Source organism: Staphylococcus succinus, assembly GCF_029024945.1.
In the GTDB taxonomy this organism is placed as follows: Bacteria; Bacillota; Bacilli; order Staphylococcales; family Staphylococcaceae; genus Staphylococcus; species Staphylococcus succinus.
On the sequence record NZ_CP118976.1, the window covers coordinates 1,267,331 to 1,382,673 of the forward strand.

Annotated in this window: 121 protein-coding genes, 1 other RNA gene and 1 riboswitch (2 of these 123 running past the window's edge); of the genes, 114 read left to right on the forward strand and 8 right to left on the reverse strand. The window is 32.8% G+C overall.

The window, feature by feature from the left end:
- The 7 genes from PYW31_RS06190 to PYW31_RS06220 form a co-directional block, all read left to right on the forward strand.
- Positions 1-393: the 3' portion of a RelA/SpoT family protein gene (locus PYW31_RS06190; RefSeq protein WP_046836624.1), read on the forward strand. Its footprint begins 1,797 nt before the window's first position; 393 of the gene's 2,190 nt are visible here — the last part of the coding sequence; its start codon lies off the left edge, out of view; its stop codon occupies positions 391-393.
- A 13-nt stretch (positions 394-406) separates the two neighbouring features.
- Positions 407-859, forward strand: a complete 453-nt coding sequence (gene dtd / locus PYW31_RS06195; RefSeq protein WP_046836623.1) for a D-aminoacyl-tRNA deacylase — start codon at positions 407-409, stop codon at positions 857-859.
- Positions 856-1,731: an N-acetylmuramoyl-L-alanine amidase family protein gene (locus PYW31_RS06200; protein ID WP_046836622.1), complete on the forward strand. Its 876-nt coding sequence runs from the start codon at positions 856-858 to the stop codon at positions 1,729-1,731. The genes dtd and PYW31_RS06200 overlap by 4 nt, the downstream gene beginning before the upstream one ends.
- Positions 1,732-2,064: 333 nt before the next feature.
- Entirely contained in the window at positions 2,065-3,333 is a 1,269-nt protein-coding gene (gene hisS, locus PYW31_RS06205; protein WP_046836621.1) for a histidine--tRNA ligase, read from the forward strand.
- Between the two features lie 5 nt (positions 3,334-3,338).
- Positions 3,339-5,105 carry an aspartate--tRNA ligase gene (gene aspS / locus PYW31_RS06210; RefSeq protein WP_046836620.1) on the forward strand — a complete coding sequence of 589 codons (1,767 nt, stop codon included), beginning with the start codon at positions 3,339-3,341 and terminating at the stop codon, positions 5,103-5,105.
- Positions 5,106-5,167: 62 nt separating this feature from the next.
- Positions 5,168-5,358, forward strand: a non-coding RNA gene (gene ssrS / locus PYW31_RS06215) — 6S RNA.
- Positions 5,359-5,516: 158 nt separating this feature from the next.
- Positions 5,517-6,287 carry a tRNA threonylcarbamoyladenosine dehydratase gene (locus PYW31_RS06220; RefSeq protein WP_046836619.1) on the forward strand — a complete coding sequence of 257 codons (771 nt, stop codon included), beginning with the start codon at positions 5,517-5,519 and terminating at the stop codon, positions 6,285-6,287.
- Positions 6,288-6,582: 295 nt separating this feature from the next.
- Here PYW31_RS06220 and PYW31_RS06225 read toward each other — a convergent pair whose 3' ends face one another.
- Positions 6,583-7,860, reverse strand: coding sequence for a replication-associated recombination protein A (locus PYW31_RS06225; protein ID WP_046836618.1), 1,278 nt, complete (start codon positions 7,858-7,860; stop codon positions 6,583-6,585).
- Positions 7,861-7,946: 86 nt separating this feature from the next.
- Between PYW31_RS06225 and cymR the strand changes: the two genes are divergently transcribed.
- The 3 genes from cymR (at position 7,947) to PYW31_RS06240 (ending at position 8,859) form a co-directional block, all read left to right on the forward strand.
- Positions 7,947-8,366: a cysteine metabolism transcriptional regulator CymR gene (cymR, locus tag PYW31_RS06230; protein ID WP_046836617.1), complete on the forward strand. Its 420-nt coding sequence runs from the start codon at positions 7,947-7,949 to the stop codon at positions 8,364-8,366.
- A 116-nt stretch (positions 8,367-8,482) separates the two neighbouring features.
- Positions 8,483-8,665 (forward strand): CsbD family protein, encoded by a 183-nt coding sequence (locus PYW31_RS06235; protein WP_046836616.1) that lies wholly within the window; start codon positions 8,483-8,485, stop codon positions 8,663-8,665.
- Positions 8,666-8,697: 32 nt separating this feature from the next.
- Entirely contained in the window at positions 8,698-8,859 is a 162-nt protein-coding gene (locus PYW31_RS06240) for a hypothetical protein (RefSeq protein WP_169746234.1), read from the forward strand.
- A gap of 123 nt (positions 8,860-8,982) precedes the next feature.
- On the opposite strand, the gene PYW31_RS06245 is transcribed toward PYW31_RS06240, so the two are convergent.
- Entirely contained in the window at positions 8,983-9,987 is a 1,005-nt protein-coding gene (locus PYW31_RS06245) for an LLM class flavin-dependent oxidoreductase (protein ID WP_046836615.1), read from the reverse strand.
- Positions 9,988-10,276: 289 nt separating this feature from the next.
- Here PYW31_RS06245 and sal point away from each other — a divergent pair, with 289 nt between their 5' ends.
- The 33 genes from sal (at position 10,277) to holA (ending at position 42,166) form a co-directional block, all read left to right on the forward strand.
- Positions 10,277-11,908 (forward strand): Sal family ABC-F type ribosomal protection protein, encoded by a 1,632-nt coding sequence (gene sal / locus PYW31_RS06250; RefSeq protein ID WP_082104707.1) that lies wholly within the window; start codon positions 10,277-10,279, stop codon positions 11,906-11,908.
- 61 nt (positions 11,909-11,969) lie between these two features.
- Positions 11,970-13,112 (forward strand): cysteine desulfurase family protein, encoded by a 1,143-nt coding sequence (locus tag PYW31_RS06255; protein WP_046836614.1) that lies wholly within the window; start codon positions 11,970-11,972, stop codon positions 13,110-13,112.
- Positions 13,113-14,225 carry a tRNA 2-thiouridine(34) synthase MnmA gene (gene mnmA / locus PYW31_RS06260; protein ID WP_046836613.1) on the forward strand — a complete coding sequence of 371 codons (1,113 nt, stop codon included), beginning with the start codon at positions 13,113-13,115 and terminating at the stop codon, positions 14,223-14,225. It begins immediately after the preceding gene.
- Positions 14,226-14,362: 137 nt separating this feature from the next.
- A complete protein-coding gene (locus PYW31_RS06265) occupies positions 14,363-15,028 on the forward strand; it encodes a tetratricopeptide repeat protein (RefSeq protein ID WP_046836612.1) in 666 nt (221 codons plus the stop codon).
- A 3-nt stretch (positions 15,029-15,031) separates the two neighbouring features.
- Positions 15,032-17,419: an SF1B family DNA helicase RecD2 gene (gene recD2 / locus PYW31_RS06270; protein ID WP_046836611.1), complete on the forward strand. Its 2,388-nt coding sequence runs from the start codon at positions 15,032-15,034 to the stop codon at positions 17,417-17,419.
- Positions 17,420-17,773: 354 nt separating this feature from the next.
- Complete coding sequence (gene alaS / locus PYW31_RS06275; RefSeq protein WP_046836610.1) at positions 17,774-20,404, forward strand: alanine--tRNA ligase; 2,631 nt, start codon at positions 17,774-17,776, stop codon at positions 20,402-20,404.
- Between the two features lie 68 nt (positions 20,405-20,472).
- Positions 20,473-20,733, forward strand: a complete 261-nt coding sequence (locus PYW31_RS06280; protein ID WP_046836609.1) for an IreB family regulatory phosphoprotein — start codon at positions 20,473-20,475, stop codon at positions 20,731-20,733.
- A gap of 3 nt (positions 20,734-20,736) precedes the next feature.
- Complete coding sequence (gene ruvX, locus PYW31_RS06285; protein WP_046836608.1) at positions 20,737-21,165, forward strand: Holliday junction resolvase RuvX; 429 nt, start codon at positions 20,737-20,739, stop codon at positions 21,163-21,165.
- A 16-nt stretch (positions 21,166-21,181) separates the two neighbouring features.
- On the forward strand, positions 21,182-21,508 hold the full coding sequence (locus tag PYW31_RS06290) for a DUF1292 domain-containing protein (protein WP_046836607.1): 327 nt from the start codon (positions 21,182-21,184) through the stop codon (positions 21,506-21,508).
- A gap of 354 nt (positions 21,509-21,862) precedes the next feature.
- Entirely contained in the window at positions 21,863-22,504 is a 642-nt protein-coding gene (locus tag PYW31_RS06295) for an O-methyltransferase (protein ID WP_046836606.1), read from the forward strand.
- Positions 22,501-23,424 carry a peptidase U32 family protein gene (locus PYW31_RS06300; RefSeq protein WP_046836605.1) on the forward strand — a complete coding sequence of 308 codons (924 nt, stop codon included), beginning with the start codon at positions 22,501-22,503 and terminating at the stop codon, positions 23,422-23,424. Before PYW31_RS06295 ends, PYW31_RS06300 begins: the two co-directional genes overlap by 4 nt.
- A gap of 55 nt (positions 23,425-23,479) precedes the next feature.
- Positions 23,480-24,706, forward strand: coding sequence for a peptidase U32 family protein (locus PYW31_RS06305; protein WP_103356899.1), 1,227 nt, complete (start codon positions 23,480-23,482; stop codon positions 24,704-24,706).
- Entirely contained in the window at positions 24,706-25,329 is a 624-nt protein-coding gene (gene udk, locus PYW31_RS06310) for a uridine kinase (protein WP_046836603.1), read from the forward strand. The genes PYW31_RS06305 and udk overlap by 1 nt, the downstream gene beginning before the upstream one ends.
- A 27-nt stretch (positions 25,330-25,356) precedes the next feature.
- A complete protein-coding gene (greA, locus tag PYW31_RS06315) occupies positions 25,357-25,833 on the forward strand; it encodes a transcription elongation factor GreA (RefSeq protein ID WP_046836602.1) in 477 nt (158 codons plus the stop codon).
- Positions 25,834-26,129: 296 nt separating this feature from the next.
- Complete coding sequence (gene pxpB / locus PYW31_RS06320) at positions 26,130-26,852, forward strand: 5-oxoprolinase subunit PxpB (RefSeq protein ID WP_046836601.1); 723 nt, start codon at positions 26,130-26,132, stop codon at positions 26,850-26,852.
- Position 26,853: 1 nt separating this feature from the next.
- Complete coding sequence (locus PYW31_RS06325) at positions 26,854-27,864, forward strand: 5-oxoprolinase subunit C family protein (RefSeq protein ID WP_046836600.1); 1,011 nt, start codon at positions 26,854-26,856, stop codon at positions 27,862-27,864.
- Positions 27,861-28,292, forward strand: a complete 432-nt coding sequence (locus PYW31_RS06330; RefSeq protein ID WP_046836599.1) for an acetyl-CoA carboxylase biotin carboxyl carrier protein — start codon at positions 27,861-27,863, stop codon at positions 28,290-28,292. The genes PYW31_RS06325 and PYW31_RS06330 overlap by 4 nt, the downstream gene beginning before the upstream one ends.
- A gap of 22 nt (positions 28,293-28,314) precedes the next feature.
- Positions 28,315-29,673 (forward strand): acetyl-CoA carboxylase biotin carboxylase subunit, encoded by a 1,359-nt coding sequence (locus PYW31_RS06335; RefSeq protein ID WP_046836598.1) that lies wholly within the window; start codon positions 28,315-28,317, stop codon positions 29,671-29,673.
- The gene (pxpA, locus tag PYW31_RS06340) at positions 29,673-30,431 is read left to right on the forward strand and encodes a 5-oxoprolinase subunit PxpA (protein WP_046836597.1); all 759 of its coding nucleotides are present in this window, start codon (positions 29,673-29,675) and stop codon (positions 30,429-30,431) included. Before PYW31_RS06335 ends, pxpA begins: the two co-directional genes overlap by 1 nt.
- A 7-nt stretch (positions 30,432-30,438) precedes the next feature.
- Positions 30,439-31,671, forward strand: a complete 1,233-nt coding sequence (locus PYW31_RS06345; RefSeq protein WP_046836596.1) for an NRAMP family divalent metal transporter — start codon at positions 30,439-30,441, stop codon at positions 31,669-31,671.
- A 271-nt stretch (positions 31,672-31,942) separates the two neighbouring features.
- Positions 31,943-32,629 carry a 5'-methylthioadenosine/S-adenosylhomocysteine nucleosidase gene (gene mtnN, locus PYW31_RS06350; RefSeq protein ID WP_046836595.1) on the forward strand — a complete coding sequence of 229 codons (687 nt, stop codon included), beginning with the start codon at positions 31,943-31,945 and terminating at the stop codon, positions 32,627-32,629.
- A 17-nt stretch (positions 32,630-32,646) separates the two neighbouring features.
- Positions 32,647-33,174, forward strand: a complete 528-nt coding sequence (locus tag PYW31_RS06355) for a YqeG family HAD IIIA-type phosphatase (protein ID WP_046836594.1) — start codon at positions 32,647-32,649, stop codon at positions 33,172-33,174.
- Positions 33,175-34,281: a ribosome biogenesis GTPase YqeH gene (yqeH, locus tag PYW31_RS06360; protein WP_046836593.1), complete on the forward strand. Its 1,107-nt coding sequence runs from the start codon at positions 33,175-33,177 to the stop codon at positions 34,279-34,281.
- A 12-nt stretch (positions 34,282-34,293) separates the two neighbouring features.
- Complete coding sequence (aroE, locus tag PYW31_RS06365; protein WP_046836592.1) at positions 34,294-35,091, forward strand: shikimate dehydrogenase; 798 nt, start codon at positions 34,294-34,296, stop codon at positions 35,089-35,091.
- Between the two features lie 13 nt (positions 35,092-35,104).
- The gene (gene yhbY / locus PYW31_RS06370) at positions 35,105-35,395 is read left to right on the forward strand and encodes a ribosome assembly RNA-binding protein YhbY (RefSeq protein WP_046836591.1); all 291 of its coding nucleotides are present in this window, start codon (positions 35,105-35,107) and stop codon (positions 35,393-35,395) included.
- Entirely contained in the window at positions 35,395-35,967 is a 573-nt protein-coding gene (gene nadD / locus PYW31_RS06375; RefSeq protein ID WP_046836590.1) for a nicotinate (nicotinamide) nucleotide adenylyltransferase, read from the forward strand. The genes yhbY and nadD overlap by 1 nt, the downstream gene beginning before the upstream one ends.
- Entirely contained in the window at positions 35,957-36,541 is a 585-nt protein-coding gene (gene yqeK / locus PYW31_RS06380; RefSeq protein WP_046836589.1) for a bis(5'-nucleosyl)-tetraphosphatase (symmetrical) YqeK, read from the forward strand. The genes nadD and yqeK overlap by 11 nt, the downstream gene beginning before the upstream one ends.
- Positions 36,542-36,895, forward strand: coding sequence for a ribosome silencing factor (gene rsfS / locus PYW31_RS06385; RefSeq protein ID WP_046836588.1), 354 nt, complete (start codon positions 36,542-36,544; stop codon positions 36,893-36,895).
- Positions 36,896-36,897: 2 nt separating this feature from the next.
- Positions 36,898-37,614 (forward strand): class I SAM-dependent DNA methyltransferase, encoded by a 717-nt coding sequence (locus PYW31_RS06390; RefSeq protein WP_046836587.1) that lies wholly within the window; start codon positions 36,898-36,900, stop codon positions 37,612-37,614.
- A 47-nt stretch (positions 37,615-37,661) separates the two neighbouring features.
- Complete coding sequence (locus PYW31_RS06395) at positions 37,662-38,369, forward strand: helix-hairpin-helix domain-containing protein (protein WP_046836586.1); 708 nt, start codon at positions 37,662-37,664, stop codon at positions 38,367-38,369.
- Positions 38,370-38,440: 71 nt separating this feature from the next.
- The gene (locus PYW31_RS06400) at positions 38,441-38,902 is read left to right on the forward strand and encodes a ComE operon protein 2 (RefSeq protein WP_046836585.1); all 462 of its coding nucleotides are present in this window, start codon (positions 38,441-38,443) and stop codon (positions 38,900-38,902) included.
- Positions 38,903-38,905: 3 nt separating this feature from the next.
- Positions 38,906-41,116 (forward strand): DNA internalization-related competence protein ComEC/Rec2, encoded by a 2,211-nt coding sequence (locus tag PYW31_RS06405; RefSeq protein WP_235602279.1) that lies wholly within the window; start codon positions 38,906-38,908, stop codon positions 41,114-41,116.
- A 75-nt stretch (positions 41,117-41,191) separates the two neighbouring features.
- Positions 41,192-42,166, forward strand: a complete 975-nt coding sequence (gene holA / locus PYW31_RS06410) for a DNA polymerase III subunit delta (RefSeq protein WP_046836584.1) — start codon at positions 41,192-41,194, stop codon at positions 42,164-42,166.
- A 95-nt stretch (positions 42,167-42,261) separates the two neighbouring features.
- Here holA and rpsT read toward each other — a convergent pair whose 3' ends face one another.
- On the reverse strand, positions 42,262-42,513 hold the full coding sequence (gene rpsT, locus PYW31_RS06415) for a 30S ribosomal protein S20 (RefSeq protein ID WP_046836583.1): 252 nt from the start codon (positions 42,511-42,513) through the stop codon (positions 42,262-42,264).
- 319 nt (positions 42,514-42,832) lie between these two features.
- Between rpsT and lepA the strand changes: the two genes are divergently transcribed.
- From lepA to recO, 18 genes are all read left to right on the forward strand, one after another.
- On the forward strand, positions 42,833-44,656 hold the full coding sequence (lepA, locus tag PYW31_RS06420; protein ID WP_046836582.1) for a translation elongation factor 4: 1,824 nt from the start codon (positions 42,833-42,835) through the stop codon (positions 44,654-44,656).
- Positions 44,657-44,754: 98 nt separating this feature from the next.
- Positions 44,755-45,879: a radical SAM family heme chaperone HemW gene (gene hemW, locus PYW31_RS06425; protein ID WP_046836581.1), complete on the forward strand. Its 1,125-nt coding sequence runs from the start codon at positions 44,755-44,757 to the stop codon at positions 45,877-45,879.
- Positions 45,880-45,978: 99 nt separating this feature from the next.
- Positions 45,979-46,959 carry a heat-inducible transcriptional repressor HrcA gene (gene hrcA / locus PYW31_RS06430; protein ID WP_046836580.1) on the forward strand — a complete coding sequence of 327 codons (981 nt, stop codon included), beginning with the start codon at positions 45,979-45,981 and terminating at the stop codon, positions 46,957-46,959.
- A gap of 26 nt (positions 46,960-46,985) precedes the next feature.
- A complete protein-coding gene (gene grpE, locus PYW31_RS06435; RefSeq protein WP_046836579.1) occupies positions 46,986-47,615 on the forward strand; it encodes a nucleotide exchange factor GrpE in 630 nt (209 codons plus the stop codon).
- Positions 47,616-47,674: 59 nt separating this feature from the next.
- Positions 47,675-49,519, forward strand: a complete 1,845-nt coding sequence (gene dnaK, locus PYW31_RS06440) for a molecular chaperone DnaK (RefSeq protein WP_046836578.1) — start codon at positions 47,675-47,677, stop codon at positions 49,517-49,519.
- 148 nt (positions 49,520-49,667) lie between these two features.
- Positions 49,668-50,801: a molecular chaperone DnaJ gene (dnaJ, locus tag PYW31_RS06445; protein WP_046836577.1), complete on the forward strand. Its 1,134-nt coding sequence runs from the start codon at positions 49,668-49,670 to the stop codon at positions 50,799-50,801.
- Positions 50,802-50,804: 3 nt separating this feature from the next.
- Positions 50,805-51,743 (forward strand): 50S ribosomal protein L11 methyltransferase, encoded by a 939-nt coding sequence (prmA, locus tag PYW31_RS06450; RefSeq protein ID WP_046836576.1) that lies wholly within the window; start codon positions 50,805-50,807, stop codon positions 51,741-51,743.
- 2 nt (positions 51,744-51,745) lie between these two features.
- Positions 51,746-52,498 (forward strand): 16S rRNA (uracil(1498)-N(3))-methyltransferase, encoded by a 753-nt coding sequence (locus tag PYW31_RS06455; protein WP_046836575.1) that lies wholly within the window; start codon positions 51,746-51,748, stop codon positions 52,496-52,498.
- A gap of 242 nt (positions 52,499-52,740) precedes the next feature.
- Positions 52,741-52,917: a 30S ribosomal protein S21 gene (gene rpsU / locus PYW31_RS06460; RefSeq protein ID WP_046836574.1), complete on the forward strand. Its 177-nt coding sequence runs from the start codon at positions 52,741-52,743 to the stop codon at positions 52,915-52,917.
- A gap of 403 nt (positions 52,918-53,320) precedes the next feature.
- Entirely contained in the window at positions 53,321-54,013 is a 693-nt protein-coding gene (locus tag PYW31_RS06465) for an NfeD family protein (RefSeq protein ID WP_371261103.1), read from the forward strand.
- Between the two features lie 12 nt (positions 54,014-54,025).
- Complete coding sequence (gene floA, locus PYW31_RS06470; protein ID WP_046836572.1) at positions 54,026-55,009, forward strand: flotillin-like protein FloA; 984 nt, start codon at positions 54,026-54,028, stop codon at positions 55,007-55,009.
- A 14-nt stretch (positions 55,010-55,023) separates the two neighbouring features.
- A complete protein-coding gene (locus PYW31_RS06475; protein ID WP_046836571.1) occupies positions 55,024-55,680 on the forward strand; it encodes a hypothetical protein in 657 nt (218 codons plus the stop codon).
- Between the two features lie 382 nt (positions 55,681-56,062).
- Entirely contained in the window at positions 56,063-57,010 is a 948-nt protein-coding gene (locus PYW31_RS06480) for a PhoH family protein (RefSeq protein WP_046836570.1), read from the forward strand.
- Entirely contained in the window at positions 57,011-57,472 is a 462-nt protein-coding gene (ybeY, locus tag PYW31_RS06485) for an rRNA maturation RNase YbeY (RefSeq protein WP_046836569.1), read from the forward strand. It abuts the gene before it with no gap.
- 8 nt (positions 57,473-57,480) lie between these two features.
- Positions 57,481-57,816, forward strand: coding sequence for a diacylglycerol kinase family protein (locus PYW31_RS06490; protein WP_046836568.1), 336 nt, complete (start codon positions 57,481-57,483; stop codon positions 57,814-57,816).
- A gap of 80 nt (positions 57,817-57,896) precedes the next feature.
- Positions 57,897-58,301: a cytidine deaminase gene (gene cdd, locus PYW31_RS06495; RefSeq protein ID WP_046836567.1), complete on the forward strand. Its 405-nt coding sequence runs from the start codon at positions 57,897-57,899 to the stop codon at positions 58,299-58,301.
- Positions 58,301-59,200 carry a GTPase Era gene (gene era, locus PYW31_RS06500; RefSeq protein WP_046836566.1) on the forward strand — a complete coding sequence of 300 codons (900 nt, stop codon included), beginning with the start codon at positions 58,301-58,303 and terminating at the stop codon, positions 59,198-59,200. Before cdd ends, era begins: the two co-directional genes overlap by 1 nt.
- A 21-nt stretch (positions 59,201-59,221) precedes the next feature.
- Positions 59,222-59,980, forward strand: coding sequence for a DNA repair protein RecO (gene recO, locus PYW31_RS06505; RefSeq protein ID WP_046836565.1), 759 nt, complete (start codon positions 59,222-59,224; stop codon positions 59,978-59,980).
- Between the two features lie 182 nt (positions 59,981-60,162).
- Here the strand turns inward: recO and PYW31_RS06510 are convergent, their stop codons facing one another.
- A complete protein-coding gene (locus PYW31_RS06510; RefSeq protein WP_046836564.1) occupies positions 60,163-61,554 on the reverse strand; it encodes a glycine--tRNA ligase in 1,392 nt (463 codons plus the stop codon).
- A 346-nt stretch (positions 61,555-61,900) separates the two neighbouring features.
- Here PYW31_RS06510 and ccpN point away from each other — a divergent pair, with 346 nt between their 5' ends.
- The 30 genes from ccpN (at position 61,901) to gcvPB (ending at position 89,466) form a co-directional block, all read left to right on the forward strand.
- Complete coding sequence (gene ccpN, locus PYW31_RS06515) at positions 61,901-62,524, forward strand: transcriptional regulator CcpN (protein ID WP_082104706.1); 624 nt, start codon at positions 61,901-61,903, stop codon at positions 62,522-62,524.
- A 13-nt stretch (positions 62,525-62,537) separates the two neighbouring features.
- On the forward strand, positions 62,538-63,359 hold the full coding sequence (locus PYW31_RS06520) for a pyruvate, water dikinase regulatory protein (RefSeq protein ID WP_046836562.1): 822 nt from the start codon (positions 62,538-62,540) through the stop codon (positions 63,357-63,359).
- A gap of 46 nt (positions 63,360-63,405) precedes the next feature.
- Entirely contained in the window at positions 63,406-65,190 is a 1,785-nt protein-coding gene (dnaG, locus tag PYW31_RS06525) for a DNA primase (RefSeq protein WP_046836561.1), read from the forward strand.
- 135 nt (positions 65,191-65,325) lie between these two features.
- Positions 65,326-66,432, forward strand: coding sequence for an RNA polymerase sigma factor RpoD (gene rpoD, locus PYW31_RS06530; RefSeq protein WP_046836560.1), 1,107 nt, complete (start codon positions 65,326-65,328; stop codon positions 66,430-66,432).
- Between the two features lie 66 nt (positions 66,433-66,498).
- Entirely contained in the window at positions 66,499-67,176 is a 678-nt protein-coding gene (locus PYW31_RS06535; protein ID WP_046836559.1) for a tRNA (adenine(22)-N(1))-methyltransferase, read from the forward strand.
- On the forward strand, positions 67,177-68,280 hold the full coding sequence (locus PYW31_RS06540; protein ID WP_046836558.1) for a Nif3-like dinuclear metal center hexameric protein: 1,104 nt from the start codon (positions 67,177-67,179) through the stop codon (positions 68,278-68,280).
- Between the two features lie 155 nt (positions 68,281-68,435).
- Complete coding sequence (locus PYW31_RS06545) at positions 68,436-69,776, forward strand: DEAD/DEAH box helicase (RefSeq protein WP_046836557.1); 1,341 nt, start codon at positions 68,436-68,438, stop codon at positions 69,774-69,776.
- Between the two features lie 9 nt (positions 69,777-69,785).
- Positions 69,786-70,676: a deoxyribonuclease IV gene (locus tag PYW31_RS06550; RefSeq protein WP_046836556.1), complete on the forward strand. Its 891-nt coding sequence runs from the start codon at positions 69,786-69,788 to the stop codon at positions 70,674-70,676.
- Between the two features lie 121 nt (positions 70,677-70,797).
- Positions 70,798-71,571 (forward strand): metal ABC transporter ATP-binding protein, encoded by a 774-nt coding sequence (locus tag PYW31_RS06555; protein WP_046836555.1) that lies wholly within the window; start codon positions 70,798-70,800, stop codon positions 71,569-71,571.
- On the forward strand, positions 71,568-72,440 hold the full coding sequence (locus PYW31_RS06560) for a metal ABC transporter permease (RefSeq protein ID WP_046836554.1): 873 nt from the start codon (positions 71,568-71,570) through the stop codon (positions 72,438-72,440). The genes PYW31_RS06555 and PYW31_RS06560 overlap by 4 nt, the downstream gene beginning before the upstream one ends.
- Positions 72,418-72,831: a Fur family transcriptional regulator gene (locus PYW31_RS06565; protein ID WP_046836553.1), complete on the forward strand. Its 414-nt coding sequence runs from the start codon at positions 72,418-72,420 to the stop codon at positions 72,829-72,831. The genes PYW31_RS06560 and PYW31_RS06565 overlap by 23 nt, the downstream gene beginning before the upstream one ends.
- Before the next feature lie 279 nt (positions 72,832-73,110).
- Positions 73,111-73,710 (forward strand): superoxide dismutase, encoded by a 600-nt coding sequence (locus tag PYW31_RS06570; RefSeq protein WP_046836552.1) that lies wholly within the window; start codon positions 73,111-73,113, stop codon positions 73,708-73,710.
- Between the two features lie 121 nt (positions 73,711-73,831).
- Complete coding sequence (locus PYW31_RS06575; RefSeq protein WP_046836551.1) at positions 73,832-75,883, forward strand: peptidoglycan D,D-transpeptidase FtsI family protein; 2,052 nt, start codon at positions 73,832-73,834, stop codon at positions 75,881-75,883.
- A 132-nt stretch (positions 75,884-76,015) separates the two neighbouring features.
- The gene (rpmG, locus tag PYW31_RS06580) at positions 76,016-76,165 is read left to right on the forward strand and encodes a 50S ribosomal protein L33 (protein ID WP_046836550.1); all 150 of its coding nucleotides are present in this window, start codon (positions 76,016-76,018) and stop codon (positions 76,163-76,165) included.
- Between the two features lie 150 nt (positions 76,166-76,315).
- Entirely contained in the window at positions 76,316-76,858 is a 543-nt protein-coding gene (locus tag PYW31_RS06585; protein ID WP_046836549.1) for a 5-formyltetrahydrofolate cyclo-ligase, read from the forward strand.
- A gap of 11 nt (positions 76,859-76,869) precedes the next feature.
- Complete coding sequence (locus tag PYW31_RS06590; RefSeq protein ID WP_046836548.1) at positions 76,870-78,327, forward strand: rhomboid family intramembrane serine protease; 1,458 nt, start codon at positions 76,870-76,872, stop codon at positions 78,325-78,327.
- Positions 78,311-78,511: a YqgQ family protein gene (locus PYW31_RS06595; RefSeq protein WP_046836828.1), complete on the forward strand. Its 201-nt coding sequence runs from the start codon at positions 78,311-78,313 to the stop codon at positions 78,509-78,511. The genes PYW31_RS06590 and PYW31_RS06595 overlap by 17 nt, the downstream gene beginning before the upstream one ends.
- A 619-nt stretch (positions 78,512-79,130) precedes the next feature.
- The gene (locus tag PYW31_RS06600; protein ID WP_046836547.1) at positions 79,131-80,117 is read left to right on the forward strand and encodes a glucokinase; all 987 of its coding nucleotides are present in this window, start codon (positions 79,131-79,133) and stop codon (positions 80,115-80,117) included.
- Complete coding sequence (locus tag PYW31_RS06605) at positions 80,117-80,440, forward strand: MTH1187 family thiamine-binding protein (RefSeq protein WP_046836546.1); 324 nt, start codon at positions 80,117-80,119, stop codon at positions 80,438-80,440. The genes PYW31_RS06600 and PYW31_RS06605 overlap by 1 nt, the downstream gene beginning before the upstream one ends.
- Before the next feature lies 1 nt (position 80,441).
- Positions 80,442-81,065: an MBL fold metallo-hydrolase gene (locus PYW31_RS06610; RefSeq protein WP_046836545.1), complete on the forward strand. Its 624-nt coding sequence runs from the start codon at positions 80,442-80,444 to the stop codon at positions 81,063-81,065.
- Between the two features lie 133 nt (positions 81,066-81,198).
- Positions 81,199-82,173, forward strand: a complete 975-nt coding sequence (gene comGA / locus PYW31_RS06615; protein WP_046836544.1) for a competence type IV pilus ATPase ComGA — start codon at positions 81,199-81,201, stop codon at positions 82,171-82,173.
- Complete coding sequence (gene comGB / locus PYW31_RS06620; protein ID WP_046836543.1) at positions 82,145-83,212, forward strand: competence type IV pilus assembly protein ComGB; 1,068 nt, start codon at positions 82,145-82,147, stop codon at positions 83,210-83,212. The genes comGA and comGB overlap by 29 nt, the downstream gene beginning before the upstream one ends.
- A gap of 23 nt (positions 83,213-83,235) precedes the next feature.
- Positions 83,236-83,553 carry a competence type IV pilus major pilin ComGC gene (gene comGC, locus PYW31_RS06625; RefSeq protein WP_046836542.1) on the forward strand — a complete coding sequence of 106 codons (318 nt, stop codon included), beginning with the start codon at positions 83,236-83,238 and terminating at the stop codon, positions 83,551-83,553.
- On the forward strand, positions 83,534-83,977 hold the full coding sequence (comGD, locus tag PYW31_RS06630) for a competence type IV pilus minor pilin ComGD (RefSeq protein WP_235602285.1): 444 nt from the start codon (positions 83,534-83,536) through the stop codon (positions 83,975-83,977). Before comGC ends, comGD begins: the two co-directional genes overlap by 20 nt.
- A complete protein-coding gene (locus tag PYW31_RS06635) occupies positions 83,964-84,263 on the forward strand; it encodes a hypothetical protein (protein ID WP_046836540.1) in 300 nt (99 codons plus the stop codon). Before comGD ends, PYW31_RS06635 begins: the two co-directional genes overlap by 14 nt.
- 34 nt (positions 84,264-84,297) lie before the next feature.
- Positions 84,298-84,678 (forward strand): ComGF family competence protein, encoded by a 381-nt coding sequence (locus PYW31_RS06640; RefSeq protein WP_082104711.1) that lies wholly within the window; start codon positions 84,298-84,300, stop codon positions 84,676-84,678.
- A 164-nt stretch (positions 84,679-84,842) separates the two neighbouring features.
- Positions 84,843-85,358, forward strand: a complete 516-nt coding sequence (locus PYW31_RS06645; RefSeq protein WP_046836537.1) for a shikimate kinase — start codon at positions 84,843-84,845, stop codon at positions 85,356-85,358.
- A riboswitch (glycine riboswitch) is annotated at positions 85,355-85,462 on the forward strand. Its footprint overlaps the gene before it by 4 nt.
- Positions 85,463-85,539: 77 nt before the next feature.
- Positions 85,540-86,631, forward strand: coding sequence for a glycine cleavage system aminomethyltransferase GcvT (gene gcvT / locus PYW31_RS06650; RefSeq protein WP_046836536.1), 1,092 nt, complete (start codon positions 85,540-85,542; stop codon positions 86,629-86,631).
- 17 nt (positions 86,632-86,648) lie between these two features.
- Complete coding sequence (gene gcvPA, locus PYW31_RS06655; RefSeq protein WP_046836535.1) at positions 86,649-88,001, forward strand: aminomethyl-transferring glycine dehydrogenase subunit GcvPA; 1,353 nt, start codon at positions 86,649-86,651, stop codon at positions 87,999-88,001.
- Positions 87,988-89,466 (forward strand): aminomethyl-transferring glycine dehydrogenase subunit GcvPB, encoded by a 1,479-nt coding sequence (gcvPB, locus tag PYW31_RS06660; protein ID WP_046836534.1) that lies wholly within the window; start codon positions 87,988-87,990, stop codon positions 89,464-89,466. The genes gcvPA and gcvPB overlap by 14 nt, the downstream gene beginning before the upstream one ends.
- A 236-nt stretch (positions 89,467-89,702) precedes the next feature.
- Here the strand turns inward: gcvPB and PYW31_RS06665 are convergent, their stop codons facing one another.
- On the reverse strand, positions 89,703-90,089 hold the full coding sequence (locus PYW31_RS06665) for a rhodanese-like domain-containing protein (RefSeq protein ID WP_046836533.1): 387 nt from the start codon (positions 90,087-90,089) through the stop codon (positions 89,703-89,705).
- Positions 90,090-90,260: 171 nt separating this feature from the next.
- Between PYW31_RS06665 and PYW31_RS06670 the strand changes: the two genes are divergently transcribed.
- Entirely contained in the window at positions 90,261-91,091 is an 831-nt protein-coding gene (locus PYW31_RS06670; RefSeq protein WP_046836532.1) for a lipoate--protein ligase family protein, read from the forward strand.
- Between the two features lie 78 nt (positions 91,092-91,169).
- Here PYW31_RS06670 and PYW31_RS06675 read toward each other — a convergent pair whose 3' ends face one another.
- Together PYW31_RS06675 and PYW31_RS06680 are read right to left on the reverse strand one after the other, a co-directional pair.
- The gene (locus tag PYW31_RS06675) at positions 91,170-91,388 is read right to left on the reverse strand and encodes an SA1362 family protein (RefSeq protein WP_046836531.1); all 219 of its coding nucleotides are present in this window, start codon (positions 91,386-91,388) and stop codon (positions 91,170-91,172) included.
- Positions 91,389-91,416: 28 nt separating this feature from the next.
- Positions 91,417-91,998 (reverse strand): hypothetical protein, encoded by a 582-nt coding sequence (locus PYW31_RS06680; RefSeq protein ID WP_046836530.1) that lies wholly within the window; start codon positions 91,996-91,998, stop codon positions 91,417-91,419.
- A gap of 105 nt (positions 91,999-92,103) precedes the next feature.
- Between PYW31_RS06680 and PYW31_RS06685 the strand changes: the two genes are divergently transcribed.
- The 18 genes from PYW31_RS06685 to PYW31_RS06770 all read left to right on the forward strand — a co-directional run bounded on the left by PYW31_RS06685 (position 92,104) and on the right by PYW31_RS06770 (position 109,770).
- Entirely contained in the window at positions 92,104-93,162 is a 1,059-nt protein-coding gene (locus PYW31_RS06685; RefSeq protein WP_046836529.1) for a M24 family metallopeptidase, read from the forward strand.
- A gap of 28 nt (positions 93,163-93,190) precedes the next feature.
- Positions 93,191-93,748, forward strand: a complete 558-nt coding sequence (gene efp / locus PYW31_RS06690) for an elongation factor P (protein WP_046836528.1) — start codon at positions 93,191-93,193, stop codon at positions 93,746-93,748.
- A gap of 454 nt (positions 93,749-94,202) precedes the next feature.
- On the forward strand, positions 94,203-94,676 hold the full coding sequence (accB, locus tag PYW31_RS06695; RefSeq protein ID WP_046836527.1) for an acetyl-CoA carboxylase biotin carboxyl carrier protein: 474 nt from the start codon (positions 94,203-94,205) through the stop codon (positions 94,674-94,676).
- Positions 94,676-96,034, forward strand: coding sequence for an acetyl-CoA carboxylase biotin carboxylase subunit (accC, locus tag PYW31_RS06700; RefSeq protein WP_046836526.1), 1,359 nt, complete (start codon positions 94,676-94,678; stop codon positions 96,032-96,034). Before accB ends, accC begins: the two co-directional genes overlap by 1 nt.
- A 12-nt stretch (positions 96,035-96,046) precedes the next feature.
- The gene (locus tag PYW31_RS06705; protein WP_046836525.1) at positions 96,047-96,409 is read left to right on the forward strand and encodes an Asp23/Gls24 family envelope stress response protein; all 363 of its coding nucleotides are present in this window, start codon (positions 96,047-96,049) and stop codon (positions 96,407-96,409) included.
- 117 nt (positions 96,410-96,526) lie between these two features.
- Positions 96,527-96,913, forward strand: a complete 387-nt coding sequence (gene nusB, locus PYW31_RS06710) for a transcription antitermination factor NusB (RefSeq protein ID WP_046836524.1) — start codon at positions 96,527-96,529, stop codon at positions 96,911-96,913.
- A gap of 14 nt (positions 96,914-96,927) precedes the next feature.
- Entirely contained in the window at positions 96,928-98,265 is a 1,338-nt protein-coding gene (gene xseA, locus PYW31_RS06715; protein ID WP_046836523.1) for an exodeoxyribonuclease VII large subunit, read from the forward strand.
- Positions 98,258-98,494, forward strand: coding sequence for an exodeoxyribonuclease VII small subunit (locus PYW31_RS06720; RefSeq protein ID WP_046836522.1), 237 nt, complete (start codon positions 98,258-98,260; stop codon positions 98,492-98,494). The genes xseA and PYW31_RS06720 overlap by 8 nt, the downstream gene beginning before the upstream one ends.
- Positions 98,478-99,356 carry a polyprenyl synthetase family protein gene (locus PYW31_RS06725; protein WP_046836521.1) on the forward strand — a complete coding sequence of 293 codons (879 nt, stop codon included), beginning with the start codon at positions 98,478-98,480 and terminating at the stop codon, positions 99,354-99,356. Before PYW31_RS06720 ends, PYW31_RS06725 begins: the two co-directional genes overlap by 17 nt.
- A gap of 328 nt (positions 99,357-99,684) precedes the next feature.
- Positions 99,685-100,137 carry a transcriptional regulator AhrC/ArgR gene (gene ahrC, locus PYW31_RS06730; RefSeq protein ID WP_046836520.1) on the forward strand — a complete coding sequence of 151 codons (453 nt, stop codon included), beginning with the start codon at positions 99,685-99,687 and terminating at the stop codon, positions 100,135-100,137.
- Between the two features lie 21 nt (positions 100,138-100,158).
- Complete coding sequence (gene recN / locus PYW31_RS06735; RefSeq protein WP_046836519.1) at positions 100,159-101,841, forward strand: DNA repair protein RecN; 1,683 nt, start codon at positions 100,159-100,161, stop codon at positions 101,839-101,841.
- Between the two features lie 69 nt (positions 101,842-101,910).
- Positions 101,911-102,807 (forward strand): phosphate acyltransferase, encoded by an 897-nt coding sequence (locus PYW31_RS06740; protein ID WP_046836518.1) that lies wholly within the window; start codon positions 101,911-101,913, stop codon positions 102,805-102,807.
- A gap of 453 nt (positions 102,808-103,260) precedes the next feature.
- Complete coding sequence (lpdA, locus tag PYW31_RS06745; RefSeq protein WP_046836517.1) at positions 103,261-104,682, forward strand: dihydrolipoyl dehydrogenase; 1,422 nt, start codon at positions 103,261-103,263, stop codon at positions 104,680-104,682.
- 16 nt (positions 104,683-104,698) lie between these two features.
- Entirely contained in the window at positions 104,699-105,697 is a 999-nt protein-coding gene (locus PYW31_RS06750; protein ID WP_046836516.1) for a thiamine pyrophosphate-dependent dehydrogenase E1 component subunit alpha, read from the forward strand.
- Positions 105,690-106,673, forward strand: coding sequence for an alpha-ketoacid dehydrogenase subunit beta (locus PYW31_RS06755; RefSeq protein WP_046836515.1), 984 nt, complete (start codon positions 105,690-105,692; stop codon positions 106,671-106,673). Before PYW31_RS06750 ends, PYW31_RS06755 begins: the two co-directional genes overlap by 8 nt.
- A gap of 12 nt (positions 106,674-106,685) precedes the next feature.
- Positions 106,686-107,942 carry a dihydrolipoamide acetyltransferase family protein gene (locus PYW31_RS06760; RefSeq protein ID WP_046836514.1) on the forward strand — a complete coding sequence of 419 codons (1,257 nt, stop codon included), beginning with the start codon at positions 106,686-106,688 and terminating at the stop codon, positions 107,940-107,942.
- 388 nt (positions 107,943-108,330) lie between these two features.
- Positions 108,331-108,768: a bacilliredoxin BrxB gene (gene brxB / locus PYW31_RS06765; RefSeq protein ID WP_046836513.1), complete on the forward strand. Its 438-nt coding sequence runs from the start codon at positions 108,331-108,333 to the stop codon at positions 108,766-108,768.
- A 9-nt stretch (positions 108,769-108,777) separates the two neighbouring features.
- On the forward strand, positions 108,778-109,770 hold the full coding sequence (locus PYW31_RS06770) for an aromatic acid exporter family protein (protein WP_046836512.1): 993 nt from the start codon (positions 108,778-108,780) through the stop codon (positions 109,768-109,770).
- 243 nt (positions 109,771-110,013) lie between these two features.
- Here PYW31_RS06770 and prli42 read toward each other — a convergent pair whose 3' ends face one another.
- On the reverse strand, positions 110,014-110,112 hold the full coding sequence (gene prli42, locus PYW31_RS06775) for a stressosome-associated protein Prli42 (protein WP_153019309.1): 99 nt from the start codon (positions 110,110-110,112) through the stop codon (positions 110,014-110,016).
- Positions 110,113-110,332: 220 nt separating this feature from the next.
- Here prli42 and PYW31_RS06780 point away from each other — a divergent pair, with 220 nt between their 5' ends.
- From PYW31_RS06780 to PYW31_RS06795, 4 genes are all read left to right on the forward strand, one after another.
- Positions 110,333-111,469, forward strand: a complete 1,137-nt coding sequence (locus tag PYW31_RS06780) for a M20/M25/M40 family metallo-hydrolase (protein ID WP_046836511.1) — start codon at positions 110,333-110,335, stop codon at positions 111,467-111,469.
- Between the two features lie 68 nt (positions 111,470-111,537).
- Positions 111,538-112,947, forward strand: coding sequence for an NADP-dependent phosphogluconate dehydrogenase (gene gndA / locus PYW31_RS06785; protein WP_046836510.1), 1,410 nt, complete (start codon positions 111,538-111,540; stop codon positions 112,945-112,947).
- 176 nt (positions 112,948-113,123) lie between these two features.
- Positions 113,124-114,149, forward strand: a complete 1,026-nt coding sequence (locus tag PYW31_RS06790) for a LacI family DNA-binding transcriptional regulator (RefSeq protein ID WP_046836509.1) — start codon at positions 113,124-113,126, stop codon at positions 114,147-114,149.
- Positions 114,142-115,343: the 5' portion of a glycoside hydrolase family 13 protein gene (locus PYW31_RS06795; RefSeq protein ID WP_046836508.1), read on the forward strand. The gene runs 454 nt beyond the window's last position; only the first 1,202 of its 1,656 coding nucleotides appear in the window; its start codon is at positions 114,142-114,144; its stop codon lies beyond the right edge, outside the window. Before PYW31_RS06790 ends, PYW31_RS06795 begins: the two co-directional genes overlap by 8 nt.

Here is a 115,343-nt window from a genome sequence, read left to right on the forward strand (position 1 = left end):
AAATGTTGTAATCCAATCCCTGGTGATGATATTGTAGGTTATATCACCAAAGGTCATGGTATCAAAGTACATAGAACGGATTGCCCTAACATTCAAAATGAAAAAGAACGACTTATACATGTTGAGTGGGTGCGTTCTAAAGACTCTACCCAACGTTATCAAGTAGATTTGGAAGTTTCTGCTTACGATAGAAATGGACTTTTGAACGAAGTTTTACAAGCAGTCAATTCAACACAGAGTAACTTGGTTAAAGTGTCCGGTCGATCAGATATTGATAAAAATGCGGTGATAAATATTAGCGTTATGGTAAAAAATGTAAATGAAGTTTACCAAGTTGTAGAAAAAATCAAACAACTCGGCGATGTTTATACTGTTACAAGAGTATGGAATTAGAGGTGCAGCATAGATGAAAATTGTAGTTCAAAAAGTTAAAGAAGCTTCAGTTTCTAATGAGAATATTGAAAATAAAATTAAAAAAGGCTATTGTCTGTTCGTTGGTATAGGGCGTGAGACTACGGAAGCTGATATTGAAACATTAGCTAAAAAAATAGTGAATGCCAGATTGTTTGAAGATGAAGATGGTAAATTAAATCTTAATATTCAACAAGTTGAAGGTGAGATTTTATCAATCTCACAGTTCACTTTATATGCTGATGTGAGAAAAGGAAATAGACCGGGTTTCACTCGTTCTATGCCTCCAGAGCAAGCTAATGCGTTTTATGAACAATTTAATAACGCGCTGCGTTCTTATGGATTAAATGTGTTAACAGGTCAATTTGGCACAGATATGTTAGTTAATATCGCTAATGATGGACCTGTAACTATTATTTATGAAAGTCAGGATGGCAAAATCGTATGAATAGAATCAATACTTGGTTAGAAAAACATAATCTTAGGAATTTCCCCACACTCATTGTCGTTGTAACATTTGTCGTTTTCGTTTTTATGATCATTTCTTTCTTAAATCATAATGATGAAGATAGTAGTACAATTTATGTTACAGAAGATACGGAATTAAGAACTGGACCTAGTCCAATTTATCCAGAAGTTAATTCAATCTACAAAGGACAAAACTTCCACAAAATAAGCAAAACAGGTAAATGGATTCAAGTTGAATCTAGTAATGGCAAAGAAAAAGGTTGGGTTGCAGGTTGGCATACGAATTTAAATATAGAGGCGGATGCTAACCCCAACGCTAAGCCTTTAAAGGATAAAACAATTGTACTTGACCCTGGTCACGGCGGAAGTGATCAAGGTGCTTCAAGTAATACAAAAAAGCATAGTAGGGAAAAGGTATACACTTTAAAAACTGCGAAAGAACTTAAATCACTTCTAGAAAAAGAAGGTGCAGTTGTTAATATGACACGTGAAGCGGATGAATATGTAACTCTCGAGCAACGTAATATTAAAGGTGATGCATATATTAGCATACATAATGACTCTCTCAAATCCGCTAAAGCTAATGGCAGCACGGTTTATTGGTATAAAGATAACCAAGAGGCTTTAGCAGAAACAATCAGTGCTACACTACAGAAGAAAGCGTTGTTGACGAGTAAAGGCGCTAGACAAGAAAACTACCAAGTATTGAGACAAACGGACGTTCCAGCAGTATTATTAGAATTAGGCTATATTAGCAATCCTACAGATGAAGATATGATTACGGATAAATTGCACCGCCACATACTTGAAAAAGCAGTTGTTGATGGATTACGTTCTTATTTCTCTGAATAAAAAGGTTGCATAATATTTGTAAAGTCGTTATTATTAAATATGAATTCTATATTAAAACCGTTAGTATTCTTGAAGTTTCTAAACGAAATAGGTAACATTTATCAAAATGTGAAGAGACATAATTCTAGGCTGAAAAATTATGCAGAGTAATTTAGAAATATAACACAAGAAGAGGTGCTTTATAATATAAAGCCGTGTAACGAACGTTATTCGTATGAAGTGGGTTATGAATAATATATTTGTAACCAATTAGGGTGGCAACACGGAAAATCGTCCCTTGTATGACTTATTAGTCATGCAAGGGTTTTTTTATTGCTTAAAAGGAGAGGTTCTATGATAAATATACCTAGAGGGACTCAAGATATATTACCAGAGGAAACAAAAAAATGGCGTTATATCGAATCAAAATTAAATGAATTGATGGAATTATATAACTATCAAGAAATTCGTACGCCAATATTCGAAAGCACTGAATTATTTGCACGCGGTGTCGGAGGTTCAACTGATGTTGTGCAAAAAGAAATGTATACATTCAAAGATAAGGGAGACCGTAGTATAACGTTGCGTCCTGAAGGTACGGCGGCAGTAGTACGTTCTTATATAGAAAATAAAATGCAAGGCCTTCCAAATCAACCTATCAAATTATATTATACGGGTCCTATGTTTCGTTATGAACGTAAACAAAAAGGGCGTTATCGTCAATTTACACAATTTGGTGTAGAGGCGATTGGTGCGGAAAATCCAGGGATTGATGCTGAAGTATTAGCAATGGCGATGCATATTTATCAGTCATTTGGTTTGAAACATTTAAAACTTGTTATTAATAGCATTGGAGATATGCATTCTCGTAAAGAATATAACGATGCGCTTGTGAAACACTTCGAACCTGTTATTGGTGATTTTTGTAGTGATTGTCAAAATAGACTTCACTCAAACCCAATGCGTATTTTGGATTGTAAAGTAGATAAAGATAAAGAAGCTATTAAAACTGCACCTCAGATTAGCGATTATTTAAATGAAGCATCTAAAGCATATTTTGATGAAGTGAAACAACATTTAGATGATTTAGGTATACCGTATGTGGTGGATCCTAATTTGGTAAGAGGTTTAGATTATTATACACATACTGCATTTGAACTTATGATGGATAACCCAAATTATGATGGTGCAATTACAACTTTATGTGGCGGCGGTCGTTATAATGGATTATTAGAATTATTAGATGGCCCAAACCAAACTGGTATTGGCTTTGCACTAAGTATTGAAAGACTATTACTTGCATTGAATGAAGAAGAAATTGAACTTGATATTGATAATGAATTTGATTTATTTGTAGTAACGATGGGCGATGCGGCAGATCGTTATGCAATTAAGCTATTGAACGATTTGCGTAAAAATGGCATTAAAGCGGATAAAGATTATATGTCTCGTAAAGTAAAAGGACAAATGAAGCAAGCGGATCGATTAAATGCGAATTATACGGTCGTCATCGGTGATCAAGAGCTAGAAAATAAAAATATTAATATTAAAAACATGCAATCAGGTGAAACTGAAATGATTCAATTAGATGGCATTGTCGATTATTTAAAAAATAAGGAGTAGATAACATGAGTAAGCGTACAACATATTGTGGTTTAGTGACTGAATCACTTTTAGAGCAAGAAGTTATATTAAAAGGCTGGGTGCATAACCGTAGAGATTTAGGTGGACTCATCTTCGTTGACTTACGTGACCGTGAAGGTTATGTTCAAATTGTATTCAATCCAGCGTTTTCAGAAGAGGCTTTAAAAGTTGCAGAAACAGTGAGATCTGAATACATTGTTGAAGTTAGAGGAATAGTTAAGAAGCGTGATCCTGAAACAGTTAATCCTAAAATTGAAACTGGACAAATTGAAGTACAAGTTTCAAATATAGAAATTATCAATAAATCTGAAACACCACCATTCGCTCTAAATGAAGAAAATCAAAACGTTGACGAAAATATTAGATTGAAATATAGATACCTTGATTTAAGAAGACAAGAATTAGCACAAACCTTTAAAATGAGACATCAAACGACACGTTCCATTAGACAATATTTGGACCAAGAAGGTTTTTATGACATAGAAACACCAGTTTTAACTAAGTCTACACCTGAAGGCGCACGTGATTATCTTGTACCTTCTCGTGTACATGAGGGTCAATTCTATGCATTGCCACAATCTCCACAGATATTCAAACAATTATTAATGATTAGTGGATTTGATAAATATTATCAAATCGTAAAATGTTTCCGTGATGAAGACTTACGTGCAGACCGTCAACCAGAGTTTACACAAGTGGATATTGAAATGAGCTTCGTTGACCAAGAAGACGTTATGGATATGGGCGAAGAAATGTTACAAAATGTTGTTAAAGATGTGAAAGATGTTGAAATTCCACGCCCATTCCCAAGAATGACTTATAGTGAAGCAATGGAACGTTACGGTTCAGATAAACCAGATACACGCTTTGATATGGAACTTATTAATGTTTCAGAATTAGGCGAAGTTATGGATTTCAAAGTATTTAAAGATGCAGTTAATAACAATGGACAAGTCAAAGCAATCGTTGCGAAAGGTGCTTCTGACAAATATACGAGAAAAGACATTGATGCTTTAACTGAATTCGTTAATATTTATGGTGCTAAAGGTTTAGCGTGGGTTAAAGTTGTAGAAGATGGATTAAACGGTCCAATTGCCAAATTCTTTGAAAATGACCATGTTGAAAAATTACAATCACTTACAGGCGCTAAAGCCGGCGACTTAGTATTATTTGTAGCTGACAAACCAAGTGTAGTGGCTCAAAGTTTAGGCGCTTTACGCTTGAAATTAGCTAAAGAATTAGATTTAATTGATCAATCTAAATTGAATTTCTTATGGGTGACTGATTGGCCATTATTAGAATATGATGAAGATGCTAAACGTTATACAGCAGCTCATCATCCATTCACAGCACCTAAACAAGAAGATATTGATAAGTTAGATAATGAACCAGAAAATGTACAAGCAAACGCTTATGATGTTGTATTAAATGGTTATGAATTAGGTGGTGGGTCAATCAGAATCCACAATGCCGACTTACAATCAAAAATGTTCGAAGTATTAGGTTTTACTGATGAACAAGCGAAAGAACAATTTGGTTTCTTATTAGATGCATTTAAATATGGTGCGCCACCACATGGCGGTATAGCATTAGGTTTAGACCGTCTAGTTATGTTATTAACTGGCCGAACTAATTTACGTGATACAATTGCATTCCCTAAAACTGCATCAGCATCATGTTTATTAACAAATGCACCAAGTGAAGTTTCAGAAAATCAATTAGAGGAACTTTCATTGCGTATTCGTCATTAATTTAGATAAGAGGTTTTATTCTTGCTAAATCTATATATTGTGGTATGATTATTCCATAAGATAGTCATCTGTAGTGTTCGTATGTTTGCTTTATATTTGGGCCTAACACTCTTTGATCCGGGAGCCCAATGGGTTTTCTTGCAGCGCACACGCCTCAATAGGAGGACTTGCAAAACAAGAAACAGGGCACCCACCTGTTTTAAGCAGGCCGAATGATCAAGCATCTTATAACTACGGCATTAACGGACTCTATCAGTACGCAAGACTTCGGTCTTGCGTATTTTTTTTGAAATCTTTACTAATAAATAAGATTATTTAAATAAAAACTATAATGCTTTATTAAAATATATAAGTAAGATAATGTTATACTGATTTTAATATAGAAATATTTTATGAATAAGGAGTATTTAAATGAAACATCAATTTTCTAGAAATGAATTAGCTTATGGACAAGAAGGGTTAGATTTATTAAAAAATAAAACTGTTGTTGTACTTGGCGTGGGTGGCGTGGGTTCATTTGCTGCAGAGGCATTAGCGCGCACGAATATTGGTCACATCATACTTATTGATAAAGATGACGTCGATATTACTAATGTTAATCGTCAGCTACATGCACTTACCTCGACTATAGGGCAAAGTAAAGTGACATTAATGGAAGAACGTATCAAATTAATTAATCCAGACTGTAAAGTGACATCATTACACATGTTTTATACAGAAGAGACTTATGAAGATTTATTTAATCATTATGATATTGATTATTTTGTAGATGCCAGTGATACGATTATGTATAAAGTACATTTGATGAATGAATGTTTAAATAGGGACATTAAGGTGATTTCAAGTATGGGTGCTGCTAATAAGACAGATCCAACGCGTTTTCAAATAGCAGATATATCCAAAACACATATGGATCCCATGGCAAAAATAATAAGACGAAAATTAAAGAAAATCGGTATTACTAAAGGTATACCAGTCGTCTTTTCAGATGAAAGTCCGATTGTGATTAGAGAAGATGTAAAAGATACTGTAGGTGATGCAAACGCACCAACTAGAAAAGGGCAAATACCACCATCCTCTAATGCTTTTGTACCAAGCGTTGTTGGACTTATTTGTGCGAGTTATGTGATTAACGATATTTTGAAAGAGATACCGGTGACACGTATCAAAGACAAAAAATAGTTAGGTTAGCAATAAAGAATAAAATAAATATAGGCATAAAAATAATTCTGGGTGTAAACGCCCGGGAATAAGATAAAAAGTACACCTCTATGTTCCTATAGAGGTGTACTTTTTATCTTATTATTTTATGTCTTAGATGATGTATGTTTGCTTAAAGCGGATTTTTAGCTTGTAACTTTTTGTTATATAGTTATATTATGCTACAGAATATTATACAAACATTAAACGGTAAAATATACAACAGATGATTTCTACTAGTAATAAAGTAGAAATCATTTTTTCTTAAATCGCAGTCTTAATTTTTAAATTGAGATTGTTTGATATTTTCGTATACTGCCTTAAACTGTTGTTCACTTTTGGAAGTTGTTTTAGGTTCATAGTAAATTTTGTTCTTTAATTTATCGGGTAGGTATTGTTGCGCTACAAAGCCATTGTCATAACTATGTGGGTATTTATATCCAATCGCCCGACCCAATTCTTTAGCACCAGCATAGTGGCCATCTTTTAGGTGGTCTGGTATTTGACCAACTAACCCTTTACGTATATCTGATAAAGCTGAATCAATCGCTGTAATCCCAGAATTTGATTTTGGAGATAAACAAAGCTCAATTACTGCCTGACTAAGTGGGATTCTTGCTTCAGGAAAGCCTAGGCGTTCAGCTGATTCTATAGCTGCGAGTGTACGTTGCCCTGCTGCCGGTGAAGCTAAGCCTATATCTTCATAAGAAATCACTAGTAATCTGCGTACGATAGTAGGTAAGTCGCCTGCTTCAATAAGTCGCGCTAGATAATGTAGCGCAGCGTTGACATCACTACCTCTAATCGATTTTTGAAAAGCGCTCATAACATCATAATGCATATCCCCATCTTTATCACTAACCAAAGCTCCTTTTTGCAAACAATCTTTGGCATCTTGTAAGGTAATATGTCTTGTGCCATCAGTTACCTCAGAACTTAACACTGCTAACTCTAAAGCGTTTAAAGCACTTCTTACATCACCTTGACTTTGCGTCGAAAAATATAATAAGGCATCTTCGTCAACATGTGCATGGTAAGTTGCTAAACCACGTGTTTCATCAGTTAACGCTCTATCTAATGAAACTCTGATGTCATGTTCATCTAAAGAATATAACTCGAATATTTGCGCTCTAGAACGAATTGCTGGGTTGATTGCATGATAAGGATTTGATGTTGTAGCACCAATCAATACAATTTTTCCATTTTCTAAATGGGGTAATAAAAAATCTTGTTTCGCTTTATCTAAACGGTGAATTTCGTCTAAAAGCAAAATAACTTGGCCAGACATTTTCGCTTCTTCTACAATTAATTGCATATCTTTTTTGGTATTTGTAACGGCATTGAGCTGTCTGAATTTATATTGTGTACTGCCAGATATTGCTTTTGCAATACTTGTTTTCCCAATGCCAGGAGGGCCATAAAAGATCATTGAAGATAAGCGTTTGGTATCTACCATTCGTCTAATAATACCCTTTGGACCCACTAAATGTTCTTGAGAAATGACTTCATCTATGTTATTTGGTCGCATTCTTGATGCAAGTGGCTCATTTGTCACGATTTGTCACACCTTTCTGATTCTATATTAACGTAAAAAATGATAGAATGTTATTATATAGTATTCGAATTAAGTGAGGTTATATAATGAAAATTTCAACAAAAGGAAGATATGGATTAACACTAATGATATCCCTAGCTAAAAAAGAAGGTCAAGGGTGTGTGTCATTAAAATCAATTGCAGAAGAAAATAATTTAAGTGATCTATATCTAGAACAGTTAGTGGGTCCTTTAAGGAATGCAGGTTTAATTCGAAGTGTTCGTGGTGCAAAAGGTGGTTATCAATTAAGAGTACCGGCAGAAGAAATAACAGCTGGTGACATTATTCGTTTGTTGGAAGGTCCAATTACATTTGTAGAAAGTATTGAATCAGAACCACCAGCGCAGAAGCAACTTTGGATTAGAATGAGAGATGCAGTTAGAGATGTACTTGATAATACTTCATTGAAATATTTAGCAGATTATAAAGATACTGATAATTTAGATGGTTATATGTTTTATATTTAAAAAGAAAATAGTGACGTAGCTTATATAAATAAAAGTAAATTAATTTCGTTTTGTATGTTTAATGCTTCTTAGACAGTGGTATTGATTATATATACATCGCTAAGGAGGTTATCAAAATGGCTGATGAAAGTAAGTTTGAACAAGCAAAAGGTAACGTGAAAGAAACGGTCGGTAATGCTACTGACAATAAAGACTTAGAAAAAGAAGGTAAAGAAGATAAAAACTCTGGTAAAGCCAAAGAGTTTGTTGAAAATGCCAAAAACAAAGCGAATGAAGCTATTGATAAATTTAAAAAATAAGCAACATCTCATTTTGAAAGGGGAAAATACACATGGCTGAAAATTTCTTAAACAAAGCAAAAGATACTGCGAAAACAGTATCTGAAAAACTTAAAGGTTCAGATAACGAAAAAGCGAAACAGGCTTCAGAACAAATTGATAAATTCACTGGTGGCAGTGACGAAGATAAAAACGATAAAAAAGACGAAAAGTAGAATGCTTTTGTCTTAAATGCATAAGACTTTAATCGTTTATTATATTTTTAAAGCCCGCTCCATATTATGGAGTGGGCTTTTTTCTTCGTTTAACATAAATTACATTCTATTTACAGTTATAGACTAATCATTAAGATTTGTAATAACATTTTTTAATTTACGATAGGATTCTAATTGAGCATCTTGATCATAAACATAACTAATTGCCATAAGTTCATCGAATTCACCATATTCAGCAATAAAAGCTTTGAGTTTTTGCTTAACCGTTGCTTCTGAGCCTATGAGTGATTGATTCATACGTTGTTTGGCAAGTTCTAATTCTCTAGGAGTTAATAAGCCTCCTAAATTATCAGTTGGAGGTTGAACAGGTTGCATCTTACCTCGAGTGATACTGACCATCACTTGGGCTTGAGTTGTTGCTAAATAATGTGCTTGTTCGTCTGTATCTGCAACGATTGCATTAAGACATACAATCATATAAGGCTCGTTAAGTACATCAGAAGGTTCAAACAACTCTTTATAAATGTGCATAGCTTCTTTCATTTGTTGTGGTGCAAAATGTCCTGCAAAGACATATGGTAGACCTTTTCGCGCTGCCAAATGCGCAGAATCGGTAGAAGATCCTAGGATATATAAAGGGACATTTTTATCAACGGCAGGATAGGCGCGTACATAAGCTTGTTTGTTTGCAGGGCCAAAATATGTCGCAAGTTGTTCAACTTCTTCTGGGAAATCATAAACGCCATTATGTTGATCTCTACGTAATGCGCTGGCTGTCATCATATCCGTACCTGGCGCGCGACCTAACCCAAGGTCTAAACGATTTGGGAATAATGTTGCCATCGTCCCAAATTGCTCTGCGACGACTAATGGAGCATGGTTTGGTAGCATGATGCCGCCAGATCCAACACGAATTTTAGAAGTGTGTTCTAAAGTATGCTGTATGAGTAGTGATGTTGCCGAGCTTACTAAATTTGGGGCATTGTGATGTTCAGCAATCCAATAGCGATTATAATCTAATGATTCTAGGTTTTGCGCTAAAGTCACCATATCATCAATAGCATCTTTATCATCATGTCCCTCTCTAATGGGAACGAGATTAAGTGCGGAAAGTTTTAAGTGGTTCATAAATGTATTATCCTCCTTGAGCTTGTTAATATATTGAAGTATAACAGCCGGAGGAAAACTTGCGAATAAAATTGCTCACTGTTATACTAAATGAAATTAAAACGTTAGGTGGCTTAAATTAAGACAATGGATAACTCTCAAAAGATTAACTCAAATGAATTACATTTATATAAAAAAATTACTGGGATATGTCTATGTCGTAAATAAGCTTCCTTAAAATCTAGCAACTTTACATTATTATTTTATGCTATTTTATGATGTGTCATATCCGTGAAAGTGGGAAATTGATATGTCTTTTTATTTTGTGCAAAAACCATTCGAAAAATATGGTAAAACGTTAATAGAACACGTAAATATATCTGTTGAACCAGGAGAACACATAGCAATTGTAGGGGATAATGGTGTTGGCAAAACGTCGTTGTTAAATGAAATTTTTAAAAAATATGAGGGTAATGCTTATTTAATGAAGCAAGATATGACGATTTATCATGACATTATAGCGATGGATTATATCATGTCTTTATATCCTGAATGTTTAACTATAAAAAAAGCAATGCAGCATAATTATGAGCGTATTGCAGATTATATTGCTTTAAATGGATATGAAATAGAACAGCGTATCCTTACAAAAGCAAAGCAATTTAATTTAACAGAACATGATTTAAATCAATCAATAGGTTTGCTAAGTGGAGGACAACAGACAAAAGTTGCATTATTACGAGCAGTTATATCTGATAAGGAATTAATTTTGCTAGATGAACCAACGAATCACCTTGATCAAGCAATGTTAGCTGACTTAGTTCAATATATGAATAAATCAAATCATACTTTGATTTATGTCACACATCATCGTGGATTTATGAACGAAACAGCTAGTCACATTATTGAAATTACTAACCAATATACTAGAAAATTCATAGGCAATTATAACCAATATAAAGAAATCATAGACTTAGAATTTCAAACCCAAGTTAGAGCTTATGAAAAACATCAAAAAGAAATAAAAGAACTAGAGCAGACAATTAGCCGAGTAAAAGAATGGCATTACACAGCTAAACAATCAACGAGTGTGAGAGACCCAATTGAACAGAAAAGGTTAAGCAAATTAGCTCAAAAATCTAAAATAAAAGAAACGCAATTGACCCAAAAACGTAATGATACAAATTTTGAAGAACCGGAAATGGATGATAGACATTTTCATTTTAATGACCAAGATGTTTTGCGCAAACGTAACTTACTACGTATAGAACACTTTAGCATGACCATGAATAACAATCCTATTTATGAAAATGCTCATTTTGAAATTAAAAATGGCGAAAATATATTACTCACTGGGCCTAATGGAAGTGGGAAGTCATTGTTGATTGATATCATTAGACAACGATTGATACCGGATATTGGAAAAGTGCATATAACACCATCGCTTAAAATAGGATATTTTGATCAGCAAAATAATAATTTAGATTATGATGAAACGCCACTTAATATGGTATTAGACCTAGAGGGGATGAATCGCAGTCATGCACAAACGATTTTAGCTTCATTTGGGTTTAATCAAGATAAAATAGTGCATGCTATAGCAGATTTATCAATGGGAGAAAAGAGTAGGCTTCAATTTGTATTGTTATTTTTCTCAAATCCTCATTTACTCATATTAGATGAACCAACCAACTATTTTGATATCGCTACACAAAACTTAATTATGAAAATGATACAAAGTTTTAATGGTCAAGTATTTATTGTGACACATGATATATACATGCAGTCACAATTTAAAGCCACACACTGGGAAGTTAGAAATAAGCAGCTACACAATTTGTCATTAAAGCAAGATAAAAAGTTAAATGTCAATGATACCTTGAGATTATTAGATGATTATAAAGCTATTGATGAAAATGGTCATTTTGAAACAGACAACTAGAAAAATTAATTAGATGGTGCTATCATTGGAACATTGATAAAAATTGTAAGGAGTGTCAAACATGGAAGTATATGCAGATTATGCTGCAACAACCCCTGTAAAACAGGAAGTAGTTGATAAAATGATGGATATATATGCTGTTCATTATGGTAACCCATCTTCTATTCATAGTGTTGGGAGAAATGCACGAAAGCATCTAGATGATTCGCGTAGAAGTGTCAAACAAGCTCTCGGCGCAAAGCAGAATGAAATTATATTTACAAGCGGCGCAACAGAATCTAATAATACAGCTATTAAAGGTATTGCATATGCACAGCGTTATAAGGGTAACCATATCATTACTACTAAAATTGAGCATCACTCTGTACTTCACGTGTTTGGACAACTTGAAAAAGAAGGCTTTGATGTAACTTATTTAGATGTAGATCATCAAGGTTTAGTCCAACTTGATCAATTGAAAGAAGTTATTACAGAACAGACGATTTTAGTATCAATAATGTTTGTCAATAATGAGATAGGTACAGTACAGCCAATGTATGAGATTGATAGTATTGTTGCTGATTCTAATGCTTTATTACATGTCGATGCTGTACAAGCAATCGGTCATCTAGATATAAATTTTCATGATTTTAATATTGATGCAATGAGTATAACAGCGCATAAATTTGGAGGTCCTAAAGGTGTTGGCGCCTTAGTAGTAAAAGAGGGTACACCACTACAATTTTTGCAATTAGGTGGAGAACAAGAAGCAAAACGCAGAGCCGGTACTGAAAACCTGCCTCAGATTGTTGGTTTTGCAGAAGCGCTTAAGCTTGCAACAGAACATTTAAATGAAAATAACATACACCTTATGAATTTGAAAAATCAATTTCTAGTTTCCCTTCAAGAGCGTTCTATACCCTTTGAACTAAATGGCTCTATGACTGAGTCAACGGGACATATTGTGAATTTATATTTTCCATTTATTGATGTTGAAACCATATTAACCTTATTGGATTTAGCCAATATTTATGTATCATCGGGGTCTGCATGTACTGCAGGGACTACCACACCGTCACATGTATTAGTAGCAATGTATGAGCATGACGACAGAGCAAAACATTCTGTGCGTTTTAGTTTTAACGAACAAACAACAGAACAAGAAGTTAAGTATATAGCGACAGAAATTCATAAAATTTATCACAAATTTAAGGAGGACATATAAGTGTCAAATAAAGATACACGTGTTGTTGTAGGCATGTCTGGTGGCGTAGATAGTTCTGTAACTGCACATTTATTAAAAGAACAAGGTTACGATGTCATAGGCATTTTCATGAAAAATTGGGACGATACAGATGAGAATGGTTTTTGTACAGCGACAGAAGATTATAATGATGTTATTGCAGTATGTAATCAAATAGGGATTCCATACTATGCGGTTAATTTCGAAAAAGAATATTGGGATAAAGTATTCACTTATTTCTTAGATGAATATAAAAAAGGACGTACACCAAATCCGGATGTAATGTGTAATAAAGAAATTAAATTCAAAGCGTTCTTAGAACACGCGTTGAAATTAGGTGCAGATTATGTGGCAACAGGTCATTATGCACGCATTCAGCGTCACGAAGATGGACATGTTGAAATGTTACGAGGGATTGATAATAACAAAGATCAAACTTATTTCTTAAATCAATTATCACAAGATCAATTAGCTCATGTGATGTTCCCAATCGGCGATATAGAGAAAAAAGAAGTACGTCGTATTGCTGAAGAGCAAGATTTAGCTACGGCTAAGAAAAAAGATTCAACTGGTATTTGTTTTATTGGTGAACGTAATTTTAAAGAATTTTTATCGCAATATTTACCAGCGCAATCAGGAGAAATGCGTACATTAGATGGTGAAAAAATCGGTGTTCATGCAGGTCTGATGTATTATACAATCGGTCAACGTCACGGTCTTGGCATTGGTGGAGATGGTGAACCATGGTTTGTTGTTGGAAAAAATTTAAATGATAATATTTTATATGTTGAACAAGGATTCCATCATGACGCACTTTACAGTGATTATTTAATTGCATCAGATATTTCTTTTGTAAATGACGTTGATTTAGAAAATGGTTTTGAATGTACTGCTAAATTTAGATATCGTCAAAAAGATACAAAAGTATTTGTAACCAAAGAAAACGATAACGCAATACGTGTTACTTTTGATGTGCCAGTACGTGCTATTACGCCTGGGCAAGCTGTCGTACTATATGATGGCGATATATGTTTAGGTGGCGCTACAATTGATGATGTCTATAAGCAATCGGGTCAATTAAGCTACGTTGTATAATATTATATGATAAAGATGTATTCGGAGATCGTTAGTTGAGCTATATATTATAGTGACTGACGATTTCTTTTTAGTAAAATAGCATTTAAAAACCATCAGCAAATGTTATAATAGATAGTCAGAAAAGAGGGTTTAAATTGAATCAAGAACAAATTTATAAATTAATCAAGCAAGGAAATATAGAAGCGGCAATTAAAGCATTATTTGAGAATATTGAGCAAAATCCACAAGAAGTTGAAAATTACATAAATGCAGGTATTTTAATTGCTGAAGCCGGAGAAGTAGCAAATGCAGAAAAATTCTTCCAAAAAGCAATTACATTAGATCCTCATAATGGTGCAATATATTATAATTTAGGCAATGTATATTATAATGAGAATCGATTTACTGAAGCGATTAAACTATATCAACAAGCCTTAAAATATAATGTTGACCAAGTAGATACTAACTACATGATAGGCATGTCCTTTAATCAATTAGAAGCATTTAAAGAAGCACTGCCATTTTTAATGACAGCAGCTGAGTTAGATGACCGTAAGGATAGTGAAGTACAATTTCAATATGGGTTAGTGCTTTGTCATTTAGAAATGTTTGAAGCAGCAGTAACACAACTGAATCATGTGTTAACTCTAGATGAGGCTCATACAGACGCTTTATATAACTTAGGTTTAGCAACGTATATGCAGACTGAAGATCCCCAACAAGCACTACAATATTTTGAATGTGCAGTTGCGATTAATCCAGAACACATTATGAGTCAACATGCTATTAAAACATTTAAAGCTATCGCAGAGGAGGATTAACTTATGGAAGACCCTACATTATTCACGAGTTCTATGATTAAAGGCACTGTTGATGCAATTTTATTTCAAAATAAAGAGAACTTTTATACAGTTTTAAAAGTAGATATGATTGAATCAAATGAATCATTCGATTCAATGCCTACAATTGTAGGGTTTTTTCCAGAAATAACTGAAGGCGATGTCTATACTTTTAAAGGTCAAGTTGTTACCCATTCAAAATATGGCAAACAATTAAAAGCTGAAACATTTGAAAAAGAGTTACCACAAACGAAAGAAGCGATTATAAGTTATTTATCTAGTGATTTATTTAAAGGTATAGGAAAAAAAACAGCACAAAGCATCGTAAATAAATTAGGCGAAAATGCAATAAATGATATCTTAAATAATCCAGAAATATTAGAAAAAGTACCAGGGTTACCTAAGAAAAAGCAAAAGCAAATTGCTGAGCAGATTGCGAGCAATCAAGAAACTGAACAAATCATTATACGTTTACATGATTTAGGATTTGGACCTAAACTTGCAATGGCTATTTATCAAGCTTACATGGGAGATACTCTTGACATAGTTAAAAGCAAACCGTATCAACTTGTTTATGATGTAAAAGGTATTGGCTTTAACAAGGCAGATACTTTAGCTAGGAATGTTGGTATACAGTTTAATGATGCTGAACGTCTCAAGGCAGGCTTACTATATGTATTAGAAGAAGCGTGTATTAAACAAGGTCATACCTATTTACCAACGAACAATGTATTAGAAATGACTCAAGATATGTTATCGCAGCCACCAGCTGAGGTGATTGACACGCAACAATTAGAAACAGTATTACAAGATTTAGTTAGTGATACTAAGCTAATTCAACAAGAGAATGAAGTTGCTATACCCAGCCTTTATTATTCAGAACTTAAAAGTGTACAAAATTTATATCGTAATTTCAGCTATACCAACAAATTAAAAGAGATTGAACAATCGGACTTGTTACTTGAAATTGGCGATATTGAAGAAAGAAATAAAGTGTCATATGCAGACTCACAAAGAGAAGCGTTACAAACTGCAATTAATTCTAAAGTAATGTTACTTACTGGCGGTCCAGGTACAGGAAAAACGACAGTGATAAAAGGTATTGTTGAGTTATACGCTGAAATTCATGGTTTATCTTTGGATTATGATGATTATCAAAACGATGTTTATCCAGTGGTATTAGCAGCGCCAACCGGAAGAGCTTCAAAACGATTGGCTGATGCCACGGGCTTAGAGGCAATGACAATCCATAGATTAATTGGATGGAATCAGGATACATCACCAGAAGATATTTTAGATAATGAAATTTCAGCCAAATTGATTATTATAGACGAAATGTCTATGGTTGATACATGGTTGTTTCATCAATTTATGAGTGCTGTGCCGATAGATGCGCAAGTCATTCTAGTAGGTGATGAGGATCAATTACCTTCTGTTGGACCAGGACAAGTATTTAAAGATTTAATTGATTCTAAGGTCATACCTCGTGTGAATCTGACCGAAGTCTATCGTCAACAAGATGGCTCAAGTATTATTGAATTGGCTCACAGAATGAAGTTAGGTGAGTCCATAGATATTACGCAGCGATTTCATGATCGTAATTTTATTAATTGTAGTACAGATCAAATCCCGTCTGTAGTAGAAAAAGTAGTGTCAAGCGCAGTGAATAAAGGCTATGATATGAGTGATATACAAGTATTGGCTCCTATGTACAAGGGATCGGCCGGTATTAAAAAGTTGAATACTGTATTACAACACATCTTAAATCCTAAAGAAAAAGATACACGAGAAATAGAATTTGGTGATGTGTTCTTTAGAAAAGGTGATAAAGTATTGCAATTGGTAAATAGACCGAGTGATAATATTTTTAATGGTGATATCGGCGAAATTGTTGGTATATTCTGGGCAAAAGAAAATGCTTTAAATAAAGATGTACTCGTGGTTGATTTCGAGGGGAACGAAATTACATTTACACGTCAAGATTTAATGGAATTGACACATGCTTATTGTACCTCAATTCATAAATCGCAAGGTTCTGAATTTCCAATTGTAATCATGCCGATGGTAAAACAATACTTTAGAATGTTACAAAAGCCTATTTTATATACGGGTCTTACACGAGCTAAGCAATCTTTAGTGTTTTTGGGGGACCCACAAGCGTTTGATATAGGATTGAAAACACATGGACAAGTGAGAATGACGCAACTATGTTCACTCTTGAAAGCTTATTTCAATAATGAAACAATTTCAGAAGACGAAGATATCAATCAAAGTATTGATTCAGAAACAGTATTAACAGAATCTACAATGTTTAAAATTGATCCAATGATAAATATGGGAACGATTTCTCCATATGATTTCGTAGAAGATTGACATTGGTAAAGAAAATAAATACAATATAATTAACTTCGCATGAAGAAAAGTAAACTATATTAGACAAAAAGAGATGTACTGGTTGGTGAAAAGTACAGGTGATATTAGTTGAACGCTACTTTGTGTCAGTAAACATAAGACTAATTAAGTGATAAGTATAAATTAGTAAATTTTTAAATAACTATCGAATGATATGCACGACATAAAGCATGGATAGAATGAGATTTTGCTAAGGCTTATAACTAGGGTGGTACCGCGAAACGTTCGTCCCTTTTATGAGGATGGGCGTTTTTTTATTTGCAGTTTTTATTTTATGACTGATATAACATGATTTAATATGGAGGAAATTTAAGGATGAAAAACTTAAAAGCAAGTGAGATTAGACAGAACTTTATTGATTACTTTGTAGAAAAAGGACATATGGTGGAGCCTTCTGCACCATTAGTACCTATAGATGATGATTCATTATTATGGATAAATTCAGGTGTAGCTACATTGAAAAAATATTTCGATGGACGCGAAACACCTAAAAAGCCACGTATTGTTAACTCTCAAAAAGCGATACGTACAAACGATATTGAGAATGTTGGGTTTACAGCGAGACACCATACATTCTTTGAAATGCTAGGGAACTTCTCAATTGGAGACTATTTTAAACAAGAGGCAATTGAATTTGCTTGGGAATTTTTAACAAGTGATCAATGGATGGCAATGGATCCACAACGTTTATATGTTACGATTCATCCAGAAGATGTTGAGGCTTATCGTATTTGGAATGAAGATATTGGTTTAGAAGAAAGTAGAATTATACGTATAGAAGGCAATTTTTGGGATATAGGTGAAGGTCCGTCAGGTCCAAATACAGAAATTTTCTATGATCGTGGTGATCAATTTGGTCAAAATGATCCAAAAGAAGAAATGTACCCAGGTGGGGAAAATGAACGTTACTTAGAAGTGTGGAATTTAGTATTTAGTGAATTCAACCATAATAAAGACCATACGTACACACCACTTCCAAATAAAAATATTGATACTGGTATGGGGCTTGAGAGAATGGCTTCTATTGCACAAAATGTGCGCACCAATTATGAAACGGACTTATTTATGCCTATTATCAATGAGGTGGAAAAAGTTTCAAATAAAAAGTATTTAGAAAATGATGCCTTTGATGTTGCATTCAAAGTAATTTCTGACCACATTCGTACAATTGCATTTGCTATTGCAGATGGCGCATTACCAGCTAATGAAGGTAGAGGCTATGTTTTACGTCGCTTATTAAGACGTGCGGTTAGATTTAGCCAATCGTTAGATATAAATGAACCATTTATGTACAGACTTGTAGATATTGTTGCTGACATTATGGAACCTTATTATCCTAATGTTAAAGAAAAATCAGACTTTATTAAACGTGTAATTAAATCCGAAGAGGAACGTTTCCATGAAACGTTAGAAGAAGGATTAGCTATACTAAACAATTTAGTAGCTAAAGCAAAAGTAGAAACTAAAGAAATTAGTGGTAAAGATGCATTTAAATTGTATGACACTTACGGTTTCCCAGTTGAATTAACAGAGGAAATCGCAACCCAAGAAAATCTTTCTGTGGACATGGCTACTTTTGATGCAGAAATGCAACAACAAAGAAATCGAGCAAGACAAGCACGTCAAAATTCACAATCTATGCAAGTTCAAAGTGAAGTGCTAAAAAACATTACTACGCAAAGTGATTTTGTTGGTTACGATGTTATGGATAAAGCTACTACAATTACAGATATTATTTACAATGGCGAATTAGTTGAAGAAGTTGAAGCTGGAGACAGTATTCATTTTGTATTAAAAGAAACGCCGTTTTATGCTGTAAGTGGTGGACAAGTAGCTGATAAAGGTACAATTAGTAATGAAAACTTCGAAATAACTGTTTCAGAAGTGACTAAAGCACCAAATGGACAAAACTTGCATAAAGGGGAAGTACAATTTGGTAATGTGAACACAGGGGCTGAAGTCTCTGCTAGTGTAAACCATACTGAACGCCGTGCAATAGAGAAAAACCATAGCGCAACACACTTATTACATGCAGCATTGAAAGAGGTATTAGGTGAGCATGTTAATCAAGCAGGTTCATTAGTTGAACCAGATCGTTTGAGATTTGATTTCTCTCATTTTGGTCCGATGACTGAAGACGAAATAGATAAGGTAGAACGTCGAGTAAACGAAGAAATTTGGAATAGTATTGAAGTGAGCATTCAAGAAATGTCTATTTCTGACGCTAAGGCATTAGGTGCAATGGCATTATTTGGTGAGAAATATGGTGATATTGTTAGAGTTGTAAACATGGCGCCGTTTTCTATTGAATTATGTGGTGGTATACATGTAAATAACACATCAGAAATTGGATTATTTAAAATTGTTAGTGAATCAGGTACAGGTGCAGGTGTGCGTCGTATAGAAGCATTTACTGGTAAATCGGCTTTCCTTTATTTAGAATCAGTACAAGAGAAGTTTAACGCTGTTAAATCACAAGTGAAAGTTAAATCAGATGACCAAGTCCTTGAAAAAGTTGTTCAAATGCAATTGGATGAAAAAGAATTAACTAAGCAATTAGAACAACGAAACAAAGAAATTACTTCACTAAAAATGGGAGATATAACAGATCAAGTTGAAGATATCAATGGCTTAAAAGTATTAGCTACTGAAGTTGAAGTTGCGAATGCGAAAGCAATTCGTGAAACTATGGATGATTTTAAATCAAAATTACAAGATACTGTTATTGTGCTAGTGAGTAATATAGATGGGAAAGTGTCATTAGTTGCCACAGTACCTCAATCACTAACAGATAAAGTAAAAGCTGGTGATATTATCAAAAATATGGCTCCAATCGTTGGTGGAAAAGGCGGCGGCCGTCCGGACATGGCTCAAGGTGGCGGTACAGAACCAGAGAACATAACAGAATCATTACTTTTCATTAAAAATTACATTAAATCCCTATAACTTCTAGGTGATGTCATGTAGAATGTAACTAACTAGATTGTTACTCGATATTAAAGGAGTGTTTAATAATGGAAAACTTTGATAAAACTATGAAATTTAATTATGATGAAATTCCAAAAGAAGATGTCAAAACAGTACTACAAAATGTCTATAATGCGCTTGAAGAAAAAGGATACAATCCTGTAAACCAAATTGTGGGTTATTTATTATCTGGTGATCCAGCTTACATTCCTCGTCACAATGAAGCAAGAAACCAAATTCGTCGTATTGATCGTGACGATATTATGGAAGAATTAGTATCGAATTATTTACAAGAGAAACCCGATTAAAATATGTTAAAACATAAGATTTTAGGTTTAGACGTTGGTAGTAAAACTGTTGGCATTGCAGTTAGTGATCTTATGGGTTGGACAGCTCAAGGATTAGATACACTCCGTATAGATGAAGAAAATAATGAATTAGGTATAGATAAGTTAGTAGAAATCATAAAAAAAGAGAACGTAGGTTCGGTTGTTATCGGTTTGCCTAAAAATATGAATAATTCTATTGGATTTCGAGGCGAAGCTTCGTTACAATACAAGGAGCAACTTAAAGAAGCATTGCCATCTTTAGAGATAATCATGTGGGATGAGCGATTAAGCACTATGGCTGCGGAACGTTCGTTACTCGAGGCAGATGTTTCAAGACAGAAAAGAAAAAAAGTAATAGATAAAATGGCAGCAGTGTTTATATTGCAAGGTTATTTGGATTCTATTCAATAAAAAGGAGCGTTTTATAATGACAGAACACAATCATGATGCTGAATTAGAAATAAACAACGAAGAGGAATTATTAACTTTATACGATGAAGAAGGCAATGAAGTATTATATCGTAAAGTTTTAGAATTCTATCACCATGAATTCAAAAAAGAATATGTGATTCTTGCTGAAGAAGGCGCAGAATCTGATGACGATGATTTAGTAGAATTAGTACCAATGATTAACGAACCAGATGAAAATGGTGAAGGTGGCAAATTCTTACCTGTTGAAACAGATGAAGAATGGGATATGATTGAAGAAATCGTTAATACAGAAATGGATGATCACGAACACGATCACGAATAATTTTTTGTATAGGGGAACCAAGCTGATTAATTCAGCTTGGTTTCTTTTTATGTATTAGAATTAAACAGTGTTCCTATTCTTTCATGTTGTAATATCACATATTTTAATGGAAAAGGCCATGCCACACAATTTACACTTATATTCTAACTAACTTTATGGTAAAATATATAAAGTTAATTTCAAGCGTATAATTAAGATCTATAGCATAAAATGAATTATTAAATAACAAAGTAATGTCTCATATGAAAATGACCTATATTTAAATTACTTGCGTTACCATAATCAGTCAGAATGACTGATTTATTTTATTGTTTAAAATAAAAGTAGTATTTTACAACGAAGGAAGTTTTGAAAATGGATAACAATCAGTTATATTTATTAAAGTTGCATGAACAGACTGATGCGAATATAGAATCTCTAAGAGCATATGCTGAAGAAAATCATGTTCCAATAGTTGATAGAATCACATTAGAAATGATAAAACAGGTCATAAGATTACATAAGCCCACACATATATTAGAAATTGGGTCAGCTATTGGTTATAGTGCTATGCAATTTGCATCGGTTTCTAAGGATATTAAAGTGACTACAATTGAACGTGATACTGAGATGATAAACAGAGCTAAAGCTCACTTTGAGGCATATCAATTTAAGGATCAAGTTAGACTAATTGAAGGCGACGCATTAGAACAATTTGAAAATGTTAATGATTACACTTATGATATGATATTTATCGATGCTGCCAAAGCACAATCTAAAAAGTTTTTTGAGCTTTATACACCACTATTAAGAGAAGGTGGCGTTGTTATTACTGATAATGTTCTTTACCATGGTTTTGTGTCAGATATTTCTGTAGTGCGTAGAAGAAATTTACGTCAAATGGTTAAAAAAGTTCAAGAATACAATGATTGGTTAATAAATAATGAAAATTACACTACAAACTTTTTAAATATAGATGATGGTTTAGCAATTTCAATTAAAGGAGTGTCAATATGACGGAATTATTAGTAACCCCCAAGACCGTTGAGCATATTGAAACATTAATAGAAAAAGGCGCAGATGCATTTATTATCGGTGAACAAAAATTTGGTTTAAGGCTTGCTGGTGAATTTAATCAGGCTGCTATGAAAAAAGCTGTCGAATTAATTCATAAAAATGGTAAAAAGGCATATGCTGCTGTGAATGGAATATTCCATAATTATCATTTGAATGCGTTGGAATCGTACATCAATTTTCTACACGAGATTAATGTAGATCGAATTATTTTCGGGGATCCTGCAGTTGTGATGTATGTTAAACAGCAAAAGCATCCAATTCCATTACATTGGGATGCTGAAACGCTAGTGACTAACTATTTTCAATGTAATTATTGGGGAGAAAAAGGCGCTGCACGTGCACAATTAGCGAGAGAATTAAGTTTAGAAGAAATAATAAACATTAAAGCGCATGCGAACGTTGAAATAGAAGTACAAATCCATGGAATGACATGTATGTTCCAATCTAAACGTATGTTGTTAGGTAATTATTTCACTTTCCAAGAACGCCAAATGAAAATCGAAAGAAATCAAGAAGCAAATGAATTATTACTTTATGATGAGGAACGTGACAATAAGTATCCAGTATATGAAGATTATAACGGAACGCATATCATGTCTCCTAATGACATTTGCTTAATTGAAGAATTAGATCCACTGTTAGAAGCTGGAATAGACGCCTTGAAAATTGATGGTGTATTACATACTGAAGAATATATTAATGTGTGCACTGAACAATATAGAGAAGCAATCGATTTATATCTTGAAGACCCTGAAGCTTATGAAGATGAAAAATTCATGCTAGTTGATCCAATTGAAGCGATTCAACCAGAGCATAGGCCGTTTGATGAAGGATTCTTATATAAACAAACTGTATATTAAGGGAGGCTTAACAGTGAAAGTTTTAGAAAAAGAAAATACCAATAAAAAACCTAAAATGAAAAAACCTGAACTGCTTGCGCCTGCAGGAAATTTAGAAAAACTTAAAATTGCTGTACATTATGGTGCAGATGCTGTTTTCCTTGGTGGACAAGAATATGGGTTAAGATCAAATGCTGATAATTTCACTATGGCAGAAATAAGAGAGGGCGTAGAATTCGCCAAACGTTATAATGCCAAAATTTACGTAACGACTAATATTATTGCACATGATGAAAATATAAAAGGACTAGATGATTATTTACGTGACTTAGAATCAACAGGTGCAACAGGTATTATCGTTGCAGACCCTCTGATAATTGAGACGTGTAAACGAGTAGCACCGAAATTAGAAATTCATTTATCAACCCAACAATCACTTTCAAATTATAAAGCCGTTGAGTTTTGGAAAGAAGAAGGTTTGGATAGAGTGGTTTTAGCACGCGAAACAGGTGCTATGGAAATGAAAGAAATGAAAGCTAAGGTCGATATAGAAATTGAATCATTTATACACGGTGCTATGTGTATTGCTTATTCTGGAAGATGTACATTAAGTAATCATATGACAGCAAGAGATTCTAACCGTGGAGGTTGTTGTCAAAGTTGTCGTTGGGATTATGATTTATTAAAAGTTGAAGATGATGGTGAATTAGATCTATTTTATGACGCAAATGATGTAACACCATTTGCGATGAGCCCTAAAGATTTAAAATTAATAGAATCTATACCTAATATGATGGATATAGGGGTTGATTCACTCAAAATTGAAGGGCGTATGAAATCAATTCATTACATTGCAACAGTTGTTTCTGTATATAGAAAAGTGATTGATGCTTATGCAGAAGATCCAGAAAACTTCAAGATTAAGCGTGAATGGCTAATTGAGTTGGATAAATGTGCAAATAGAGATACTGCTTCATCCTTTATCGTAGGTGCCCCAGGTTATGAAGAACAGATGTTTGGACAACAAAGCGCTAAAAAATCACCCTTTGATTTTTGTGGTCTTGTGTTAGACTATGATGAAAAGACGCATATTGCTACAGTACAACAACGTAATAAATTCGAACCAGGCCAAGAAATAGAATTCTTTGGTCCTGAAATTGAAACCTTTAGACAAGTAATAGATACAATTTATGATGAAGAGGGTAATGAACTTGATGCTGCACGTCACCCGTTACAAATCGTGCAAATTAAAGTCGATCATCCAATTTATACGAACAACATGATGAGAAAGGAAATTGGATAATGAAAAGTACGACTATTATTGGGATTGCTGGTGGCTCTGGATCAGGCAAAACATCAGTAACAAACGAAATTATGAAAAATTTAGAAGGTCATAGTGTTGCACTATTAGCGCAAGACTATTATTATAAAGACCAATCACATTTAACATTTGAAGAGCGCTTGGAAACCAATTATGATCATCCATTTGCTTTTGATAATGATTTATTAATAGATAACTTAAATGATTTAAGAAATGGAATTCAAATTGAAGTACCAACATATGATTATTCGAACCATACAAGAAGCGATGAAACGATTGCATTTGAGCCAAAAGATGTTATCATCGTAGAAGGTATATTTGCATTAGAGAACAAAACATTAAGAGATTTAATGGATGTTAAGATTTATGTTGATACAGATGCTGATTTACGTATTTTAAGACGACTCTTACGAGATACAGAAGAAAGAGGCCGTACAATGGAGTCTGTTATTAATCAATATTTAAATGTGGTTCGACCAATGCATAATCAGTTTATAGAACCAACTAAGCGATATGCAGACATTATTATTCCAGAAGGTGGAAGCAATAAAGTAGCTATCGACATAATGACAACAAAGATTCAAACATTAGTAAGTAAACAATAGTATGTATATGTAAAGGAAGATGACACAATGGAAAATCAAAAGCAATATCCAATGACTCAAGAAGGTTTTGAGAAATTAGAACTTGAACTTGAAGAGTTAAAAACAGTTAAACGACCAGAAGTTGTTGAAAAAATTAAAATTGCGCGTTCATTTGGCGATCTATCAGAGAATTCAGAATACGATGCTGCTAAAGATGAGCAAGGTTTTATTGAACAAGATATCCAGCGCGTAGAACATATGTTACGTAATGCACTTATTATTGAAGATACTGGAGATAACAACCAAGTACAAATCGGTAAAACAGTGACATTTATTGAATTACCTGGAGATGAAGAGGAAAGTTACCAAATCGTTGGTTCAGCAGAATCAGATGCCTTTAAAGGTAAAATTTCTAATGAATCTCCTTTAGCTAAAAGTTTAATCGGTAAAAAATTAGATGATGAAGTACGCGTGCCATTGCCAAATGGCGGCGAAATCAACGTTAAAATAGTTAATATTAAATAAAACATAAAACCCCCTTAATACATTTAATGTATTAAGGGGGTTTTATGTTAATTGATATATTTATATACTTGTTATGTATTTTTTGGTAAATTATTAGCAATAAACAATTTAAAACTTTAAAAATTACTACGAAATATTTGAATATATTAGAGTCATTTAACTATTAAATTAACTTATTGCTTTTAATAAGTTAATGAAATTAAGTTTATTTTCTATCGATGATACAATGAAAATATTAAGTGCTCAATTTATTGTTTTATAAAATTAATTAAGCATATAACAAAGGGGAGTATGTTTTGGAATTTAAGTTTATTAACGAACAATCGATTATGATTTACTTTAACAATCACATCGAGGCTGAAACGTTCCAAAAAGTACAACAAGTAGAGCAATATATTAAATTACAAAATAATCCAGCAATTATTGAAATAGTACCTTCGTATCGAGCGATTTTGTTGTATATAGATACAAATCAAAGCGATATAAAAAAAATTGTATCTGAGTTGGAACTAGACAAGCTTGATTTAACGCAATTCAACAACGAAGTGAGTCATCATAAAACCGTACATATACCAGTGCTATACGGTGGAGAGTATGGTCAAGATTTAGAGGAAGTAGCGAACTATAATAAAATATCGACCGATGCTGTTGTTCAAATGCATACGAATAATACATATTTAATTTATATGCTTGGTTTTATGCCAGGCTTTCCATTCTTAGGGGGTTTGAATGAAAAGTTGCATACACCGCGGCGTCAAGACCCTAGAACACGTATACCTGCAGGTTCTGTAGGTATTGCGAACAATCAGACAGGACTATATCCAAAAGAGTCACCAGGCGGGTGGCAAATTATAGGAAGAACACCACTCAATGTCTTCGATATTCATAGAGAAGTAATGTGTTTATATGCAGCTGGGGACTATATTAAATTTTATTCTATAACAGAAGAAACTTACCATGAAATAGTGGAAGAACAAAGGCATAATAATTTTAATATAGATAAGTGGGTGGAAAATTAATATGAGTATAAAAATAATTAAACCAGGACTGTTTAGTACGGTGCAAGATAAGGGGAGAATTGGTTATCAAGATCAAGGTTTTTCCACTGCTGGTGCCTTAGATATTTATGCTTTCATGCTAGGCCAAACATTGATTGGTAATAAAGGGCCAGCGATAGAATGTACCGTTATAGGTCCTGTAATTCAATTTTTAGAAGAAAATACATTTGTTATCACTGGTGCAGACTTTAATTCCCAATTAAATGATTGCAACATACCTAGTCATACAGTGATAAAAGCAAGAAAAGGAGACGTCTTAACGTTAGGGTCTGCAATTGAAGGGGCTAGAGGTTATATTTTGTTCGGAAATCCAATAGATATACCTAAAGTAGCTAATAGTTATGCAACCCATGTGCGAAGTAAAATTGGTGGGTTTCAAGGTCGTAGTTTAAAACAAAATGATACTATTCATTGTATTTGTAACGAAAACTATGCAGTACATTTAGGATATAGCGCTCAACGGGATACAGATATTTTTAAACAACAAACAATTCATATTATTGAAGGTCCGCAGATTAATGCATTTACTCAAGATAAGATAGCTACTTTAACATCAACAGAATATAAGATTTCTGAAAAATCAGATCGCATGGGTTTTCGTTTGCATGGTAAAACCATCCCTCCCCAAAATGGTGCAGATATCATTTCTGAACCTGTAGCTTTAGGGAGTATTCAAGTACCTAACGATGGGAATCCTATTATTTTGCTGAATGATAAACAAACAGTAGGTGGATATACAAAAATTGCAACAGTTAGTGCTATCGATTTATCAATTTTGGCTCAAAAAAAACCAGGGGACGTAATTTATTTTGAATGGATTTCTGTAGAAGCAGCAACTCAAAAATTAAAACAAAAAGAAGTTGATTTCAAAACGCAACTTGAAAGAATTGAAACTATGCCAATTTATGATATATCACAACTAAGATCTACATCTATACGAATTAAAAAGTTATTAAAAGGGGAATCACAATGAACATTGAAAAAATAGAGCAATTAATAAATTTAGTGAAATCTAATAAGGTAAAGAAATTTAAGTATAAAGATCAGGATAGTGAAATAGAGCTTGATTTTTCTGAAAATAATGAAAGTGGATGGGCAACTCAACAAAGCACTTTAGAAAGCCAATATAGTAATGACTCAAATCAAGTGCAAAGTGTAGAGCAATTCAAAGCAGTAAAAGCGCCTATGGTAGGAACATTCTTCCTGCAAGATGAAAAAGAACTGACCAATCCATTAATTAAAGTGGGAGATACAATCAAACAAGGGGATACAATTGGTTATATTGAAGCGATGAAAGTCATGAATGAGGTTACGAGTGAAGTTGATGGTGTCATTGATGAAATCCTCGTTACACATGGTTCAAATGTAGAATATAATCAAACAATCGTCAAAGTAAAATAAGTTCAAAAAAGGGGTGTTTTTCTTGTATCGTGTGTTAATTGCAAACAGAGGTGAAATAGCTGTTCGTATTATTCGAGCATGTAGAGAATTAGATATTAAAACAGTTGCTATTTATGCTTTAGGGGATGAAACTAGTTTACATGTAAGTTTAGCGGACCAAGCTATTTGTATAGGTGATGTTAATCCATTAGACAGTTATTTAAATCAAGATCGAATTATCAGTGCTGCAAAAATTAGCGGAGCCAATGCTATACATCCAGGTTATGGATTTTTATCAGAGAGCGTATCTTTTGCTGAAAAAGTTGAAGAGAATGGCCTTTACTTTATTGGTCCCACTAAAAAAACAATGGAAATGATGGGAGATAAAATAACTGCCCGTCAAACAGTTGAGAAAGCAGGCGTTCCAATTATTCCTGGATCTACGGATGATATTAAATCATTAGATGAAGTGAAGACGATTGCTAAGGACATTGGTTTCCCACTTGTATTAAAAGCGGCAAGTGGTGGCGGTGGTAAAGGTATCAGAATTGTTAAAACAGAAGATATGTTGGAACAATCATATAAGGAAGCTAAGAGCGAAGGTAAAAAATACTTTGATGATGATCGAATTTATGTGGAAGCTTTTATACCAGTTGCCAAACACGTAGAAGTACAAGTCATGGGTGATGGTAGTAACGCATACATACACTTAGGCGAAAGAGATTGTTCAGTGCAGAGAAAGAATCAAAAATTAATCGAAGAATCGCCTTGTGCAGCGATATCTGAAGAAACGAGAGCAGCTATGTGTAATGATGCTGTCAAAGTTGCAAAAGCATCAAATTATAGAAGTGCTGGAACTATAGAATTTCTAGTAACAAAAGAAGCTTATTTTTTCATTGAAATGAATGCACGTATTCAAGTAGAGCATACTGTGACAGAGATGAGAGCAAATAGAGACTTGTTGCAGGCACAATTATACCTTTTACAACATGGCACATTACCATTCACACAAGAGGATGTGCAGTTTGATGGACATGTTATTGAAGCAAGAATTAATGCCGAAAATCCAGAACGTAAATTCCAACCTTCTCCAGGCACAGTGAAACAGTTACATTTACCTCAAGGGTTTAATGTGCGTGTGGATAGTTTGCTCTATCAAGGTTACACTGTATCACCTCATTATGATTCGCTTGTAGCCAAAGTGATTGTAAAAGCACCGAATCGTGAATTAGCCATAAAGAAATTAAAAGTTACATTGGATGAAATGGTGATAGATGGATTTACAACGACTGCCGACTTTCTGTATGCAGTATTATCTTATCCGTTATATGCAGATGGGGACGCTAAAGATGTAGATATTAAATTTTTGGATAGACATCAAATTATCAAGGGGGTATCATAATGAAAGTTGATTTAAATTGTGATTTAGGTGAGGCATTCGGTAATTATTCATTTGGCGGGGACGAACAAATTATTCCGCTTATTACTTCTGCAAATGTTGCATGTGGTTTTCATGCTGGTGATCAGCATGTTATGAATCAAACGATTAAACGCGCAAATGAACATAATATAGGTATTGGCGCACATCCAGGGTTACCGGACCTTCAAGGGTTTGGACGACGGAATATGGACTTATCGCCTGATGAAATCTATGATACTGTCATTTATCAACTTGGTGCATTAAGTGGTTTTTGTAAAATTCATAATGTTAAAATTAATCATGTGAAACCACATGGCGCTCTTTATCAAATGGGAGCCAGAGATAAAGATATTGCGCATGCGATTGCTCAAGCAGTATATGATTTTGATGAATCACTATACTATGTAGGTCTCTCTAATACTTTGTTAATTTCAGAAGCCCAAAAAATTGGTCTCAAAACAGCTTCTGAAGTATTCGCAGATAGAAGATATGAAGACGATGGCCAACTTGTCAGCCGTAAAGCGGATGATGCATTAATCACTGATACTAACGAAGCAATAGCACAAGTGGTTAAAATGGTTAAGTCGAAAAGCGTAATCACAAAAAATAATCGAGAAATAGACATAGAAGCAGATACAATTTGTGTACATGGTGATGGTGCACATGCACTTGAATTTGTATCTGAAATCAAGGAAAGATTATCGAAAGAAGGCGTTTCTATAACGAAATTAGGGGGATAAATTATTTATGGGGAAAAAGTTGAAAGCTCAAGGTAAAGATTTTGAGTTTACAAAAGAACATAAAAGACTACTATTAGGATCAGTATTTTTAATGGCAACATCAGCGATAGGGCCAGCATTCTTAACGCAAACAGCGGTTTTTACGGCTCAGTTTACTTCGAGTTTTGCGTTTGCTATTTTATTATCTATTCTTATAGATATCGGAGCACAAATAAATATTTGGAGAGTATTAGTTGTTACAGGTAAACGTGGCCAAGAAGTAGCTAACGAAATTGTTAGTGGTCTTGGTACTTTTATTTCAATATTAATCGCTATTGGCGGTTTAGCATTTAACATAGGTAATATTGCAGGTGCAGGATTAGGTTTAAATGCAATTTTTGGTTTAGATGTTAAAGTGGGCGCTGCGATTACCGCGATTTTATCAATAGGTATATTTATAAGTAAAAGTGGTCAAAAGATTATGGATGTAGTCACAATGTCTCTAGGGATATTGATGATTGTCGTGGTAGCATTTGTTATGTTTAAAGCGAATCCCCCTTATGCAGAAGCAGCCAAACATCTAGTTATGCCTGAACAACCCCTCGCACTTGTATTGCCAATTATTACATTGGTTGGAGGGACAGTCGGTGGTTATATTACATTTGCAGGTGCACATAGAATACTAGATTCTGGAATTAAAGGTAAAGAATATTTGCCGTTTGTAAATAAAGCTGCAGTTTCTGGAATTTTAACTACAGGTGTATTGAGAACCTTATTGTTTTTAGCAGTACTTGGTGTAGTTGTGACGGGTGTTTCATTAAGTTCAGAAAATCCACCTGCGTCAGTGTTTGAACATGTTTTAGGCCCAGTCGGTAGAAACATATTCGGTATAGTACTTTTTGCTGCAGCAATGTCTTCAGTGATAGGATCTGCATACACAAGTGCAACGTTTTTAAAGACACTGCATAAATCTGTATATGATAAAACGAATATCATTGTCATAACATTTATCGTTATTTCTACATTAGTATTTTTATCACTAGGCAAACCAGTTACATTGCTTATTGTTGCAGGTGCGCTTAATGGTTTGATTTTGCCGATTACTTTAGGAACAGTATTAGTAGCGAGTAAACGGAAATCTATAGTTGGCGATTATCGCCACCCGACTTGGATGTTGATTTTTGGAATTGTTGCAGTTGTGGTTACACTCGTTACAGGCATTTTTTCACTTCAAGGTTTAACAGAATTATGGGGTAGTTAAATACTTATTTCTAAAATGACTCTAAATGGTACAGCCAAATCTGTATTATTTAGAGTTTTTGATTTTATGTATACAATTTATGAAATTAAGTAAGAGTCTATGTAACAATTTATCCTAAGTAGAGCGGTTACAATAAGTAGTTATTGAGGTAGTATATATGCTAGCTAATGAATGCATAGAATTTAATATAAATATTGTAACAATGATCGAGGTATCAATATAAATGTGGTAGAATAGCAAAGGCTAGGATTTTAAGATGAGGTGAATTATAATGATAGGTATTATAGGTGCTATGGAAGAAGAGGTAGCAATCTTAAAAGATAAACTTATAGAATTAGAAGAAATCAATATTGCGCATGTGATATTTTATAAAGGGAAATTACAAGGTAAAGAAGTAGTACTCACACAAAGTGGTATAGGTAAAGTGAATGTAGCAATTTCTACTACATTACTAATTGAAAAATTCAAACCAGAATTAGTTATTAACACTGGATCAGCTGGCGCATTAGATACATCGTTAAATGTTGGTGATATTGTAGTGAGCGATATGGTATCTTATCATGATGCAGATGCAAGAGCGTTTGGATATCAATTAGGACAAATCCCACAAATGCCGGCTCAATTTACTGCGGATAAGCAACTTTATGATAAGGCTATAATTGCAATTAATGAACAAAATCTTGTTGCTAAAACTGGTTTGATTGTAAGTGGTGATAGTTTTATTGGAACAAGTGAACAAAGACTACAAATAAAAACAAATTTCCCACAAGCAATGGCAGCAGAAATGGAAGCCACTGCAATTGCACAAACGTGTTATCAATTTAATTTGCCATTTATTATCACTCGTGCGATTTCTGATTTGGCTGATGGCGATGCAGGTATTACTTTTGAAGCATTTTTAGAAAAAGCAGCTATTTCTTCTAGTAAAATTGTAGAAAGCTTAATTAAATCTATATAAAAAGGTGAAAATAAATAATGGGTATGATAAAGAATTATTTTATGCCAAATGAATATGTACAATCGATTTTTCAAATCGATTTTCAAAAACTTTCAGCATCAGGTGTAAAAGGTATTGTTACTGACTTAGATAATACGTTAGTAGGTTGGGATGAAGCCGCACCAACAGAAGCGGTTAAAAATTGGTTTGATAAAGCTAGAGCATTGGGCATTACTGTAACAATAGTCTCTAATAATAACGAAAAACGCGTAGGTAGTTTTTCGAAGTCATTAAATGTTGATTATATTTTCAAAGCTAAAAAACCACGTGGACGTGCATTTGACCGAGCTGCAAAATCAATGCAATTAGACCCTTCTGAAATAGTGGTTATTGGCGATCAAATGCTGACAGATGTTTTTGGTGGAAATAGACGTGGCTTGTTTACAATAATGGTAGTGCCAGTCAAACAAACAGATGGTTTTATTACTAAATTCAATAGAATGATTGAACGAAGATTATTACAGCATTTTCGTAAAAAAGGATATATCACATGGGAGGAAAATTGATTGAATGAAACTGAAATTTTAAAATGTATAGGATGCGGCGCGCCATTGCAAGCCGAAGATCCAGATGCACCAGGATATGTACCTGAGCATAATTTATATCGAGAAGATGTAATATGTAAAAGATGTTTTAGGTTGAAAAATTATAATGAAGTACAGGATGTAGGTTTAGAGAGTGAGGACTTTTTAAATTTATTGAATGGTTTAGCAGAAAAAAATGGCATTATTGTTAATGTTGTAGATGTATTTGATTTTGAGGGTTCTTTTATCAATGCGATTAAAAGAATTGTTGGAAACAAAAAGATTATACTTGTGGGTAATAAAATGGATTTATTACCTAAACAAATTAATAAACGTCGCGTTAAAGAATGGCTTAAGAAAACGGCACGTAAATATGGCTTAGAAGCTGAAGATGTGGTATTGATTTCTGCTGAAAAGAATGAAGGTATTGAAGATTTATTAACTTCCATTAATACACTTCGTAATCATGAAGATGTTTATATTGTTGGTACTACAAATGTTGGGAAATCTACACTAATCAATAAATTGATTGAACGCAGTGTGGGAGAGAAAGATGTCGTTACAACTTCAAGATTCCCGGGTACTACTTTAGATATGATAGATATTCCATTGGACGAAAAAACATTTATGTATGATACGCCAGGTGTTATACAAGCGCATCAAATGACACATTTCGTTACCGAAAATGAACTTAAAACCATTATGCCTAAAAAGGAAATTAAACAACGCATATACCAATTAAATGAAGGACAAACTTTATTTTTTGGTGGTTTAGCGCGTATAGATTATGTAAGTGGCGGCAGAAGACCATTAGTATGTTATTTTTCAAATGAGCTTAATATCCATAGAACTAAAACAGAAAATGCTAATGAGTTATGGCGTAATCAACTCGGTTCATTGCTAGCACCACCTAATAACCCTGAAAATTTTGATTTACAAGATATTAAAGCAGTTAGGTTAGAAACTGGTAAGGAAAAACGAGATGTTATGATTTCTGGATTAGGATTTATTACAATCGACGAAGGTGCTAAAGTGATAGTACGTGTTCCTAAAAATGTCGATGTTGTTTTAAGAAATTCAATAATGTAAGGTGGATTTAATATGAAGTATGCAGTAATAGGTAACCCTATTGATCATTCATTATCACCAGTTATGCATAATGCAAATTTTGAAGCGATAAATGATAATTCAACATACGAAGCAATTAATATCTCGGAAAAGCAATTCCATCTTATAAAAGAGATTATTAATGAAAAGTCCTTATCTGGATTTAATGTTACGATACCGCATAAAGAGCGTATTATACCGTATTTAGATGATATAGATGATCAAGCCAAAACGGTAGGTGCGGTCAATACTGTAAAAATCGAAAATGGTAAATGGATTGGTTATAATACAGATGGTATTGGATATGTAACTGGTCTTAAACAAGTTTATCCAGATTTGAAAAGTGCACATATTTTAATTATAGGCGCTGGTGGAGCAAGTAAAGGTATAGCTAGTGAACTTGCGAAATATGTACAACCGACTTTAACTGTCGCAAATAGATCTCTAGATAGATTTGAGCATTGGAATTTAGAAGTAAATAAAATAAGTTTAAAAGAAGCGGAAGCTGCGCTTTCGGAATTTGATATTGTAATCAATACTACACCAGCTGGTATGAAAGATAATAAAGACGTCGTTATCAGTCTAGATCAATTATCAGCACATACTTTGGTTAGTGATATCGTGTATATTCCTTTTAAAACACCTATTTTGAAAGTTGCTGAGGCCAAAGGAAACCCCGTACACAATGGGTTGGATATGTTTGTATATCAAGGCGCTGAGAGTTTTAAAATATGGACAGGAAAAACACCGCAAATTCAAGTCATGAAAGATGCTGTTTTAAAACGCTTATAAAAGGAGAAAAAATATGTTAACAGGTAAACAAAAAAGGTTTTTACGTAGTAAGGCACATAATGTAGATCCAGTTTTTCAAATAGGAAAATCAGGCATTAGTGATAATATGGTGACTCAAATTAAAGATACATTAGAAAATAGAGAATTAATAAAAATACATGTATTGCAAAATAACTCTGAGGATAAAAATGATTTAGCCCAAAGTTTAAGTGATGCAACACGCAGTGATATCGTTCAAGTTATCGGGTCAATGATTGTATTGTATAAAGAATCACAAGACAACAAACACATTCAATTACCATAATGGTTAAATCAATTGTGTTATATGGTGGACAATTCAACCCGATTCATACTGCTCATATGGCTGTAGCAAGTGAGGTTCATCATAGAGTAAACCCAGATAAATTTTATTTTATACCAAGCTTTATGTCACCATTAAAAGTACATAAAGAATACTTGAATGCTTCTGATAGAGTGAAAATGATACAATGTGCTATTGGTGAGCTTGGGTTTGGCGAAATTTATCTTGATGAGATTGAACGAGAAGGACAAAGTTATACTTATGATACAGTGATGCATGTTTTAAAGGATTACCCTCAAGCTAAAATATATTTTGTTATTGGTACAGACCAGTACAATCAACTTGATAAGTGGTATAAGATTAATGAATTGAAAGCTAAGATTACTTTTATCATTGTTAATAGAGATCAATCGACACAAGAAGTCGATCACGACATGTTAGCAGTTAATATTCCACGTATTGATATTAGTTCAACATTAATTAGAGACAGAGTTAGAAATAAAGAAAACATACAGGTGCTAGTTCCTCAAAGTGTTGAACGTTATATCAGAGAGGAAGGATTATATGAAAATTGATCAAGCAATAGATTTAGTTAAAGAAAAATTACCTGAAAAACGCTTTAATCATTCGCTAAGAGTGGCTGAAACTGCAGTGAAGTTGGCAGATATCTATGATGGCGATAAAGATAAAGTTGAACTTGCAGGTATACTTCATGATTATTCTAAATATGACGACTTAGGTTCTATGTATCAAATTGTTCAACAGCACAATTTAGATAGTAATTTATTAAGTTATGGATCAGAAATATTACATGGGCCTGTGTGCGCTATAATTATGGAAGAACAGTATGGTATTGAAGATGAGGAAATATTACTTGCTATAAAAAACCATACCACTGGCAGGGCGCAAATGACTCCAACTGAGAAACTTGTGTTTGTTGCCGATTATATTGAGCCAGGTCGTCAGACCCCAGGCGTTGAAGAAATTAGAGATTTAGCATACAATCAAGGTAGTTTAGATATTGCAATTTATGAAATTTCTAAGCGCACAGTTTTGCATTTAATTAGTAAAGATATTAATGTTTATGACGCGACGATTGCATGCTTGAATTATTACAATTATAGTGACGAAAGAGTAAAGGATGATTAAATGAGTTCAGATCAATTATTAAACATAGCTGTCGAAGCAACAGAGAATAAAAAAGCAGAAGATATAATTTCTTTGAAAATGAAAGAAATAAGTGATGTAGCGGATTATTTTGTGATATGTCATGGAAACAATGAAAGACAAGTACAATCCATAGCTCGAGCAGTTAAAGATGCAGCGAACAAAGCAGAAGTTGAAGTTAAGCGAATGGAAGGCTTTAATGAAGCAAGATGGATTCTTATAGACTTATCTGAAGTTGTTGTGCATGTATTCCACAAAGACGAGCGCGATTATTACAATCTAGAGAAATTGTATCGTGATGCACCACTAGAAACTTACGTACAGGCTGTTTATTAATTATGGTCCAATATGAAGAAATGAGCTTGTTTTATGATCAATTAACCTTAGACCAGCCCTACGAATCTTGGCTAGATATCGTAAATCATTTTGCTGAGCACAAGTCATCTATTTTAGATATTGGTTGTGGGACAGGCAGTTTCACTTCATTATTAACAGAATTTGATGATGTAACGGGTATGGATTTAAGTGTTGATATGCTTTCAATAGCAGCTCAAAAATCTAAAAAAGTAAATTGGATTGAAGGCGATATGACTGAATTCGGTCTTAATCAGTCTTTTGATGTAATTACAATATTTTGTGATTCACTTAATTATTTACCTGAACAAGACGATGTATTGGCAACTTTCAACCAAGTTTTTGAGCATTTATCATCTGATGGGGTTTTTATGTTTGATGTTCATACTGTTTATAAAATGAACACATTATTTAACAACCAAAGTTATATAGATGAATCGGAAAATGTGTTTCTTGGTTGGGAAGCGGTTCAAGGTGAAGAACCTTTAAGTGTTTGGCATGATATGTCATTCTTTATTAAGCAAAAGGATGAGCAATACGCTAGATTTAATGAATCGCATTATCAACGTACTTATACAAAACGTGAGTATGTTGATATGTTAGAGCATGTAGGTTTCAATAAAGTTCATACATTTGTTGATTTTGATATAAATAACTCAAGTGATGAAGGATATAGATTGTTTTTCATTGCTAAAAAATAAAGTAAAATCACTCCTTTATACGTGTTTAGTATAGAGGAGTGATTTTTATGTTTAATCAATGGGATATTTTAAAAGGCTTGATTATAAAAAACAAGCTATTGATCACTATTTTGTCTATAAGTATAGTAGTTTTATTGTTAATTATCTCCCAATTTATAATGACAAAAGACTATGAATCAGATTTTGAGACATATACTGATAAATCAAATGACAACATAGCTACATCGCCAAAACCATCTTCAACTAAAGAAGGCGGTTTGTCTAATAGTAAGCGACAAGTAATGAATGAGCACAATACAGATAGTGTGTTCGTCGACATTAAAGGCGCTGTTAAACACCCTAATGTATATGAAATGAAATCAACAGATAGGGTCAAGCAATTATTAGATAAAGCAGTTGTCACAAAGGACGCGGATTTAAATAAAGTAAATCTTGCTGAAAAACTATCAGACCAAAAGTTGATTTACATACCTGCAAAGGGAGAAAGTGAAAAAGGTATATCCAATAATCATAATAATTTAGATAATAGTAAAAATAATACCTCACGTTCGATGGCGGCAAGTGATACTTTGAATTTAAATCAAGTTACTGAAACAGAGTTGTTATCAATTCCTGGTATAGGACCTATGAAAGCTAAATCAATTATTGAATATAGAGAAGAGCGTGGATCTTTTGATTCAGTTGAGCAATTGAAAGAAATAAAAGGTATTGGTGATAAAACATTTGAAAAATTAAGTGGTTACTTTACAGTATAGAAATGGGTTGCTTTATATTACAATTAAAATTATTCTATTAATAATACATATTTAAACGGAGGTTTAACAGCATGGATCGCATTAAATGGGAAGAATACTTTATGGCTCAAAGCCATTTACTAGCTTTACGCTCTACTTGTGAAAGATTGTCTGTAGGTGCAACGATTGTCAAGGACAATAGAATTATAGCTGGCGGATATAATGGTTCTGTCTCTGGGGAAGTACATTGTATCGATGATGGATGTTTATTAGAAGATGGTCACTGTATACGTACCATTCATGCTGAAATGAATGCGTTGCTACAATGTGCTAAACAGGGAGTTTCAACAGAAGGAGCAACTATTTACGTTACACACTTCCCTTGTTTGAACTGCACGAAATCCATTATACAGGCAGGTATTCAAACGATATACTATGCTGAAGATTATCACAATCATCAATATGCATTGAAATTATTAACACAATCAGGTATAGATTATAAAAAAATCGAATTTAATCAAGAACATGTAGCACAATATCTCGTTAACAAGTAGATTATGATTTATTATGCAATTGCATATTTAGTAGGTATTTTATGGTTACATGTTAGATTAATGGCACTATTTGTTTTCATATTGTTATTATTCATAGCAATTAGAAAACAATTGAAGTTGATTCAATTCATATCAATCGTTATACTCCCTATTTTAAGTTTTATGATGTTTCAAAATGATTTAGTACATACAAGAGAGCAACGAACTATGCAATATAACAATACGCATTTACAAAGCCAAGCTTATTTTCTAACTAAACCAGTATTGAAGCATCAAAAACTACGAGGGAAAGTGGAGATTAATCACCAAATTTTTACATTTTATTACTATTTAAAGCATGGCACCAAAGATAATATAGAAAATAAATTATTCCAAAAATCATGTTATGTTAGGGGAGAATTGTCATCAATCAATAATCGCTTCAATGATAAAGCTACATTGTTTGTTAAAGCGATTGATTTGGATAGTTGTAAAAGTAATGAATCAGGCCATCAATACCTTTTAGAAAGGCATAAGGCCTATATATTCGACAAATTGAAGGCGACCCATATCAAAGGTCCTGAAAAAATCATTGCGCTAATTAGCGGTGATACAACGAATATTGATGTGAATGATTTAGAGAAGTATAAAGAAATTGGTATCTATCATCTCTTGGCAATTAGTGGCACTCATGTAGCGATTATAATAGGTATTATTTTTTATGTATTAAACCTTTTTAGAATGCCACTGTTTTTTATTAAATTTGTAATTTTAATATTACTGCCATTATATGTCTTATATACAGAATTAGCACCGAGTGCAATGAGGGCAGTTATAGTAACAATCATAGTCATTGTTCTCCCAAAAAGAATATTCCGAAATACTATGAATATTCTAGCGTTTAGTTTTATAACGTTAACTTTAATTTACCCATCTTTAATTTATCATATAGGATTTCAATTCTCATTTATGATTACCTTCTTTATTTTATTATCTTTACCTTTATTAGAGAAATTGACTGCATTTAAATCTACGTTTTATATCACTTTTATTGCTCAATTAGGGTCACTTATTATAAGTGCACATTATTTTAACCAAATACAATGGATAGGCTTTATATCTAATTTATTCTTTGTACCTTTTTATGTTTTTATATTATATCCTCTTACACTTATTTATTTCATTATCAATCATTTGCCAATTGAAATTCAATTACTCACAGGATTATTGAACTTAGTTATTAAAATACACGATATTATTGTTGATATATTCTATAGTTTAAGCCGGCATAAATGGTATATACCAGAATTGAATGAATATTTTTTAGTAATAGCGTTGGCAATGATATTAGCTGCATTAGTAGCGCTTGTACATAAAAAGTTCAAAATTTTGACTGGTCTAATGATACTTATATATATCATAGTGACAGTACTACCAAGTACTAATGATTATCGACTAACTATGTTGAATGTAGGTCAAGGTGATGCAATTTTATTTGAAACAAATAAACAGCACACATTGCTCATAGATACTGGGGGTAAGTTACTTGAAAAGGGCGAAAAGGCTACACATAATATCGCTAGATACCACATATTGCCAACTTTAAAAAAACGAGCTATAAAAACAATTAATTATTTAATTATAACCCACCCACACCAAGATCATATAGGGGAATTAAATTATTTAATTGAAAAATATCGAATTGAAAACATTATATTGAATAGTGCGAGTATGAAAAGTGAGCAGTTAAACAGTTTGAAAAAACAATGTAGAAATAATGAAATACCATTGTATGATTTTAGAGAAAAGCAAAATTTTAAATTAGATAAAGCAGTCATAAATTTATTAGATGTAACAATAAATGCCTCAGATGATTTAAACGAACATTCTATTGTGACATTGATAACCTATGAAAAATATAAAATGTTACTGATGGGCGATGCGACCAAAAATAATGAAAATGAGTTATTAAAGCAGTTCAATTTAAAAGCAGTTGATGTGCTGAAGATTGGACATCATGGAAGTAAAACGAGTACCAGTGAGGCCTTTATACGAACCATTAACCCTAAGATAAGCTTGATTTCTGTAGCACACAAAAACCGATATAACTTACCCAATCAAGAAACTATAAACCGATTAATTAGTTATCATTCTCAAGTTTATCAAACAGCTAATCACGGAGAAGTTACAATTGATTTCAAAGAAAATATGTATATCAAAACAGAAAGGAAGTAATGATTTTAACTAGTGAGATGTATAGCTGCATGCTATAATGTTTTAATGTGTAATAGTGATGAAAGGGTGCTACATATGAGCGATAATATAATTACAGTATACGGAGAAGTACCTGAATTGATTGAAAAAAAATCGACCGAGATTATCGAAAATTATTTAGATGCTCCCAAAGATGATTTTAACTTTGTTAAGTATAATTTATATGACAGTGATTTATCATCCGTAATAGAAGAGACATTAACAATGCCTTTTTTCTCTGATAAAAAGGCCGTTTTGGTACAAAATGCATATGTCTTTACTGGAGAAAAACCACCTAAAGACTTAAATCATAATATTGATTTACTTTTAGAATTCATAGAAAAATATGATGGTGAAAGTATGATTGTATTCGAAGTCTATCAACCCAAATTAGACGAACGTAAAAAATTAGTGAAAACATTAAAAAAGAAAGCTCAGTTAAAGAAAATAGAGCAAATGTCAGAAGAAGAGATAAAAAAATGGATAAAAAATGAATTACATTCAAACTATAAAGATATTAAACAAGATGCGTTAAACTTATTTATTGAATTAACTGGTATTAACTTTAATATCGTCAAGCAAGAGATAGGAAAATTAGTCCTTTTTCTAGGTGAAAGAGCAACAATTAATAAACAAGATGTGGACCAAATTGTAAATAGAAGTTTAGAACAAAATGTGTTTCTATTAACAGAATATATTCAAAAAAATAATAAGGTAAAGGCGATACAACTTGTCAAAGATTTGATTGCGATGAAAGAAGAACCGATTAAACTTTTAGCGCTTATAACAAGTAACTATCGACTTTTCTATCAAAGTAAAATACTGTCTCAAAAAGGGTATAGTGGCCAACAAATTGCAAAAACGATTAATGTTCATCCTTATAGAGTGAAGTTAGCACTTAACCAAGCAAGACATTATCATTTAGAGAGTTTGTTGAATATTATAGATAGCTGTGCAGAAACAGATTATAAATTAAAATCTTCTTATATGGATAAACAACTCATTTTAGAACTTTTTATTTTATCTTTATAAAAAATTCATAAAAAAAGTGAGTAATCATCGATTACTCACAAACTTTATTTAAAATTATAAATAAAAAAGTTCAAGCCATGGCTTGAACTTTCTTATTATTTGTTAGCTGTCATTAGTGAAGATTTGATACGAGCAGCTTTGTTAGTGTGGATTAAGTTGCGTTGAGCAGCTTTATCTACTTTTTTCAAAGCAAAACTAACTAATTCAGCTTTGTTATCAGCATTTGAAGCAGTAGCTGATTGAGCTCTCTTAACCGCTGTACGCATTTCATTCTTTTGAGAAATGTTGCGCTCCTCAGCAGTGTGAGTAGTTTTAACACGTTTAATTGCAGATTTAATGTTTGGCATGTGTGTCACCTCCTAAAAATGAACTTCGCTATCAAATTTGATTTGATTACAACAAGAAATATTTTATCAAAACCAGCCGGTTTCTGCAATCATTTATTTACGCAATGCGCTTAAAAGCATGAAAATAATACATTTCTATTTGGAAATGAGCAACTTTCACTCTATACTATAAAGAGGAATGGCAAATTAAGTAGCCACTTTTATGATATAACTTAAAGTATAAGCGTCGTAAGTTTGCAATTATAGAACAAAAACGTTATCATATCAAAGAATGTCATACATATACGGGCTAGAATTATGAAAGTGGGAAGGATAATACATGGATAAACAAGAACGTTATAATAGACGTAAAAATATAAGAAACTTTTCTATTATCGCACATATAGACCATGGTAAATCTACTTTAGCTGATAGAATCTTAGAAAATACGAAATCAGTTGAATCAAGAGATATGCAAGCACAATTACTAGATTCCATGGATTTAGAAAGAGAACGCGGTATTACAATCAAATTAAATGCTGTACGATTAAAGTATGAAGCTAAGGATGGGGAAACATATACATTCCATCTTATTGATACACCAGGACATGTAGATTTCACTTATGAGGTATCAAGATCATTGGCAGCTTGTGAAGGTGCAATATTGGTAGTCGATTCTGCACAGGGTATCGAAGCACAAACTTTAGCAAATGTGTATTTAGCACTGGATAATGACTTAGAGCTATTACCTGTTGTTAATAAGATTGACCTGCCTGCTGCTGAACCAGAACGTGTTAAACAAGAATTAGAAGATGTTATTGGTATAGATCAAGATGATGTGGTTCTTGCTAGTGCAAAATCTAATATTGGTATTGAAGATATATTAGAAAAAATAGTTGAAGTTATACCACCACCAGAGGGCGATCCTGAAGCGCCATTGAAAGCTTTGATTTTTGATTCTGAATACGATCCTTATCGAGGTGTAGTATCAGGTATTAGAGTCATGGAAGGTATAGTTAAAGCTGGTGATCGTATTAAGATGATGGCGACGGGTAAAGAATTCGAAGTAACTGAAGTGGGGATTAATACTCCCAAACAATTGCCGGTAGAGGAACTAACTGTCGGTGATGTAGGTTATATTATAGCTAGCATTAAGAACGTAGATGACTCTCGTGTCGGTGATACGATTACACATGCGGAACGACCAGCTGAACAAGCGTTACAAGGATATAAAAAAATGAATCCTATGGTTTTCTGTGGTCTATTCCCAATAGATAATAAAGATTATAACGACTTACGTGATGCATTAGAAAAATTACAACTCAATGATGCTTCGCTCGAATTTGAACCAGAATCATCACAAGCGTTAGGGTTTGGATATCGTACAGGATTTTTAGGTATGCTTCACATGGAAATAATTCAAGAGCGTATCGAGCGTGAATTTGGTATTGAACTTATTGCAACTGCACCATCTGTTATTTACCAATGTATTATGAAAAACGGAGAAGAAGTTTCAGTCGATAATCCAGCAAATATGCCTGAAAGAGATAAAATTGAAACGATTTATGAACCTTTTGTTAGGGCTACGATGATGGTTCCTAATGATTATGTGGGTGCAGTAATGGAATTATGTCAGCGTAAACGTGGTCAATTTGTAAACATGGAATATATGGATGATATCCGAGTGAATATCATTTATGAGATACCGTTGTCAGAAGTAGTATTCGATTTCTTTGATCAACTTAAATCTAATACTAAAGGATATGCTTCATTTGATTATGAATTTATTGATAATAAAGAAAGTGACCTTGTGAAAATGGACATTTTATTAAACGGTGAAAAAGTAGATGCATTAAGCTTTATTGTACATAAAGAATTTGCTTATGATCGTGGTAAAGTGTTAGTTGATAAATTGAAAAAACTTATTCCAAGACAACAGTTTGAAGTGCCAGTTCAAGCAGCTGTTGGACAAAAAATTGTTGCACGTACAAACATCAAGTCAATGGGTAAAAATGTATTGTCAAAATGTTATGGCGGAGATATTAGCCGTAAGAGAAAATTATTAGAAAAACAAAAAGCTGGTAAAGCTAAAATGAAAGCAGTAGGTAATGTAGAAATTCCTCAAGATGCGTTTTTAGCTGTGCTTAAGATGGACGAAGATTAATATAAATTAAACATTGGGGCCTTAAATCCATTCGATTTATGCCCCAGTTTTTTGTTGAATAGACTTATCTTCAAAAAATGAAAGAAGGTGAACGCAATATGGAAGTGAAAAGTGCTTATATCCATATTCCTTTTTGCGTAAGAATTTGTACCTATTGTGATTTTAATAAGTATTTTATACAAAATCAGCCGGTAGATCAGTATTTAGATTGCTTAATAGAAGAAATGGAACAAAGTGATGTTAGACAATTAGAAACTGTATTTGTTGGCGGTGGTACCCCAACAGCACTAAATTATGATCAACTTAAAAAGTTACTCGTAGCTATTACGCGTATTTTTAAAATCAAAGGTGAGTTTAGTTTCGAAGCTAACCCAGATGAATTAACGATAGAAAAAGTTCAATTACTTAAAGATTTTGGGGTTAACCGATTGTCTATGGGAGTACAAACATTTAATCCAGAATTATTAGAAATTCTGGGAAGAACACATAAAACAGAAGATATTTACCAATCGGTAGCTAATGCACGTCAAGTTGGTATACCTTCTATTAGTTTAGATTTGATGTACCATTTGCCACATCAAACAATTGAAGATTTTAAAGATAGTTTAGAAAAGGCGTTGGCTCTTGATATTGATCACATTTCTAGCTATGGATTGATATTAGAACCTAAGACAAAATTTTATAATATGTATCGTAAAGGCCAATTGAAAGTTCCTAACGAAGATATTGGTGAAGAAATGTATGAATACCTCTTAGAAAGAATGGAACAATCCGATATGCATCAGTATGAAATTTCTAATTTTGGAAAAGATGGGCATGAGTCAGAACATAATAAAGTGTACTGGAAAAACGAAGGGTATTATGGTTTTGGTGCAGGTGCAAGTGGTTATGTTAACGGTGAACGTTATAATAATGTTAATCCGGTAAACCATTATATTAAAAAAATCCAAAATAAGGAACGTCCTATTTTAGATTCGACGTTCCCAACTTTATCGGAACAAATGGAAGAAGAAATGTTTTTAGGACTGAGAATGAATCAGGGAGTCAATAAATCTAGATTTCAGCAAAAATTCAATACAAGCATAGATAATATATTTGGTACAGTTATTAATGATTTGATAGAACGCGAACTTATTATTGAACAAGAAGGATACATCTCGATGACGGAACGCGGAAAAGTGATAGGAAACGTTGTATTTGAGTCGTTTTTGTTAAATGTTTAAAATTTTAAAAAAAACGATGCTTTAACATTGACTTACTTTGACCAATTTGATAAATTATAATTAGCACTTGAAACAAAAGAGTGCTAATGAGGTGAAAGCATGATTAGTGATAGACAATTAAGCATTCTGAATGCAATTGTTGAAGATTATGTTGATTTAGGTCAGCCAATTGGTTCTAAGACTTTGATTGAACGACACAAATTGAATGTTAGTCCTGCTACTATTAGAAATGAGATGAAACATCTCGAAGATTTAGAGTTGATAGAGAAGACACATACTTCGTCAGGACGTTCACCATCAGAGTTAGGTATTAGATATTATGTGAATCAATTATTGCAACAAACATCTCATCAACAACAAACTAAAATACAACGTTTAAGAGATTTACTAGTCGAGAATCATTATGATATTTCTACTACATTGAGTGCATTTGCTAATGAACTTTCGATTGCATCTCAATATACAACGTTGGTAATGCGTCCAAATCATAAAAAAGATATAATTAACAACATTCATTTGATTCGAGCAAATGCCCACTTGGTTATTATGGTGGTTGTATTCACTTCTGGTCATGTTGAACATTTACATTTAGCTACACAAGTTCCGTTATCTAATGATAAGCTCACAAAGATATCGAATTTTGTTACTACTAAGTATAATAAATGGAATAATCAACAATTTGAAAGTGAATTAAATACGTTTGTGAAATCAGAACTTGAAAAGCAATTTATCAAAGAGATGTTACACACAATTGAAATCCACTTTGATAATCAAAGTAATGGCATTTTTATGGGTGGAAAGGTTAAACTAATTGATGCATTAAATGAATCAAATGTTTCCTCAATTCAACCTATATTGCAATATATAGAATCAAATAAAATCACACAACTACTTGATGATATGTCTCATTCGACGATTAACGTCAAAATAGGACATGAAATTGAATCGAGTTTGAGTGATATTTCTATCATCACAAGTGAATATCACATTGATGATAGGCTTAAAGGTCAAATTGCGGTTATTGGACCTACGGCAATGAATTATCAGAACGTAATACGATTACTAAATACGATTTGGTAATTAAGAATTGTATTGGAGGGCAGACAATGACAGAAAAAAATGAATCAGTATTTGATCAAGCTGCAGAAAATGAAGAAGTTAAAGATCAATCTCAGACATCTGAAAATGAAACAGTTGAAAATGCTGACGACACTAATAATGACAAAGTAAAAGACAATCTGCAAGAGGACAATACAGAAGAGATAGAATCAGATGTAGATCCTAAAGATGAAGAAATTGAACAATTGAAAAAAGATGTTCAAGAAAAAGAAGAAAAATACTTAAGATTGTACGCAGAATTCGAAAATTATAAACGTAGAATCCAAAAAGAAAATCAAACAATGAAAGAATATAAAGCTCAAGATGTGTTAAACGATATTTTACCAACTATCGATAACATTGAGCGTGCGTTACAAATCGATGGCGAAGATGAACAATTCAAATCACTGAAAAAAGGTGTTGAAATGGTTCATGAAAGCTTAATTAACGCTTTAAAAAATAATGGCTTAGAAAAAATTGAAACTGAAGGTCAACAATTTGATCCAAATGTTCACCAAGCTGTTGTTCAAGATGATAATCCAGATTTTGAATCAGGAGAAATCACTCAAGAATTGCAACGTGGTTATAAATTAAAAGATAGAGTATTAAGACCTTCAATGGTTAAAGTAAATCAATAACCTTTAATATTGATGAAAATACCAATAATTTTAAACAAACATACAGGAGGAAATTAATTATGAGTAAAGTAATAGGCATTGACTTAGGTACAACAAATTCATGTGTAGCAATCTTAGAAGGCGATGAGCCAAAAGTAATCCAAAATCCAGAGGGTGCTAGAACTACACCATCAGTAGTAGCATTTAAAAATGGTGAAACTCAAGTAGGTGAAGTTGCTAAACGACAAGCAATTACAAACCCTAACACAATTCAATCAATCAAACGTCATATGGGTACACAATATAAAGTTGACGTTGAAGGTAAATCATATACACCACAAGAAATTTCAGCGATGGTTTTACAAAATCTTAAAAGTACAGCTGAAGACTATCTAGGTGAAAAAGTAGAAAAAGCAGTAATTACTGTTCCTGCATACTTTAATGATAGTGAACGTCAAGCTACTAAAGATGCTGGTAGAATTGCTGGCTTAGAAGTAGAACGTATTATCAATGAACCAACAGCAGCTGCTTTAGCATATGGTTTAGATAAAACTGAAACTGACCAAAAAGTATTAGTATTTGACTTAGGTGGCGGTACATTCGACGTTTCTATTTTAGAATTAGGCGATGGTGTATTTGAAGTACTATCAACTGCTGGCGACAATAAACTTGGCGGCGATGACTTTGACCAAGTAATTATTGACTATTTAGTATCTGAATTTAAAAAAGAAAATGGCGTAGATTTAGCACAAGATAAAATGGCATTACAACGTCTAAAAGACGCAGCTGAAAAAGCTAAAAAAGACTTATCTGGTGTATCTCAAACACAAATTTCATTACCGTTCATCTCAGCAGGAGAAAATGGTCCTTTACATTTAGAAATCAACTTAACACGTTCTAAATTTGAAGAGTTATCTGACTCATTAATCAGAAGAACTATGGAACCTACTCGTCAAGCAATGAAAGATGCTGGTTTATCAAGTTCTGACATTGATGAAGTAATCTTAGTTGGTGGTTCTACTAGAATTCCAGCTGTTCAAGAAGCAGTTAAAAAAGAAGTAAATAAAGAACCTCATAAAGGTGTGAATCCAGACGAAGTAGTAGCTATGGGTGCATCAATTCAAGGTGGCGTAATCACTGGTGATGTTAAAGACGTAGTATTATTAGACGTAACACCATTATCATTAGGTATTGAAATTATGGGTGGACGTATGAATACACTTATCGAAAGAAATACGACTATTCCAACATCTAAATCACAAGTTTACTCAACAGCAGCAGATAACCAACCGGCAGTTGATATTCATGTATTACAAGGTGAACGTCCAATGGCATCAGACAATAAAACACTTGGAAGATTCCAATTAACTGATATTCCAGCAGCTCCACGTGGCGTGCCTCAAATCGAAGTAACATTTGATATTGATAAAAATGGTATCGTAAACGTTACAGCAAAAGACTTAGGCACAAATAAAGAACAAAATATCACAATTCAATCAAGTTCTTCACTATCAGATGATGAAATCGATCGTATGGTTAAAGATGCTGAAGAAAATGCTGAAGCTGACAAACAACGTCGTGAAGAAAGTGACTTAAGAAACGAAGCTGATAGCTTAGTATTCCAAGTTGAAAAAACAATTACTGACTTAGGCGAAAACATCAGTGAAGAAGATAAAAAAGATGCTGAAGATAAAAAAGATGCATTAAAATCAGCGCTTGAAGGCGAAGATATTGAAGATATCAAAGCTAAAAAAGAAGAATTAGAAAAAGTTGTTCAAGACTTATCAACAAAAGTTTACGAGCAAGCTGCGCAAGCTCAACAACAAGCTCAAGGTGAAGAAGGAAACGAAGCACAAGATAGCAACGTTGAAGATGCAGATTTCAAAGAAGTGAAAGATGACGACAGCAAAGATAATCAAAAATAAGTTGAGTCATAGACTAATTAATTGTTAATGATAGAAAAATATGACACAATTGCTTAGCCAAATTAAGTCAAAGTCAATTGAACATTGGCTTTGACTTTTTCTTTTTTTATCAGTGATTTAACAAAACAGAGTAAAAGGAGAGATAACAGTGGCCAAAAGAGATTATTATGAAATCTTAGGTGTTAGTAAAGATGCTTCTAAAGATGAAATTAAAAAGGCTTACCGTAAATTATCAAAACAATATCATCCAGATATTAATAAAGAAGAAGGTGCCGACGAGAAATTCAAAGAAATCTCTGAAGCATATGAAAATTTAAGCGACGATAATAAGCGTGCAAATTATGACCAATTTGGACATAACGGCCCGCAAGGTGGCTTTGGAGGCCAAGGCTTTGGCGGTCAAGATTTCAGTGGCTTTGGAGGCGGCGGTTTCGAGGATATATTCAGTTCGTTCTTTGGAGGCGGACGTCAACGTGATCCAAATGCACCTAGAAAAGGTGACGACTTACAATATACGATGACCGTAACATTTGATGAGGCTGTTTTTGGTAGTGAAAAAGAAATTTCAATTCGCAAAGATGTTTCTTGTCATACTTGTCATGGTGAAGGTGCTAAACCTGGCACTAAGAAAAAAACATGTGAATATTGTAGTGGCTCAGGTCATGTTTCAGTAGAACAAAACACAATACTTGGTAGAGTTAGAACAGAAAAAGTTTGCCCAGTATGTAGTGGTTCAGGTCAAGAATTTGAAGAACCATGTCCAACATGTAAAGGTAAAGGTACTGAAAATAAAAGCGTCAAAATCAGTGTTACAATCCCAGAAGGTGTAGATAATGAACAGCAAATCCGTTTAGCAGGTGAAGGTGCTCCAGGTGAAAACGGCGGTCCACAAGGTGATTTGTATGTTGTGTTCAGAGTTAAACCTTCAGAAACATTTGAAAGAGATGGAGATGATATCTATCACTCGCTTAATATTAGTATTGCACAAGCATCATTAGGTGACGAGGTTAAAGTACCTACACTTAAAGGTAGTGTGATGTTGACAATTCCATCAGGTACTCAAACTGGAAAACAATTCCGTCTTAAAGAAAAAGGGATTAAGAATGTTCATGGTTATGGCTATGGAGATTTGTTTATTAATATAAATGTTGTAACTCCGACTAAGATGAATGATCGACAAAAAGAATTATTAAGAGAATTCTCAGAGATTGATGGGGAAGAAATTACAGAACAACCTAATAATTTCAGAGATAAAGCTAAAAGATTCTTTAAAGGAGACTAGTATATGAACTGGACCGAAGTATCAATAACTGCTAACCATGAGGTGTCACCAATTATTTCTAATATATTAGAGGATTCTGGATCGAATGGTGTAGTTATAGAAGATTCTAATGATTTAAACCATGATTTTGAAGATAAATTTGGTGAAATATATGAGCTCAGTGAAACTGACTATCCTGAAAAAGGGGTAAGGTTGAAGGCATATTTCAATGAAATGAAGTATACAATGCAATTTAAAAATGACTTATATAGTCGGATTTCTGACATTGAGTCATTAGATCATAATCTGTTTAAATTTGACGAACAAACAATTCGTGAAACGGATTGGGAAAATGAATGGAAAAACTATTTTCATCCTTTCCGTGCGTCAAAATTATTTACCATTGTTCCGAGTTGGGAAACATATCAGCGTGAAGATGATAGTGAATTGTGTATTGAATTAGATCCTGGAATGGCATTTGGTACTGGTGACCATCCAACAACGAGTATGTGCTTAAAAGCGATTGAGACGTATGTAAAACCTAGTGATTCGGTTATTGATGTTGGTACAGGTTCAGGTATTTTAAGTATAGCTTCTCATTTACTTGGTGTTGAACGTATCAAGGCATTAGATGTAGATGAAATGGCAGTCAAAGTTGCTAAAGAAAATTTTGCTAAAAATCATTGTGAAAATGCAATTGAAGCTGTACCGGGAAACTTGCTTAAAGGCGAAACAGAAAAATTCGATATTGTTATTGCGAATATTTTAGCTCATATAATTGATGAAATGATTGAAGATGCTTATAATACATTAAATCAAGATGGTTATTTTATAACATCTGGTATTATTGAAGAAAAACATGAGGCTATATTGGATCATATGAAGCGTAGTGGTTTTAAAATTATTTCGATAAGTCACGATAATAGTTGGGTTTCTATCGTTGGCCAGAAAGTGAGCGAATAATTATGCAAAGATACTTTATTGACCAAAACGCTGATGTACATCAGCGTTTTTTTATTACAGACACAGGTGATATCCACCATATAACTAATGTTATGAGGCATCAAATAGGTAATGAAATTATACTCACGTTTGCCAATCAATCTGTATACAGATGCAAGATTACCAATATAAACATAGATAGTATTGAAGTAGCGTTAGTTGAACATCTAAAAATAGATACAGAATTACCACAAAGTATTACTATATGTAGTGGATTAATTAAAGCTGATAAATATGAATGGATGCTACAAAAGGCAACGGAACTAGGAGCGAGTGAATTTATCGCTGTCGGTATGGAACGTTCTATAGTGAAGCTAAATAACGACAAAGTTGCAAAAAAATTAGAGCGTTGGCAAAAAATTATTAAAGAAGCTGCTGAACAAAGTTATAGGTTAACCATTCCTAACATAACCTATCAACCTAGTTTGAAAATAATCTATAATCATATAGAAACATATGATTATGTCCTTATTGCTTATGAAGATGCAGCGAAAAATGGAGAGATTAGTAATTTTAAAGCACTTCTTCAAAAATTTAAACCTGGAGCTCGTATATTAGTTATATTTGGTCCAGAAGGTGGACTTTCTGAAGAGGAAGTAAGCTTGTTTGATGAAGCAGGTTCTCAAATTGGGCTTGGTCCTAGAATTTTAAGGGCTGAGACAGCACCATTATATGTCCTTAGCGCTATAAGTTTTCAAAAAGAATTATTAGGGTGATTTGTAATAGGGATATTGTTATTTTAACTAAAAATATTAAATAATTACGTGGAAAAGTGTGATTTTTCGCGTTAGTGTACGATATTACAAATACTAGTGCCTACACAGTTTAGATTTAAATTTAAAAAAATAAATTTACTAATTGACCACATTAATCAGATATATTATACTAAATTATACATGGTTCATTACCATGTAATGATACTAAAGTTTCGTTGATATTTGGAGGGAGGGAAATACACATGTCTAAAACAGTAGTCAAAAATAACGAATCACTTGAAGATGCGTTACGTCGTTTCAAACGTACAGTTTCTAAAAGCGGTACAATTCAAGAAGTACGTAAACGTGAATTTTACGAAAAACCTAGCGTTAAACGTAAAAAGAAATCTGAAGCTGCGCGTAAACGTAAATTCAAATAATTAATTGTTTCGTTGACTCCCTCAACACCAACATTAATTATAAATCATAATAGCCTTCGTTGTTTAACAACGAAGGCTATTATTTTTTTACTTTAATTTTTTTAAAGTCATTAATAATAGAGCAAATTTTAGCGTAGTTAAAAATACAAAATGAGTCACTGTTTTGAAATATTATTAGTGAATTTCAGGAAATTTACTAATTAGAAAAGATAGTTTATTAAAATTTGAACGAATGTGTTGATCATCTATCAAATAAAGATTCTATTTTATAATTACTATATTACTTCAAAGTTAATCTATTTATAATTTAATGGTATTTTATAATGCAAACGCTATAAACAAACACTGATTTCATGTATAATTAAATAGAGAGCGAGGTGATAGAGTGATTTCTTTGAGTAGTATACATAATATCTTTTCGTCCAACTTTATTGAAAATAATAGCTGGATAGATAACGCAGCAAACCTAATTGTCAATCCGTTTATCACTTTAATTTTAACTTGTATTATTTTTATGGGTTTTTTATATCAATTATATTCAAATAAAATCAATCTTGTAGGGATTATTGCTACATTAGCCTTATTAATTTTCTTCTTAGGCTTTTTTGTAAAAGGAGATGTTAATTTTTATTCGGTAGTTTTATTTGGAGTTGGGGTTATATTTATAATAATTGAACTTTTTGTCGTAGGTGCAATTATTGGTATTATAGGTATGGGCCTTATCGTTTTCAGTATTATTACATTAGGTGACAATTTAGTTTTTATGATTGCCAATGTTGTCGTAGCATTAATATTATCAATCATAGAATGGGTGGTACTTGTGAGAATATTTAAGCGAAATATTCCATTTTTAGATAAAGTTGTTTTAAAAGATTCTACAAATGCAGAGGCAGGCTACACTTCACATGAAGATCGCTCTCATTTAGTTGGGCAAACTGCTACAACGTCTACAGATTTAAGACCAGCAGGAATCATTACATACAATGATGAACGTATTGACGCAGTTTCTGATGGGTCATTTATTTTACGGAATAAAGAAGTGACCATATTAGAAGTTGAAGGTACTAGAGTTGTTGTAAGAGAAAACGAATCATAAAGGAGAGAAAGTATGATCGGATTAATTATTATTGTCGCTATAGTAGTAATAGCACTTTTATTACTATTTTCATTCGTTCCAGTGGGCTTATGGATTTCAGCAATTGCTGCTGGAGTAAAAGTAGGTATTGGAACATTAGTTGGTATGAGACTGCGTAGAGTTTCTCCACGTAGAGTAATCTCGCCATTAATCAAAGCACACAAAGCTGGTTTGAATTTAACTACAAACCAATTGGAATCACATTATTTAGCTGGAGGTAATGTTGATCGAGTTGTTGATGCGAACATCGCAGCGCAAAGAGCTGATATCAATTTACCGTTTGAACGTGGCGCAGCTATTGATTTAGCTGGTCGTGATGTATTAGAAGCTGTGCAGATGTCAGTTAATCCAAAAGTTATAGAAACACCATTTATTGCTGGTGTAGCTATGAATGGTATCGAAGTAAAAGCTAAGGCGCGTATTACTGTACGTGCTAACATCGCTCGTTTAGTCGGTGGTGCTGGTGAAGAAACAATTATTGCCCGTGTAGGTGAAGGTATTGTATCTACAATAGGTTCTAGTGAACACCATACACAAGTTTTAGAAAACCCTGATAACATTTCTAAAACTGTTTTAAGTAAAGGCCTAGATTCTGGTACAGCATTTGAAATTTTATCTATCGATATTGCTGATGTAGACATTAGTAAAAATATTGGTGCAGATTTACAAACTGAACAAGCACTTGCAGATAAAAATATCGCCCAAGCTAAAGCGGAAGAGCGTAGAGCAATGGCTGTTGCACAAGAACAAGAAATGAAAGCGAAAGTTCAAGAAATGCGTTCTAAAGTTGTAGAAGCAGAAGCAGAAGTACCACTCGCGATGGCTGAAGCACTACGTTCAGGTAATCTTGGTGTTAAAGATTACTACAATTTAAAAAATATCGAAGCAGATACAGGTATGAGAAATTCAATTAACGAACGAACAAATCAAGAAGATGATGAATCACCGGATAAATAATTAGGGGTGATTAAATGAATATAGGTATTATTATCTTTGTAATATCTGTAATAGTAACAATTATTGGTGCTATTAATGACAAAAGCCACAAAGAAAGACAAAACCAAAAACCACCAGTAAACAAACAACCTAATAATCGTGGCGGACGACCTGAAAAACGTGGTTTTCTTGAAGAAATAGGAAAAACATTCAAAGAAATAGAAAAGCAAATGAATGAAGGACCTACAATGAAAGAAGAGCGTCCAGCACAACCAACTAAACCAGTTGAGACACGTGTAGAAAAAATGGAAACGTCAGAGCCACGAACATCTCAAAGAACAACTAGAACAGACAACCAAACTGAAGCTGAAAAAGAAAAAATGTCGAAGCAACAACAAAATTCAGAATTACAGAGACAACTTGAAGCTGACCTGGTAGGCAAACTACAAAATGTACGTACTGAAATAGATCGTGAAAACGAAAAAAAATTACAAAGAACTGAAAGAAAAGCGCGTGCAATTATTGCAGATAAAAATTTGTCTGAAAAAGCTAAGCGTTATCGTTTAAAACAGTTAATGAATGCGCACGCTATACAAAGTTCAGGTACAAATGAACGTTTGAGATTTGATGAAGATGAGGTTGTGAATGGTATTATTTGGTCAGAAATATTAGATAGACCCAAAAAACTGTAATATATAATAGGTCTTTAAAAGAACACCATACAAAGTCAGTAATTATAGACTTTGTGTGGTGTTTTTAATTTAAATAATAATGTCATTCGTTTACACCGAAAAATATATAAATATTAGCATGAAAAGTAAAGCTTAATTGAATTTGTATACATATATGTAAAATAGTTGTTAAATTTAATGAATATATCTCGATTTAAAAACTCTTTGAAATAATAAATAGACAATTCGTGATATAATAGGTATGTAAATACAATAGTTTTTTCGAGTAAATACATTATCGTATTGCTAGAAAATGCTACGCTAGTGAATAATAATTTTTGTAACTTAAAATCTAATAAGATAAAATAAGATGAATCGAATATATTTGTAAAGGAGCACATATATGCCTGGTATTATTCAAATAAATGACATCAATGAAGCTCAAGCGCTCATTGGTAATAACGACGAACACCTTAAAGCAATTGAGGAAGGGTTTGATGTCATTGTACATGCTCGAGGTCAAGAAATTGCTGTAAAAGGTGAAGTAATCGAGGATGTAGAAAAAGCAGAATCAGTACTCATTAATCTTTTGAAAGTAATTCAACAAGGTGTTTCGATTTCTATAAAAGATGTTGAAGCGGCTATTAAAATGGCGAAAAATGGGACGATTCAATACTTATTAGATTTATATGATGATGAAATTACTAAAGATGCATTTGGTAAGACTATTCGTGCTAAGACAATGGGACAACGTTTATACGTAAATGCAATGCATCATAACGATTTGGTATTTGGCGTTGGACCAGCAGGAACAGGAAAAACATTCTTAGCGGTTGTCTATGCTGCCAAACAATTGCGTAAAGGAAATGTAAAGCGTATTGTGCTGACAAGACCTGCAGTGGAAGCTGGAGAGTCCTTAGGTTTCTTACCTGGGGATTTAAAAGAAAAGGTAGATCCTTATTTACGTCCGTTATATGATGGGTTGAATACTGTTTTAGGTAGAGAACAGACAGCCAGATTTATAGATAGAGGAATAATCGAGATCGCACCTTTAGCTTATATGAGAGGCAGAACGTTAGATGATGCGTTTGTGATATTAGATGAAGCACAAAATACGACACACGCTCAAATGAAAATGTTTTTAACTCGACTAGGTTTTGGTTCAAAAATGGTAGTGACGGGTGACCATACGCAAATAGATTTACCTAAAGGCGTAAAAAGTGGACTCAAAGAAGCTATAAAGAAACTTAAAGATGTTAAAGGGCTAAGTATTCATCATTTAGATCAAAGTGATGTTGTACGTCATCCATTAGTAAGTAAAATTATTGATCGTTACGAGGGAGAGGAGTAAATGTTTACTATAGATTTTAGTGATCATACAGATTTAGTAAAACAAGAATGGTTTGAACAAATAGATAGCCTTCTGACATTCGCAAAAACACAGGAAAATATTGATGGTGAAGCAGAACTTTCAGTTACCTTTGTGGATAAAGTAGAAATTCAAGAAATAAATAAAATGTATCGTGATAAAGACAAAGTAACGGATGTTATTTCTTTTGCTTTAGAAGAAGATGAACCTGAAATTACGGGGCTTGACATGCCAAGAGTATTGGGCGATATTATTATTTGTACTGATGTTGCGAATGAACAAGCAGAATCTTATGGACATTCTTTTGAAAGAGAACTCGGTTTCCTTGCGCTACATGGATTCTTACATTTATTAGGCTACGATCATATGAATGAGCAAGATGAAAAAGAAATGTTTGGTCGCCAAGACCGAATTCTAAACGCATATGGATTAACGAGAGATTAGAGGCACATATGAAACGATTTAATTATGCATTACAAGGTATGCACGTGCTATTAAACAAAGACAATAAATTTTTGTTGCATTTAATAAGTGCACTCATTGTAGTTATCTGTGGCGTATGGTTTGGTATATCGCGTGTAGATTGGATTTTCATAATCTTAGCCATTGGGATTGTCCTTGCCTTCGAAGCGATAAATACAGCATTAGAATACGTGGTTGATTTAGTGACAGATGATTATCATATTTTGGCAAAAAAAGCTAAAGATGTTGCAGCTTTTAGCGTAATGATTGTATCCGCTATTGCATTTGCTATAGGCCTTTTAATATTTCTGCCATATGTATTTTAAATATATAGAAATTTTTCATAAAGTTATTTTCCAAAAGTACTAAACTATTAAATATTAACACTGAATGGGAGAGATTAACTGTGGGATATCAACCACATTATTTAACAGAAGTTAGAACTGCACAAGCCAATGCTTACGCACCTTATAGTAATTTCAAAGTGGGCGCTTATTTGCGGACGAAAGATGGAAAGGCATTTCACGGTGCCAATGTCGAAAATGCAGCATATCCAATGGCTATTTGTGCAGAAAGATCTAGTTTAGTATCTGCAATATCAGAAGGCTATAAGCCAGGTGATTTTGAGTCAATCACTATTACTGTTGATGCGGATAAACCATCTTCACCATGTGGTGCATGTCGTCAATTTATGAAAGAACTCTGTGATGATGACATGCCCGTATATATGACAAATCAAAATGGAGATTTAATAGAATCGACGGTGGGGGATTTATTACCACTAGGATTCTCTGGAAAGGATTTAAATTAATGACAGCACATAAATCAGGATTTATATCAATAATAGGCAGACCCAATGTTGGGAAATCTACTTTTGTGAACCGTGTAATCGGTCATAAAATAGCAATCATGTCTGATAAAGCGCAAACGACAAGAAATAAAATACAGGGCGTTATGACACAAGACGATGCTCAAATCATATTTTTAGATACACCAGGTATTCATAAACCTAAACACAAACTAGGCGATTATATGATGAATGTTGCTAAAAATACACTATCTGAAATAGACGCGATTATGTTTATGGTCAATGTTAATGAAGATATTGGTCGAGGTGATGAATTTATCATGGATATGCTGAAATCAATTAAAACGCCGGTGTTTTTAGTATTAAATAAAATTGATTTAGTTCATCCAGATGAACTTATGCCAAGAATCGAAAAATATAAAAAGTATATGGACTTCACAGAAATAGTGCCGATTTCTGCACTTGAAGGTTTGAACGTAGACCACTTTATTGGTGTATTAAAATCATATTTACCTGAAGGACCTAAGTATTACCCTGATGATCAAATTTCAGATCACCCTGAGCAGTTTGTCGTTGGGGAACTCATCCGTGAAAAAATATTACACTTAACGAGTGAAGAAATTCCTCATGCTATCGGTGTCAATGTGGATCGTATGATTAAAGAGGATGAAGATAGAGTGAGAATTGAGGCTACGATTTATGTAGAAAGAGATTCTCAAAAAGGTATTGTAATTGGTAAAGGCGGTAAAAAACTTAAAGAAGTCGGTAAACGCGCTAGACAAGATATTGAAAGATTATTAGGGTCTAAAGTTTACTTAGAACTATGGGTAAAAGTACAAAAAGATTGGCGTAATAAAGTGAATTTCATTCGTCAAATGGGTTATTTAGAAGATCAAGACTAATTCGAGAGTCGGTGAGCTAATGTGTTAATCAAACAAAAAGGTATTATTATAAAAACGGTTGATTATGGCGAATCCGATAAAATTGTTACGATTCTAAATGAATTTGGCGCGAAAGTGCCATTAATGGTCCGAAGAGCTAAAAAAAGCAAGAGCGGCTTACAAGCTAATACACAATTATTTGTGTATGGCTTGTTTATTTATTCTAAGTGGAAAGGAATGGGGACATTGAGTTCTGTTGATGTAATAGAACAAAACTATCATCTCCGCCTAGATATATATGAAAGCAGCTTTGCCAGCTTATGTACAGAAGTAATAGATCGGTCTATTGAGCATGAGGAAGTATCACAATATAGTTATGACTTATTGCATTTCATTTTAGAGAAAATTAAAGAGGGTGTGTCTGCTCAACTTATGTCAGTGCTCGCCTTATTAAAATGTATGACAAAATTTGGATTTAACGCTATTTTTGATAAATGTATTGTGACAGGTAATACAAGTCAATCTGATTTAATCGGTTATAGTTTTAAGTTTGGTGGCGCCATATCTGAAAGCGCAAGATATGAAGATCCTCACGCCCTTATTTTATCTAATAAAACCCTGTATCTTTTAGATATCTTACAAAAATTACCAATTCATCAGATGAGTACGCTACGTATACATGATCATATCGTTGATGAGATGTCTGAATTAATGCTTATGTTATACAGTGAATATGCTGGAATGTATTTTAAAAGTCAGAAATTAATAAACCAATTACTTAGATTAGATCATCTTTCTTAATTGATTTAAAATATGAGATAGCGTAATGAAATATGAAGTTTTTTGTTCAACATAAAAGTGCAGTTCGTATAAAACGGGCTGCACTTTTATAATTTCATTTATTCATTAAGTTCATGATTAAAAAAAGCTGATAGATGACCATATGGTCACTCTATCAGCTTTTAATATGATATCAAGTTAAATTAGAATTTAACTTTTTCAGTTAAAAATGCTTCTAATTCTGAAATTGGCATACGTACTTGTTCCATTGAATCACGATCACGTACAGTAACCTGTTGATCTTCTAATGAATCAAAGTCAAACGTAATACAATATGGTGTACCAACTTCATCTTGACGACGGTAACGTTTACCAATTGATTGAGACTCATCAAAATCAATTGAGAAGTTAGCGCTTAATTGTTCAAATACTTTAATCGCTTCGCCAGATAATTTCTTGCTTAATGGCAATACTGCTGCTTTATATGGTGCTAATGCTGGATGGAAACGTAAAACTGTTCTAGCTTCTTTGCTTCCTTCAACACCTTCTTCATCATAGGCATCACATAAAAATGCTAATGTTACACGGTCAGCACCTAAAGATGGCTCTATACAATAAGGGATATATTTTTCGCCTGTCTCTTGGTCATGATATTGGAAATCTTCACCAGAGTGCTCACTGTGTTTTTTCAAGTCAAAGTCTGTACGACTTGCAATACCCCATAATTCTCCCCAACCAAATGGGAAGCGGTATTCGATATCTGTTGTAGCGTTAGAGTAATGAGATAGCTCATCATCGTCATGGTCACGTAAACGTGTATACGCTTCGCTTAAATGTAAGTCTTTTAACCATTGGCTAGCATAGTTCTTCCAATAATTTTGCCATTCAATTTCTTCACCAGGTTTACAGAAGAATTCTAACTCCATTTGTTCGAATTCACGTGTTCTGAAGATAAAATTGCCAGGTGTAATTTCATTACGGAAAGATTTACCGATTTGTCCAATACCAAATGGTAATTTTTTACGCATCGTACGTTGAACATTTTTATAGTTTACAAAAATACCTTGAGCAGTTTCAGGGCGTAGGAAAATTTCATTTGTTGAATCTTCAGTCACACCTTGGAATGTTTTGAACATCAAATTGAATTGACGAATATCTGTCCAATTTGCAGTTCCACTTACAGGACAAACGATACCTTCTTCATCAATGATGCGTTTCATTTCATCAAAGCTAAGACCATCAGCTACAAAGTTTTCATCACCTTTAACATTTAACATGTGATCTTCGATGATTTTATCAGCACGATAACGTATTTTACTATCTTTGTTATCGATCATTGGATCATTAAAGTTACCTAAATGACCAGAAGCTTCCCAAGTTTTTGGATTCATTAAAATAGCCGCATCTATACCAACGTTGTATGGAGATTGCGTGATGAATTTTTGCCACCATGCTTTTTTTACATTATTTTTTAGTTCTACACCTAGAGGGCCGTAATCCCATGTGTTTGATAAACCACCATAAATTTCACTACCAGGGAATACAAAACCTCTATGTTTCGCTAATTGGACAATTGTTTCCATATCTTTTGCCATTATAAAATACACTCCTTTTTTACATAAAAACGCCCCAAGACAAAGAAATGAGCCTAAAAGCTCTATCAAAGTCTTGGGACGAGTTAATCTTTTTAATCACATATGTAATATGTGCTTATTTGAAAATTTCTTGTTAACCCGCGGTTCCACCCAAATTAGTGTGTACACTCGCTTTTGATAATCATTTAATTGTGGCCATTGTTACTTGTTAAGCTTGCACCATCCTTAACTCGCTTCAAATATAATTTTAATGTATTGATGGTTTATAAGCAAGTAAATATATGTATTTGTAGCAATTAAAAATTCAATGTATAATTGAGAAGAATGAGTAAAGGGGTGAAGTCGTATAGAACTGAGTAAAAGGCAACAACAAATAGTTGAGATTGTCAAAAACAATGGACCTATTACAGGTGAGCACATCGCAGAACGACTGAGTTTGACACGTGCCACTTTGAGACCTGATTTAGCGATTCTTACTATGTCGGGAATTCTGGAAGCAAGACCACGTGTAGGTTACTATTATTCAGGTAAACCGAAAAATAAATTGATTGCTGATCAATTAAAACAATATATTGTAAAAGATTACGCGTCACATCCAGTTGTAGTAAAAAGTGAAATGACTATTTATGATGCGATATGTACTATATTTTTAGAGGATGTAAGCACATTATTCGTCATTAATAATGATGGAGATTTTATGGGCGTTTGTTCCCGTAAAGATTTGTTAAGGGCGTCTATGATTGGCGAAGATATACACACTATGCCTGTAAATATAATTATGACACGCATGCCTAACTTACACTTTGTACTTGAAGACGAGAGAGTTATACATGCTGCAAATCTTATGATAGAAAAGGAAATAGATTCCTTGCCTATTGTGACAAAAAAAGAGAATGGTAAATATGAAGTGAAAGGTCGCGTCTCTAAAACGACAATTAGTAAGATTTTTGTATCATTATTTAACGAATAGGTGGTTAATATATATGGAAAATATTAAAATTATAGTCGCATCTGACTCAGTAGGAGAAACAGCTGAATTAGTAGCTAGAGCATGTATTTCACAATTCAATCCAAACCAATGTGATAGTGAAATAAGTAGATATCCTTATATTGAATCTTTGGAAAATGTTGATGAAGTGATACAGGTGGCGAAAGATACAGATGCCATTGTTGTTTATACGTTAGTTAAACCCGAAATAAGAAAGTATATGGAAGAAAAATTAAAAGAACTTGAAGTGAAATCTGTAGATATCATGGGCCCTCTGATGAATATCTTACTAGATAAAATAGATGATCAACCTTATTTTGAGCCGGGGTTAGTTCATCAATTAGATGAAGCCTATTTCAAAAAAATTGATGCCATTGAGTTTGCAGTAAAGTATGATGATGGTAAAGACCCTAAAGGTTTATCAAAAGCTGATATCGTATTATTAGGTATCTCTCGAACTTCAAAAACACCTTTATCTCAGTATCTTGCACATAAAAGTTACAAGGTGATGAATATTCCTATTGTCCCTGAGGTTACACCACCGGATGAATTATTTAATACAGATGCTTCAAAGTGTATTGCCTTAAAAATAAGTGAAGAAAAGTTAAATAAAATTCGTAAGGAGCGTTTAAAGCAATTAGGCCTTGGTGATAGCGCGAGGTATGCTACAGAACAGAGAATCGAAGAAGAACTCAATTATTTTCATGAATTAGTTGATAAAATTGGTTGTCCGATTATTGATGTATCAGACAAAGCAATAGAAGAAACTGCTAATGATATTATCAGTATTATTGAGCAAAATAGTTTTAAAAAATAAAGGAAACAATTATAATATTATGACTAATATTTTATAGGTGATTAATTTGCGAATCGAACAATCAACAATAAACGAAATAAAAGATAAGACTGACATACTCGATCTCGTAAGTGAGTATGTGAAATTAGAAAAAAGAGGGCGTAATTATATTGGCTTATGCCCTTTTCATGATGAAAAAACGCCTTCTTTTACTGTTTCAGAAGATAAACAAATATGTCATTGCTTTGGCTGTAAAAAAGGGGGGAATGTCTTTCAGTTTACACAAGAAATCAAAGATATTCCTTTTACAGAAGCGGTCAAAGAACTAGGTGAACGGGTAAATATTAAAGTAGAGACAGACACTCACTCAGCTAATAACGAAGCCACGCACCAAGTTGCCTCTGAAGATTTGCAAATGATTGAAATGCATGAACTCATGCAAGAATATTATCACTATGCATTAAAGAAAACAGTCGAAGGTGAAGCAGCGTTAAACTATTTAAAAGAACGTGGGTTTACAGATGCGCTTATCGATGCACGAAAAATTGGTTACGCGCCTAATACATCACATTTCTGCCATGACTTTTTACAAAAAAAAGGCTATGATATCCAATTAGCATATGAAGCGGGTCTGTTATCTAGAAATGAGGAGAACTTTAGTTACTACGATCGGTTTAGAGATCGTATCATGTTTCCTTTAAATAATGCTCAAGGAAGAACGGTAGGTTATTCTGGTAGAACATATACAAACCAAGAACCTAAATATTTAAATAGTCCAGAAACACCTATTTTCCAAAAACGTAGACTTCTTTATAATGTAGACCAAGCGCGTAAGACAATACGTAAAGTGGATGAAATTATATTATTAGAAGGTTTTATGGATGTCATTAAGTCTGATCAAGCAGGCTTAAAGCAAGTCGTAGCTAGTATGGGAACGCAAATATCACAAGAGCATATAGCGTTTATAAAAAAATTAACTTCAAATGTCACACTTATGTTTGATGGGGATTTTGCGGGTAGTGAAGCTACAATTAAAACAGGACAAGCTTTATTACAGCAAGGGTTTAATGTTTTTGTAGTGCAACTTCCTAAAGATATGGATCCAGATGAATATATTGGTAAACATGGAGCTGATGCTTTTAATTATTATGTCGAACACGAAAAAAAATCTTTTATTTTATATAAAGTTCATATTCATCAAGATGAAATTGAGAATAATGATCTAGCATATGAAAGGTATTTAAAAGAGATAACAAATGACATTTCCTTAATGAAATCATCTATTCTACGTAAAAAGATATTGCAAGACGTATCTGAATTGTTTAAAGTTAGCTTGGATAGTCTAAATAATGAAGTAGGACACCAACAAGATTATTATGAACCGCAAAATTATCAAATGCCATCACTTCCGCAATTTAATAATCTAAGTAAACAAGAAAAGGCGGAGCGCGCTTTACTTAAACATTTTATGAACGATAAAGACATTTTCTTAAATTATCACAAATCTCTTCAGTTAGAAGACTTTACAAATCAGTTTTTTAAGCGTATATTTAATATTTTACACGAGTTTTACTCTGAAAATGATACGTTCAATATTAGTGATGTATTGCAATACATCGATTCCAATGAAATCAAGGAAGCATTTATATCATTAGACAACTATATGATAAATGAAGAACCATTTGAATATGAAATCGATGACTATATAAATACATTAACAACTAATAGAAATGAAGAAACGATAGAATCGCTTAATCAAAAGCTCCGGGAGGCTTCAAGGTTAGGTGATTTAGAATTGCAAAAATATTATTTAGAAAAAATTGTAAATCATAATAAAAATAGAATGAATTAATTCGATAATGAATATATCTGTATATTAATGGAATTAACAACATGTGTACTAGGGTATGATTTTGAGTAGATTTCACTTATTTTGTCTTAAAAATATTTTAGTATTCAGTTGATATTATATTCGGGAGGCCATTTCATGTCTGGAAATAAAGTTAAAGTTAAAAAACAAACCATAGACCCATCTCTAACTTTGGAAGATGTAAAAAAACAATTGATTGAAAAAGGTAAAAAAGAAGGTCACCTAAGCCATGAAAAAATTGCTGAGAAAATGCAAAACTTTGAAATGGATTCTGATCAAATGGACGAATTCTTTGACCAACTCACTGACAATGATATTAGTTTAGTGAATGAAAAAGATAGTTCTGATACCGATGATAAATTAAATCCTAATGACTTAAGTGCACCTCCAGGTGTTAAAATAAATGATCCAGTCCGTATGTATTTAAAAGAAATTGGACGTGTGAATTTATTAAGTGCTGCAGAAGAGATTGAATTAGCTAAGAAAATTGAAACAGGCGATGAAATTGCTAAATCACGTTTAGCCGAAGCTAACTTACGTCTGGTAGTTAGTATTGCCAAAAGATACGTAGGTCGCGGTATGTTATTCCTTGACTTAATACAAGAAGGGAATATGGGCTTAATTAAAGCGGTTGAAAAATTTGACTTCAGTAAAGGGTTTAAATTTTCAACTTATGCAACGTGGTGGATTCGTCAAGCAATCACACGTGCAATTGCTGACCAAGCACGTACCATTCGTATTCCAGTTCATATGGTAGAAACAATCAATAAATTGATTCGTGTACAAAGACAGTTATTACAAGATTTAGGCCGTGATCCAGCACCAGAAGAAATTGGTGAAGAGATGGATTTACCACCTGAAAAAGTTAGAGAAATACTAAAAATAGCACAAGAACCCGTTTCATTAGAAACGCCAATCGGTGAGGAAGATGACAGTCATTTAGGTGATTTCATAGAAGACCAAGAGGCTCAAAGTCCTTCAGATCATGCAGCTTATGAGTTATTAAAAGAACAATTAGAAGATGTTTTAGATACATTAACTGATCGTGAAGAAAATGTCTTACGCTTACGTTTTGGCTTAGATGATGGAAGAACTCGTACATTAGAAGAAGTTGGTAAAGTCTTTGGTGTTACAAGAGAACGAATTCGTCAAATAGAAGCTAAAGCACTTAGAAAATTAAGACACCCAAGCAGAAGTAAACGTCTGAAAGACTTTATGGACTAATTTTCCAGCTCTTTTGTACATTGATGTACAAAAGAGCTTTTTACTTTTACATAGAGGAGAACTATTATGATTCCATTAAATCAAAGATTAAAAAAAGTGAGTAGTTATATTAAAGGCGATTGTTTAGCTGATATTGGTTCAGATCATGCCTATTTACCTATCTATGCTATCGACAATAATATTGTTAAAACAGCAATTGCTGGTGAAGTCATTAAAGGACCATATGATGCATCGAAGCGAAGCGTAAGTGATCATCAGTTGAATTCCGTTATAGATGTAAGATTAGGTGATGGATTGTCTGTGATTGAAGAAAAGGATGACATTTCGTCCATAACGATATGTGGCATGGGCGGCCCTTTAATTGCTAAAATTATTAGTGAAGGTTCCGATAAATTACAAAATCGGCCTAGATTAATTTTACAGAGCAATATTCAATCTAGTGCGATTAGAAAATGTTTAGCGCAATTAAATTATGAAGTTATAGCTGAAGATATATTAGAAGAAAAAGGTCATATATATGAAATTATTGTGGCAGATTTTACTAAACAACAAATTCAATTAACTGAAATTGAGGAGAAATTTGGACCGAAACTTGTTATGAATAAAAATCAATTGTTTTATAAAAAGTGGAAGCACGAACTAAACTCACTTTATAAAATAAAGCAAAATTTAAATCCACAACAGCATCACGATCGCTTAAAAGAAATTGATGAAGAAATTAATTTAATTAATGAGGTGATTTAAATGAATATTGATAAATTAATGCGAATTATTGATAAACATGTGCCATTAAATACTGCAGAATCATGGGATAATGTTGGTTTACTTATTGGAGACCAAAATGCTGAGGTTGAAGGAATATTAACTGCTTTAGACTGTACTGAAGCAGTTGTAGAGGAAGCAATAACTACGCAAAGTAATACAATCATTTGTCATCATCCACTCATTTTCAAAGGTGTAAAAAATATAACTCAGCAAGAAGGTTCTGGGGCAATTATACGCAAACTCATCCAAAATGATATTAATCTTATTGCACTTCATACAAATTTGGATGTATACCCTGAAGGTGTTAATGCGATGCTAGCAGATAAATTTGGATTATTGGATCAACGAATTTTAAATCCGGAAATTGTAAATTATTATAAAGTGCAAGTATTTATACCGAAAGCTAATATTGAAACTTTTAAAAACAAAATAAGTGAAGCCGGATTAGCAAAAGAAGGAGAATATGAATATTGTTTCTTCGAAAGTCCAGGTACTGGGCAATTCAAACCAGTTGGTGATGCTCATCCTCATCTAGGCGTTTTGAATGAAATTGAGCATGTTAATGAATATAAATTAGAATTTATGATAAATCACTCACAAAAGAAATTAACACAACAACTCATTCACACCCACCATCCTTACGAAACACCGGTGTACGATTTCATAGAAATGGAACAAGAAGCAAACTATGGCTTAGGTATGATTGGTGAACTTTCAGAACCGATGACAGTACAAGCATTTGTTAATTTAGTTAAGTCACAATTAAACATGCCTAGTGTACGTTTTACAGGGAATCAAGACAGCTCAATTCAAACAGTTGCAGTTATAGGTGGTTCAGGCATAGGCTTTGAATATGCTGCAGCGAGTCAAGGTGCTGATATTTTTGTGACTGGAGATATAAAACATCATGACGCATTAGATGCCAAAATAGCAGGTATCAATTTATTAGATATAAATCATTATAGTGAGTATGTTATGAAGGACGGTCTAAACCAGTTATTAACAAAATGGTTATATGATGAAGATATTAAATGTGAAATAAAAACATCACGTTTAAATACAGACCCGTTTGAATATTTATAATTATTCATGTCTCTAACGAGGCATTGAATATACATTGTAATGCCAGAAATACAACGAGCATGAGCGCAATCAGTTGAAACGAAATAATAATTTAGTTCAAAATTGTAGATGAATGCTTTATAATAGTAAAGATGAAGATTTAAGGAGGCCAAGACATGGCGAATCACCCATTTGAGAATTTTAATTTAGAACCAAGTCTGATAGATGCTGTGAAGGACTTGAATTTTAGTCAACCGACTGAAATTCAAACGCGAGTAATTCCAAAAATAATAAAGCAAGCAAGTTTGATAGGTCAATCGCAAACAGGTACTGGTAAATCACATGCGTTTTTATTACCATTAATGCATTCTATTGATATTAATGTAAAAGAGCCACAAGCGATAATTGTGGCGCCTACTAGGGAATTAGCACAGCAATTATTTGACGTAGCAAGTCATTTAGCTAAGTTCAAAAAAGAAGTGTCTGTTAAATTGTTTATTGGTGGAACAGATATAGAAAAAGATCGTCAACGTGCTAAGAGCCAACCGCAACTGATTATTGGCACACCAACACGTATTAATGATTTAGCTAAACATGGTGATTTACATGTCCACTTAGCTTCTTATTTAGTCATTGATGAAGCCGATCTAATGATTGACTTAGGTTTAATTGAAGAAGTAGACCATATAGCTTCGAGATTAGATGAAAACACAAATATCGCAGTGTTCAGTGCTACAATTCCAAGATCATTGCATCCATTTTTAACCAAGTATCTAGAAAATCCAGAGTTTATTGAAATAGAAAATACTGAGAAAAATAAGAAAAATATTGAATTTTATTTAATACCAACTAAAGGTGAAGCTAAAGTAGAAAAAACTTTAAAATTAATGGATGTCCTAAATCCATATTTATGTATCATTTTCTGTAATAGTAGAGACAGTGCAGATGAATTAGCGAAACAACTTAATGCTGCTGGAGTTAAACTTGGTATGATTCATGGTGGACTTACGCCAAGGGAACGTAAACAACAAATGAAACGTATCAGAAATTTAGAGTTTCAATTTGTAATCGCAAGTGACTTAGCTTCTCGTGGTATTGATATAGATGGTGTGAGTCATGTAATTAATTTTGACGTGCCGAAAGATATAGACTTTTTCACGCATCGCGTTGGACGTACAGGACGTGGACAATATAAAGGTGTAGCTATTACACTATATAGTCCAGATGAAGAAGCACATGTAGCTTTAATTGAGCAACAAGGGTATCATTTTGAGAATGTTGACATAAAAGATAATGAGCTAAAACCAATTAAAGCACACAACACGCGTCAAACACGTAAAAATAAAGACGATCATTTAACAAATCAATTAAAATATAAAGTTAAAAGTAACAAGAAAAAAGTTAAACCTGGTTATAAAAAGAAATTCAAACGTGATTTAGATGATTTGAAACAAAAAGAACGTAAACAATTTAGCAAACGTCAAAATCGACAAGAAAGAAAAAATAAAAAAGGATAGGTGACCTTTATGTTATTAGGCTCTCATGTATCTATGAATGGTAAGAAAATGTTGCAAGGTTCTGCTGAAGAAGCACATAGACTCGGCGAATCTACTTTCATGATTTATACAGGTGCTCCTCAAAACACTAGAAGAAAACCGATCGAAGAATTAAATATTGAAAAAGGTCATGAAATCATGGAGGCACATGGACTATCTAATATTGTAGTTCATGCGCCTTACATTATTAATATCGCAAATACGTTAAAGCCACACGTATTTGAACTTGGAGTCGAGTTCCTACAAAGTGAAATTGAGCGCACGCAAGCACTTGGAGCAAAAGATATCGTACTCCATCCTGGTTCTCATGTAGGTGAAGGATCAGAAGTCGGTATTAAAAAAATTATTGAAGGTCTAAATGAAGTTTTAACAAATGATAATAATGTTAGAATTGCATTAGAAACTATGGCAGGCAAAGGTTCTGAAATTGGAAGAAACTTTGAAGAAATCGCTCAAATTATTGACGGTGTCAACCACAATGAGCGCTTATCAGTATGTTTTGACACATGTCATACACATGATGCTGGTTATAATGTCAAAGAAGACTTTGATGGCGTATTAAATGAATTTGATAAAATTGTGGGTATAGACCGAATAAAAGTTGTCCATGTTAACGATAGTAAAAATGATATTGGTGCACACAAAGATAGACATGAAAACATAGGATTCGGATATATTGGTTTTGATGCTTTGAATTATGTAGTTCATCACGATGCCTTTAAAGATATTCCTAAAATATTAGAAACACCATTTGTAGGGGAAGATAAAAAGAATAAAAAGCCTCCTTACAAACTAGAAATTGAAATGTTAAAACAGCAACAATTCGATCCAGAGTTAAAAAACAAATTATTAGCAGAATAATATATTTAAAACTAATCACTTTTATTACATGTATAAAGGTGATTAGTTTTTTTATTAAGTCGTAAACATTACTATTTACATAATAGTTTTCACGTTGTATAGTATTAAACGAGGTGAAAACATGTCTACACCAGTATTCGAATTAAAAAATATTGATTATTATTTTGACAACAAACAAGTACTAGAAAATATAAATATAAAAATCAATCGTGGTGAATTTTTAGCAATTGTTGGACCTAATGGTGCCGGTAAGTCGACTTTGTTGAAAATTATACTTGGGTTATTGCCTATACAAAAAGGCCAAATTTATGTTGATGGTACGGATTACAATGGGAGACAGTCCACACTAAAAATTAGTTATGTTTCTCAAAAAGCACAAGCATTTAAATCTGGTTTTCCTGCAAGTGTTAAAGAAGTGGTTTTAAGTGGACTAACAAAGCGCAAAAAATTATTGCAATGGTTTAACAAAAAAGATGTTTCCAAAGTGAATACTGTATTAAAACGATTAAATATTGAACATTTGATTGATAAAAATATAGCAGAATTATCAGGAGGGCAACAGCAGCGTGTTCTTATTGCAAGAGCATTGATTAGTAATCCATCTGTACTCATTCTTGATGAACCAACAAGTGGAATTGATGCAAAGCACGTGAGTGAATTTTATGAAACATTAGAGACACTTAAACATGAAGGGGTAACCATTATATTAGTTACTCATGATATTGGAGTAGTGGCTGACACAGCTACAGAAGTAGCTTGTTTAAATAAACATTTACATTTTCATGGTTCAACGGAAGATTTCAAATCATTGGATGAAGTTGAAATTTCTAAAATATATGGGCATCCCATTCAATTTGTTGATCATCAGCATAGTAGGGAGTGTTGTTCATCATGATAGATGCATTAATGAATTTTGATTTCATGCGTTACTCTCTTATTAGTGGCGTGCTTATTGGGCTCATCGCACCACTTATTGGTGCTTTTATTGTCGTACGAAGATTATCGTTGATAGCAGATGCGCTTAGTCACGTTACACTTGGAGGTATATCATTCGGCATGTTCGTTGTGACTGTGTTTCCGATACTTACGTTTATCAACCCGATGTGGTTTGGTATATTATTCGCAATTATAGGAGCATTACTGATTGAAAACCTTAGAACATCGTATAGTAACTATCAGGAGATTGCTATACCGATTATTATGAGTGCTGGTATCGCATTAAGTGCGATATTTATATCACTTGCAGATGGCTTTAATCAAGAAATTGTGGGCTTACTATTTGGATCTATTAGTGCTGTGACAAAGAGTGATTTAACGACAATTATCATTATCGTTGTAATTGTACTTATATTCATCCTTTCACTTTACAAAGAAATGTTTATTCTATCCTTTGATGAAGAATACAGTAAGGTTATTGGTATACCTAAATGGATACAATTCTTATTTATTATCATAGTTGCTATGGTGATATCAGCATCTATGCGTGTCGTAGGAATTCTGTTGGTTAGTGCTTTAATTACCTTGCCTGTTGCAATTTCTATGAGAATTACGAAAGGATTTAAACAACTCATTATTCTAAGTGTAATTATTGGAGAATTATCTGTCGTTGGTGGTTTAGTTCTAGCGTTTTACATGAATATATCGCCGGGCGGTGTAATTGTAGTATTACTTGTTCTTATTCTTGCGATTACGATGATATATCAAAAGTTCAAAGTAAGCTCGATGAAAGGTGATGTTAAAAATGAAAACAGAAGAAGCAATTAACATTATTAAAGAACATGGACATAAATATACGAATAAAAGACGAGAAATGTTAGATATATTCGTAGCAGAAGATAAATATATTAATGCGAAATATATTCAACAAAGTATGGATAAAAATTATCCGGGTATTTCTTTTGATACAATTTATCGTAATTTACATTTGTTTAAAAGTTTGGGCATTGTTGAAGGTACTGAGATGGATGGTGAAATGAAGTTTAGAATTGCATGTAAAGATCATCATCATCATCATTTTATATGTGAGTCGTGTGGGGACACTAAAGTTATTGATTTTTGTCCAATAGAAGAAGTTAAAAAATATCTGCCAGAAGTAGCTATCCATACTCATAAATTGGAAGTTTATGGCGTGTGTGAATCTTGTCAGCAAGCGTAAGCGTGTATTACAGTTAGGTGTAAAAAAACACAAAAACATCCTTTCTACTTTTGATGAGTTAATTAAACATAGGTCAATAGTATGAATTAGTTAGAATTTTTGAAATTGTTAGCTTATGATGTTTAAAAATAACTAATTTGAGATATACTAATATAGTAACTAAAGATGACAAACATTATTATATGACAATTTAATTTAATGCTTTTAAGCATATTAATTGTTGTCATTCATATTACTTGTTATGCTTTATTTAAAGATTAATTAGGAGGATGATTATTTATGGCTTTTGAATTACCAAACTTACCTTATGGTTTCGATGCATTGGAACCACATATTGACAAAGAAACTATGGAAATTCACCATGGCAAACACCATAACACTTATGTAACTAAATTAAACGCAGCAGTTGAAGGAACTGATTTAGAATCTAAATCAATAGAAGAAATTGTTGCTAACTTAGACAGTGTACCAGAAAACATTCAAACAGCTGTTCGCAATAATGGTGGAGGTCACTTAAACCACTCATTATTCTGGGAATTATTAACTCCTAACTCTGAAGAAAAAGGTACTGTAGTAGATAAAATTAAAGAACAATGGGGTTCTTTAGACGCATTCAAAGAAGAATTTGCGAATAAAGCTGCAGCACGTTTCGGTTCAGGTTGGGCATGGTTAGTAGTAAATAACGGTAACTTAGAAATCGTTACTACACCAAACCAAGACAACCCATTAACAGAAGGTAAAACACCTATCCTAGGCTTAGATGTATGGGAACATGCTTATTACCTTAAATACCAAAATAAACGTCCAGATTATATCGGTGCTTTCTGGAATGTAGTAAATTGGGAAAAAGTTGACGAATTATATAACGCTGCTAAATAATTAAGTAAGCGATTATGACGGCCTTATCAAAGGTCGTCATTTTTTTTAGTAAAATAATAGAAATATTCACTAATTTCATTTATCATTTGTAGTGAGAACTTTTGAATAGAGGTATGTTATTGTGTTGAAAAGATTAAAAGAGAAATCAAATGACGAAAAAATTAGTAATACAATGAATAAGAGAATTGGTTTTATATTTGGTGTTATTGTATTTATATTCGCAGTAATTGTTTTAAGATTAGGCTATTTGCAAATTGCACAAGGTTCTCATTACAAACAACTTATAAAAAATAGTGAAAACTTAACCGTAAATGAAGCTGTGCCTAGAGGACGCATTTTAGATAGAAATGGTAAGGTTCTCGTAGACAATGCGTCGAAAAAGGCGATTACATATACACGTGGTAGAAAAACTTCTCAATCTGAAGTGTTGAAAACCGCAAAGGATCTGTCGAAACTAATCAAAATGGATACTATTAAAATTACAGACAGAGATAAACAAGATTATTGGATACAAATTCATCCTAATAAAGCCAAAAGTTTAATGCAATCTGAGCAACAACTGCTTGATGATGGTAGTATTTCTCAAGATGATTATGATAAAGCACTTTATAAAAAAGTGGGTGCCAAACAAACGGACAGCCTGACTAATAAGGATTTACAAATATTAGCAATTTATAGAGAGATGATGGCAGGCTCAACTTTAGACCCACAAACGATCAAAAATGAAGATGTGAGCAATGAAGAATATGCTGCAGTTTCACAAAAACTTTCTGATTTGCCTGGTGTAAATACGACAACGGATTGGGATCGGAAATACCCTTATGATGATACATTGAGAGGCATTTTTGGAGATGTGTCAACCACTGAAGAAGGTATACCTAAAGAGTTAACCGAAAAGTATTTATCTAAAGGATATTCGAGAAATGACCGTGTAGGTAAATCTTACTTGGAGTATCAATATGATGACATTTTAAAAGGTAAAAAGAAAGAAATGAAATACACAACTGATAAATCAGGAGATGTTATTGATTCAAAAGTAATTAACCCAGGTTCTCGCGGTGATGATCTTGTACTAAGTATTGACATTGATCTTCAGAAAAAAACTGAAAAATATTTAGAAGAACAAATTCAAAAATTACGTAGTGAAGGCGCTAAGGATATGGATAATGCTTTAATAGTTGTTCAAAATCCTAATAATGGTGATATTTTAGCCATGGCTGGTAAACAAATCGACAAGAACGGTGATTTAACTGATTATGATATTGGTACATTTACAGCACAATATGCTGTTGGCTCATCTGTAAAAGGTGGCACATTATTAGCGGGCTATCAAAATAATGCAATTAAAATAGGTGAAGAGATGATTGACGAGCCATTGAAATTTGCTGGTGGTCTATCGAAACATTCATACTTTAACCAAGATGGAAAAGTCAGAATTAATGATAAAGAAGCTTTAATGCATTCATCAAACGTTTATATGTTTAAAACTGCGTTGAAAATGGCAGGCACTCCCTATACGCCTAATATGACATTACCATCAGATATTACTGCTGCTGGTCAAAAATTACGCAAAGGCTTAAATCAAGTCGGTCTTGGCGTTAAAACGGGTATAGACTTACCGAACGAAACAAGTGGTCAGACTGAACCACTTACTAATAATCCTGGTAACTACCTTGATTTAGCTATTGGACAGTATGATACTTATACGCCGATGCAGTTATCTCAATATGTTTCTACAATAGGTAACAATGGTTATAGAGTTCAACCACACATTGGATTAGAAGTCAGAAAAGCAACAAACAAAGATACGTTAGGCCCTGTGAAAGAAAAAGTTAAAGGCACAGTATTGAATAAAGTTAATAATTCGCAAGATGAAATAGACGAAGTGAAAGGTGGATTCGACATGGCATTTAATAAAGTAGATGGTACAGGATATCAGAGCTTTAAAGATACAGTCGTACCATCAGCTGGTAAGACAGGGACAGCAGAAGTCTTCCAAGATGGAGAACCTAGAGTTAACTCAACTTATATAGGCTATGCTCCAATCAAAAATCCTAAGCTTGCTTTTTCAATCGTTTATACAAACCAACCTGTACCAGAACCATGGTTGAATGGTGGAGATTTAGGTAGAGATGTTATTAACTATTATTTTAAAGATGAAAAGAAAGACTAATTAAGTTTTTATCCACTGAATTTAATGAAATACTGATATAGTGGCTTTTATTGAAAAATTAATACTTTTCAATTTTAAGAGTAAATGGTATGATTAATAAGTCGTATTTTGAAAAGGTAAGGAGGAATTAGCATGCGCGTAAACGTAACACTAGCTTGCACAGAGTGTGGGGAAAGAAACTACATTACTAAAAAAAATAAACGTACTAATCCTGAACGTATAGAAATGAAAAAACACTGTGCTCGTGACAACAAACACACAATGCACCGTGAAACAAAATAATAATTATTTTAAACCAGATTCTATTTTAGAATCTGGTTATTTTTTTTCGTAGTATATTAATTTAATTCGCTTTAAAAAATTACAGTTTAATGACATTATAATTTAATAACGTTATAATGAGAATAGTATGAACCATGGGAAGGTGTTTTTGTGACTAAACAATCATTACGCCAACAGAAATTAAAATTAATGAAATCATTTCAAACAAATAGTTATAAAGTGGAATCAGACCGTTATCTTGCTGACCATCTTTATCAAACTAGTGAATATAAAAATGCAGAACGTATAGGTATTGTGTTATCAATGCCACATGAAGTAGATACATATTCTATTATTGAGTATATGTTAAATGATGGGAAAACTGTTTTTGTTCCTGAAACAGATTACGAGCATTGTAAGATGTCGTTTAAAGCCCTCAGTAATCTTGAACATATTGGTCCAGATGTAAAAGGCATTAATCATGTGACTGTAGAAGCAGATATAACAAACCAACTAGATTTGTTAGTCGTACCTGGCGTAGTGTTTAGTACAACCGGATATCGCATAGGATATGGTGGTGGGTATTTCGATAAATTTTTAAGTCATTATAAGCAATCCACCATTAGTTTGCTTTATGACTTTCAACTCGATGTCTTTGAGGCGGAGTCACACGATGAACCCGTTGAAAAATTAATAATTGCGACAACTAAATAATGGAGGCAGAAATGATTACAGAGAAACATTTTTGGAAGTGTATATATACTTGGGTCAAATACCTAAACTATCATGTCGTGCATCGTAATAAAGATGATAACGAAATATGGTTATCAAATAAGAAAAAGCAGACAATAACGATATTTAAATACGGTGCCAATTCAACTCAAGAAGTTAGATTTGATAAGAGTAGAATTCAAGATCATCAGGAAGACATTACTACTTTTTTAGGTTATCGGCCCAAAAGTTATGAATTATATATATTTACAGATAAAATCTTTACAGATGAAAATTTAGATGAATTACATCCACGAAAATTCAAAGTGAAAATCATTCGAGACGACAAACAAATAGAAAGAATCATGCCTAACTTTGTGATGAAGAAAATATATAATAGGAATCACAAGCAAACGAAAACATATTTTAAAGAACGCGCTTTAAATAATAACCCGATAGAAAAGCACATGATAAAATTTGCGCCAGTTACATATTCATTGATTGTTATTAATATATTAATTTGGTTATCTATGGTATTATTTTTAAATCGTTTTTCAGATTTAAAATTATTAGATGTGGGTGGACTTGTTCATTTTAATGTTGTTCATGGAGAATGGTATAGACTAATTACTTCAATCTTTTTACACTATAATTTTGAGCATATATTGATGAATATGTTAAGTCTATTTATATTTGGTAAGATTGTAGAAGCTATCGTTGGTCATTGGCGGATGTTTACAATTTATATTGTAGCAGGTATATTCGGCAACTTTGCTTCACTATCATTTAATACTGATACTGTTTCAGCTGGTGCAAGTGGTGCCATATTTGGATTGATAGGGGCCATCTTTGCATTTATGTATGTGAGTCAAAAATTTAATCGTAAAATGATTGGTCAGCTACTGATGGTGCTTGTCATTATGATTGGACTTTCATTATTTATGCAAAACATTAATATTGTAGCTCATATCGGTGGTTTTATTGGTGGCATACTCATAACTTTAATTGGATATTATTATAAGAGAAATCAAAATCGTTTTTGGATTTTAATTATTATTACACTTGCACTATTTGTAGCTTCACAAATTAGGATTTTTACAATTAAAGAAGATAATATTTATAATACGATTATTTCTAATGAAATGAAAAACGGAAATTATAAAGAAGCAAAGACCATGGTTAAACAGACGATAAAAAAGAAATATGCTGATGATGAAACGTATTATTTAAATGGCTTAATTACTACGACATTGAGTTCTAAAGCTGAAGGCATCTCTGATTGGGAGAGAGGCTTACGATACTATCCAGACTCAGCGATATTGAATTATCAACTTGCAATCGCTAATCGATCTTTAAGTGATAAAGATAAGGCTAAAAAATACATTAAAGCTGCACTTAAGGTAGATCCTGGAAATAATGATTATATCAATTTAGATAAAGAATTGAGCGATGACAGTGAACCGAAAGATTGACAATTTTTATGATGTACTTCAACTTTTAAAGCAATTTGGATTTATTATTTATTTTAAAGATAAAAAAGATATGTATGAAATGATGGAACAAGAGATAAAAACGCTGTATCAGTATGAGTTATTATCTAAAGATGATTATTTGAAATGTAGATTAATCATTAACCAAAGAAAGATAGATAAATAAATTTGAACCTCCCTCATAGCTACGATAGTTATGAGGGAGGTTTATTATGATGCTATTTGTAAATATGTAACAGTGTAGAGCATTAATCTAGAAACAGTAACTAACGATCGAGGTATGCGTACACTTCTATATAGCGTTGAAGTATCAGTGGCATCAGAATGATTTTCATAATTTTAAACATCTGAATTTTAACGATGCTTATAGTCATTTTCAATACGTGTATTGTATTTTAATAAATTCGAACCAATTAAAGTACAAAGATGGTTTTTATTTGTCACAAATGTCAATTTAATTTATTAAGAACATAATATTAGAATCTATTATTATTGCAATTATGAAACAAATAATATTAAAATAGATGTATATGCCTTATTACATTGAACTTACTTTGTTATTGTTTTAATAATAGCTTATAGTAGTATTCATAAACAGTTTTGTCATTGATAAAACTGAATTGATTTTTAAAGGCAAAGTAAGAAGCAAAATATTCTAAAACAGTTAAAAGCAATGAAATGTATATATAGAAAAAGCTTCTCAAAACGTTGATTTAATAGCTTTAATTAAACTGTAGTGCAATACTATAAAATCCAATTTAAAATAGAGAAGGATGAGTAAATAAATGAAAAAAATTATATTAGCAGCAGATATTGGTGGAACAACATGTAAATTAGGTATCTTTGACGAAAATCTAGAGCGTATATCTAAATGGACTATAGATACTGATACAACTGATTCGACAGGATATTTACTTTTAAAAAATATTTACGATTCTTTCGTACAACAAGTAGATGATTCAGAATATACTTTTTCAGATGTTCTAGGCGTTGGTATTGGCGTACCTGGTCCAGTAGACTTTGAATCAGGTGTTGTACATGGTGCGGTCAATTTATATTGGAGTGACAATGTAGATGTGAGAAGTATATTCAAACAATTTGTAGATTGTCCTGTCTATGTAGATAATGATGCTAATGTAGCTGCATTAGGGGAAAAACATAAAGGAGCTGGACAAGGTGCCGATGATGTTGTTGCGATTACATTAGGTACAGGCCTTGGTGGCGGCATTATTTCTAATGGAGAAATCGTACATGGTCATAATGGTTCTGGTGCTGAAATTGGTCACTTTAGAGTAGATCATGATCAACGTTTTAAATGTAATTGTGGTAAGTCAGGCTGTATCGAAACTGTAGCTTCTGCAACTGGTGTAGTTAATTTGGTTAATTTTTATTATCCGAAATTAACATTTAAATCATCTATCTTGCAGTTGATTAAAGATAATAAAGTTTCTGCGAAAGCAGTATTTGATGCAGCTAAAGCTGGCGATCAGTTCTGTATCTTTATTACTGAACGTGTAGCGAATTATATAGCATACTTATGTAGCATCATTAGTGTTACAAGTAATCCAAAATATATTGTTTTAGGTGGCGGTATGTCTACAGCAGGATTGATTTTAATTGAAAATATCAAAACTGAATATCATAATTTAACATTTACACCAGCACAAGATGAAACTGAAATTGTTCAAGCACAACTTGGAAATGATGCTGGTATTACCGGCGCAGCAGGACTGATTTATACTTATATTATTGAGAAGGAAGGCGTTAAGTAATGGCTATTGTCGATGTTGTTGTTATACCTGTAGGTACAGATGGGCCGAGTGTCAGTAAATATATTGCAGAAATACAAACAAAATTAAAAGAGTTTAAAGCACAAGGCAAGATTGATTATCAATTAACGCCTATGAATACACTTATAGAAGGTGAATTAAAAGATTTATTTGAAGTGGTACAAGCGATACATGAACTTCCGTTTGATAAGGGATTGGATCGTGTTTGTACGAATATCAGAATTGATGACCGCCGTGATAAATCACGTAAGATGAACGATAAAGTTAAAGCTGTGCAAGACCATCTCACTGATGGAGGCAAATAAAATGAGGATTTCCAGTTTAACATTAGGACTAGTTGATACAAATACGTATTTTATCGAAAGTGATGAGCAAGTCATTCTCATAGATCCAGCTAGTGAAAGCGAGCGAATCATTAAAAAGTTAAATCAAATCAATAAACCATTACAAGCAGTGTTATTGACACATGCGCATTTTGATCATATAGGCGCTTTAGATGATATTGTTAATAAATATCATGTTCCTGTATATATGCATAAATCAGAATTTGATTTTTTAACTGATACTGAAAAAAATGGTTCTTCGAAATTTAAACAATATGGGATGCCGTCAATTGTTAGTAACGTTACTCCGACAGCTTTAGATGAAGGACAAGCGCAGGTTGCAAACTTTGAATTTCAAGTATTACATACACCCGGTCATTCTCCTGGTAGTTTAACATTTGTATTTGATGAATTTGCAGTGGTTGGAGATACTTTATTTAAACAAGGTATTGGTAGAACGGATTTATATAAAGGCGATTATGAGACATTAGTAGATGCGATACAAGATAAATTGTTTGCGCTTGAAGATGATTTACCACTATTCCCAGGGCATGGAGATTATACAACCGTTGAAGATGAGCAATTAAATCCTTATTTACATGGTTAACCTTACTAGCTCTACTTTATGACCGTATACCGAGCCCAAACCTATTAAGCTTAACAGTTAAGTATTAAATAATATAATTTTATATAAAGTAATTTCATCACCTCCTACGTGTATAAATGTAGGAGGTGATTTTTTGAAGCTATTGTTTAAAAACGTAATTAATAAAGCAATAGATAGGGAGGCGACAGATGTTCATTTCATTCCTTCTGAGCAAGAGGTCTATATTAAGTTTAGAATACAAGACAATTTAATATTACAGGACACGATTCAACTAGAACTTTATAAAAAGTTACTCACTTATATGAAATATCAAGCTGGATTAGATGTTTCCAATCATAATACAGCACAAAGTGGAAGATACATTTACAAAATGAAACAATTATTTTACTTAAGAATCTCGACATTACCTTTATCTTTAGGAAATGAAAGCTGTGTAATTAGAATCATCCCTCAGTATTTTCAAAAGCAAAGTCACGGTAGCAGTATTAAAAGCTTGTATAGTTTAATGAATAAGAAGCAAGGGCTTATTTTATTTAGTGGTCCTACTGGATCAGGAAAAAGTACGTTAATGTATCACATGGTAATGTATGCAAAAGAACAATTAGACTTAAATATTATCACGGTTGAAGACCCTGTAGAGCAATTGATCAAAGGTGTGACACAGGTTTCAATAAATGAAAAGGCAGGTATTAATTACGAAACTTCTTTTAAAGCGATATTAAGGTGTGATCCAGATGTGATTCTTATTGGTGAGATAAGAGATGCTTCCATAGCGAAATATGTTATTCAAGCGAGTTTAAGTGGACATTTAGTACTATCAACAATTCATGCTAATGATTGTAAAGGCGCTTTATTAAGGTTAAGAGAAATGAATATCAGTGTTCAGGAAATCTGCCAATCTATAAAAAGTATCATTAACCAAAGGCTAGTTACCACTTTGCAACATAATAGACAGTTAATATATGAACAGCTAAACCAACAAGATATTAATTATTTTTTTGAAAACAATCACTCATTACCTAAAGATTTTAATAAGTTATCTTATTATTTAAACGGAATGTCGAGAGCAGGTGTTATTTGTGAAGAAACCGTGGATCGATATATTTAACTTATCAAGATTTCAGAAGCTTAATGATAAGGAGCAAATAGAATTAATACACAGGTTATATGACTTGCTGAATTATGGATTTACCTTGTCGGAATCATTTGAATTTTTAATTAAACATATAAAGATAAAGTCTTCATTAGTCTCACAAACTATTCTTTCGGAATTAAGAAATGGAGCAAATTGTTATCAAATACTAAAAATACTAAAGTATCCTAATACTGTTGTCATGCTAATATATTTTGCTGAAATGTTTAGTGATTTAAGAGAAAGCTTAATGTACGCGCAAGATTATCTTGCTAAAAATTATAAAGCAAAACAATCATTAATCAAGACTGTGCAATATCCTGTAGTATTAATGACAGTATTTATAACTATGCTTGTAGTCATAAATCATACCATCATTCCGGAATTTCACGACTTATATGAAAGTATGGATGTTCAAATATCAACTGTCCAACTTTATTTAACTCAAACTATTGTTAATTTACCTTCTATCATATGCTATTTTATATTCATGATATTATTGGTTATTGTAATAGTAAAAATCCTATACCGTAAATTGCCAATAAAATATAAGCATCAATTAGTTTTAACTATCCCTATATTAAGTAAAATATTTAAACTTTATAAGACGTACCGTATTGCTTCAGAATTTTCTTTGTTCTATAAAAATGGTATTAATTTACAAAAAATAGTGGATATATATACGCATCAAAGTGATGATGTATTTTTAAAATATTTAGCAAATGAAATTAAAATTGGAACGCAAAAAGGGTATAACCTTAGTGAAATACTGACTCGTGTATCTTGTTTTGAAAAAGAACTTATTTCATTTATAAAAGAAGGGGAAAAGAAAGGACGACTTGATATTGAATTGAAACTATACAGTGAAATGATATTATCTAAAATAGAAAAATATCTTCAATTTCTTATAAAATTCATACAGCCTTGTATTTTTACGTTATTAGCTTTTTTTATTGTATCGTTGTATTTAGTCATTATGTTACCTATGTTTGATTTAATGCAAACAATCAAGTGAATAAAAGCAAGGAGTATAGGAATATGAAAAAACGCTTTAAAATTTTTAACAAAGATGCTTTTACATTAATTGAAATGTTGCTAGTACTACTCATTATCAGTTTATTATTAATTTTAATTATTCCAAATATTGCAAAACAATCTAAACATATACAAGCTACAGGTTGTGAAGCGCAACTTAAAATGATAGACAGCCAAATAGAAGCTTATACATTAAAATTCAATAAAAAACCTACATCTGTAGAAGATTTGGTCACTGAAGGTTACATAAAAGAAAATCAGAAACAATGTAAGTCAGGTGCTATGATAACAATTAGTAATGGTGAAGCTATTGCGAACTAGCAAAGCATTTACTTATATAGAAATGGTGTTTGTACTTGCTATTGTAAGTATATTACTTATTTTACAATTCAAGTATGTTCCTACTAATCAAACAGTGACTTATACAAATCATAAATTTTTAAATAATTTAATCATGCAATTTAATTATTTGAAGGCTAAAGCAATAAAGGATAATTTACCAATAACTTTAATCTTCAATAACTTCTCAAAAGAAATCATTTTGAATGAACCACATCATCCACGGACTACTATAAAGTTAACAGAAAACAGCTTTATACATCCACGTACTAATATAAAGTATTTAACCTTTGATAAAAATGGGCATATAAATAAATTTGGAACTGTATATATAGCATGTAATGACCAACTTTATAAAATTATATTTCACATTGAAAAAGGTCGTGCTCGTTATGAAGAAGTTTAAGTTAGAAGCTTCTTTATTGCTAGATGCATTAATCTCCTTTTCACTTGTTACAAGTATATACTTAATCTTTTTACCTCTATTATTTCAATTGAATAACACTGCTAAGGATAAATTAAATGAAATTGAAATGAAACGTATTGTATTAAATACGTTATATCATAATAACTATAAAGCATTAAGACACGGTATATTAGTAGATGATTATTACCTGATACTGAGTAATAAAAAATTATGTATAACAAAGAAGGAAACTAAAAGTGAGATATGTTATCAAATACAATATTAAAGCATTTACCTATATTGAATTACTGTTTTCGCTAATGATTACGCTTATTATTTTATCTGCTATTCCAAGTTTAATTAAAACAACTACATTATTAAAACCTCAGAACCTATATCATATAAATACTGAAATTGAATTCTTTGCCAGAGATTTAACTAACGATTTAATAGCAATAAGAAGCGGGACAACGCATACAAAGGCAAATGGAAAATATTTACTGTTTTCAAATGGTGAAAAAGAAATAAGTTATGAATTGAAAAATGATAAAGTCATTAAAACAATTCAGGGGCGAGGTAATATTACGATGTTAAATAATGTAAAAGCGATCAATTTTAAAATATTGAAATTTAATACAATAAAGATAATGTTGAAAATCTTTGAAGAAGGTTATGTCATTGAAAAAGAAATATATTTATAATATTCCAGCTTATTTATATCCTTTTGTAATGGGAATTTTTATGCTATATTTATCTTTAATAGCTACATATTTATTTCATCATACTATGTTCTTGAAAATATTAGACAACCTGGAACATTATTATGATAGACAGATTAATATATTAATTAAAAAGGAAGATATTTTTGAAAAATGATAATTTAGACCCATTAATACTTGTAGGTTTTATGGGAACTGGTAAAACAACATTAGGTGAATATCTTGCTAAAAATAATAACCTTTCTTATGTTGATTTAGATGCCTATATTGTAGAACAACAACAGAAAACAATACCTGAAATATTTGAACAAGATGGAGAAAGTGGTTTTCGAAAATTAGAGCATCAATGCTTAAAAGAATGTATTTCACGTTTTGACATCATCTCTACGGGTGGTGGTATCATTGAAGGAAATGATTCTTTTGAACTTTTAAAGTATTTAAAGCATGTGATTTGGTTAGATTGTGATTTGGAAGTCATCTATGACAGAATCAAAAATGATAGTAATAGACCAAATGCGAATAATAAATCTCTTTTTGAATTAAAAAGCTTGTATTCATCTAGAGTTTCAAGATATAATGAAATCGCATTCATCAAATTGAATAGTAATAAGCCTCTTTCAGAGTTGCAACACGTGATTATGGAAGAGTTAATGTGCGAATGATCAATATTAGAGAGAATGGTATGTTGTAATTCATTATGACATAATGCCATCGCCGAAGGTGCAAGTTTAACGAAACTCTCAGGCAAAAGGATAATATTGTGACGCATTCCTGGAACATTTAAACAGGGTAGACTACGTTGTCTACCCTGTTTTTTTATTATAAATATTAGGAGGTTTCTTCATGTCTAACGAACTAAAACAAACACCACTTTATCAAAACTTTGTTGATGCTGGGGCTAAAATTGTAGAATTTGGTGGCTGGGCCATGCCAGTTCAATTTTCAAGTATTAAGGAAGAACATAATGCTGTAAGAACTGAAATGGGCGTATTTGATGTCAGTCACATGGGAGAAATTCTTATAAAAGGCCCTGATGCCAAACACTTGGTACAATATTTGCTTTCGAATGATACTGAACAATTAACGACAACCAAAGCGCAATATACTGCATTATGTAATGAAAGTGGCGGCATCATTGATGATTTAATTACATATATGCTTGAAGAAGATACGTATTTATTAGTTGTTAATGCAGGTAATACTGAAAAAGATTTTGAATGGATGAAGCAGCATGCAACTGAATTTGATGTTGAAGTTATCAATGTTTCAAATGAATATGGACAACTAGCAATTCAAGGACCAAACACTCGTGAATTTGTTAAAGCGCATGTTGATGTTGAAGTAACAGATATGAAACCTTTTGATTTTAAACAAGGAGTTAAGTTTTTTGATAAAAATATAATTCTTTCACAATCTGGTTATACAGGTGAAGATGGATTTGAAATTTATTGTAAAGCAGAAGACACGCCATATTTATGGGAAAAATTATTGGAAAATAATATTCAACCTTGTGGATTAGGCGCAAGAGACACATTACGATTAGAAGCCGGATTACCATTGCATGGACAAGATTTGAATGAAAGTATCTCACCTTATGAAGCTGGTATAGGTTTCGCTGCTAAACCACTCATAGAAGTTGATTTCATTGGGAAAGAAGTATTGAAAGTTCAAAAAGAAAATGGATCGCAACGTAGGGCTGTTGGAATAGAAATGATAGAAAAAGGTATACCGAGAACAGGTTACATCGTTTATGATTCAGAAGAAAATGAAATAGGAGAAGTCACTTCTGGTACCCAATCTCCGTTGTCTGGCAAATCTATTGGATTAGCTTTAATTGATCGCGAAGCTTTTGAAATGGGAAAAGAAGTCATCGTACAAGTAAGAAAAAGAAAAGTTAGAGCAAAAATTGTTAAGAAAAATCAAATCACTAAATAATTCAAAGGGGTGTTACTGTGAGTCATCGATATATACCATTAACTGAACAAGATAAAAAAGAAATGCTAAATACAATTGGCGCAAATTCTATTAGTGAACTTTTTGGGGATGTACCGAAAGAAATATTATTAGATAGAGAATTAGCAATTCCAGATGGAGAAGCTGAAACAACACTAACTAAACGATTGAGTAGAATTGCAAGTAAAAATATTACTAAAGAGACACATACATCATTCTTAGGGGCAGGTGTATATGATCACTATGCGCCATCGGTTGTAGATGCAATGATTTCACGCTCAGAATTTTATACTGCATATACACCATATCAACCAGAAATCTCGCAAGGCGAATTACAGGCAATTTTTGAGTTTCAAACATTAATATGTGAATTAACTGACATGGATATCGCAAATTCTTCAATGTATGATGGTATTACAAGTTTTGCTGAAGCATGTATTTTAGCATTTAATCAAACGCGTAAAAATAAAATTGTAGTATCTAAAGCGCTGCATTATCAAGCTTTACAAGTATTGCACACTTATGTGAAAACACGTGACGAATTTGAAGTAGTTGAAGTCGATTTAGATGGTACAATTACAGATTTAGATAAATTAGAAAAAGCAATTGACGATGATACAGCTGCAGTTGCTGTACAATATCCTAATTTTTATGGATCAATCGAAGACTTAGAGAAAATCCAATCATTTATAGAAAATAAAAAAGCATTATTTATTGTGTATAGTAATCCTCTGGCATTAGGTTTATTAACACCACCAGGTAGTTTCGGTGCTGATATCGTTGTTGGAGATACACAACCTTTTGGTATTCCAGCACAATTTGGGGGGCCACACTGTGGATTCTTTGCAACGACTAAGAAATTAATGAGAAAAATACCAGGTCGTTTAGTTGGTCAAACAGAAGATGCTGATGGGCATAGAGGGTTTGTACTTACTTTACAAGCGCGCGAACAACATATTCGACGAGATAAAGCGACTTCAAATATTTGTTCGAATCAAGCATTAAATGCTTTAGCTTCCTCTATCTGTATGTCTGCATTAGGAAAACAAGGCATATATGAAATAGCTGAGCAAAATTTTGAAAACGCTAATTATACTAAAGACCAATTTAAAAAAGCAGGTTTTGAAGTGTCAGAAGAAACATCATTTAATGAATTCGTTGTGAAATATGACAAGCCTGTGAAAGAAGTTAATAATGCGTTACTTGATGAAGGTATTATCGGTGGATTTGATTTAGGTGAAGTTGTACCTGAATTTGAAAACCAAATGCTCATTGCTGTGACAGAATTAAGAACAAAAGATGAAATCGATACATTTGTGAAGAAAGCGGGTGAAATAAATGGTAGTAAGTAAATCGAGTCCATTAATTTTTGAACGTTCGAAAAAAGACCGTTATGCGTATTCGTTACCTAAAAAGGAAATTGAAAATGATGCAGTCAAGCATTTATTAGATGAAAAATTTATTCGAAAAAACAAAGCAGAATTGCCTGAAGTATCAGAATTAGATTTAGTTCGCCATTATACAGAACTTTCTAATAAAAACTTTGGTGTAGATTCAGGTTTTTATCCATTGGGTTCATGTACAATGAAATATAATCCGAAAATAAATGAAAAGATTGCTAGAATACCTAGGTTTGCTGAGTCACACCCATTGCAAGATGAATCACAAGTTCAAGGATCGCTAGAAATTATTTATAGCTTACAAGAAGAGTTAAAAGAAATTACAGGAATGGATGAAGTTACTTTACAGCCTGCTGCAGGTGCACACGGTGAGTGGACTGCTTTAATGATTTTTAAAGCATATCATGCAAAAATTGGAGAAGGGCATCGAGATGAAGTTATCGTACCTGATTCAGCACATGGCACTAATCCAGCATCTGCTGCTTTTGCAGGATTTAAAGCAGTTACAGTGAAGTCAAATGAGCGCGGTGAAGTTGACATAGATGATTTAAAACGCGTAGTAAATGACAATACCGCTGCAATTATGCTTACAAATCCTAATACATTAGGTATTTTCGAAAAGAACATTATGGAAATACGTAACATTGTTCATGAAGCTGGTGGCTTACTTTACTATGATGGCGCAAATCTGAATGCAATTATGGATAAAGTTAGACCAGGGGACATGGGATTTGATGCAGTTCATTTAAATTTACACAAAACATTTACAGGACCACATGGCGGCGGAGGTCCTGGATCTGGACCGGTAGGCGTAAAAAAAGAACTTGCTAGTTATTTACCAAAGCCGATGGTCATTAAAGAAAATAATGAATTTAAATATGATAATGATATTGAAAATTCAATTGGTCGCGTCAAACCATTTTATGGTAATTTCGGGATTTACTTAAGAGCATACACTTATATACGTTCAATGGGTAATAAAGGTTTAGAAGAAGTATCGGAAGCGGCTGTTTTGAATGCAAACTATATTAAAGCACGTTTGAAAGATCATTTTGAAATTCCTTATGAACAATATTGCAAACATGAATTTGTACTTAGTGGTTCTAAACAAAAAGAGCATGGTGTACGTACATTAGATATGGCGAAACGCTTATTAGATTTTGGTGTTCATCCACCTACAATATATTTCCCTTTAAATGTTGAGGAAGGTATGATGATAGAACCAACAGAAACGGAATCTAAAGAGACGTTAGATCACTTTTGCGATACAATGATTCAAATTGCTAATGAAGCAAAAGAGGATCCAGACAAGGTACTAGAAGCGCCTCACACGACAATTATTGATCGTTTAGATGAGACGAAAGCTGCACGTCAACCAATACTGAAATTTGAAAATTTACGTTCTGAAAAAGAATGATGGTTTAACTCTATATATTTTTAATCCTAATCAAACAGGGTGTATTCAATCTTCAACTGAATACACCCTGTTTGAGTTGGTTTAGTTTAGGATAATGGTATGAGATACATTGTTCAGCTGAAAATACAGCCATGTATAACAAAAAGCGATAGATTTCCATTTTACTAGGAAATCTATCGCTATTAGACTGTAATACTATCGTCATGTATCATTCAATTATAATAAATTGATATAATTTATTTTTTTGACTTAATTTTACCAGTCCATTTTTTGTAACCGCCTTTTAACATGTAAATGTCTGTATAACCATTTTTCTTTAACGTACGAGCGGCACGATAACTGGAAATTCCATTGGCATCACAAAGGTATATAGGTTGATCTGTTCTCAAACCTTGATATCTCTGTTTAAACATAGTGATTGGAATGTTACGAGCACCATTAATGTGTCCGTATTCATAATCAACCTTTTCCCTTACATCAATAACTTGAGCTTTGCGCAAACCATTATGGAATTCATTTTGGTTTAATTCTGTGACTGCTCTCTTGTTAAGAAGATAATTGATTAGCATGTAAGCGATGATTATTATTAAAACTGCTAACGCTATAAACCAAAAATTACTCATCTTGCATCCTCCCTAATTAACCGATATTATATATTATAAGACTGTTAGCACAATTTATCAAAATATTTTATTCTGATACTCAAGGTAATGCTGACAAACTTGACAATTATTGCAAACGATAACATAAAATAGCAATTATAACAATTTAATTTTTCGATTGGAGTTTTTAGTGTGACTGAGACATGGAATTTTATAAATACAGGAAGTAATGATCCATATTATAATATGGCAATGGATGAAGCGTTACTCAATTTCGTATCAAGAGGTGAAATTGACCCAGTAATAAGGTTCTACACATGGAATCCTGCAACTTTATCTGTTGGTTATTTTCAAAGACTGACTAAAGAAATAGATATTGAGAAAGTAAAAGAAAAAGGTTATGGCATGGTTAGACGTCAAACGGGTGGCAGAGGGGTGCTACACGATAAGGAACTTACATATAGTGTTATTGTTCCAGAATCACATCCGGACATGCCGTCTACCGTTACAGAAGCGTATAGAGTTATTTCGGAGGGATTGTTAGAAGGATTCAAATTGTTGGGTTTCGATACATACTTTGCTATTCCTCGTTCTAAAGAAGAAAGAGACAAATTAAAGCAGCCTCGAAGTGCAGTGTGCTTTGATGCGCCGAGTTGGTATGAGTTAGTTGTAGAAGGTAGAAAAATCGCTGGTAGTGCTCAAGTACGTCAAAAAGGCGTTATTCTTCAACATGGCTCACTGCTTCAAGATGTAGATGTAGATGATTTGTTCGATATGTTTAAATTTAAAAATGACCGTCTGAAAGATAAAATGAAACAAGCGTTTGTAGAAAAAGCTGTTGCCATCAATGATATTTCTAATCGTCATATCACTATTGAAGATATGGAAGTGGCTTTTGAAGAAGGATTTAGAAAAGGGCTGAATATAGATTTTAAGCCGCTTGAATTAACACAACAACAACAGAATGAAATCAAGGAATTGACTGAGAAATATAAAGCTGATGAATGGAACTATCGTAAATAAAGATGTTATAAAAATGTGTGACATTATAAAAAGTGGTCGAAGTATACATGACTTCGACCACTTTTTATATGATATTGCTTATCTTTTTTTATTTTGTTTTCTATATTTTCTTTGTGCGCGTTTATATTTCCTCTGATCTTCTGTTAAAAAGAAGAAATAGTATATTAAATATATAATTCCTGCAAAAATTGCGAAACTAATTGCCATACTCACAAAGCTAAATAAAAACGCATCTAAATTAAGTACTAAGCCTACTATAGCGATCGCAATCACTATATAAAATAAAACCTGTTTCACTTCTAACACTCCTATTTAATTGTTACCTTTATCCATTTGTCATACTAATTGATGATAATGATTTTTGGCCTTTTTCAATCTTTTTCTGATCTTTAGCATTATAGCCATCACGAATATCTGACATTGCAGAGTTAAGTTCTTTATTTAATTTACTAATATTTTTGTTTTTTGCTTTGTCATCTGCACTCATTTTTTCTTTATCGATATCGTTACTATATGTTGTTTTTGCAGTGTCGATCTTATTCGTAATATCAGTGAGTTTGTTTTGGATCTCCTTATTACCTTTGTTTTGCGTGACATCACTTTCAATCTGATTATATTGATCGAGTGCTTTTGCTATATTTTGGTAATATGTAGAAGCTGCTTTCAAATTTGTAACTTTCTTTTTATTACTTTTGGCTTTACTTAAATTGTCTTTATCTTTCTGTAAAGAATTCAGATTCGTTTTTTCTTTACTGATATTTTGCTTTAAGTCCTGAATATTACTTTTTAGTTTATGATTATCATCACGTAGTTTGGTTGTTTTTTCTTCTAATGGACCTAAATTTTGACTCCCACAACCAACTAATAAGCATGAAGCACTAATTATAGCTACAATTTTTTTCTTCATTATATATTCTCCTAATTCAAAAACTATAATTTTTTATTATATATATGCTATCATTTTAATGTATATAAGGAAAATGTACAAATTAATTGAATAGGAGGAAGACAGATGACTAGAATAGAAAAACTAAATTCTGCCTTAGAAGCAAAACATTTAGAAGCTGTAGTAGTGTTAACAGATTTTAATAGAAGATATTTATCAGGTTTTACAGGCACAAGTGGTGCACTAATTATTACAAAAGAGCATAAATTATTAATTACAGATTTTAGATACATAGAGCAAGCCACTTCTCAGGCGCCAGAATTTGAAATTGTCAAACAAAGCGGAGCTTTAATCGATGAGGTGAAAGCACAACTAGAAAGTTTAGATGTGCAAAATGTGGGGTTTGAAGGTCATCTTGTGAGCTATGATACCTATTTACAATTAAGTAAGTCATATATCAGTTTAATAAGTATTTCAGGATTGATTGAAAAGATCAGAGAGGTTAAGGATGATTCTGAAATTGAACTTATACAAAAAGCTTCCGAAATAGTAGATGAAACATATGAATATATTTTAACAGTTGCACGAGCAGGCATGACAGAGCAACAACTTAAAGCGAAATTAGAAAGTAAGTTATTAGAACTTGGTGCTGAAGGTACTTCTTTTGACACGATTGTTGCATCTGGACATAGAGGAGCTTTGCCACATGGTGTTGCCAGCGAAAAAGTTATTAATAAAGGTGAACTCATCACTTTAGATTTTGGAGCTTATTATAAAGGATATTCTTCAGATATAACACGTACGTTCGCAATTGGTGAACCAGACCCTAAACTTAAAGAAATATATAATATAGTATTAGAAGCTAATATGAAAGGTATAGCGGCGGCTAAAAAGGGGGTTACAGGAAAACAATTAGATGCTGTGGCTAGAGATTATATAGCGTCACAAGGATATGGTGATGCGTTTGGTCATTCATTAGGACATGGCATCGGTTTAGATGTTCACGAAGGGCCTAATTTATCGAAAAAATCTGAGTCTAAATTAGAAATTAACAACTGTGTTACAATTGAACCCGGCATTTATTTAGATGGTTTAGGCGGCGTTCGTATAGAAGATGATATTTTAATTACAGAAAATGGCTGTGAATGCTTTACTAAATGCTCTAAAAACCTTATTATTTTATAGAAGACCTTATAATCGAGGAGGAAACTGAATGATTTCGGTGAATGATTTTAAAACAGGCTTAACAATATCTGTAGATAATGCAATTTGGAAAGTTATAGACTTCCAACATGTAAAACCAGGTAAAGGATCAGCATTTGTACGTTCAAAATTACGTAACTTAAGAACTGGTGCGATTCAAGAAAAAACTTTTAGAGCTGGTGAAAAAGTTGAGCCAGCAATGATTGAAAATCGTCGTATGCAATACCTTTATGCTGACGGAGATGTACATGTATTTATGGACAATCAAACTTTTGATCAAACTGAGCTACCAGAAGATTACTTAGAAAATGAATTGAAATATTTAAAAGCTAATATGGAAGTTCAAATTCAAACTTATGAAGGTGAAACAATTGGTATTGAATTACCTAAAACAGTTGAACTTAAAGTTACAGAAACTGAACCTGGTATCAAAGGTGATACTGCTAACGGGGCGACTAAATCCGCAACAGTTGAAACTGGTTATTCATTAAACGTACCTTTGTTTGTTAACGAAGGTGACGTACTTTTAATTAACACAGGTGACGGTAGTTACATTTCAAGAGCGTAATCATAAAGTTTATTTGAATATTTGGTTAGCGCTTTGAGTTAATAGTAAGAGTATTAAACCTTTCCAATTACATGTGTTTTGGAAAGGTTTTTATTTTATGGCAATCTTTCTAAAAGTGACATATGTTTAAATTGATAAACAACTATTATAATAAAGACGCGTCATAATAGATATTTCTTCATTACGACCTACTGATATATGTTGATAAATTCCAAAGTAACGATTGAAATAAACTACTCCAGGTTGTCATATATATCACTAAATCAAAACGACAGTAAGACCAAATATAATAATATTTGTTAACGTTAACAGTAAAATTAACGAAACATTTATAAATAGAACGCTATTTAAGATAATCTCTTTATTATAGAAAGTATGTATATGCTTGAATTGAACATTTCACTAAAGTAAAATAAAATAGGTAAATGATAACAATCTAAAGGAGTCAGAATTTATGAATTTTAAAGAAATTAAAGAATTAATAGAAATTCTTGATCAATCTAGCTTGACTGAAATTAATATAGAAGATAAAGGTAATGTCGTTAATTTAAAAAAAGAAAAAGAAACTGAAATAATCACACCACAAATTAATCAACAACCAATGCAACAAGTTGCAACTCAACAAGGTGTAGCATCAGCTCCTGTTGGAACGCAAGAACCAGACAATACGCAAAAAAGTAGTGCTGCAGATGATTCACAAACAATAAACGCGCCGATGGTTGGAACATTTTATAAATCTCCTTCTCCAGAAGAAAGTGCTTATGTACAAGTAGGTGATTCCGTTACTAATGAATCTACTGTATGTATTTTAGAAGCAATGAAACTATTTAACGAAATACAAGCCGAAGTAACTGGAGAAATTACTGAAATTTTAGTAGAAGACGGTCAAATGGTAGAGTATGGCCAACCGTTATTTAAGGTGAAATAATGAATAAAATTTTAATTGCAAATAGAGGAGAAATTGCGGTAAGAATCATTCGTGCATGTCATGACTTAGGAATACAAACTGTGGCCATCTACTCAGAAGGAGATAAAGACGCATTACATACTCAAATTGCTGATGAAGCATATTGCGTTGGTCCGACTCAATCCAAAGATTCTTATCTTAATATCCCAAACATATTGTCTATCGCTACTTCTACGGGTTGTGATGGTATCCATCCAGGATACGGATTTTTAGCTGAAAATGGCGATTTTGCAGAATTGTGTGATGCATGTCAACTGAAATTTATCGGCCCAAGTTATGAATCCATTCAAAAAATGGGTATTAAAGATGTAGCTAAAGAAGAAATGAAACGTGCAGAAGTACCAGTTGTTCCAGGTAGTGAAGGTTTAGTCGTTGACATTCAAGACGCTAAAAATATTGCCAACAAGATTGGTTATCCAGTTATCATCAAAGCAACAGCTGGTGGTGGTGGGAAAGGCATCCGCGTAGCTAGAGATGAAAAAGAATTAGAAACTGGCTTTAAAATGACCCAGCAAGAGGCTGAAACAGCATTTGGTAATGGTGGGCTTTATCTAGAAAAATTCATAGAAAACTTTAGACATATCGAAATACAAGTGATTGGCGATAGCTATGGTAATGTTGTACATTTAGGAGAACGTGATTGTACAATTCAACGTCGTATGCAAAAGCTTGTGGAAGAAGCGCCATCACCTATATTATCGGCAGAGCAACGCCAAGAAATGGGTAACGCGGCTGTAAGAGCTGCAAAAGCTGTTAACTATGAAAACGCAGGTACAATAGAATTTATTTATGATTTGAATACTAATGACTTCTACTTTATGGAAATGAACACTCGAATCCAAGTAGAGCATCCGGTAACAGAAATGGTAACAGGAATAGACTTAGTGAAATTGCAACTAAAAGTTGCTATGGGTGAAAAATTACCGTTCAAACAACAAGATATTCAAATCAACGGACATGCTATTGAATTCCGAATTAACGCGGAGAACCCATATAAGAATTTCATGCCATCTCCAGGACAGATTACACAATATTTAGCTCCAGGTGGTTTTGGAGTCAGAATTGAATCTGCATGTTATACTAATTATACGATCCCGCCATATTATGATTCTATGGTAGCAAAATTAATCGTTCATGAACCAACTAGAGACGAATCCATTATGACAGGTTTGCGTGCATTAAATGAATTTTTAGTATTAGGTATTGATACTACAATTCCATTCCATATCCGCCTATTAAATAATGGTATTTTTAGAAGCGGAGAGTTTAATACTAAGTTTTTAGAAACTTATAATATTATGGATGAACAAACTGAATAGGAGGCGTGTGACATGGTCAAAGTTTCTGAAACCTCACATTCCAACTTGGGAAAAATAGAGATAGCGCCGGAAGTATTGGCAGTTATAGCTAGTATTGCAACAGCAGAAGTTAAAGGCATACAAGGTCACTTTAAAGCATTACGAGATACGGATATTGAGAGTATTAGTAAAAAGCAACTCAATAAAGGCGTAAAAGTTGATGCTAGAGAAAATGGTATTTTTATTGATGTATATTGTGCTTTAAGCTACGGAGTTAATATATCCGCTACTGCCAAAAATATACAACAAGCTATTTTCAACTCTTTAACAACAATGACTACAATAGAACCAAGTCAAATCAATGTCCATATTACACATATAGAACCAGAAAATTAAAATTAAATAAAGCAAATTTACTTTAAATTCATTGAGTGAAGTAACAGTATATAATGATTATATAGCATTTACTTCACTGATGATTTACAAATAATACAATGCTTGAAGGAGTTTATAATGAGTCGAAAAGAATCTAGAATGCAAGCCTTTCAAACTCTATTTCAACTTGAAATGATGAATAGTGATTTAACAATTGAAGAAGCGATTAGTTTCATTAAAGAAGAAAATAAAGATTTAGATTTAGAATTTATTAATTGGTTAGTCACAGGTGTTAAAGATCACGAAACAGTTTTAGATGAAAAAATCCAACCGCATTTAAAAGATTGGAAATTAGAACGTTTATTAAAAACAGATCGTATTATTTTACGTATGTCTACATTTGAATTGTTACATAGTTCAACACCACAAAAAGTAATCATAAATGAAGCTGTTGAATTAGCAAAACAATTCAGCGATGATGATCATTATAAATTTATCAATGGTGTATTGAGCAATATTGAATAAAAGAGTGATACAATATGTCAGATTATTTAAGTGTTTCAGCAATAACTAAATATATAAAGTATAAGTTTGATCAAGACCCGCATCTACAGTCGGTGTTAATTAAAGGGGAGTTATCTAACTTTAAAAAACACAGCAGTGGTCATTTATACTTTAATGTCAAAGATAAAAATAGCGTCATTAGTGCAATGATGTTTAAAGGTAATGCCTCTAAAATGGACTTTGATCCTAAAGAAGGTGACGAAGTTCTTTTGGAAGCACGTGTTTCTGTGTACGAGCGTAGAGGTAATTATCAAATTTATGTTAATAAAATGCATATAGATGGTGTAGGAAACTTATATCAAAAATTAGAACAACTTAAGAAAAAGTTAACTAAAGAAGGTTTCTTTGACCAAAGTCAGAAGCAATTGATTCCTAAGTTTCCTAAAAAAATAGCTGTTTTAACAGCAGGAACTGGTGCGGCTATTAGAGATATTCATACTACAATTAATAGTAGATACCCTTTAGCTGAACAAATACAAATTAATACATTAGTTCAAGGGGCTCAAGCCAAGAACGATATTATTGATAAGATTCAACAAGCGGATGAATTAGATGTTGATACAATTATTATCGGCCGCGGTGGTGGTTCTATAGAAGATTTGTGGAATTTTAATGAAGAAGACGTTGTTAAGGCTATATATAATTGTGTAACACCAGTTATTTCTGCGGTCGGCCATGAAACAGATTATACTTTAAGCGATTTTGTTGCTGATGTCAGAGCTGCTACCCCAACACAGGCGGCAGTTATTGCAACGCCTGATCAACATGAACTACGTCAATATTTAAAACAAACAAATTTATCGCTTACACGCTTTATTAGACAACACTTGCACCAACAGCGAAAGCACTTAGAGCATGTATCCTCTTATTATAAATTTAAAACACCGACATTGTTGTATGACCAACAAATACAAAAACGAGATGATTTGGAAAAACAATTAAAACTAGCAATTAATCAAAATATTAATAATGAGCAACAACGTTTAGAATTGTTGAAAAATCAGTTTAATTTAAAAAAATTTAAAGCTAGTATTAACAGAGAACAGTTAATAACAAAGCAAAGATATAATGAATTAAATAAAGTCATGCATAATTATTTTATCAATCAAAAAAATGATCTGGCTAGGAAACTGGAAGGATTAAATAACCTAAGTCCTACGAATACAATGTTACGCGGTTATACGATTGTGAATAAAGGTGACGATGTAATTACGAGTACAAACGATTTAAGTGAAAATGATAACATTGTATTAACAATGAAAGATGGCGTTGTTGATGCACAGGTTAAGAAAGTAAGGTGTAATGATGAGTAATAGTAATACACAAAGTTTTGAAGAAATGATGAAAGAACTAGAAGATATTGTTCAAAAACTCGATAACGAAAATGTATCGTTAGAAGAATCTTTAAATTTATATCAACGTGGGATGAAATTATCAGCTACTTGCGATGAAACTTTGAAAGACGCTGAAAAAAAAGTAAACGAACTCATATCTGACGATGATGCCGAGAAAGAAGTAGATAACGATGAATCAAAAGATTAATCATTTAACAGAAGAAATTAATCAGCTACTTGCGACATCGATAGAAGAATCTTTACTTGATACTAATTTAGAAGAGAGTATGCGTTATTCATTAAATGCAGGTGGTAAAAGAATTAGACCTGTGTTATTACTTTTAACTTTAGATATGTTATCCAATGATTATAAATTAGGGTTTTCATCAGCGCTTGGTTTAGAAATGATTCATACGTATTCGCTGATACATGATGATTTGCCGGCTATGGATGATGATGATTACCGTAGAGGGAAACTCACAAATCATAAAGTGTTTGGTGAGTGGAAAGCAATTTTAGCTGGTGACGCATTATTAACTAAAGCATTTGATGTGATTATAAATGATACGACACTGGATGATGCTATTAAAGTTAAACTTATCCGACGCTTATCATTTTCTAGTGGACATTTAGGTATGGTTGGTGGTCAAACATTAGATATGCAAAGTGAAGGTTCGGCAATTGATCTTACTACGCTAGAACAAATTCACAATGCTAAAACAGGTGCATTACTCAAATTCGCTGTAATGGCAGCAGTTGACATTGCTGAACCAGAAACCCTAGTGGCTACTGCTTTAGAACAATATAGTGAGCACTTAGGGTTAATGTTTCAAATTAAAGATGATTTGCTTGATATCTATGGTGATGAACAAAAATTAGGTAAAGCAGTAGGTAGTGATATTGAAAATGATAAAAGTACATATGTATCATTATTAGGGCGTAGTGGTGCCGAAGATAAATTAGCATACCATACCCAAGCGGCACATCAATGTCTGGCTCAATTACCTGACCATTACAATACAGAAAATTTAGAGGCTATTATACAACTTTTCAATAACAGAGAGTCTTAAAACGTTTGATATGCAATCATTTATAATCAAAGATATGTTTGCTTTAAACACATATCCATCAAGTAAAAATCATACTGCGTCAATGTAGTATGGTTTTTTATTGTTTGTAATTTATAAATGATTTAATAATTATTCATCAATTTTCTAAAAATTCCTAAAATTCAGTGTGCTTATGGTACTTTTATCTCGTTAATAAACACCTCTATCCACCAATAATATGCGTAATAACAGTTTGTGCTGAGTAAAATTACAGATGAACTTTAGTAGTAGTATTAAAAGCCATGTGTTAAAATCAATGTATAAATATTCGTTTACAGAGGTGTATTACATGGCTAAGAAATCAGTAAGACATATAAAAATACGAGAAATAATCTCAAATGAAAAAATAGAAACTCAAGATGAATTAGTAAAACGTTTAAATGAATATGAATTGAATGTGACACAAGCTACCGTATCCAGAGATATTAAAGAACTTCAACTCATAAAAGTCCCAACTCCAGCTGGACAATATGTTTACAGTTTACCTAATGATAGAAAATATCATCCTCTAGAAAAATTAGGGCGTTATTTAATGGATTCTTTCGTTAATATCGATGGCACAGGAAATTTATTAGTATTAAAAACATTACCAGGTAACGCACAGTCTATTGGTGCAATTTTAGACCAAATTGACTGGGAAGAAGTCCTAGGAACAATTTGTGGAGACGATACATGTCTAATTATTTGTAGAGACGAAACAGCAAGTGAAAATATTAAAACACGCATCTTTAATTTATTATAAATATAAGGAAGTGATTTAGGGATGTTGCAGACCTTATCCATTAAACAATTTGCAATCATTGATGAGCTGGAAATACACTTTGGCGACGGTTTAACCGTCTTAAGCGGTGAAACTGGTTCAGGAAAATCAATCATCATCGATGCTATTGGCCAATTAATTGGAATGCGTGCTTCTTCTAATTATGTAAGACATGGTGAAAAAAAAGCTGTTATTGAGGGCGTTTTTGATATTGATGAAAGTAAAGAGGCTATTTCACTTTTACATGATTTATCAATAGATGTAGATGAAGACTTCTTATTAGTAAAAAGAGAAATATTTAGTTCAGGCAAGAGTATTTGTAGAATCAATAACCAAATCGTAACATTGCATGATTTAAGGAAAATCATGCAAGAATTATTAGATATTCATGGACAGCATGAGACGCAATCTCTGCTCAAACAAAAATATCATTTACAGTTACTTGATAATTATGCTGAAGATACGTATGCATCAATATTAAGTACTTATGTTATGACTTTTGATAAATATAAAGCCAAAAAGAAAGAACTTGAAGATTTAGAAACAGCAGACCAAGCGTTACTTCAAAGACTGGACTTGCTTAAATTTCAACATGAAGAAATTAAAGAAGCACAATTAATTGATGGGGAAGTGGATAAGCTAGAAGCTGACATCAAGCGAATTCAAAACTCTGAAAATTTAAGCTTAGCATTGAATAACGCTCACCTCACTTTAACAGATGAACACGCAATTACAGATCGCTTATATGAATTGAGTAATCAATTGCAGTCAGTAAGCGAAATTTTACCTGATAAATATGATCGTTTAAAAGAAGATGTTGATCAATTTTACTATACATTAGAGGATGCCAAACATCAGCTATACGATGAAATAACGAATACAGAATTTGATGAACAATATCTTAATGAATTAGAAGAAAGAATGAATGTCTTAAACAATCTTAAAAGAAAATATGGTAAAGATGTTAATGAACTAATCACTTACCAAGATAAGTTAGAAAATGAAATTAATAAAATAGAGAATTACGAAGAGAGTACCTCGCAATTGAGAGATGAAATTGATACACTCTACAATGAAATTATGGAGATAGGTCAACAATTATCACAACAGAGGAGAATTGTAGCTCAAACACTTCGTGACCATATTGTTGATGAAATACAGAATCTTCAAATGAAGGATGCCAATTTAGAAATTTCATTTCAACCTTTAGAACAGCCTAATCGTGAAGGTATTGAATATGTAGAGTTTTTAATTAGTCCTAACAAAGGAGAACCACTTAAAAGTTTAAATAAAATAGCGTCTGGTGGGGAACTTTCTAGGATTATGCTTGCACTTAAATCTATTTTTGTTAAATCAAGAGGACAAACAGCAATACTTTTTGATGAAGTAGATTCAGGTGTTTCGGGTCAAGCCGCTCAGAAAATGGCTGAAAAAATGAAAGATTTAGCTCAGCATATTCAAGTAATTTGTATTTCTCATTTACCACAAGTTGCTACAATGAGTGACCATCATTTACTGATTAGTAAGGCAGCTCATCATGATAGGACCACAACTCAAATTAAAGAACTTACAGGAGAAGAAAGAATTGATGAAGTAGCAAGAATGATATCTGGCGCGAGCGTCACAAAATTAACACGTCAAAATGCGAAAGAGATGATTGATCAAAATCATCTGCAAAATCAATAAGTGTATTCAACAACGCTATAAAATGAAGTCTAGAAGTTGCTTTACAAAAATAGAAAGGTGTTGATTTAAATGCAATACCAACATTTAATTGAACATTCCGAGATATTAGACGGTAACGTAGCTATTATTTATGCCAATGATGAAAAAATGCTATCCGTCGTTATGTCGGCACTCACTATGACAAAAATAGACGTTTTTCTTTACGATACACAAGACCCGACTGAAATCATTAGATCATTTGATGTAGATGCCCAGCTTCTCAATAGAATTCATATATTAACGTATGAAGATGAATACAAGATGTTTAAAGCATGTGCTGAACATTTATCAAGAGGTAAGATTAATTTACTTATGAAAGGTAATTTGAAATCCTCAACGATGTTATCATTTATCCTGAGTAATCGAAATTTTATAAGTGATCGTGGTTTTATAAACCACGTTGCGTGCTTTAATATTCCAAATTATCATAAGACTTTGATGTTGAGTGATGTAGCACTTAATCACATGCCAACAGTAGAGGAAAAAAAGCAAATTATAAAAAATTTAGCGAAATTCAGTGAAGATTTAGGCTATCAACAGTTCAAAGTGGGCTTGTTATCTTCTGTGGAAGCACCATCAAGAAAAATTCCTTCCTCTACAGATGCGGAAAAAATTAAGTATACATTTAATCGGGACAATAATCCCCATCTTATTGTGGACGGTCCACTAGCATTTGATAACGCTATAAGTATGGAAAGTGTTATTAAAAAAAATATAAAGTCCTCTGTAGCTGGGGATGTGGATGCTTTGGTTGTTCCACATATAGATGTTGGGAACGCATTATATAAATCCTTCATATACTTTGGTAATGCAAGTGTTGCAAGTCTAGTGTTAGGTGCAAAATTTCCGATTGTACTTACTTCTAGGACAGATACTAAGCAAAATAAATTAGAGTCTTTATTATTAGCACTTAGAGTAATTAGTTAATTTTAAGTTAATTTTTAATTTTAAATAATTAATAATTTCAATTAAAAGTGAGTTTTTAATTTTATAACTCAGTTATTTGATGTAAACTATAAGAGGATATGATAGATTAATGAATCACTTTTTGATTATAGAAGGTGGTTTCATTGCTATGTTTAAAATAAATGGATTACTGTTTTTGGTGTAATAATCCGGTGACAAATCATTCCATATGATGTTGGAATGCATCATATGTCTAAACGTAACGTACTAAAAGCGGCTGCGTTTTAAAATGAAACAATTATCGTAGCATGACTGAGCGCTTATTTTTTAATGTTAAATAAGCGGTGTTATTCATTCTATATAGATTGAGTAATCATGTTTCTCGGTGAATAAGAAATATAACTTTAGCAGTCCGCATATTATTTATAGAAAATGCATTCGACTAAGCTAAAACAAATAGTTAGGAGTCAAAACATGTCAGAAGAACAATATGACTTAGTAATACTTGGTGGTGGCACAGCAGGCTATGTATCCGCAATTAGGGCGTCGCAACTTGGAAAAAAGGTTGCGCTTGTTGAAAATTCACTACTGGGCGGTACTTGCTTACATAAAGGATGTATACCTACAAAAGCACTTTTAAAATCAGCAGAAGTTATGCAAACAGTAACGGAAGCAAGTGAATATGGTATAGATATAGATGCGTTCAAATTAAATTTTGCGCGTATACAAGAACGTAAAAGCGAAGTAGTTAACCAAATGTATAATGGTGTGAACCATTTAATGAAACATAATAAAATTGATGTATTTAATGGAACAGGACGTATTCTAGGCCCATCAATTTTTTCACCTCAAAGTGGAACGATTTCAGTAGAGTATGAAGATGGAGAATCAGAATTAATACCTAATAATAATGTGCTAATTTGTACTGGTTCTACACCAATGGCACTACCATTTTTACCATTCGATCATAATGTTGTGTTATCTAGTGATGATATTTTAAAAATTGAAAAACTACCACAATCCCTTGCTATTATCGGTGGCGGAGTCATTGGTTTAGAATTTGCATCATTGATGTGTGATTTTGGCGTTGAAGTTTCAATCATAGAAGCAGGCGAGCGTATTTTACCAACGGAGAGTAAATCGGTTGCTCAAACATTGAAACAGGACTTAACTAAACGTGGTGTTACTTTTTATGAAAATACACAGTTGTCTGGAGACAATATCAAAGTTGAAGACAACCAAATTACAATCACTTTAAATGATAGTGATGTAATTTTTGAAAAAGCCTTAGTTTCAATTGGTCGTAAACCTAACACGGATGATATTGGTTTAAATAATACTAAGATTAAGTTAACAGATAAACAGCATATTATTGTAAATGAATATCAACAAACTGAAGATACTCATATTTATGCTGCTGGTGATTGTATTGGTCAGTTACAACTCGCTCATGTAGGTTCAAAAGAAGGTATTATCGCAATTGAGCATATGTTTGATGCATCACCGTTGCCAATTGATTATAATAAAATGCCTAGATGTATATATACGCAACCGGAAGTAGCAAGCATCGGTAAAAATATTGAGCAAGCTAAAGCGGAAAACAGTAAGGCACGTTCTTTTAAAGTGCCATTTAAAGCAATAGGAAAAGCCGTTATTGAAGATACTAAAAACCAAAGCGGTTTTTGTGAAATTGTAATCGATCAAGAAACGGATACTGTATTGGGACTTAATATGATAGGACCACATGTTACAGAACTTATCAATGAAGTATCTTTACTCCAGTTTATGAATGGTTCAACATTAGAACTTGGATTAACAACACACGCACATCCTTCTCTATCTGAAGTATTGATGGAATTAGGCTTAAAAGTGGAAAATAGATCGATTCATGTTTAATTAAGGAGGAAATAGCATGTTTGATTATAAATCAGTAGGTCTTGAAAAAGAAGACTTACAAGCAATGTACAAATGGATGGATTTAGGACGAAAAATTGATGAACGTATGTGGTTATTAAACCGCGCGGGCAAAATACCTTTTGTTATAAGCTGCCAGGGACAAGAAGCAGCCCAAATAGGCATGGCGTATGCAATGGAAGAAGGAGATATTTCTTCGCCATATTACCGAGACTTAGCACTAGTAACTTATTTAGGTATGACACCTTTGGAAACAATGTTGTCTGCATTTGGTAAGCGAGATGATATTAGCTCGGGTGGTAAACAAATGCCATCACATTTTAGTAAAAGAGAAAAAGGTATACTTTCACAAAGTTCACCAGTAGGTACACAAATTGTACATGCTGTTGGTGCTGCATTAGCTTTAAAAATGGATAATAAATCCAATATCGCAATGACAACAGTAGGTGAAGGAAGCTCAAACCAGGGTGATTTTCATGAAGGTTTAAATTTTGCCGGTGTTCATGACTTGCCATTCATCTGTGTGATTGAGAACAATAAATATGCAATTTCAGTTCCGAATTCATTACAATATGGTGCAGAAAAACTATCAGATCGAGCTATCGGTTATGGTATGCATGGTGAAACTGTGGATGGAAATGATCCTATTGCAATGTATAAAGCGATGAAAGAAGCGAGAGAACGCGGCTTAAATGGTGGTGGATCAACACTTATTGAAGCAATGTGTACGAGAATGACCGCACACTCTTCTGATGATGATGACAAATATCGTACGAAAGAAGAACGAGATGAATTAAAATCTTTAGATTGTAATCTTAGATTCAAAGAATTTTTACTTGAAGAAGGAATTATTGATAATAATTGGTTGTCAGAAATTGAAAAAGAACACAAAGATATTATTAATCAAGCTACCAAAGAAGCTGAAAAAGCACCTTATCCATCGCCAGAAGAGACGTATACACATGTATATGAAGAAGGGAGCATAAATAATGGCTAAATTATCTTACTTAGACGCTATCCACCAAGGCTTAGATCAAGCAATGGAAAAGGATAATGATGTATTTATCTTAGGAGAAGATGTAGGTAAAAAAGGTGGCGTATTTGGTGTTACTTTAGGCTTACAAGAAAAGTATGGAGAAGCACGTGTGTTAGATACACCATTGGCAGAATCTAATATTGTAGGTACGAGTATTGGTGCTGCAATGTTAGGCAAGCGACCAGTTGCAGAAATTCAATTTGCAGAGTACATTTTGCCAGCTACTAATCAAATCATGAGTGAAGCTGCAAAAATGCGTTATCGCTCTAATAACGATTTCCATAGTCCAATTACGATTCGTTCACCATTTGGAGGAGGTATTCATGGAGCACTATACCATTCTCAAAGTGTAGAATCCATTTTTGCCTCTACGCCAGGCTTAACTATTGTAATTCCATCATCACCATATGATGCTAAAGGATTACTTCTTGCATCTATTGAGTCAAATGACCCAGTATTATACTTTGAACATAAAAAAGCTTATCGCTTGCTTAAAGAAGAAGTTCCAGAAGCATACTATACGGTACCAATTGGAAAAGCAGATGTGAAACGTGAAGGTGATGATATTACAGTATTTACATATGGATTATGTGTGAATTATTGCATCCAAGCTGCTGATATGTTGTCAGAAGATGGTATCAATGTTGAAGTGGTTGATTTACGTACTGTCTATCCATTAGATAAGGAAACAATTATTGAAAGAGCTAAATTAACAGGTAAAGTTTTGCTTGTAACTGAAGATAATTTAGAAGGCAGTATTATTTCGGAAGTTTCTGCCATTATTTCTGAAAATTGTTTGTTTGATTTAGATGCACCAATTATGAGGCTTGCAGGGCCTGATGTACCTTCAATGCCTTTTGCGCCGACACTTGAAGATGAGTTTATGATTAATCCCGATAAGATAAAAATTAAAATGCGAGAACTTGCAGAATTCTAAGGAGGCACAATCATGGAAATTAAAATGCCTAAACTTGGCGAAAGTGTGCATGAAGGTACAATCGAACAATGGCTTGTCTCTGTAGGCGATATTGTTGAAGAATATGACCCTTTATGTGAAGTTATTACAGATAAAGTTACAGCAGAGGTACCTTCGTCTTATGCTGGAACAATCACAGAAATTGTAGTAGAAGAAGGTACAACTGTTGAAGTAGGACGCGTAATATGTCATCTTGATACTGCTGAAGAAACAGTAAAAGATAGCGCAACAGATAATAACAATGACACGCCTAAAGAAACAACAACGGCCGTTACTTCATCTGAACATGAAAGCACAGCAAATGGAAATGAAGCTAAAAATAATGGCCGTTATTCGCCAGTAGTCTTTAAACTTGCTTCCGAAAATCAAATTGATTTATCCCAAGTTATTGGTACGGGCTTTGAAGGCCGCGTAACTAAAAAAGACATTGAGAAAGTAATCAAAGAAGGTACAAATAAGACACCATCAACGGCAGTTGCGCCTAAAGATTCACCAAAAGTAACGCATCAAGCAAAATACAATGAACCTTCTCCTGGTTCTTCAATACCAGTTAACGGTGTACGTAAACAAATCGCTCAAAATATGGTAAACAGTGTGAATGAAATTCCACATGCTTGGATGATGGTTGAAGCTGATGCAACAAACCTTGTCAAAACACGTAATCATCACAAACAGAGTTTCAAAGAAAGTGAAGGATATAACTTAACTTTCTTTGCATTCTTCGTCAAAGCTGTCGCTGAAGCATTAAAAGCATATCCATTACTAAATAGTAGTTGGCAGGATTCAGAAATTATTATGCATAAAGATGTGAATGTTTCTATAGCAGTGGCAGATGAAGATAAATTATATGTGCCAGTGATTAAAAATGCAGATGAAAAATCAATTAAAGGTATCGCACGTGAAATTAATGAGCTTGCACAGAAAGCACGTAATAAAAAATTACGTTCAGAGGACATGCAAGGCGGTACATTTACAGTGAATAACACTGGAACTTTTGGTTCTGTATCATCAATGGGGATTATCAATCATCCCCAAGCTGCAATTTTACAAATTGAGTCAGTAATCAAGAAACCAGTTGTAATTGATGATATGATCGCTATTCGCAATATGGTAAACTTATGTCTATCGATTGACCATCGTATATTAGATGGTTTACAAGCAGGTAGGTTCATGAATTTTGTCAAAACACGTATTGAACAATATTCAGTTGAACATACAAGTATTTATTAAAGTATTTTACGTTTTTATAGCACAATCTAACTCATTTTAACAAGCGCGCTTCGATAAATAAGTCGAAGCGTGCGTTTTTTAACGATATTAGTTACCTATATTTATGTTATGTTAACCTTTGTAGTTAAATATTTAAACCAAAACCTTTTATTAAGGACAGTTCTTTAAATGCTAAAAAATACAAATTATTAACTTTTGTAAATGTTTTTTTAATTCAAAGATTTTTCTAGTTAAAACATAACTATATAATTAATAATTTTATGTGGATTACCCTTAATTTTTAAATCAATTGCAAATTTATTTAATCAGTCTAAACACACATGTTGAACTATTGTATATATATTAGTAGAATTAAAGTAATAATTATGAAATGAAAGGTGACGTTATTATGGATTTGAATTTTGATTTATATATGACAGATGTTGTTAATCAAGCACGAAATGAAATTGAAGAAGCAGGCTATGAGCAATTAACAACTGCTGATGAAGTTGATAAAGTATTACAACAACAAGGCACTACATTAGTGATGGTGAATTCTGTATGTGGTTGTGCTGGAGGTATTGCAAGACCAGCAGCTACGCATGCCTTACATTATGATAAATTACCAGACCGTCTTGTTACAGTTTTTGCGGGACAAGATAAAGAAGCTACGCAACAAGCTAGAGATTATTTTGAGGGTTATGCACCATCTAGCCCATCATTCGCATTAATTAAAGATGGCAAAATTGCACAAATGATTGAACGTCATCAAATTGAAGGTCATGATGTAATGGATGTTATCTCGCAATTACAAAACTTATTTGACTCATATTGTGACGAAAGATAGGGAGTGAATATGAAGCGTTTAAATCCATATCGAATCGGATTTAGAACGATCAAGACAGCAATCGGTATGGCACTAGGAATTATTATTGCTAAGTTAATAGGACTCGATAATTTTGCTTCTAGTGCAATACTAGTTGTGCTTTGTATCAAACATACAAAAGTGCATTCTGTCCAAGCGATTGTGTCTCGTTTTGTATCTTGCCTGATGATACTCGCTATCGGTTCATTAATTTTTAATTTATTAGGGCAACATGCGATTGTTTTAGGGCTAATTGTATTACTATTTATCCCACTTACAGTCGTTTTTAATGTTCAAGAAGGTGTAGTCACTAGTTGTGTCATTTTACTACATGTCTTTAACGCTAAAACCATAGATATGCACTTGATTTTTAATGAAATTCTATTATTGGTTATAGGTTTAGGGATTGCATTTTTAATGAATTTAATTATGCCAAGCTTAGATAGCACCTTAAAACAATATAAACAACAAATTGAAGATCAATTTACATCTATTTTTGAAACATATAGCAAAACTTGTCAAAATCCAAGTCAAACTTTAGATATATCTTTTGAAAATTTAAAATTTACAATTAGTAAAGCGAAATCTATAGCATTTAGAGATGTTAAAAATCACTTTGTTCGCAATGAAAATTCTTATTATCATTATTTTGATATGAGAGAAGAGCAGTTAGAATTATTACGCAGAATGGCTTTAATGATTCAAAATATAGAAACGAAGGATTGCTTATTATCCAAACTATCTGCTTTGTTTGCGGAAGTTGCAAGTAATGTGAATAGTAATGATTATACTGTCTTAAGGTTACATTCATTATATGAAATACGATTGGAAATGAATGAACTTGAATTACCAAACTCTCATGCATCGTTTAGGACTCGTGCTAGCTTAATACAGCTTATTAACGAACTTGAAGAGTACTTAGTGATAAAATCACAATTTGGTTCACTGGTTCTGCATAATGACGCTAAAGCAACCTACTTATAATAAGTAAAAAGTAACTTCGATTATTATTTCGAAGTTACTTTTTTTATTGGTTAAGTAGAAAATAGCGTTTAGGATATGTTAAGAGAAGAAAGAATTAAAAACCACAAGTCATTCATTGGAGTAAATGAAACATCAATATGTAATAAGATGCATCTTTACAGTAATAGAATAAAATGTGGTTACTGTTAAGTTATTTAATTAATAAAAAGACTCGATTCGATGTATACTTATAAAATTCAATACTTAGTTTACCAATGGAACTACACTTGTTAAAACTAAGGCAAGTATAACAGCTATTAACATCACTACGATAATAACTCTCAACACTTTGTTATTACTCAAAGATTATTCCTCCAAATCTTAAATATATTATATAATAGTACATTAATGGCAATATTATTTACTTATCTATACTACATTTACCATTGTATTATATCATAGGACGAATTTAAATTAGAAACAGATTAGTTTTGATTTATTCGATATTTCGATAAACTTAAAGGCATGACTTAAAATTAAAAAAAGAGATTATATTATTTTGCATAATTGACGGGGGATATACATGATAAATAAACAACGACTATTAGATACATTTTTAGAATTAGTTCAAATTAATTCTGAAAGTGGTAATGAAACTGAAATACAAAAAGTACTTAAAGCAAAATTCGCAGCATTAGGATTAGATGTCGTAGAAGATCAAGCAGGAGAAAATGAAGGGTTGGGTGCTAATAATTTAATTTGCACTTTAAAATCTAATATTAATGATCCATACATAAATAAAATATATTTTACTAGCCATATGGATACAGTTGTACCAGGTATTGATATCAAACCTATAATAAAAGAAGATGGTTACATTTATTCTGACGGTACAACGGTATTAGGTGCAGATGATAAAGCAGGTTTAGCGTCTATATTAGAGATGGTTCAAACACTTATTGAACAGGGGATTCCACACGGGCAAATTCAATTTGTTATTACTGTGGCTGAAGAAATAGGATTAGAGGGCGCTAAGCATTTAAATCAATCATTATTAGATGCTGATTTTGGATACGCAGTTGATGCCAGCATGCCCGTTGGCACTACTGTAATTGGAGCACCGACACAGATGAAGATTGATGCAACCATTTATGGTAAAAAAGCACATGCTAGTATGCCAGATAAAGGTGTGAGTGCGATTAATATTGCATCTAAAGCAGTAAGTGAAATGAAATTAGGTAAAATTGATGAATATACAACGGCCAATATTGGGCGCTTTGAAGGTGGATCAGCTACAAATATTGTAGCTGATAAAGTTACCCTTAATGCTGAAGCTCGTTCACATTCGGACGAAAGTATACAAGAACAAGTCGAACATATGAAAGCTGTATTTGAAAAAGTAGCAAATAAATATGGCGGCTCCGCAGAAGTTCAAATTACTAAAAGCTATCCTGGTTTCACAGTATCAGATACAGAAACAGTTACAAATATTGCTAAAGCTAGCGCAGTCTCATTAGGATTAAACCCTAAAACAACAGTTGGAGGCGGTGGCTCAGACGGTAATATAATCAATGGTTTAGGTATACCTACAGTAATCTTAGGTGTGGGATATGAGCATATTCATACAACAAATGAACGTATGCCAATTGAGTCGTTAAATCTGTTGGCAGAACAGCTTTTAAAAATCGTAGAAATTATTACAAAAAAATCTGAAAACTGATTTAGTGATTATTATATACGCTTTATGATACAATGTACTAGAAAACTTTAATAAGAGAGGTTAGTATAATGGCACAACAAATTGGTGTAGTAGGTTTAGCTGTAATGGGCAAGAACCTTGCTTGGAATATCGAATCACGTGGATATAACGTTTCAGTCTTTAACCGTTCTTCTGAAAAAACAGATGAAATGGTTAAAGAATCTGAAGGGAAGAATATCCATCCAACATACTCTATTGAGGAGTTTGTAAATTCTTTAGAAAAACCCCGCAAGATTTTATTAATGGTAAAAGCAGGTCCTGCAACGGATGCTACAATAGAAAGCTTATTACCATTATTAGATAATGATGATATCTTAATCGATGGTGGTAACACTAATTATCAAGATACAATCAGACGTAATAAAGCGTTAGCTGAAAGTGGTGTTAACTTTATCGGCATGGGTGTATCAGGTGGAGAAGTTGGTGCCTTAACTGGACCTTCATTAATGCCAGGTGGACAACAAGAAGCTTTCGATAAAGTAAGCGATATATTAGAAGCTATTTCAGCTAAGGCTAAAGATGGCGCTTCATGTGTAGCTTATATCGGTCCAAACGGTGCTGGTCACTATGTAAAAATGGTGCATAACGGTATCGAATATGCGGATATGCAATTAATTGCAGAAAGTTACGCTATGATGAAAGATTTACTTGGTATGTCTCATGAAGAAATATCTAAAACTTTTAAAGATTGGAACGCTGGTGAACTTTCAAGTTACCTAATTGAAATAACTGGTGATATCTTCACTAAATTGGATGATGAAACAAATGGTCCTTTAGTTGAAAAGATTTTAGATACTGCTGGACAAAAAGGTACAGGTAAATGGACTTCAATTAACGCTTTAGAATTAGGTATTCCATTAACAATTATTACTGAATCTGTATTTGCTCGTTTTATCTCATCAATTAAAGAAGAACGTGTAAATGCTTCAAAACAATTAAATGGACCATCTTCTAAATTCGAAGGTAATAAAGAAGAATTCTTAGAAAAAATTCGCAAAGCACTTTACATGAGTAAAATATGTTCATATGCACAAGGTTTTGCTCAAATGAGAAAAGCTAGCGATGACAATGAATGGAATTTAAAACTTGGAGAATTAGCAATGATTTGGCGTGAAGGTTGTATTATTCGTGCGCAATTCTTACAAAAAATTAAAGAAGCGTATGACAATGATACTGAATTAAACAATCTATTATTAGATCCTTACTTCAAAGATATCGTTACAAATTACCAAGATGCGTTACGTGATGTAGTGGCAACTGGCGTACAAAATGGTGTACCAACACCTGGTTTCTCTGCAAGTATCAATTATTATGATAGTTATCGTTCAGAGGACTTACCAGCAAACTTAATCCAAGCGCAACGCGATTATTTTGGCGCTCATACTTATGAACGTAAAGATCGTGAAGGCGTATTCCACACGCAATGGATTGAAGAATAAACGATAAGTATTACTCAAGACTCGAAATTTATTTCGAGTCTTTTTTTTGTGAATTATTTTAAAAAGCAATAATTATCTATAAATGCAAACGATTGCATTTATCTTTTGACATTATACTTTCACTCTAATATAGTTGGAAGAAAGCGCTTTAAAATCAATGATAAAGGATGATTCTAGTGGTTACAATTAAAGATGTTGCAAAAGCTGCCAACGTAGCTCCATCAACTGTTTCACGTGTAATGAGTGATAATCCTCATATAAGTAAGAAGACTAAAATTAAGGTTAAAGCTGCTATGGAACAATTAGAATATCAACCCAATAATGCGGCTAGGACTTTAGTTACAAAACAGTCCAATACAATAGGCATTATACAAAAAAGTGGACATAATGAAATAAAACAAAACCCATTTATGATTGATGTGCTTATTGGAATTTACAATAAATGTAAAGCGTGTAACTATGCGACAATATCTACGACTAGCGAAGCTTATGAAGATTTGCAAAATGAAGTTGATCGTATGATTAATTATCATTCTTTAGATGGGTTTATATTATTATATTCTAAACAAAACGATGAGATTGAAAATATTCTTATCGAACAAGAAATCCCCTATGTTGTAATAGGTAAAGCACTTGGAAACAATAAAGCAATACATATTGATAATGATAATGTAAAGGCTTCAAGAGAGCTTACACAATCGTTAATTGAGTCTAGGCATTCAAATATACTATTTGTCGCTGAAAAAGGCGATTATGAGGTTGTGAATGATCGTATAGAGGGATTTAAAGATATTGTTCAGCAAAATGACATTATTTCAAATATTATTCATTTTGAAATGCAACGCGATGATATACTGGCATATTTTAAAAAATTGTGCAGCGATAACCAGTTGCCAACTGCTATAATCACATCTGATACGATGCTGAACCATATGGTATTAAGTGTGTTATACGAATTAAAAATCAAAATACCAGATGATCTCCATACAGCGACGTTTAATGATTCTTATTTAAATGAATTTGCTTCTCCTCCTCAAACTGCTGTGAATATTAATCCTAAGCTATTAGGGGAAGTGGCCGGGGCATCAGTTATTGATCTTATACAAGGACAACCTATAAAACAATATAATAGATTCATAAAAACAAATATAGTTCATCGAATTTCTACAAAAAATCGAATGAAGGAGATATGTGATGAATAAAAAATGGTGGAAAGAAGCAGTAGCATATCAAGTTTATCCTCGTAGTTTTAATGATTCCAATGATGATGGTATTGGCGATCTACAAGGTGTTATTGAAAAGTTAGATTATATCGAAGCATTAGGTATTGATATTATTTGGCTTAGCCCTATGTACCAATCACCTAACGATGACAATGGATATGATATTAGTGATTATCAGGCCATCATGTCAGAATTTGGTACTATGGATGACTTTGACCAATTATTAGAAGGTATTCATCAAAGAGGGATGAAGTTAATACTAGACTTAGTTGTAAATCATACGTCTGATGAACATCCATGGTTTATAGAATCTAAATCTAATAAAAATAATCCTAAAAGAGATTGGTATATATGGCAAGATCCAAAAGAAGATGGTTCAGAACCCAATAATTGGGAAAGTATATTTAATGGTTCAACATGGGAATACGATGCACAAACAGAACAATATTATTTCCATCTATTTAGTAAAAAACAACCTGATTTAAATTGGTCTAACCCTGATGTAAGAGAAGCAATATATAAAATGATGAACTGGTGGTTCGAGAAAGGTATAGATGGTTTTAGAGTTGATGCTATTACGCATATTAAAAAAACATTTGAAGCTGGTGACCTACCTGTGCCTGAAGGGAAAACATATGCACCTGCATTTGACGTAGATATGAATCAACCCGGCATTCAAACGTGGCTTCAAGAAATGAAAGATAAATCATTAAGTAAATATGACATTATGACTGTAGGTGAAGCTAATGGTGTGACGCCTAACAATGCCGAAGCATGGGTAGGCGAAGAAAAAGGAAAATTTAATATGATTTTCCAATTTGAACACTTAGGATTATGGAATACTGAGGATGTGCAATTTGATGTTAGAGCATACAAAGCAGTTTTGAATGCTTGGCAAAACAATTTAGAAGACATAGGGTGGAATGCTCTGTTTATTGAAAACCACGATCAACCTCGTCGCGTTTCAACGTGGGGGGATGATAAAAATTTTTGGTATGAATCTGCTACAAGTCATGCCTTAGTTTATTTCTTGCAAAAGGGGACTCCCTTTATTTATCAAGGACAAGAGATCGGTATGACAAACTATCCTTTCAAAAATATAGAAACATTTAATGATGTTGCAGTAGTTAATGAATATAATATTGTTAAGGATCAACACGGGGATGTTAATGC

Coding starts and splice junctions, on each gene's coding strand:
- grpE (WP_046836579.1), top strand. CDS start 46,986: ATGACAGAAAAAAATGAATCAGTATTTGATCAAGCTGCAGAAAATGAA.
- PYW31_RS06600 (WP_046836547.1), top strand. CDS start 79,131: ATGAAAAAAATTATATTAGCAGCAGATATTGGTGGAACAACATGTAAA.
- comGC (WP_046836542.1), top strand. CDS start 83,236: ATGAAAAAACGCTTTAAAATTTTTAACAAAGATGCTTTTACATTAATT.
- dnaK (WP_046836578.1), top strand. CDS start 47,675: ATGAGTAAAGTAATAGGCATTGACTTAGGTACAACAAATTCATGTGTA.
- yqeK (WP_046836589.1), top strand. CDS start 35,957: ATGAAAATTGATCAAGCAATAGATTTAGTTAAAGAAAAATTACCTGAA.
- aspS (WP_046836620.1), top strand. CDS start 3,339: ATGAGTAAGCGTACAACATATTGTGGTTTAGTGACTGAATCACTTTTA.
- rpsT (WP_046836583.1), bottom strand. CDS start 42,513: ATGCCAAACATTAAATCTGCAATTAAACGTGTTAAAACTACTCACACT.
- PYW31_RS06590 (WP_046836548.1), top strand. CDS start 76,870: ATGATTACAGAGAAACATTTTTGGAAGTGTATATATACTTGGGTCAAA.
- floA (WP_046836572.1), top strand. CDS start 54,026: ATGATCGGATTAATTATTATTGTCGCTATAGTAGTAATAGCACTTTTA.
- nadD (WP_046836590.1), top strand. CDS start 35,395: ATGGTTAAATCAATTGTGTTATATGGTGGACAATTCAACCCGATTCAT.
- PYW31_RS06560 (WP_046836554.1), top strand. CDS start 71,568: ATGATAGATGCATTAATGAATTTTGATTTCATGCGTTACTCTCTTATT.
- PYW31_RS06760 (WP_046836514.1), top strand. CDS start 106,686: ATGGAAATTAAAATGCCTAAACTTGGCGAAAGTGTGCATGAAGGTACA.
- accB (WP_046836527.1), top strand. CDS start 94,203: ATGAATTTTAAAGAAATTAAAGAATTAATAGAAATTCTTGATCAATCT.
- PYW31_RS06255 (WP_046836614.1), top strand. CDS start 11,970: ATGGAAGTATATGCAGATTATGCTGCAACAACCCCTGTAAAACAGGAA.
- PYW31_RS06550 (WP_046836556.1), top strand. CDS start 69,786: ATGTTATTAGGCTCTCATGTATCTATGAATGGTAAGAAAATGTTGCAA.
- PYW31_RS06665 (WP_046836533.1), bottom strand. CDS start 90,089: ATGAGTAATTTTTGGTTTATAGCGTTAGCAGTTTTAATAATAATCATC.
- lepA (WP_046836582.1), top strand. CDS start 42,833: ATGGATAAACAAGAACGTTATAATAGACGTAAAAATATAAGAAACTTT.
- PYW31_RS06570 (WP_046836552.1), top strand. CDS start 73,111: ATGGCTTTTGAATTACCAAACTTACCTTATGGTTTCGATGCATTGGAA.
- PYW31_RS06535 (WP_046836559.1), top strand. CDS start 66,499: ATGATTCCATTAAATCAAAGATTAAAAAAAGTGAGTAGTTATATTAAA.
- PYW31_RS06740 (WP_046836518.1), top strand. CDS start 101,911: ATGCAATACCAACATTTAATTGAACATTCCGAGATATTAGACGGTAAC.
- PYW31_RS06325 (WP_046836600.1), top strand. CDS start 26,854: ATGAGTATAAAAATAATTAAACCAGGACTGTTTAGTACGGTGCAAGAT.
- nusB (WP_046836524.1), top strand. CDS start 96,527: ATGAGTCGAAAAGAATCTAGAATGCAAGCCTTTCAAACTCTATTTCAA.
- PYW31_RS06455 (WP_046836575.1), top strand. CDS start 51,746: ATGCAAAGATACTTTATTGACCAAAACGCTGATGTACATCAGCGTTTT.
- dtd (WP_046836623.1), top strand. CDS start 407: ATGAAAATTGTAGTTCAAAAAGTTAAAGAAGCTTCAGTTTCTAATGAG.
- rpoD (WP_046836560.1), top strand. CDS start 65,326: ATGTCTGGAAATAAAGTTAAAGTTAAAAAACAAACCATAGACCCATCT.
- PYW31_RS06200 (WP_046836622.1), top strand. CDS start 856: ATGAATAGAATCAATACTTGGTTAGAAAAACATAATCTTAGGAATTTC.
- PYW31_RS06405 (WP_235602279.1), top strand. CDS start 38,906: ATGATTTATTATGCAATTGCATATTTAGTAGGTATTTTATGGTTACAT.
- PYW31_RS06725 (WP_046836521.1), top strand. CDS start 98,478: ATGAATCAAAAGATTAATCATTTAACAGAAGAAATTAATCAGCTACTT.
- rpmG (WP_046836550.1), top strand. CDS start 76,016: ATGCGCGTAAACGTAACACTAGCTTGCACAGAGTGTGGGGAAAGAAAC.
- pxpA (WP_046836597.1), top strand. CDS start 29,673: ATGAAAGTTGATTTAAATTGTGATTTAGGTGAGGCATTCGGTAATTAT.
- PYW31_RS06390 (WP_046836587.1), top strand. CDS start 36,898: ATGGTCCAATATGAAGAAATGAGCTTGTTTTATGATCAATTAACCTTA.
- PYW31_RS06540 (WP_046836558.1), top strand. CDS start 67,177: ATGAATATTGATAAATTAATGCGAATTATTGATAAACATGTGCCATTA.
- PYW31_RS06400 (WP_046836585.1), top strand. CDS start 38,441: ATGGATCGCATTAAATGGGAAGAATACTTTATGGCTCAAAGCCATTTA.
- PYW31_RS06770 (WP_046836512.1), top strand. CDS start 108,778: ATGAAGCGTTTAAATCCATATCGAATCGGATTTAGAACGATCAAGACA.
- PYW31_RS06475 (WP_046836571.1), top strand. CDS start 55,024: ATGAATATAGGTATTATTATCTTTGTAATATCTGTAATAGTAACAATT.
- PYW31_RS06545 (WP_046836557.1), top strand. CDS start 68,436: ATGGCGAATCACCCATTTGAGAATTTTAATTTAGAACCAAGTCTGATA.
- PYW31_RS06555 (WP_046836555.1), top strand. CDS start 70,798: ATGTCTACACCAGTATTCGAATTAAAAAATATTGATTATTATTTTGAC.
- prmA (WP_046836576.1), top strand. CDS start 50,805: ATGAACTGGACCGAAGTATCAATAACTGCTAACCATGAGGTGTCACCA.
- lpdA (WP_046836517.1), top strand. CDS start 103,261: ATGTCAGAAGAACAATATGACTTAGTAATACTTGGTGGTGGCACAGCA.
- hrcA (WP_046836580.1), top strand. CDS start 45,979: ATGATTAGTGATAGACAATTAAGCATTCTGAATGCAATTGTTGAAGAT.
- sal (WP_082104707.1), top strand. CDS start 10,277: ATGTCTTTTTATTTTGTGCAAAAACCATTCGAAAAATATGGTAAAACG.
- xseA (WP_046836523.1), top strand. CDS start 96,928: ATGTCAGATTATTTAAGTGTTTCAGCAATAACTAAATATATAAAGTAT.
- PYW31_RS06705 (WP_046836525.1), top strand. CDS start 96,047: ATGGTCAAAGTTTCTGAAACCTCACATTCCAACTTGGGAAAAATAGAG.
- era (WP_046836566.1), top strand. CDS start 58,301: ATGACAGCACATAAATCAGGATTTATATCAATAATAGGCAGACCCAAT.
- PYW31_RS06755 (WP_046836515.1), top strand. CDS start 105,690: ATGGCTAAATTATCTTACTTAGACGCTATCCACCAAGGCTTAGATCAA.
- PYW31_RS06395 (WP_046836586.1), top strand. CDS start 37,662: ATGTTTAATCAATGGGATATTTTAAAAGGCTTGATTATAAAAAACAAG.
- cymR (WP_046836617.1), top strand. CDS start 7,947: ATGAAAATTTCAACAAAAGGAAGATATGGATTAACACTAATGATATCC.
- PYW31_RS06220 (WP_046836619.1), top strand. CDS start 5,517: ATGAAACATCAATTTTCTAGAAATGAATTAGCTTATGGACAAGAAGGG.
- PYW31_RS06510 (WP_046836564.1), bottom strand. CDS start 61,554: ATGGCAAAAGATATGGAAACAATTGTCCAATTAGCGAAACATAGAGGT.
- yhbY (WP_046836591.1), top strand. CDS start 35,105: ATGTTAACAGGTAAACAAAAAAGGTTTTTACGTAGTAAGGCACATAAT.
- PYW31_RS06720 (WP_046836522.1), top strand. CDS start 98,258: ATGAGTAATAGTAATACACAAAGTTTTGAAGAAATGATGAAAGAACTA.
- PYW31_RS06245 (WP_046836615.1), bottom strand. CDS start 9,987: ATGAACCACTTAAAACTTTCCGCACTTAATCTCGTTCCCATTAGAGAG.
- recD2 (WP_046836611.1), top strand. CDS start 15,032: ATGGAAGACCCTACATTATTCACGAGTTCTATGATTAAAGGCACTGTT.
- udk (WP_046836603.1), top strand. CDS start 24,706: ATGAAAAGTACGACTATTATTGGGATTGCTGGTGGCTCTGGATCAGGC.
- PYW31_RS06295 (WP_046836606.1), top strand. CDS start 21,863: ATGGATAACAATCAGTTATATTTATTAAAGTTGCATGAACAGACTGAT.
- ahrC (WP_046836520.1), top strand. CDS start 99,685: ATGGCTAAGAAATCAGTAAGACATATAAAAATACGAGAAATAATCTCA.
- PYW31_RS06605 (WP_046836546.1), top strand. CDS start 80,117: ATGGCTATTGTCGATGTTGTTGTTATACCTGTAGGTACAGATGGGCCG.
- gndA (WP_046836510.1), top strand. CDS start 111,538: ATGGCACAACAAATTGGTGTAGTAGGTTTAGCTGTAATGGGCAAGAAC.
- ybeY (WP_046836569.1), top strand. CDS start 57,011: ATGTTTACTATAGATTTTAGTGATCATACAGATTTAGTAAAACAAGAA.
- PYW31_RS06520 (WP_046836562.1), top strand. CDS start 62,538: ATGGAAAATATTAAAATTATAGTCGCATCTGACTCAGTAGGAGAAACA.
- mtnN (WP_046836595.1), top strand. CDS start 31,943: ATGATAGGTATTATAGGTGCTATGGAAGAAGAGGTAGCAATCTTAAAA.
- PYW31_RS06300 (WP_046836605.1), top strand. CDS start 22,501: ATGACGGAATTATTAGTAACCCCCAAGACCGTTGAGCATATTGAAACA.
- PYW31_RS06480 (WP_046836570.1), top strand. CDS start 56,063: ATGCCTGGTATTATTCAAATAAATGACATCAATGAAGCTCAAGCGCTC.
- greA (WP_046836602.1), top strand. CDS start 25,357: ATGGAAAATCAAAAGCAATATCCAATGACTCAAGAAGGTTTTGAGAAA.
- gcvPB (WP_046836534.1), top strand. CDS start 87,988: ATGGTAGTAAGTAAATCGAGTCCATTAATTTTTGAACGTTCGAAAAAA.
- gcvT (WP_046836536.1), top strand. CDS start 85,540: ATGTCTAACGAACTAAAACAAACACCACTTTATCAAAACTTTGTTGAT.
- PYW31_RS06280 (WP_046836609.1), top strand. CDS start 20,473: ATGGAAAACTTTGATAAAACTATGAAATTTAATTATGATGAAATTCCA.
- rsfS (WP_046836588.1), top strand. CDS start 36,542: ATGAGTTCAGATCAATTATTAAACATAGCTGTCGAAGCAACAGAGAAT.
- PYW31_RS06235 (WP_046836616.1), top strand. CDS start 8,483: ATGGCTGATGAAAGTAAGTTTGAACAAGCAAAAGGTAACGTGAAAGAA.
- PYW31_RS06640 (WP_082104711.1), top strand. CDS start 84,298: ATGATTACGCTTATTATTTTATCTGCTATTCCAAGTTTAATTAAAACA.
- recN (WP_046836519.1), top strand. CDS start 100,159: ATGTTGCAGACCTTATCCATTAAACAATTTGCAATCATTGATGAGCTG.
- PYW31_RS06635 (WP_046836540.1), top strand. CDS start 83,964: ATGAAGAAGTTTAAGTTAGAAGCTTCTTTATTGCTAGATGCATTAATC.
- PYW31_RS06345 (WP_046836596.1), top strand. CDS start 30,439: ATGGGGAAAAAGTTGAAAGCTCAAGGTAAAGATTTTGAGTTTACAAAA.
- PYW31_RS06680 (WP_046836530.1), bottom strand. CDS start 91,998: ATGAAGAAAAAAATTGTAGCTATAATTAGTGCTTCATGCTTATTAGTT.
- PYW31_RS06610 (WP_046836545.1), top strand. CDS start 80,442: ATGAGGATTTCCAGTTTAACATTAGGACTAGTTGATACAAATACGTAT.
- alaS (WP_046836610.1), top strand. CDS start 17,774: ATGAAAAACTTAAAAGCAAGTGAGATTAGACAGAACTTTATTGATTAC.
- hisS (WP_046836621.1), top strand. CDS start 2,065: ATGATAAATATACCTAGAGGGACTCAAGATATATTACCAGAGGAAACA.
- PYW31_RS06685 (WP_046836529.1), top strand. CDS start 92,104: ATGACTAGAATAGAAAAACTAAATTCTGCCTTAGAAGCAAAACATTTA.
- PYW31_RS06290 (WP_046836607.1), top strand. CDS start 21,182: ATGACAGAACACAATCATGATGCTGAATTAGAAATAAACAACGAAGAG.
- brxB (WP_046836513.1), top strand. CDS start 108,331: ATGGATTTGAATTTTGATTTATATATGACAGATGTTGTTAATCAAGCA.
- PYW31_RS06240 (WP_169746234.1), top strand. CDS start 8,698: ATGGCTGAAAATTTCTTAAACAAAGCAAAAGATACTGCGAAAACAGTA.
- efp (WP_046836528.1), top strand. CDS start 93,191: ATGATTTCGGTGAATGATTTTAAAACAGGCTTAACAATATCTGTAGAT.
- ruvX (WP_046836608.1), top strand. CDS start 20,737: ATGTTAAAACATAAGATTTTAGGTTTAGACGTTGGTAGTAAAACTGTT.
- PYW31_RS06490 (WP_046836568.1), top strand. CDS start 57,481: ATGAAACGATTTAATTATGCATTACAAGGTATGCACGTGCTATTAAAC.
- PYW31_RS06780 (WP_046836511.1), top strand. CDS start 110,333: ATGATAAATAAACAACGACTATTAGATACATTTTTAGAATTAGTTCAA.
- PYW31_RS06305 (WP_103356899.1), top strand. CDS start 23,480: ATGAAAAAACCTGAACTGCTTGCGCCTGCAGGAAATTTAGAAAAACTT.
- PYW31_RS06330 (WP_046836599.1), top strand. CDS start 27,861: ATGAACATTGAAAAAATAGAGCAATTAATAAATTTAGTGAAATCTAAT.
- aroE (WP_046836592.1), top strand. CDS start 34,294: ATGAAGTATGCAGTAATAGGTAACCCTATTGATCATTCATTATCACCA.
- accC (WP_046836526.1), top strand. CDS start 94,676: ATGAATAAAATTTTAATTGCAAATAGAGGAGAAATTGCGGTAAGAATC.
- holA (WP_046836584.1), top strand. CDS start 41,192: ATGAGCGATAATATAATTACAGTATACGGAGAAGTACCTGAATTGATT.
- rpsU (WP_046836574.1), top strand. CDS start 52,741: ATGTCTAAAACAGTAGTCAAAAATAACGAATCACTTGAAGATGCGTTA.
- PYW31_RS06750 (WP_046836516.1), top strand. CDS start 104,699: ATGTTTGATTATAAATCAGTAGGTCTTGAAAAAGAAGACTTACAAGCA.
- PYW31_RS06355 (WP_046836594.1), top strand. CDS start 32,647: ATGGGTATGATAAAGAATTATTTTATGCCAAATGAATATGTACAATCG.
- PYW31_RS06565 (WP_046836553.1), top strand. CDS start 72,418: ATGAAAACAGAAGAAGCAATTAACATTATTAAAGAACATGGACATAAA.
- hemW (WP_046836581.1), top strand. CDS start 44,755: ATGGAAGTGAAAAGTGCTTATATCCATATTCCTTTTTGCGTAAGAATT.